The organism is Mycobacterium sp. IDUB_28, assembly GCF_055419285.1.
Genome location: NZ_JBVAXK010000004.1, coordinates 1 through 113,353 on the forward strand (window position 1 = coordinate 1; position 113,353 = coordinate 113,353).

Here is a 113,353-nt window from a genome sequence, read left to right on the forward strand (position 1 = left end):
AACTCCCCGATGGCCATCAACTGTGCCGCGGCGGCCTGGCTTTCCATCCGCTGACCGGCCCGGATCGCCTCGATCCAACCCCGAGATTGCTCGGTCGGCGTTTTCAGGACGTGGTGCCACACCTTGGTCATGTCATCAATCCAGGCCCAATACAGCGACGGGTCATCCCGCGGCGGCGGCGCCTCATCGCACAACTGCTCGAACATACGTTCGATTATAGCAGCCTCTACCGGCTCGAACTTGCCGGCAAAGCTGCACGTTTCTGCCGAGATAAACGCCTATAACACGGGCGCGCGTCAGAGACGTTCCTTGGCGGCCGCCGACAACCGGGACCCGTCGGCCTTACCCTCGGCGATTCCGGTGGCCACCTTCATGACCAGCCCCATCTGCTTCATGGTCGGTCGCTGACCGAGGGTCTCGGCCACTTGGGCGATCGCAGTGTCCACGACGTCGGCCACCTCGGCATCCGTCAGCGGGGTGGGCAGGTACTCGTCGATGATCCGAGCCTCGGCGTGCTCGTTGGCCGCAAGCTCTCCGCGTCCGTTCTGGGTGTAGATCTCGGCCGCCTCCCCGCGTTTACGCGACTCTCTGGCCAGGACTTTGAGCACCTCGTCGTCGGAAAGTTCTCTGGCCTCCTTGCCCGCTACCTCCTCGGTTTGGATAGCGGCGAGCACCATTCGCAGGGTCGCCGTTCGCAGCTTTTCCTGCGCCTTCATCGCGTCGGTCAGGTCCGCCCGAAGCCGGGACTTCAATTCCGCCATCTCAGAGACGCTACGCGCGCGAGAGAGCGGTCACGGCCCTACGTTGAGAAATGCCGCGACCGCCGACAGGATGGACCCCATGACGCACGTCGACAGCCGCCGCCGCCGGTGAGCACGCTGCCGCCTGACCCTTCCAACGGTCCTCAGAGTATGGAGAGCGGATCCGCCGTGGCTGATGGTGCGGCACCGATCGACGCCGCCTACGCTCCGCCGCCCGCTTATGGACCGCCGCCCGCATACGCCTCCCCGCCCCCGCCGCCGGGCTACGGGCCGCCTCCCGGCTACCCGCCCCCGGGCTACGGTCCGCCCCCGGGCTACGGGCCCCCGCCCCCGGGCTACGGGCCCCCGCCCCCGGGCTACGGTCCGCCCCCGGGCTACGGCCCCCCGCCTCAGGCCTACGGCACCCAGTTCGGCCCCGCACTCATGCCGGGTGCCGCGAAACCCGGCATCATCCCGCTGCGACCCCTGACCCTCAGCGATATGTTCAACGGCGCCGTCGGCTACATCCGCGCCAACCCCAAGCCGACCCTGGGGTTGACCGCCCTGGTCGTGGTCGTCATGCAGGTCATTTCGTTGCTCACCATGATCGGCCCGTTGACCGCGCTCAACTCGTTGGACTCCGACCGATCCGCTGCACGGGCCGGGGCAGCGGGCGCCTACCTGGCTTCGGTAGGTGGCAGCGCCCTGGTCACCTGGTTGGGCGGCATGCTGCTGAGCGGAATGCTGACCGTGGTGGTCGGGCGCGCGGTATTCGGCTCGCCGATCACCATGGGCGAAGCCTGGGCCAAGGTGCGCGGCCGCATTCTCGCCCTGCTGGGACTGGCGGTGCTGGAAGGCGTCGGGACGGCGGTGATCATCGGCTTGGTCGTGGTGATCCTGGTCGGAGTCGGGTACGTGGCCAATTCCGGCGTAGCGGTGCTGCTCGGCTTTCCGCTGCTGTTCGTGGTCGTCCTGCTGTTGGCCTACGCCTACACCGTGCTGGTCTTCGCCCCGGTGTTGATCGTGCTGGAAAGGCTGCCGGTATTCGACGCGATCGCCCGGTCGTTCGCGTTGGTGCGCAACGGTTTTTGGCGGGTCCTGGGCATCCAGCTGCTGGCTGCCCTGGTCGTTGGAATCGTCGGCGGCGCAATCTCGATGCCGTTCACCATTGTCGCCGAGATCATGTTGATCGGCGCCTCGGGCACCACCGGCGTGCTGGTGGGGTCCACCTTGTCAGCTATCGGGGGCGCCATCAGCCAGATCGTGACCGCGCCCTTCACCGCCGGCGTGGTGGTGCTGCTGTACACCGACCGCCGCATGCGTGCCGAAGCGTTCGACCTGGTACTGCAGTCTGGCGCCCTCAATGGTCCCGCCGCGGTGGAATCCACCGACAATCTGTGGCTGACGCGCCCCATCTGACGGAGAACAACTGGTGCCAGCCATTGACATCGACCGCGATGCCGCCCACGACGCAGCGCAGCGCGAACTCAACAAGCCGATCTATCCCAAACACTCACTGACCGACGACATCGCCGACAAGATCACCGCGTTCCTGCTCCGGTTGCTACAGAAGACCTCGTCACTGCCGGGCGGCTGGTTCACTGTCAGCGTGTTGCTCATCCTGGTGGCGATCGCCGTCGCGGTTGCCATACACATCGCGCGACGCACCCTTCGCACCAACCGCGGCGGCGACTACGAGCTGTTCGACGCCGGTCAACTGACCGCGGCCCAGCATCGCGCTACCGCGGAAGGCTTTGCGGCAGAAGGTAACTGGTCCGCTGCGATCCGCCACAGGTTGCGCGCGGTAGCGCGTGAACTGGAGGAGACGGGCGTGCTCAGCCAGGTGCCCGGCCGGACCGCCAACGAACTGTCCACCGACGCCGGGGTGGTACTTCCGCATCTGGTGGGTGAACTGTCGCAGGCGGCAACGGCTTTCAACGATGTGACCTACGGTGAGCGACCGGGCACCCAGGCCACCTACCAGTTGATCGCCGACCTCGACGATCATATTTGTTCGCGCTCAATGACTTCGACGGTGCCGGCCCGGTTGCCGGCGTCGGATTGGGCTCAGATCCGGTGATCGCCACCCGCCCGCCGCCCGGCTCCGTCCGGCAACGACGTCCGTGGCGCGCGGTCCTGCTTGCGCTGGCCGCGGTGACGGTGGTGGCCTTCATCACCACATATCTGACGGCGCCGCGCCCCGGCGGGACGCTGGACCCGGAGGCCACCAGTCCGGCGGGTGCGCATGCACTGGTGACGTTGCTGCGGGACGGTGGCGTCGAGGTCGTCGTGGCCGATACGGTCGCCGAAGTCGAGCGCGCGGCCCGACCCGACACGCTGCTGGTGGTCGCACGGACGCAGTACCTGAGCGACAACTCGCTGCTGGAGCGGGTGGGCAGGGTTCCCGGCGACCTGTTGTTGGTGGACCCCACCTCCCGGGCACGCACCGCGCTGACGCCCCGGTTGCGAGTGGGTGCTGCCAGCAAGCTTGCTATTGAGCCCAATTGTCCGCTGCCACAGGCGAACCGGGCCGGGTCGGTGAATCTGGGGCCGAGTGATTCCTACCGGGCCAGGGGTGACCTGGATTTGGTCAGTTGTTACGGCGGCGCATTGGTCAGCTACCACGACGACGGCCGAACCATCACCGTGGTCGGCAGCAGCCGTTTCATGACGAACGACGGGTTACTCGAGGCGGGCAACGCCGCGCTGGCGATGAACCTCGCCGGCATGCGCCCCCGGGTCGTCTGGTTCGCGCCCCGACGAGCCGAGGGACACAATTCGGCACCGGAGTCGATCACGGACCTGTTCCCGGACAACGTGACATGGATCGTCTGGCAACTATGCCTGGTCGTCGCGCTGCTGGCGTTGTGGCGTGGCCGTCGGGTCGGTCCGTTGGTGGCCGAGGAACTCCCGGTCGTCGTGCGCGCCTCGGAGACGGTCGAGGGTCGGGGCCGGTTGTACCGATCCCGTCGCGCCCGTGACCGCGCTGCTGAGGCGTTGCGCACCGCGACGCTGCAGCGGCTGGTGCCGCGACTGGGCCTGGGTCCCAACCCCGTACCGCCGGCCGTGGTGACAACCGTCAGCCGGCGCAGCGGGGTCGACCCGGACTTTGTGCAGTACCACTTGTATGGTCCCGCCCCGAACAACGACACCGACCTACGAAACCTCGCCCTTGCGCTCGACGACATCGAAAGGCAGGTCACCCACTCGTGACACAGTCCCCGCCCGCGCAGTCCTCTGTCGCAGATCCGGCTCGAGACGCACTACTGGGGTTGCGCAACGAGATCGCCAAAGCCGTTGTCGGACAAGAGGGGGTGATCAGCGGTCTGGTGATCGCGCTGTTGTGTCAGGGTCACGTGTTGCTGGAAGGCGTTCCGGGAGTGGCGAAGACGTTGATGGTGCGCGCCCTGGCCGCCGCACTGCAGCTGGATTTCAAGCGGGTGCAGTTCACCCCGGACCTGATGCCGGGTGATATCACCGGCTCGCTCATCTACGACACCCACACCGCGGAATTCGCGTTTCGGGCCGGCCCGGTGTTCACCAACCTGCTACTCGCCGACGAAATCAACCGCACTCCGCCGAAGACCCAGGCTGCCCTGCTCGAGGCGATGGAGGAGCGCCAGGTCAGCATCGACGGTGAAGCCAAGCCGTTGCCGGATCCGTTCATCGTCGCCGCTACGCAGAACCCGATCGAATACGAAGGCACCTACCAGTTGCCCGAAGCTCAGCTAGACCGATTCCTGTTGAAATTGAACGTGACCCTGCCGCCGCGCGACGCCGAGATCGCGATCCTCGGCCGGCACGCGCATGGTTTCGACCCGCGTGATCTGTCCGCCGTCAAACCCGTCGCCGGTCCCGCCGAGCTGGCGGCCGGTCGGGAGGCGGTACGTCAGGTGTTGATCGCCGATGAGGTGCTGGGTTACATCGTCGACATCGTCGGGGCCACCCGGTCTTCCCCCGCCCTGCAACTCGGGGTGTCCCCGCGCGGGGCGACCGCACTGCTGGGCACCGCGCGGTCGTGGGCGTGGTTGTCCGGTCGCAACTACGTCACTCCCGACGACGTGAAGGCGATGGCCCGGCCGACGCTGCGGCACCGGGTCATGCTGCGCCCGGAGGCGGAGTTGGAAGGCGCCACGCCTGACGGTGTGCTGGACGGCATCCTGGCCTCGGTACCGGTGCCACGCTAGTGATCCTGACCGGACGCACCGGGCTGCTGGCGCTGATCTGCGTCTTTCCGATCGCGGTAGCTCCTTGGCCGGCAAGGGCTTTCGTGATCCTGTTGCTGGTGCTCGTCAGCTTGGTGACGATCGACGTGCTGTTGGCGGCGAGTCCGCGGCGACTGCGTTACAGCCGTTCGCCGGACTCGTCGGTGCGATTGGGGCAACCGGTGGACGCGGGTCTGTTGATTCACAACGACAGTCGCCGACGATTTCGCGGCCAGGTGCGCGATGCATGGCCGCCCAGTGCACGCGGCGAGCCGCGTGCCCATCGACTGGTGATCGCCGGCGGGCAACGTCAGCAGGTGGCCACCCACCTGCGCCCGGTTCGCCGTGGCGATCAGCGTGCGGCGGTGGTCACCGCCCGTTCGATTGGTCCACTGGGGTTCGCGGGCCGACAGGGTTCACAGACGGTGCCCGGTCACGTGCGGGTGCTGCCGCCGTTCCTGTCCCGCAAGCATTTACCGTCGCGGCTGGCCAAACTGCGGGAGATCGACGGGCTGCTGCCTACCCTGATCCGCGGGCAGGGCACCGAATTCGACTCGCTGCGTGAGTATGTCGTAGGTGACGACGTCCGCTCGATCGACTGGCGGGCCAGCGCCCGGCGCACCGACGTGATGGTCCGTACCTGGCGGCCCGAGCGGGACCGGCGGGTGGTGATCGTGCTCGACACCGGACGCATGGCCGCCGGGCGGGTGGGTGTCGATCCGACGGCCGGCGACCCGGCGGGCTGGCCCCGGCTGGACTGGGCGATGGATGCTGCTCTGCTGCTGGCGGCGTTGGCATCTCGCGCTGGTGATCATGTCGACTTCCTGGCCCATGACCGGGTGAGCCGGGCCGCGGTGTTCGGCGCCTCGCGCACCGAGTTGCTGGCTCAATTGGTCGACGCGATGGCGCCGCTGCAACCCGCGCTCATCGAATCCGATTGGCGGACAATGGTTGCCACTATCTTGAGGCGTACGCGCCGACGGTCGCTGGTGGTGCTGCTGACCGATCTGAATGCCACCGCTCTGGATGAGGGCCTGCTGCCGGTGCTTCCTCAGCTGTCCGCCAAGCACCACGTGTTGGTGGCCGCGGTCGCCGACCCGCGCGTCGACCAGCTGGCCGCCGGACGTTCCGACGCGGCCGCCGTCTACGACGCCGCGGCAGCCGAACGCTCCCGCAACGAGCGGCGGGCGATCGCGTCGCGACTACGCCGCAACGGGGTCGAGGTCGTCGACGCGCCGCCGAGCGAGATCGCGCCCGGGCTCGCCGACCGTTACCTGGCCATGAAAGCCACCGGCCAGCTGTAGGACGTGCCGACGCTACCCGGTCGGCACGAAGTCGGGCGCGTCCTCGATGTCGCCGGTTTCGCCGGCGGCCACCCCGCGCCGGCCGAAGTAGACGATGTAGGACAGGAACGCCACCTCGGCCAGCACGCCGATACCGATGCGGGCGAACGTCGGCAGCGGCGACGGCGTCACCATTGCTTCGATCAACCCCGAGACCAGCAAGACCGCCACCAGCCCTACCGCCACCGACACCACGCCACGGCCCTCTTCGGCCAGCACCTGCCCGCGCGGCCGATCGCCCGGCGAAATCACCGACCAGCCCAACCGCATCCCGACCGCGGCGGCCAGGAAAACCGCGGTCAACTCCAGCAACCCGTGGGGCAGCAACAGTCCGAGCAGCAAACCCCCTTTGCCGGCCGGGAACATCAGACCCGCGATCACCGCCACGTTGGCGGCGTTGTCGAAGAGCACAAACGGTATCGGCAGTCCCAGCACGACCGACATCGCGATGCATTTGGCCGCCACCCAGGAGTTGTTCAGCCACACCTGCAGGGCGAACGCCGCAGCCGGGTGCTCGCTGTAATAGGACTCGACGTCGTGATTGATCAGTTCGTCGATCTCGGCCGGCGTCCCCAGCATGGACTGCACCTCGGGGTTCCCGGCGACCCACAACGCCATGACGACAACGACGGCGAAGAAGGCCACCGCCGTCGCCAACCACCAGCGCCACGCGCGATAGGCGACGACGGGGAACGACACCGTCCAGAAACGCACAATGGTGCTGCTCATCGGGGCGTAGGCACCGGTGACCGCGGACCGGGCGCGGGCGACGAGACTCGAGAGCCGGCCCGTCACCAGCGAGTCCGACGACACCGACCGCAGGATCGACAGGTGGGTGGACACCCGCTGGTACAGCTCCACGAGTTCGTCGACCTCGGCGCCGGTCAGCGAACGACGCTTCTTGATCAGCTGTTCCAGCCGGTCCCAGGTGCCCCGGTGGGTGAGCAAGAACGCGTCGACGTCCACGCTGCGCAGCCTACCGGCGGGCCACCGCCCCTGTAGCGTTCCCAGGTATGTCGGAGGTGGTGACCGGGGACGCCGTGGTGCTCGACGTCCAGATCGCGCAGCTACCGGTGCGCGCGCTCAGCGCGATCATCGACATCACTGTGATCGCCTTCGCCTACTTCGTGGGTCTGGTGTTGTGGGCGGCCACCCTGTCGCAGTTCGACCAGGCGTTGACGATCGCGTTCCTGATCATCTTCACGGTGTTGGCCATGGTCGGCTATCCGGTGGGCATCGAGGTGGCGACGCGCGGACGTTCACTGGGCAAGATGGCGTTGGGTCTGCGTGTAGTCTCCGACGACGGCGGTCCGGAACGCTTCCGGCAGGCGCTGTTTCGCGCATTGGCGGCGGTGATCGAGATCTGGATGCTATTCGGCAGCCCCGCAGTGATCTGTAGCTTGTTCTCGCCTAAAGGCAAGCGGGTCGGTGACTTATTCGCGGGCACCGTCGTGGTGAGCGAACGGGGTCCGCGGCTGGCGCCTCCGCCCATGATGCCGCCCCAGCTGGCGGGGTGGGCCGCGTCCCTGCAACTGTCCGGGTTGACCGCTGGCCAGGCCGAGGTTGCCCGCCAATTCCTCTCCCGGGCAATGCAACTCGATCCCCCGCTGGGTGAGCAGATGGCTTACCGGATAGCCGGCGATGTGGTAGCACACATAGCGCCGCCGCCACCGCCGGGGGTTCCACCCCAACTGCTGCTGGCCGCGGTATTGGCCGAACGGCACCGGCGGGAACTCGCGCGATTGCGGCCGAGCGTCGGACCGCCGATGCCACCGCCGAATTGGTCACCCCCACAACCGGCGGCCTGGCAACCGCCGCCACCGGTGGCCTGGCAACCGCCGCCCACGACGACACCGTCGACGAGTGCCGATCCCGGCGGATTCTCGCCGCCGAGCTGATACCGCACGCCACCCCGGCCCACCGGTCCCACCGGTCCCACCGGCAGAGTGTTGCACTACGCTCTTGTCCGATATATCGTGATATTAACCAACACATCGAAATATTCGAAGGACATACCATTGAACACCCCATTCACACCCCCTACCGGCCCATTCGGCCCCGGTCCGTTGGGCGCCCGCCCCGGATTCGGCTTCGGTCCGGGCCCCGCCCAGCGACGGGCGTTCCACGGCACCAAGCGACACGCCCGACGCGAATTCATCGAGAACCTGCGTGAAAACGCCGGTGACCAGGACGGACCGTTCGGTTTCGGCCCCGGCTTCGGACCCGGCCCCGGCTTCGGACCTGGTTTCGGTTTCGGCCGACCGGGATTCGGCGGACCCCGCGGCGGCGGACGGCGAGGCGGCCGCGGTCGTCGCGGCGACGTGCGCGCCGCGATCCTGGTGCTGCTCGGCGAGCGGCCCATGCACGGCTACGAGATGATCCAGCAGATCGCCGAACGCAGCAACGGTTTCTGGAAGCCGAGCCCCGGTTCGGTCTACCCGACCTTGCAACTCCTGGATGACGAAGGCCTGATCACCGCCAACGAAACCGATGGCAGCAAAAAGCTTTTCGAGCTGACCGATGAGGGTCGCGCTGCCGCACAACAGGTTGCCACCCCGCCTTGGGAGGAGATCGCCGACGGCGTGGACCCCGCCCATCTGAAGTTGCGGACCGCAGCGCGCCAGCTGTTCGGCGCGGTGGGCCAGTCGGCCCAGGCGGCCAACTCCGAGCAGCAGCAACGCATTGTCGACGTGCTCAACAACGCGCGTCGGGAGATCTACGGCATTCTCGGCGAGGACTGAAGCTGCCGTCGTGGCAGTGGACCCTGGACCTCAGGACACATCAACCCAGTCCAGGGTCCGCTGCACCGCCTTTCGCCAACCCTCGTACCCGGCGGCACGCTGGTCGTCGTCCCAATTCGGCGTCCAGCGCCGGTCTTCCTGCCAGTTGGCGCGCAGATCAGACGCGTCGTTCCAGACTCCGACCGCCAGACCCGCCGCGTAGGCCGCACCCAGTGCAGTGGTCTCGGCGACCACCGGTCGTACCACGTCCACACCCAACACGTCGGCCTGGATCTGCATACACAGATCGTTGGCGGTGATACCACCGTCGACCTTCAATATCTCAAGTCGCACACCGGAATCGGCAGCCATCGCATCCACCACGTCGCGGCTTTGATAACAGATCGCCTCCAGCGTCGCACGGGCCACGTGCGCGTTGGTGTTGTACCGCGACAGACCGACGATTGCGCCGCGGGCGTCGGATCGCCAATAGGGGGCGAACAATCCGGAGAATGCCGGCACGAAGTAGACCCCGCCGTTGTCGTCGACCTGACGGGCCAGTGACTCGCTTTGTGCGGCGCCGCTGATGATGCCGAGCTGATCCCGCAGCCACTGCACCGCCGATCCGGTTACTGCGATCGAACCCTCAAGTGCATAAACAGGTTTGGCGTCACCGAATTGGTAGCAGACGGTGGTCAGCAGACCGTTCTCGGACCGCACAATCGTCTCACCAGTGTTCAGCAACAGGAAATTGCCGGTGCCGTAGGTGTTCTTCGCCTCGCCGGAGTTCAGGCAGACCTGGCCGACCATCGCGGCGTGCTGGTCGCCGAGCACACCGGTGATCGGAACCTCACCGCCGACCGGCCCGTCTTCGGTCGTGACGCCGTAGGGTTGCAGCGCCGACGACGGCTCGATTTTGGGCAGCATCTCCCGCGGGATGTCGAAAAACGACAGCAGCTCGTCGTCCCAGTCCAGTGTCTCCAAGTTCATCAGCATGGTCCGGCTGGCGTTGGTGACGTCGGTGACGTGCACCCCGCCGGTCAGGTTCCACAGCACCCAACTGTCGGCGGTGCCGAACAGCGCGTCGCCGCGACGGCCCGCGTCGCGCACCTCGTCGACATTCTCCAAGATCCACTGCAACTTCCCGCCGGAGAAGTATGTCGCCGGCGGCAGTCCGGCTTTACGGCGGATTACGTCGCCGCGACCGTCGCGGTCCAACGCGGTGGCAATGCGGTCGGTGCGGGTGTCTTGCCAGACAATCGCGTTGTAATACGGCCGCCCGGTCTTGCGATCCCACACCAGAGTCGTCTCGCGCTGGTTGGTAATGCCCAGTGCCGCAATGTCTTTCGAGGTGAACTTGGACGAGTTCAACACAGTCCGCAGCACCGAGACGGTACGCTCCCAGATCTCCACCGGGTTGTGCTCGACCCAACCGGCCTTGGGCAGGATCTGGTCGTGCTCGAGTTGATGGCGACCCACTTCGGTGCCGTCCTGATCGAAGATCATGCAGCGGGTGCTGGTGGTGCCCTGATCGATGGCAGCTATCAAGTCAGGAGATTCGGCCAAGATGCACTCCTAAAGTGGCGGGATTGCTTCATCGTTCATGATTGCTTATGTGGCTGTTGACATCGAGGGGATGCCACGCGGCGGTCCCGACGCGTCGTGGCTCGACCGGCGGCTGGAAACCCAACGGCTGGAGTACATCGACCGCGACGACGCAGCGAGGAAGAAGCGGGCGGCGATCCGTTCCCTGGATCGCATGGGACGGCTGTTCGGGCTGCACAAGACCATCGCCGGCATCGTGCTCGAGGAAGTCCGCGACGTGGTCGAACCCAGGATCCTCGAACTCGGGTCCGGCCACGGCGGGCTCTCCCGCACCCTGCTGAGCATGCACCCCGGCGTGCGGCTCACCGTCACCGACGTGGATCCGGCACTGGTGGCCGTCGTTTCACCATCTGCCGCCGCTGCCGGCGGCCCGGGTGTTCGCCGAAGGCACGCGCGTCGCGGCGACTTGGTGATCATCGATCTGCCCCGGCCGCGGCCGGCGCTGCACATCCTGCGACTGGCGCACATGCTGCCGCTGGCGATGTTCGCGATGCCGCATGACGGCGTGATCAGCTCGCTGCGAGCGTACAGCCGCTCCGCGCTCCTCGCGCTGGCCCGGCACGCCGACCCTGCGATCGAAGTCACGTTGCGGGGCGGCACCGTGTTCAACAGGTCCTTACGGCCCCTGCCGCTGGTCGCGGTGGCAAGCCGGTTGCGCAGCGCCCGCTGAACCTGTTGCATCGTTGTTGTGGGCGAAGAAGTCAAGCGCACCACGTATGACCGTGCACATCGGCGGGAATACCGGCGCAAGGTGCAGCTGTGTCTCGATGTCCTCGAGACGATGCTCACCCGCAGCAGCTTCGACGTCGAGCAGCCGCTGACCGGCATGGAGATCGAATGCAATCTTGTCGATGCCGACTATCAACCAGCCATGTCCAACCGATTCGTGCTGGAGGCGATCGCCGACCCGGCCTACCAAACCGAATTGGGGGCCTACAACATCGAATTCAACGTGCCACCCCGTCCGCTGCGCGGTCGCACCGGTCTGGACCTCGAACAAGAGGTCCGCACCAGCCTCAATGACGCGGAGCTGAAAGCGAATTCAAGCGGATCGCACATCGTCATGATCGGCATCCTGCCCACCCTGATGCCCCAACATCTCTCGGACAGCGGATGGATGAGCGAATCGCTGCGTTACACCGCTCTCAACGAGTCCATCTTCCGCGCCCGCGGTGAGGACATCCCCATCAACATTGCCGGTCCGGAGCCGCTGCACTGGCAGGCCGGCTCGATAGCACCCGAATCCGCCTGCACCAGCATGCAATTGCACCTGCAGGTGGCACCGGAGGATTTCGCCGCCAACTGGAATGCGGCGCAGGTCCTGGCGGGACCGCAATTGGCATTGGCCGCGAATTCGCCGTTCTTCTTCGGCCACCGACTCTGGTCGGAAACCCGTATCGAACTGTTCGCACAGTCCACCGACACCCGATCGGAGGAATTGAAAGTTCAGGGCGTACGGCCCCGGGTGTGGTTCGGTGAGCGCTGGATCGGCTCTGTTGCCGACCTGTTCAAGGAGAACGTCCGCTATTTTCCGTCTCTCCTGCCCGAGGTGTCCGACGAAGACCCCGTCGCCGAACTGACCGCGGGACGCGCCCCGGCGCTGTCGGAACTTCGTCTGCACAACGGCACGGTCTACCGGTGGAATCGCCCGGTGTACGACGTGGTGGACGGCCGCCCGCATCTACGGCTGGAGAACCGCGTATTACCGGCCGGACCCAGTGTTGTTGACATGCTTGCAAATTCGGCTTTCTATTACGGCATGCTGCGCAGCTTGTCGGAGGCCGAGCGGCCGGTGTGGACGGAGATGGGTTTTCCGGTGGCACAACGTAATTTCTTGCAGGCGGCGCAGCAGGGTATCGAGGCACAGTTGCACTGGCCCGGCGTCGGGGTGATCGGTACTCAACGATTGGTGTTGGACACGTTGCTTCCGATGGCGGATGCCGGCCTGCAGCGCTGGGGTGTCGAGGTGGCAGTGCGGGACCGGTTTCTCGGCGTGATCGAGGCCCGCGCGAAGGCCCGGCGTAACGGTGCGAGTTGGCAGGTGGCCACCGTCGCAGCATTGGAGGAAGCGGGAATGACCCGGCCACAGGCCCTGGCCGAGATGTTGCGCCGATACTGTGCGCACATGCACGCCAACGAACCGGTGCACACCTGGGATATCTAGCGGCGCGTACGTTGGGGTCATGACGACACCGGAGCCGATGGACTGGGACGCGGCGTACAAAGAGGAAGTCTTCCAGGCGCCGCCACCGTGGAATATCGGCGAACCGCAACCAGAGCTTGCCGCACTGATCTCTGCGGGAAAGGTGCACGGCGTGGTCCTGGACGCCGGATGCGGGGTCGCCGAATTGTCGTTGACACTGGCAGCTGCTGGATACACCGTTGTCGGCGTCGATAATTCGCCGACCGCCATTGCTGCGGCCATCAAGGCGGCGGAAGAGCGCGGACTGGGTAATGTCACGTTCGCCGTCGACGACATCACCAAGTTCTCCGGATACGACGAACGGTTCGGCACGGTGATCGACAGCACGCTGTTCCATTCGTTGCCGGTCGAGGATCGCGACGCGTATCTGCAAGCGGTACATCGCGCGGCGGCTCCCGGCGCGAACTATTACGTGCTGGTGTTCGCCAAAGGCGCGTTCCCCGAGGATCTTCCGGTCAAGCCGAACGAAGTGGACGAGGACGAGTTGCGCGCCGCCGTCGGCAAGTACTTCGAAATCGACGAGGTGCGCCCGGCCGCTGTGCACGCCCGGATGCCCGACCTCCCGGACGCGCCACCGTGGCCGCATCCGCGCGACGACAAGGGCCGCGTGATGATGCCGGCGTTCTTACTTTCCGCGCGTAAGGCTTAGGTGGTGCCTTGCAGGAAGATACCGGCCAGGTGATGCCCGATGTTCTCGATGCCGGAAAGCACGTTGTTGGCGGCCACCCCAAGCGTGCCGATATTGCCGAATCCGGAGATCGCGCTGCCCCAGTTCGAAATCCCTGACGACCCTTCGCCGAAGACATTCCAGCCCGAGGTCGACAGAATTCCCAGCGGGTTCTGGTTGACGAAGCCCGACAACCCGGTTCCCCGGTTGTAGAAGCCCGAACTGCCACCGACGCCGCTGTTGAAGAATCCCGACGACGGGTAGTCGACGGCGTTGAAGAAGCCGGGGGCCGGGGGCACCTGTATTTCGGCCAGCACGGTTGAATCCAGAGTGATGCTAGGTATGTCGATCGCCGGCAGGCTGAATGCGCCCAATCCGATCGGCGGAATCGTCAATCCCGGAGTGTAGAAATCCGGGATCGTAATTGGCGGAATGGTGAACTCACCGAGGCCGATCGGCGGGATAACGAACTCCGGGAATGTCAGATCGGGCCAGCTGATCTGCGGCAGATTGAACGGACCGATCGGGAAGGACGGGATGGTAAAGGGGTCGATCTGGAGATTCAGAAGTTGTATGGAGTCGATACTCCAAGAGCCTCCGGAGGGCGAACTGATTTTGATAGTCGGAAGGTTGAAGCTGCTGAAATCAACGGTCGGCAGATCGAACTGACCGATAATACCTCCTGCGTTAAAGATTTGTATTGGTAGGTTTATATTGTTCAGATTGATACCGACATTTCCGATGATTGGCACATCGAGGCTGACAATTTGGTTACCGCCACCCGCTATATTGAGCACGAAGCCCGGAATCGATACATTGGGCAGATTGAATTGGCCTATACTTATGACGGGCAAGCCCCAGTCGCCGATCGTGACCAAAGGCGTCTCGATCGCCGGGAATACGATCTCGGGAAGCGCGATTCTCGGTATCGCAATAGTGGGAGTGGTGATCTCCGGCGTGTTGAATCCGCCCACTCCAAGCGTAGGTGTGTGACCGGCCGGAATTGTGAGCTCGGGGATTGTGATCTCCGGCAGACTGAACGGGGCCACGGTCAGCGGCGGAGTAACAAACCCCGGAAAATAGATCGACGGGATCTCAATCTGAGGAAGATTGAAATCGGCTACTGATATTGGCGGTACATGTATCGGTGGCAGGGTGATGTCGGGAGTGGCGAACCTGACGTAGGCCCCGCCCTGGTGGTCACCGGTGAAGAAGAAACCGTTGTTCTGGTTACCGAAGTTGAAGGCACCGGTGTTGAGGTTGCCCGAATTGAAGAATCCGGTGTTGGTGTTGCCGATGTTGAAGCTTCCGGTGTTCGTCGAGCCCGGGTTGACGTCACCGGTGTTGAAGCTACCGACGTTGTAGCTCCCGGAGTTGGTTGAACCCGCGTTGAAGTTACCGGTATTGAAGGAGCCGGGGTTGAAGAATCCAGTGTTGGCAATACCCGAGTTGCCAAAGCCCGTGTTGTAGCTACCGGAGTTGAAAAGCCCGAAGTTGCCGGTTCCCGAGTTGAAGAAACCGATGTTCCCGCTGCCGGAGTTGAACAGACCGATGTTGTTGGTACCCGAATTCAGCTGGATGCCGACTTGGTTGTCCCCGGTGAGCCCGATGCCGAAGTTGTTGTTACCAGTGTTTCCGAACCCGACGTTGAAGTTACCGGAATTAGCGAAACCCTGATTGCCGCCACCGAAATTACCGAATCCGAGGTTCGAGATACCCAGGTTGCCCCAGCCGATGTTGGAATTACCCAAGTTGGCTGAGCCGATGTTGCCGTTGCCGGAGTTGCCATTGCCGAAGTTGCCGATACCAACGTTGCCCAGACCGATATTCGAGGCACCGACGTTAGCCAGGCCGATGGTGATGTCGATCGTCCGAGTGGCCGCTGCGGCCAACGGCGTGCTCCCGGCCATACCGGCCAGCGCTTGCAGTGGCTGCGCGAACGGTACGAGCGCGGAGACCGCGGCCGACGCGCCGCTGTAATAGCCAACCATCGCGGCGACATCGGCGGCCCACATCTCCTCGTAGACCGCTTCGGCGGCCGCGATCGCCGGCGCGTTGAACCCGAAGATGTTCGACACCACCAGGCGCACGAAGTCGGTTCGATTGGCGGCCACGGCAAGGGGATGCACGGCAGCCGCCACCGCCGATTCGAAAGCACTCACCGCCGCTTGGGCCTGCGCCGCGGCGACGGAAGCATGCGTGGCCGCCGAACTCAGCCACCCCGCGTACGGCAGTGCCGCTGACGCCATCGCTGCCGCCGCCGGCCCCTGCCACGCCTGGCCGGCCAGACCCGAGGTCACTGACGCGAAAGTCTCAGCGGCTGAACTCAATTCCGCGGACAGACCGTCCCAGGCCGCAGCGGCCTCCAGCAGCGGGCCTGGTCCGGCGCCGGTGAAGAGCCGCAACGAGTTGAGTTCGGGTGGCAGCACAAAGAAACTCATCAGGGACGTTTCACCGGAGTCGTCAGCGACCTGCAGCGAAAGGGCATAGGTGCCCACCCTGCACCCAAACGCGTACCGAGCGTCAAGTTACTCCACACGCGTGCAACGTGACTAGTACCTCGACGGCATTTCCCGGGACCTTTTGGATGGATCAAATGCTCCGGCCAAACTTCGCGGTATGTCTAGTCGGCGGTGGTCGCCGCAGTCGCCTCGATCAGCGATTCGGCGAACATCTCCAGATCTTCGGCCGTGGTGTCCAGGTGCGGCGAAATGCGCAGTACGGGCGCGGTCAACTCCAATGGGGCACGCGGCAGCCCAGCATAGGTGGTCAGGATGCCTCGCTCGGCCAGCAACCAGGCCCGCACCGCTTCGACGTCAGCGCCGTCGACCGGCAGCAGCGTGGTGATCGCGCTGGCTTCGTTCACCTCCTCGATCACCAGCCAACCGTCGACATCGGCCAACAGCGACCGCGCCGCCGCGCCGAGGTCCGCCAACCCGGCACGCACCGACTCCGGCCCACAGGCCAGGTACTCCCCTACCGCCACCGAGAAACCCACGTGCGCCGCGACATTCGCCTCACCAAAGCCGAGCTCCGCGCCCGGCACCCGCGGCGTCAACCGCTGCATCAGATCGGGTCGCACCGCAAGCACGCCAACGCCCCGCGGCCCGGCGAGCCATTTGCGCGACGACGCATAGGTGACGTCGGCACCCACCGCGCAGTCGATCTGACCCAGTGCCTGAGCGGCATCCACCACCAGCGGCAAACTCAGCTCCCGGCACAACTCGGCCACCATCGCCAGCGGTTGCACCGTGCCGCGGTGGCTGGCCACCGGGGTGAGATGCACCAGGTCCGGGGGGTTCTCCTCGAGGTCGAAAGCCGCGTCGTCGATCGCCAGCCGGCCGTCGTCCAGCGTCGGCAGCTGACGCACCTCGAACCCGTGCGCAGCCATCACGGTCAGGTTCGGACCGTACTCACCGGGCAGGCAGGCCAGCACCCTGCGGTCGGCCGGCCAACTGCTCAGCAGCAGATCCAGCGCGTGCAACGACCCGGTGGTGAACACCACCTCCGCATCGAGCGCCCCGCACAGGGTTGCGACGCCGACACGCCCGGCGTCCAGGACCGACGTCGCGGCCTCAGCAGCGACGTATCCGCCGACCTCCGCCTCGTGCACGGCGTGCCGCGCCGCAGCGTCCAGCGCGGCGAAACTCTGCCGCGAACAGGCAGCACTGTCCAGGTGCAACCCGGCCGCCGACGGCCGGGAATCTCGCCAAAGCTGCTGCAACGACGTCATTTAACGGCCAGCGACAAACCGAAGTCACCCGCGTCGTCGGTCCACCACCGCAGGCGGCGCAGGCCGGCGGCGGCCAATTCGGCTTCGACCGCATCCGGGCGGAACTTGCACGACACCTCCGTCAGCATCTCTTCGCCCGCGTCGAAGTCGACGGTCAGGTCGAGCGCACCAACGCGGACCCGCTGGGGTCGGGTCGAGCGCAGCCACATCTCGATGCGTTCCTCCTCGGCGTTCCACCGCGCGACGTGCTCAAAGGCGTCGACGTCGAAATCCCCGGCGAGCTGGCGGTTGATCACCGCCAGCACGTTGCGGTTGAACTGAGCGGTGACACCCGCGGCGTCGTCGTAGGCTCTGATCAACCGGGCGGTGTCCTTCACCAGATCGGTACCCAACAGCAGGCTGTCACCGGGACGCATCACCCCGGAAAGCGCCGTCAGGAAGTCCGAGCGCGGGCCCGGCGTCAAATTGCCGATCGTGGAGCCCAAGAACACGAACAACCGCCGGCCACCGGAGGGGATCTCGGTCAGGTGCTCTTCGAAATCCCCGCACACGGCGTTGATCTCGATGCCCGCGTATTCACGCTGAATGGCGGCGGCAGCCCCGGACAGCACGCTGGCATCGACGTCGAACGGTACGAAGCTGCGCAGCGCCCCACCTGCGCGCAACGCGTCGAGCAGGAGCCGGGTCTTCTCCGAGGTTCCGCTGCCCAGTTCGACCAATGTGTCGGCCTGGCTGGCCGCGGCGATTTCGGCAGCGCGGGCGCGCAGGATCGCGGCCTCGGCCCGGGTCGGGTAGTACTCCGGCAACCGGGTGATCTGGTCGAACAACTCGCTGCCGACCGCATCGTAGAACCACTTGGGCGGCAACGATTTCGGTGTCTGCTGCAGACCGGCGAATACGTCACGGCGCAACGCGCGCAGGGCCGCGTCGGCTGCGAGATGGTTCGATAGCGTGAGCGTCATCAGATTCCTTTCGGGCGGTTGAGCGCTACGACGGTCACACCGCCGTGGTCGACCTCCACCAGATGGCGGTCGGGCACGTCTTCCCAATCCGGGTCGTCATCGTAGGGTTCGCTGGCCAGCACGACGCCGTCGCCGCGACGCAGGATGGACAGCGTGTCACCCCACGCAGTGGCGATGAGACGCGAACCGTTGGCGGCCAGGATGTTCAGTCTGGCCAGCGGATCGGCGGTACCGATCTCGACGATGGTCTGAGCCAGAGTGTCTACCCCCTGGGCGAACACATATGCGGCGAGAACCGCACTGTCGCACACGGATTCGGCCGCACCAGTCGCAGGCAGCACCGTCCGGTCGACCACGCCGTTATGCGAGAGCAACCACTGGCCGTCGGTGAACGGCGCTGTCGCACTCGGCTCGATGGGCATACCGATGGTCGCCGAACGCACCGCCGCCACCACGCAATGGCTGTGCAACGCCGGCGCCACCGACGCGAACGATGGGTCTGCCCACAACGGGGCCGCGCTGCGCCAGCGTCGCGGCGTGTCACCGTCGAAAAAGCCCACGCCCCAGCCGTCCGCGTTCATCAACCCGTGCTGCTGGCGGCGCGGCGCATAGGACTGCACCCGCAGAGCCTGCGGCGGATCGAGCACCAGCGAAGCGACGCTGACGGACGTTCCGAACCACCCCAGATGACGGCACATCAGACCGACCACGCAAGGCGCACACCGGAGAAGATCTGCCGACGGTAGGGGTGATCCCAGTTGCGAAAGCTCGGCCGCAGGATGGACGGCGCCACCGCCCAGGACCCGCCGCGCAGCACCCGGTAGTCCCCGTCGAAGAACGGTTGGGAGTAACGCTCATAAATCATCGGCACGAAACCGGGCCACGGGCGCAGCGGCGAACTAGTCCACTCCCAGACATCCCCGAGCATCTGCTCGACGCCGTATGCCGACGCGCCGGACGGGTAGGCGCCGACGGGTGCCGGACGCAGGGACTCCCCGCCGAGGTTGGCGCGTCGGGCGCAGGGCTCGTCATCTCCCCAGGGGTAGCGGCGGCGCGAGCCGGTCGCGGGATCCCAGGCGCAGGCCTTCTCCCATTCGATTTCGGTGGGCAGCCGGGCACCGGCCCACGCCGCGTAGGCCTGGGCCTCGAAGTAGCTGACGTGCTGGACCGGTTCGTCCGCGGGAATGTGCTCGACATAGCCGAACCTGGTTCGCGTCCGGCCGTCCGGACTCCAGAACTGCGGCGCCTGCAGACCCGCCTGCTGCCGGTGTTGCCAACCGCGGCGCGACCACCAGCGCGGATCCGCGTACCCGCCGTCGTCGACGAAGTGCCGCCATTCGCCGTTGGTGACCGGCACCCGGCCGATCCGGAAGGCCGGCACCTCCACGACGTGCGCGGGACGTTCGTTGTCCAGCGAGTGCGGCTCCGTCGCGGCGTCCACACCCAGCACGAACGGCCCGGCAGGCACCAGCACCGACGTTCCCGGCAAGCCGGCCCGGCCCGTCGGCAGCACGGTGGCGTTGGCCAGCAGCGGCGCACCGGTGCGCAGGTTGAGGGCCTGCAGCATGGTTTCGCCGTGCTGGTTCTCATGGCTGATGACCAGGCCGAACTGGAAGTCGCCGGCGTCCTCGGGGAGCGCATCCAGCGCGTCCAACGCGGCCGCCCGCACGGTGCGGCAGTAGGACCGGGCCTCGGCCGGGGACAGCAACGGCAGATCGACCCGGCTGGCGCGGGAGTGCACGAAAGCGTCGTACAGCCCCTCGATCTCCGGGGGCAGGGTGCCTGGACACCGCACGTCGCCGCCGCGCAAGAGCCATAGTTCTTCCTGCTGCCCGATGTGGGCCAGGTCCCACACCAGCGGACTCATCAGCGGGTCGTACTGGCGCAGCAGTTCGTCGTCATCGAAGTCCACCAGCCGCAGGGTGCGTGTCCGTGCCCGCTCCAGATCCTCGGCGAGCCGGTCGCGTGCGATCACGAGTCACCCTGCGCCAACCGGGTGACCGTGGCGGCGATGCCGTGTTCGATCACCCGGTCGGCGAAGTCGTCGGCGGGACATCGCCCGAGTTCGACGTCGAGTAGCAGCCGCTGCACCGCCGGAGCGAGCGCGGCGGGCGCGCGCTCGGCGGCGATCGCGACACAGCGGTTGGCCGCGGTGTACAGGCGCCGGTCAAGCAGCCCGACCCGGGCCGCGGTGTCCCACGCGGTGGCCACCGGCTCGACAGCCTCAGCTGCGAGCTGTGCCGCCACAGGATCATCGAGGAGAGTGACCAGGGTGAACACCAGCGCCGGCCAGATGTTCGCGGGGAGGCTGTCGAGGTAACGGATCTCCAGCCATCGCCGCGGCCGCACCGGCGGAAACAGCGTGGTCAGGTGATACTGCAGGTCGGCGAGGTTGGGGCGGCGCGCGTCGAGCAGAACCCGCCCGTCCACCCAGTCGGTGAACGGCACATAGTGCGTAACCGGGGATGCCTGCTGGGATCCCGGACTTCGGACCAGCATCACCGGCGCCTTCAGCGCGTACCGTGCCCAGTCGGTGCCGGGATCGTCGCCGCTGACCCCGAGCACCGGCCCGCACCGCGCGGAGTCCATCTGGCCCCAGACCCGCTGCCGGGTGGACTGCCAGCCCGAGAACTCGCCATTGAGCATCGGGGAGTTGGCGGCGATCGCGATCATGGTCGGCCCCAGGGCATGGGCCAGCCGCACCCGACCCGCCCAGCCTGACTCCGGGCCGGCGTCCAGATTGACCTGGATCGACGCCGTCGAGGTCATCATGGCCGCGCCGGCCGCCCCACTGTCACTGGCTGCGAAAAACTGCTCCATGGCCCGGTACCGTGCGCCGGGATTGATCCTGGCCGGTGACCGCAACGGGTCGGTGCCCAGAAACACCAATCCCAGCCCCGCCTCAGCGACAGCTGCCCGCAATACCGCCTGATCGCGGCGCATCGCGTCGATCGCGTTCAGCACGCCGTCGGCCGGCGGACCGGAAAGTTCCACCGCACCACCGGGTTCCACGGTGACCGCACTGCCGCCCGGGAGCGGACCCAGCCAATCGAGCACGCCGGAGATCTCCCCCCAGCTCGGACGACGGGCCGGATCGGCGGGGTCGAAGCAGTGTGCCTCGACCTCCAGACCGACCCGCCCGAGCGGACCGTCCACCAGGCATTCATCGGCGATGAGCTGCGCAACCGCGGCCGAGCTGTCCAGCTCGGCATCGAGCGACAGCGCGGCGGCGGTGCCGGCGGTCCGGGTCATAGCACCATCCCTCCGGAACCCAGCTGATTCGCAACGGTGATTACGACAACCACCATCACTTCATCTTCCAGACGGCGCCGACATATTCCCGCACGGTTGGAGTGCACGGGTTAAACATGTACCCAATTTCCGTCCGGCCGCTCGGCCTGGCGGCCCCTCGAGCTGGCCCCGGAATACCGGCGTCAACCCAGATTCGCCCGCACGCCCTCCTCCACCTTCTTGCCCAAGTCGGGGTCGACGTTTCGCCAGTACTCGAACACCCGCGACAGGACCGGCTCCTTCACACCATCAGAGACATGCCCGATGATGTTATGCGCCAACCGATCCCGCTGGGCGTCGTCGAGAACGTCGCGGACCAGGGTGCCGGCCTGGCCCCAGTCGTCGTCCTCCGGCCGCAGCGTGTACGCCGAGCGGACCATCTCGCCGTCGGCGAACCAGCGCACCTCGGCAGCGCGACGCGGATCTGCGTGCGGCCCACCGAACGAATTGGGCGCATACACCGGGTCGGACGCATTCTTGATCCGCATCGCCCCATCCTTGGAATAGCTGTTGACTTCAACGTGAGGCGAATTCACCGGAATCTGCTTGTAGTTGACGCCCAACCGGGCCCGGTGCGCGTCGGCGTAGGAGAAACCCCGGCCCAGCAACATCTTGTCCGGGCTCAACCCGGTGCCCGGCACGATGTTGTTGGGCTCGAACGCCGCCTGCTCCATTTCGGCGTGATAGTCGGTGACGTTGCGGTTCAGCGTCATCTTGCCGACGTCGATCAGCGGGTAGTCGCCGTGCGGCCACACCTTGGTGAGGTCGAAGGGATTGAACCGGTAGGTCTTGGCCTCCTCGAACGGCATGATCTGCATCTTGAGCGTCCAGCTGGGGAAGTTTCCGGCCTCGATGCTGTCGTACAGATCGCGCTGGTGATAGTCGCCGTCCTCACCGGCCAGCCGGTCGGCGTCCTCCTGCGTGAGGAAGTCGATGCCCTGGTCGGTGATGAAGTGATACTTCACCCAGAAGATCTCGTCGTTGGCGTTGATCCAGCTGTAGGTGTGGCTGCTGTATCCGTTCATGTGCCGCCAGTTCTTCGGGATACCGCGATCCCCCATCAACCACGTCACCTGATGCGCCGACTCCGGCGTGAGAGTCCAGAAGTCCCACTGCATGTTGTGGTCGCGCACATTGCTTGCCTGGAGCCGCTTCTGGGACCGGATGAAGTGCTGGAACTTCAATGGGTCGCGAATGAAGAAAACCGGGGTGTTGTTGCCGACCATGTCGAAGTTGCCTTCGCTGGTGTAGAACTTCAGCGCGAAGCCACGGGGGTCGCGCCAGGTGTCTGGGCTGCCGCGCTCGCCGGCCACCGTCGAGAACCTGGCCACCATCTCGGTCTTGGCACCCGGCTGGAATACCGCGGCCCGGGTGTACTGGCTCACGTCGTTGGTCACCTCGAACTGGCCGAACGCGCCGCCGCCTTTGGCGTGGGGCTGACGCTCCGGGATGCGCTCCCGGTTGAATTGCGCCATCTGCTCGATCAGGTAGTGGTCCTGCAGCAGCAGTGGGCCGTCCGGACCGATGGACAATGACTCCTTGTCGCTGGGTGCCGGGCTGCCACCGTCGGTGGTGGTGTAACGCTCCGTCATTACGTTATCTCCTGTAACTGGGCTGTTAACGGAAAACTCAAGGGCTGCAAAGTTATTCGAGAAAGACGGCTAGCGCCCGGGCGCACTGGTGGACGGCGCGCCGGGTCCGGAGGTATTCGGGGACTGACCCGGACCTGGCGGACCACTGGGACCCCCGGGCGGGAAGCCGGGCCCCATCCCAGGCGGCGGAGGTCCGGGTTGCCAACCCGAACCACCGGGCTGGAACATGCCGTGGTGATGGCGGTGATGGTGGTGGCACTTGCCGGCACCGACCACCATTGCCCCGGCGAAGAACAGGGTCGAGGCGATGAACGTGATGCCGGCGACGATCACCACCCACGCGGCAACCCGGAAGAGGGGCGGCGGTTTTTCGTAGTGGCGCGGCGGCGGGGGTGGCGGGGCGGTGTCGGTCGAGGCGGTGGAAGTCGGCGGCAGGGCGGTATCACTCACATCTTCGAATATTGCCTAGGTCCGCGGCACCGTAAAGGGATGCGGCAACAAAGTTGCCGTGAATTGATGAAGCCCGGCGCTCTGACGAGCGCCGGGTGTCGATTATGCCGAGAGTCAGCGACCGGGAGTCGGGGCGACCGTGGTGGACGGCGAGACCGAGGGAGGTACCTGGCCGGGACCGCCGGGCCCGTTGCCGGGGGCAACTGACGGGGCCCCGCCCCCGGGGTAACCCGAGCGATGGAACATCGCCGGGTGGTGCTTGTGGTGGCGGTGATGGCCGCCGCCGTGCCCGGCGGCCAGGCCCAGCCGGAATCCGGTGAAGAAGATGACCGAGACGATGAACACGATGCCGGCGACGATGGCGACCCAAGCCGCGGCCTTGAAGACCTTCGGCGTGCGGTGTTCGACGCGTTCTGCAGGGGCGACCGCGGTGGTGGTCGTAGTGGGCGGGGTGTCAGAAATTTGGCTCATGAAATGGATGATGCCGGGCCAACCAGTAGTGACCGCTATGGGCAAGCTATGTAGCAGCTATGACTGCGCAGCCAGCAGCTCCGCGATCTGAATGGTGTTCAGCGCGGCGCCCTTGCGCAGATTGTCCCCGGAGATGAACAGCGCCAGTCCGCGCCCGTCCGGGACGCCGGGGTCGTGGCGGATCCGGCCGACCAGGGACTCGTCGACACCGGCGGCGGCCAGCGGGGTGGGCACGTCGACCAGTTTGACCCCCGCCGCGCCGTCCAACAGTTCGCGCGCCCGCTCGGGGGAGAGTGGTCGGGCGAACTCGGCGTTGATGGACAGCGAGTGCCCGGTGAACACCGGGACCCGTACACAGGTGCCGCTGACCAGCAGGTCCGGAATGCCCAGAATCTTGCGGCTCTCCGAACGCAGCTTCTGGTCCTCGTCGGTCTCCCCGGAGCCGTCGTCGACCAGGGACCCCGCCAGTGGCACCACGTTGAACGCGATCGGGGCGACGTACTTGCTCGGCGGGGGAAAATCGACCGCACGTCCGTCGTGCACCAACTGCTCGGCGCCGTCGATCACCGCACGCGCCTGGGTGGCAAGTTCCTCGACCCCGGCCAGGCCACTGCCCGAAACCGCCTGGTAGGACGACGCGACGAAACGGGTCAGCTGCGCCTCGTCATGCAGCACTTTGAGGACCGGCATCGCGGCCATCGTGGTGCAGTTCGGGTTGGCGATGATGCCTCTCGGGCGATTACCGGCATCCCGTTCGAAATTCACTTCGGAGACCACCAGCGGCACATCGGGGTCCTTGCGCCAGGCCGAGGAGTTGTCGATCACCGTCACTCCGGCCGCGGCGAACCGCGGCGCCTGCACCTTCGACATGGCTCCCCCGGCGGAGAACAGCGCGATGTCCAGGCCGGTCGGGTCTGCGGTTTCGGCGTCCTCGACCTCGATCTCCTGGCCCCGGAACGGTAGCTTGCGGCCCTGGGAGCGGGCCGAGGCGAAGAACCGCACGGATTCGGCCGGGAAATCCCGTTCCTCGAGCAGGGTGCGCATCACCTGGCCTACCTGGCCGGTGGCGCCGACTACACCAATCGACAGGCCCATCTACCGGCCCGTCCCCGCGTACACCGTCGCCTCCTCCTCGCCGCCCAGGCCGAAGGCTTCGTGCAACGCCACGACGGCCTTGTCCAGTTCGGTGTCGCGGCACAGTACTGAGATCCTGATCTCAGAGGTGGAGATCAGCTCGATGTTGACGCCGACCGCGGCCAGCGCCTCACAGAACGTCGCGGTGACGCCGGGGTGGCTGCGCATACCGGCTCCGATCAGCGACACTTTGCCGATGTGGTCGTCGTAGAGCAGTTGCAGGAAGCCGATCTCGTCTTTGAGCGAGTCCAGCTTGGCCACCGCGGTCGGCCCGCTGTCGCGAGCGCAGGTGAAGGTGATGTCGGTCTTGCCGTCCTCCACCTTGGACACGTTCTGCAACACCATGTCGATGTTCACGTCGGCGTCGGCGACGGCTCGGAACACTTTGGCCGCATAGCCGGGGATGTCGGGGATCCCGACGATGGTTACCTTGGCCTCGCTGCGGTCGTGCGCGACTCCGGTCAGGATGGGGTCTTCCATGGCGATGTCCTTGATCGATCCGACGACGACGGTGCCTGGCCGGTCCGAGTAGGACGACCGAACATGCACCGGCAGGTTGTAACGGCGGGCATATTCGACGCACCGCAGCATCAGCACCTTGGCCCCGCAGGCCGCCATCTCGAGCATCTCCTCGAAGGTGACGGTGTCGAGCTTGCGGGCATTGGGGACGATCCGCGGGTCGGCGCTGAAAATGCCGTCTACATCGGTGTAGATCTCGCAGACGTCGGCGCCGAGCGCCGAAGCCAGCGCGACCGCCGTGGTGTCCGACCCGCCGCGACCCAGCGTGGTGACGTCGCGGGTGTCCTGGCTGACACCCTGGAAGCCGGCCACCAGGACGATCCGGCCCTCGTCCAGCGCGGCCTGCAACCGGCCGGGCGTGACGTTGATGATTTTGGCGTTGCCGTGCGTGCCGGTGGTGATGACACCGGCCTGCGAACCGGTGAATGAGCGGGCGTGGGCGCCCAACGACTCGATCGCCATGGCTACCAGCGCATTGGAGATGCGCTCACCCGCGGTCAGCAGCATGTCGAGTTCGCGCGGCGGGGGCACCGGGCAGACCTGTTGGGCCAGGTCGAGCAGGTCATCGGTGGTATCGCCCATCGCGGACACCACTACGACGACGTCATTGCCCTGCTTCTTGGTCTCCACGATCCGCTCGGCAACGCGACGAATCCGGTCGGCGTCAGCCACCGAGGATCCGCCGTACTTCTGCACGACGAGCGCCACTGAATTGTCCTGTCTGGGATTACTTAACCGGCTCTAAGTCCACAACAGGATACGCGGCGACGCATCTCGATTTACATCGACGCGTAGTCGATACGGTGCAGGGGTGAGCAAGGAGCACAAGCCGGTCAGGCGCCGATTGGGCCGGGCACGGGATCGGCTGCGGGAGTGGCCCACGGTGGATTTCGGCTACCGCATCCTGGTGGGCGTCGTAGGCGTGGCGCTACTGACAGTGGGGATCATCGCCATCCCCTATCCGGGACCGGGCTGGGCGATCGTGTTCCTGGGGCTGGCCGTGCTGGCCACCGAGTTCGACGTTTTCCGGCGGCTGCTGAAGTACGTCCGTGGTCGCTACGACGCTGTCATGCAGTGGCTTGGCCGACAGCATCCGGCGGTACGGGCCGCCGCGACATTGCTCACCGCCGCCGTGACGGTTGCGACATTGTGGCTGCTGGGCAGTTTCGGCTGGGTGGCCGGACTGGTGGGGTTGGACTGGGATTGGCTGAAGAGCCCGCTACAAAGGTGAATCCATGCGGTTTTGGTGATCGGGCCGACCGCGGTAGAGTTCAGCACGTGCAGCGGGTGCTCCTTCTCGGACGCCGCGACGGGGTCTGATCCAGACCGGCTTCCCGTCGCGGGTGTTTCGCGATGCGCCGGTCTGAGGTTCCTCATTCACACCCCCTGGAGCACCCACCGTGACTAATCCCAATTCATCCGATGCCTACGTATCGGCCCGCACCGTCATCAAACCCGCCGGCCCGCCGCGGTCCGGTCAGCCCGCCTGGAACCCGCAACGCGGCACATCGATGCCGGTCAACCGCTACCGCCCGTTCGCCGACGAGGTCGAGCCGATCCGGCTGACCGACCGCACCTGGCCCGACCGCGTCATCGAGCACGCACCGCTGTGGTGTGCCGTCGACCTGCGCGACGGAAATCAGGCGTTGATCGACCCGATGAGTCCGGCCCGCAAACGGCGCATGTTCGATCTGCTGGTCCGGATGGGCTATAAGGAGATTGAGGTCGGTTTCCCCTCAGCCAGCCAGACCGACTTCGACTTCGTCCGCGAGATCATCAACGACGGCGCCATCCCGGACGACGTCACCATTCAGGTGCTGACCCAGTGTCGTCCCGAATTGATCGAACGCACCTTCCTCGCGTGCGACGGCGCGCCGCAGGCGATCGTGCACTTCTACAACTCGACGTCGATCCTGCAGCGCCGGGTGGTGTTCCGCGCCGACCGGGACACGGTGCAGGCCATCGCGACCGACGGCGCGCGCAAGTGCGTCGAGGAAGCGGCCAAGTACCCGGGAACCCGGTGGCGCTTCGAATATTCGCCGGAGTCCTACACCGGAACCGAGCTGGAGTACGCCCGCGACGTGTGCGACGCCGTGGGAGCTGTCATCCAGCCGACGCCGGACAACCCGATCATCTTCAACCTGCCAGCCACCGTGGAGATGGCCACACCCAACGTCTACGCCGACTCGATCGAGTGGATGAGCCGTAACTTGGCGCGTCGCGACTCCGTCATCCTGAGCCTGCACCCGCACAATGACCGCGGAACCGCCGTCGCCGCAGCCGAACTCGGCTACCAGGCCGGTGCCGACCGGATCGAGGGATGCCTGTTCGGCAACGGCGAACGCACCGGGAACGTGTGCCTGGTCACGCTGGGCCTGAATCTGTTCTCCCGCGGCGTGGACCCCCAGATCGACTTCTCCAACATCGACGAGATCCGCCGCACGGTGGAGTACTGCAATCAGCTGCCGGTCCACGAACGCCATCCCTATGGTGGCGACCTGGTCTATACCGCGTTCTCGGGTAGCCATCAGGACGCCATCAACAAGGGGCTGGACCAGATGAAGGTCGATGCCGATGCCGCGAACTCGGACGTCGAGGACATGTTGTGGCAGGTGCCGTATCTGCCGATCGACCCCAAGGACGTGGGTCGCACCTACGAGGCGGTGATCCGGGTCAACTCGCAGTCCGGCAAGGGCGGCGTGGCCTACATCATGAAGGCCGACCACGGCCTGGCCCTGCCACGCCGGCTGCAGATCGAGTTTTCCCAAGTCATTCAGAAAATGGCGGACGGGGACGGCGGTGAAGTATCGCCCAAGGAGATGTGGGAAGCGTTCTCCGAGGAGTACCTCGCCCCGGTCCTGCCGCTGGAACGGGTCAAGCAGCGGGTGGACGCGTCCGAAGAAGACACCGGCACCACCACCATTGCGGCCACGGTCAAGATCGACGGGGTGGAGACCGAGATCAGCGGCGCCGGAAACGGCCCACTTGCCGCGTTCATCGACGCGCTGGGGACCGTCGGATTCGACGTGGCGGTGCTGGACTATTCCGAGCACGCGATGAGCGCCGGTGACGACGCGCAGGCCGCGGCGTATGTCGAGGCTTCGGTCGCCGGAAAGACGGTGTGGGGTGTCGGGATCGCCCCGTCAATCACCACGGCATCGCTACGGGCGGTGGTGTCAGCGGTGAACCGGGCCTCCCGCTGAGAATTGCGTTCCACAGGGCAAACCCGGCCCTGGGGGGTCGGGGGTCGGGCCGGGTTTGCGGTTTGTTAGCTGAAGAGTGAGTCCCCGGTCGAAATCGCTTACCGGATAAGCGTTTCGAGTCTCTCTCTTACATGTGTTGAATAGCCCGGAGGCTGCGGTACGAAACGTCGAACCGCGATTTGCGGCACATTCGGCACGACGTCAGAACAGAACGAACTGCTCGTCGTCCGCGGTGGCGTCGACGAAGTGCTCCATGCTCCGGCCACCGACGACGGACTCGACGCTGTCCATGAACAGCGCGTCGGGCACCACCGGGACCCCCAACTGCCTGGCGTGATAGCCCTTGCCGTGCTCCGGTGCGGCGTCGTTACACACCACCAGCGAAGTCTCGCGGTCGACGTCATCGCTGTAGGCCAACCCGGCGTGCAGGATCCGCTCGACCAGTTCCTCGTGGGTGCGGCCGACCTCGGCCGCCAGCGCCACCCGCATGCCCTGTACCAGTGGCCGGCCCGAGATGTAGCGACCCGGGTTCAGATAAGGACAGGGCATCCGGGCAGCCAGCGCTTTGAGCGGTCGCAGCTCCTCATGGGTGATCCGCCCGTTCGGCCAGCAGCGCCGGGTCACCGGGCGCACGGGGAGCCAGATGTCGCGGGCCCGCGCCCGCTGCAGGGCAGCGGCGAGCACTTCGGTCAACACCATCGCATCGTCGAACGCGTCATGCGGGCGTTCCTGAGTCACACCCCAGTGCGCGGCCAACGTCTGCAGCCGCAGATTCTGCACGCCGAGTTCCAGGCGTCGGGCCAACTCGACCGTGCACATGACTGAGTCGATCGGCAGTTCGGCCCCGGCCATCTCGGCCTCCGCCGCCAGGAACGAATAGTCGAACGCGACGTTGTGGGCCACCAGGGTGCGGCCGCGCAACACCTCGATCACGTCGTCGACGATGTCGGCGAATTGCGGCTGGTCCTCGAGCATCGCGGGGGTCAGTCCGTGCACATGCGTAGGACCCGGGTCCACGCCCGGGTTGAGCAGGCTGACCACTGACTGCTCGACCTGCCCGAACTGATCGAGACCCAGTGCGGCGATACTGATGACCCGGGCCTGACCTGGGCGAAAGCCCGAAGTCTCGACGTCGATGACGGCCCATCCCCCGTCCTGCTCTCGGGCGGGCCGGCCCCAGGACATCCGGTTCATGGGTCGAGGATGGCACGCCCGGCCGACATCGCCGACAAAGCAGCGCGCCGTGTCGGCGCTGAACATGATTGACGGGCGACCCGCTTCGCCCGGAAAAGCGCCGCGCTCGCGATCGGCTCGGTTTCTGACGGCGACCCGCTTCGCCCGGAAAAGCGCCGCCCTTGCGATCGGCTCGGTTTCTGACGGCGACCCGCTTCGCCCGGAAAAGCGCCGCGCTCGCGATCGCCTTAAACTTCCCCGGGTGATCACCGCTCGCGCACGACTGGCCCTTGCCGCCGGAGCAAGTGCGCGGTGGGCGTCGCGCGTCACCGGTCGCGGGGCCGGCGCGATGATCGGTGGCCTGGTCGCGATGACGCTGGACCGCTCGGTGCTGCGGCAACTCGGAGTGGGTCGGCGCACCGTCATCGTGACCGGCACCAACGGCAAGTCCACGACCACCCGGATGACCGCTGCCGCGCTGAGCACGCTCGGGGCGGTGGCCACCAACGCCGAAGGCGCCAACATGGACGCCGGCCTGGTGGCGGCGCTGGCCGCCGACCGTCGGGCCGGGTTGGCCGCCCTGGAAGTCGACGAGATGCATGTGCCGCACGTGTCGGACGCGGTCGAACCGGCCGCCATCGTGCTGCTCAACCTGTCCCGCGACCAGCTGGACCGGGTCGGCGAGATCAACGTCATCGAACGCACCCTGCGCGCCGGGCTGGCCCGCCATCCCACGGCGGTCGTCGTGGCCAACTGCGACGACGTGCTGATGACGTCGGCCGCGTACGACAGCCCGGACGTGGTCTGGGTGGCTGCGGGCGGATCGTGGGCCAACGACTCGGTGAGTTGCCCGCGCAGCGGTGAGGTCATCGTCCGGGACCGGGGTCACTGGTATTCCACCGGTGCCGACTTCAAACGGCCCAGCCCGCAGTGGTGGTTCGACGAGGAGACGCTATACGGGCCCGACGGGCTGGCGTTGCCGATGCAGTTGGGCCTGCCCGGCGCGGTGAACAGGGGCAACGCGGCGCAGGCGGTGGCGGCCGCCGTCGCGCTGGGCGCTGACCCCGCCGACGCGGTCGCGGCGGTGGCCGGGGTCGACGAGGTCGCCGGGCGGTACCGGACGGTGCGGGTGGGCGCGCACGAGGCGCGGATCCTGCTGGCCAAGAACCCGGCCGGCTGGCAGGAAGCGTTGTCGATGGTCGACAAGCACGCCGACGGTGTGGTGATCGCGGTCAACGGACAGGTGCCGGACGGGGAGGATCTGTCCTGGCTGTGGGACGTCCGGTTCGAGCACTTCGAGAACACCGCCGTTGTCGCGGCAGGCGAGCGGGGCACCGACCTCGCGGTGCGGCTGGGGTACGCGGGCGTCAAGCACACCCTGGTGCACGACACGGTGGCAGCCATCGCGTCGTGTCCACCCGGCCGGGTGGAGGTAGTCGCCAACTACACCGCCTTCCTGCAGCTCAACCGGAGGCTGGCCCGCAATGGCTGAATCCCGCGTGCGGATCGGGCTGGTGTTGCCCGACGTGATGGGCACCTACGGCGACGGCGGCAACGCCGTGGTGTTGCGGCAACGGCTACTGCTGCGCGATATCCCGGCCGAGATTGTCGAGATCACCCTGGCCGACCCGGTCCCGGATTCATTGGACCTCTACACCCTCGGCGGCGCGGAAGACTATGCGCAACGCCTGGCCACCCGCCACCTGATCCGCCACCCCGGCCTGCAGCGGGCGGCCGACCGCGGCGCCCCTGTGCTGGCGATCTGCGCGGCCGTGCAGGTGCTGGGGCACTGGTATGAGACGTCGTCGGGCGAACGGGTCGACGGTGTCGGAATGCTGGATGCGACGACATCGCCGCAGCAGGTGCGGACCATCGGCGAACTGGTGGCCAAACCTCTGCTGCCCGGTCTGACCGAACGCCTCACCGGCTTTGAGAACCACCGGGGCGGAACAGATCTTGGTTCCCTGGCCAGGCCGTTGAGTGCGGTCGTCAAGGGTGCCGGCAACCGGGCGGGCGACGGATTCGACGGGGTGGTGCAGGGCAACGTCATCGCGACCTACATGCACGGCCCGTGCCTGGCCCGCAATCCCGAACTCGCCGATCAGCTGCTGAGCAAAGTAGTAGGCGAGCTGTCGCCGCTACAGCTTCCGGAGGTGGACCTGCTGCGCCGCGAGCGGCTGTCGGCGCGTTAGACCATCGCGCGGCGGCCGATGAGAGCGCGCCCCAAGGTCAGCTCGTCGGCGAATTCCAGATCGCCGCCCATCGGCAAGCCTGAGGCGATCCGCGTCACTGTGAGGCCGGGGATGTCGCGCAGCATCCGCACCAGATAGGTGGCGGTGGCCTCGCCCTCGGTGTTGGGATCGGTGGCGATGATCACCTCGGCGATGTCGACGCCGTCCACCCGCTCGCCGATCCGGGTCAGCAACTCCCGGATCCGCAGCTGTTCAGGGCCGATGCCGGACAGCGGGTCCAGCGCCCCGCCCAGCACGTGGTAGCGACCGCGGAACTCCCGGGTGCGCTCCACGGCCTGAATGTCCTTGGGCTCCTCCACGACGCACACCAGCGAACCGTCCCGGCGCGGATCGGCACAGATCCGGCACCGTTCGTCGTCGGACACGTTGCCGCATACCGCGCAGAACTGAACTCCGTCCCGAACCTTGCCCAGCACGGCGGTCAACCGATCGATCTCCGGTGGCTCGACCGACAGCAGGTGGAAAGCGATGCGTTGCGCGCTCTTGGGTCCGATGCCCGGCAGCTTGCCGAGTTCGTCGATCAGATCCTGGACGGGCCCTTCGAACATGCGGCCGGTCTACAGGCCCGGCACACCCGGCGCACCGGGCGGCGTACCCGGCGGCGCGGGAGGCGCGGACGGTGCGGGCGGACGCATCCCACCTGCCAGCGCACCGAGCCGCTCCTGAGCCATCCGAGTGACTTGCTTGGATGCGTCACCCATCGCCCCGACGATCAGGTCCTGCAGGGTCTCGATGTCGTTGGGGTCGACGACCTTCGGGTCGATCTTGACGCCGACGACCTCGCCGCTGCCTTTGACGACGACCTCGACCAGCCCGCCACCGGCTTGACCATGCACCTCGGAATTAGCCAGCTGTTGCTGAGCCTCGAGCAGTTTCTGCTGCATCTGCTGCGCCTGAGCCAGCAGCTGCGACATATCGCCTCCGGGTTGCATGACAGTCCCCTCGCATCTTGGTCTCGAGTTGGTTTCGCCTGCGGGTGTCGGGCGATTCGAAAACTTCAGCGTAGTCCGCACCGCGTTACCTTGGCGCAGTGGACGTACGGATGTGCCTTCGTGTCGGGGTGGCCCTGTTGTTGGGGATGCTGGTAGCCGCGGTGGCACCGTTCGCCGAGCCGTTGCTGCCCGCTGCCGGCGCAGCCCCGGGCAGCCTGGCCGGCATGGTCGTGTTCATCGATCCCGGCCACAATGGCGCCAATGACGCGTCGATCAGCCGTCAGGTACCCACCGGTCGCGGCGGCACGAAAGACTGCCAGGCCAGTGGCACGTCGACCAACAGCGGATATGCCGAACACACCTTTACGTGGGACACCGCCCTGCGGTTGCGGGCCGCTCTGAACGCGCTGGGCGTGCGGACCGCCATGTCCCGCGGCAATGACAACGCGTTAGGTCCCTGCGTCGACGAACGCGCCAACATGGCTAACGCACTGCACCCCAACGCCGTCGTCAGCCTGCACGCGGACGGCGGACCGGCCTCCGGGCGCGGATTCCACGTCAACTATTCGTCGCCGCCGCTCAACGCGGCCCAATCCGGACCGTCGGTGCAGTTCGCCCGGGTGATGCGGGACCAACTCCAAGCGTCGGGACTGACGCCCGCCACCTACATCGGCCAAAGTGGCCTGTACGGACGTTCGGACCTGACCGGATTGAACCTGGCGCAGTATCCGTCGATCCTGGTCGAACTGGGAAACATGAAGAACCCGGCGGATTCGGCGTTGATGGAGTCAGCGGAGGGGCGCCAGAAGTACGCCGACGCGCTGGTCCGCGGCGTCGCAGGGTTTCTGGCCACCCAGGGCCAGGCCCGCTAGCCACGCCCTTCTATGGCACCTTTCAGGTTCTGCAGCGTCTCAGCCTGAATCTTCTTCAGCCCCAGCGGCGCGAATGTCTTTTCGAAGAAACCCTTGATCCCGCCGGCGCCGGTCCAGGTGGTCGTGACGGTGACGCTGGCCCCGGGTCCGGCCGGTGCGACCGTCCAGTTGGTGACCATCGATGAGTTGGCGTCTTTCTCGATGACGGTGTGACCGGCGACGTCCACGTCGACCTGGACGTTGCGCACCCGCGACTCGGTTGCCTGCAGCCGCCACTTGGCGACGGTGCCGCGGCCCTGGCCGCCCTGCAGCACCTGGTACTCGCTGTATTGCGAGGGCAGGATCGTGGGGCGGACCTTCTCGTAATCGGCGACCGCACTGAGCACGGCGTCAGGCTCAGCGTTGATCAAGATCGTGCTGGCTGCCCTTACCTGTCCCATCGGGTGCAACTCCTTCGTGTCGATTGTGTAGGACCACGATATAGGTGGCGGTGATCGCTACCCGTCGATGCGGCGGGCACCCAGCTCGTTCTGCAACAGCTCCAGGGCAACCTCTTCGGGGTCGCGCCGTGGTTCTGCGGGGTCAGCGCGGCCGGCTTCGGCGAGCATGCTCTCCTCGTCGTCGCGCGCTGAGGTGTCGGGCGCCGGGTCCGGCTCGGCCACTGTCGGCGCAGCGACGCTGATATCGGCCCCGGCCGGTGGGCCGGCTTCGCAGCGCACCCGCCAGTTGACTCCGAGCGCGTCTTTGAGTGCCTCGACGATCACGTCGGCGTTGCGCTGTTCTGACAGCCGTCTGGCCAGCGGCGCCGCTTCGTGCGTCAGCACCAGCGTGTCGCCCTCCAAGGCAAGGACGGTGGCGCCCGCCAGCATCACCGCGGTGGTGCGACTGCGCTCACGGACTTTGTCGCGCACGGTGGGCCACATGCTGCGGACCGCGGTCGCGTTGAGTTCACCGGGCGCCGCGGCCGGCTCGGGTTTGCGCTCGGGCGCGGGTTTGCGCTCGGGCGCGGGTTCGGGTCGAGCCGCCGGCCGGGGGGCGGGTTCCGGCCGAACCGGGGGGTCAGGTGCTGCGGCCGGGCGCGCGACCTGCGGCGCAGTAGACCGGCGCACCGGCGTCACCGCGGGGCGGGCAACCGCAGGCGGGGTGGACGTAGCTGCCTCCGCTGCCGGTACCGAGATGGCCAGCCGGGTCTCGATGCGTTCGACCCGCTGCAGCAGCGCCGACTCGGCGTCCGAGGCCGACGGCAGCAGCAGCCGCGCGCACACCACCTCCAACAGCAACCGCGGCGCCGTCGCGCCGCGCATCTCCCCCAGCCCGGCCTGCACCACCTCGGCGTAGCGGGTGAGGGTCGCCGGCCCGATGCGTGCGGCCTGTTCGCGCATGCGTTCCAGCACGTCCTCGGGTGCGTCCACCACGCCGCGGGACACAGCGTCCGGCACCGCCTGCAGCAGGATGAGGTCGCGGAACCGCTCCAGCAGATCGGTGGCGAAGCGCCGGGGGTCGTGCCCGGCATCGATCACCGATTCGACCGCACCGAACAGTGCCGCGGCGTCGCCGGCGCCCAGCGCGTCGACGGCGTCATCGATCAGGGCGACGTCGGTGGCCCCCAGCAACCCCAGCGCCCGCTGGTAGGTCACCCGCCCCCCGTCGGAACCGGCTACCAGCTGATCCAGCACCGAAAGGGTGTCCCGTGGCGAACCGCCGCCGGCCCGGATGACCAGCGGATACACCGCGTCGTCGACGACGACACGCTCCTGTTCGCAGATCCGGGCGATAAGGCCGCGCATGGTGCGCGGCGGCAGCAACCGGAACGGATAGTGGTGGGTGCGCGACCGAATCGTCGGAAGCACCTTCTCCGGTTCGGTGGTGGCGAAGATGAAGATGAGGTGCTCGGGTGGTTCTTCGACGATTTTCAGCAGCGCGTTGAAGCCCGCGGTGGTCACCATGTGGGCTTCGTCGACGATGAACACCCGGTAGCGCGACTGAGCAGGCGCGTAGAAGGCGCGGTCGCGCAGCTCGCGGGTGTCGTCGACGCCGCCGTGGCTGGCCGCGTCCAGCTCGACCACGTCGATGCTGCCCGGGGCGTTGGGTGCCAGCGCCTGGCAGGAATCGCAGACACCGCAGGGCGTGGCGGTGGGACCCTGCGCACAGTTCAGCGAGCGGGCCAGGATCCGCGCCGACGACGTCTTCCCGCAACCGCGCGGCCCGGAAAACAGGTACGCGTGGTTGATCCGGCCCGCTTCCAGGGCCACCGACAGCGGTTCAGTGACGTGTTCCTGCCCCACCACTTCGGCGAAGGTTGCCGGTCGATACTTGCGGTAGAGGGCCACGGTGAGCAGGCTACTTTGGCCCGGTGACGATGCGCGCCGCGGAGTCGCGCGTGATCGCGCGGCGGAGTGGCGCGAGGAGGAGGCGGGCAATCAACCACGCCCGGTGACGATGCGCGCCGCGGAGTCGCGCGTGATCGCGCGGCGGAGTGGCGCGAGGAGGAGGCGGGCAATCCGCCACGCCCGGTGACGATGCGCGCCGCGGAGTCGCGCGTGATCGCGCGGCGGAGTGGCGCGAGGAGGAGGCGGGCAATCAACCACGCCCGGTGACGATGCGCGCCGCGGAGTGGCGCGGACCACTCGTGGCCTGAGCGGGGTTGAAAATAGGTCGCCCCGTCAATCCCTGTAGTAATTGATTCGGGCAATCATGATTCGACGAAAGCCGGTGGCACTCACCAGTCACTGCTGCACCTCACAGGAGCGTTGCGCAGCGAGGAGTCTATTGATGACATGTGGGACGTGCACGTCACGCACACAACGGGGTTGATCGTGTGATCAACAACGATCTGGTGCCGGTCGGCACCCCCATCGACCTGGAGAACTGCGCCCGGGAGCCGATCCACATTCCCGGCAGCATCCAGCCGCGCGGGGTGCTGGCGGTGGTGCATGAACCCGACTTCGTGGTGCGCCAGGTCAGCGCCAACGTCGCGGATTTGCTCGGCCGCCCTACCGAGGCCGTGCTGAACCGGCCGCTGTCGAATCTGATCGGCACCGCGCAAGCCGCCCGGGTCGAGCAGACGGCGTCGACTTTCGGCGATCTCCGGCAACGCAACCCGCTCGAGTGCGATATCGATGTCGGCGGCGAAACGCGGGCGTTCGACGTCATCCTGCGCCGCGAGCCGGGCGGGATCCTGCTGGTTGAACTCGAGATCGCGTACGGCGAACGCCCGTTTTCGTTTCCGAACACGTACCAGGCGGTGCGCAACTCCGTCGAGGAGCTGAACCGGGCCACCACGCTCACCGAACTGTATGACACCACCGCGGAATCGGTCCGCGCGCTCACTGGCTTCGACCGCGTGATGGTGTACCGGTACGACGAGGACTACAACGGCGAGGTGGTCGCCGAATCCAGGCGCGACGACCTCAACTCTTTTCTCGGCCTGCACTACCCCTCGACCGATATCCCGGCCCAGGCGCGGGCGTTGTATGAGAAGAACTGGATTCGGCTCATCTCCGACGTCAACTACACGCCGGCTCCCCTGGTCCCCGCGATCGACCCCGCCGGCGGCCAACCGTTGGACCTCACCTATGCCACGTTGCGCAGCGTCTCCCCTATCCACATCGAGTACCTCCAGAACATGGGTGTGCACGCGTCCATGTCGATCTCGCTGCTACGACACGGCCGGTTGTGGGGCCTGATCGCCTGCCACCACTACGCCGGGCCACACCTGCCGCCGTACGGCACCCGGGTGGCGGCGGAGTTCCTCGGTTCGACCCTGTCGCTGCGACTGGTCGACCGGTTCGAAGACGACCAGTTGCACCAGCGGTTAGCTGCTAATGCGGTGCTGACGAAATTGATTGCGGCCACGCTGGACGACAGCGAGTCCCTGGCGGCGGCGCTGCTCGGCGCGCCGAACTTGCTCGACCTGGTGCCAGCTGACGGAGTCGTCGTCAACATCCAGGGTGAATACCGGGTCATCGGGGCGGTGCCGCCGCCCGAGGTCGCATCCATGGTCGCGGCGTGGGCCCGCGGCGCGGGCGAGGAGGTCGCCAGTACCGAGTGCCTGACCCAGGAGTTGTCGGCGCTGGATCTCGATCCGAAGCTCGTCGCCGGGGCGCTCGCTCTCAACCTGCCCGACGGGCAGTACGCGATCTGGTTTCGCCGCGAGGTCCAGCGGTCAGTCGACTGGGGCGGCGACCCGCACAACAAGGCCATCGCGATCCGCGAGGGCAGCGACGGCATCCGGCTCAGCCCGCGAAAGTCTTTCGAGCGGTGGCGCGAGATCGTGCGGGAACGCAGCGAGGCGTGGACGCCCAGCGAAGCGGATTCTGCCGAATCGCTGCGCCGCCACCTGGTCGAATCGCTGTACCGCCGCACGCGCGGCGCGTTGCGCATGGCCGAGACCCTGCAGCGCAGTCTGCTGCCGGAATCGATCCCGAAGCTGGACAGCTGGCAGCTGTCGGCGCACTACGAGCCGGCGGCGGGCGACAACGTCGGCGGCGACTGGTACGACGCTTTCGAACTGCGCGACGGCCGGCTGATCCTGCTGCTCGGCGACGTCGCGGGTCACGGTGTCGCGGCGGCCGGCACCATGGCGCAACTGCGCAACGCGCTGCGCGCGCAGCTGTTCGGCGGCGCCACGCCGGCCGAAGCCCTGAATCAACTGAACGACTTCTCGGTGCACATGTTGCCCGGCGCGTTCGCGACCGTCATCGTGGCGCGGATTGACCTCGATTCGGGGCTCGTTGAGGCGGCGTGCGCCGGCCACCTGATGCCGTACCTGACGAATCCGGGGGTGCTGGCGGCCTCGGTCCAGCTTTCGCCGCCGATCGGCATCCGCGGGGTGACCTACGCCCCGAGCACGTTCACCATCGGGCCCGGCCAGGGGCTCGTGATGTACTCCGACGGCTTGGTGGAACGCCGGGGCGAACCGATCGATGCCGGTCTGGACCGCCTGGCCGAAACTCTCGCCCGGGTCGGCAACGCCTCCGCGTCGCGGATCTGGTCGGCGATGGCATCAGTGATGGGTGCCACTGACGACGACGTCGCCGTCGTCAGCCTGCGGCGGCCCTGACCGCCAGCAGCGATTCGGTGGCGGCCAGCAGCGCGCAGGTAGCGAGCCCGTCCACCGCGTTGCGTAAATCTGTCAGTGACGGGAACGACGGCGCGATCCGGATGTTGGTGTCGTCGGGATCCTTGCGGTACGGGAAGGATGCGCCGGCCTCGGTCACGGCGATGCCGGCGTCCTTGGCCAGGGCGACGGTGCGGCGCGCGGTGCCGGGCAGGACGTCGAGGCTGATGAAGTAGCCGCCCTTGGGGTCGGTCCAGGAGGCGATCTTCGACCCGCCGAGCCGCTGCTCCAGGATCTCGGCCGCCAGCGCGAACTTCGGCGCCAGAATCTGCTGGTGGCGCAGCATGTGCAGGCGCACCCCGTCCGCATCCCCGAAGAAGCGCAGGTGCCGGAGCTGATTCACCTTGTCCGGGCCGATCGATTTCTTGGCGGCGTACTGCAGATACCACGCGATGTTGCCCAGCGACCCGCCGAAGAAGCTCACCCCGGCGCCGGCGAAGGTGATCTTGGACGTGGAGGCGAAGATGTAGGGCCGGTTGGGGTTGCCGGCCTTGGTGGCCAGGCCGAGGACATCGACCTGACGGGTGAAGTCGTGGGTCAGCGTGTGCACTGCGTAGGCGTTGTCCCAGAACAGGCGGAAGTCGGGGGCCGCGGTCTGCATCTGCACCAGCCGGCGCACGGTTTCCCACGAGTAGGTGATCCCGGTGGGGTTTCCGAAGACCGGCACCGTCCACATGCCTTTGATGGCCGGGTCGACCGCCACCAGCTCCTCGATCAGGTCGACATCCGGACCGTCTTCGAGCATCGGAACCGGGATCATCTCGATGCCCAGGGTCTCGGTGATGGCGAAGTGACGGTCGTATCCGGGCACCGGGCACAGGAATTTGACGCCGCCCGGCTCTTGTATCCAGGGCCGCGGCGAATCCACGCCACCGTGCAGCATGGAGTAGACGACGACATCGTGCATGAATTCCAGGCTGGCGTTGTTGCCGGCGATCAGGTTCTGCACCGGAAGGCCCAACAACTCGGCGAAGATTCCGCGCAGACCCGGCAGTCCGTGCAAACCGCCGTAGTTGCGGGTGTCGGTGCCTTCCGGGTCTTTGAATTCGTCTCCGGGCAGGCTCAGCAGCCGGTTGGACAGGTCGAGCTGCTCGGGTGACGGTTTCCCTCGGGTCAGGTCGAGCGACAGCTTCTTGGCCTGTAGCCCCGCGTACTCCTGCTGGTGGCGCGCGTGCACCGCCGACAGATCTTCAGGGCTGAGGGAATCGAGCGAAGCCATGCGGCCCTTTCACCGTCGTGACATGAAGGGGACCCCGCGCACCCGACAGAGCCCATTGACCCTTGCTGCCTTCCGGCCCTGGGGGAGTTCACAGGATAGACGCCGCGCGGGGTCCATCGGCGAGTGTAGTACCTGGCCGCCGACCCGTTCTTGGCGACTCGTCAGCGGCGGAGGCAGGTGCCGGAGGCACTCTGCGCGGTCCAACGGCTACCATGACCACGGAGGATTCGCCTAGTGGCCTATGGCGCTCGCCTGGAACGCGGGTTGGGTTAACAGCCCTCGCGGGTTCAAATCCCGCATCCTCCGCTGTATGGTCTGCCGGGTGACCAGGGCGGATGTCTATCCTGGTCGCCTGTCGGCAGCAGAGTGATCTGCCTGAGGAGGGGTATGGGGCGCAAAGTCGCCGTGCTTTGGCACGCGTCGTTTTCGATCGGCGCCGGCGTCCTCTTCTTCTATTTCGTATTGCCCCGGTGGCCCGAACTGGTGGGTGACACCTCGCACGGCCTGGGCAACGCCCTTCGCATCCTGACCGGCGTGCTGATCGGTCTGGCCGCGTTGCCGGTGGTGTTCGACCTGTCGCGGACCCGCAAGCCCGAACTCGGCGTGCCGCAGCTGGCGCTATCGATCCGGACGTGGGCAATCGTGGCCCACGTGCTGGCGGGGGTGCTGATCATCGGTACCGCGATCAGCGAGTACTGGCTCAGCCTGGACAAGGCCGGTCAGTGGTTGTTTGCGATCTACGGTGCCGCCGCCGCCATCGCGGTGCTCGGGATTTTCATGTTCTACCTGTCGTTCGCTGCCGAACTCCCGCCGCCGCCGCCGAAACCGATCAAGCCGAAGAAGGACAAGAAACGCCGCGTCCGGGGCAAGCAGCGGGGCAAGGTCGCCGCCGCCGACGTCGAAGACGCTGAGGAAGATGAGCTCGACGACGAGGCTGACGGAACTGAGGACGCCGCCGAGGGCGCCGATTCCGACATCGCGGACGCAGAAGAGGTCGAGGCGGCAGAAGAGGTCGAGGCCGACACTGTCGTAGCGCCGAGCGCCGAGGCCGAACCTGTCGAAGCGGAGACCGTCGAGGCACCCGCGGGTGTCAGCCTGGACAAAGACTCCGACGATGAGCCGGCACCGGCGGCCAAGGCTGACGGGGAAGACGCACCGGCGGAAGAAACCGTCGAAGCCGCCGTGCAGCCGCGGTTGCGCAACCGCCGTCCGACCGGCAAGACCTCGCATCGTCGGCGACGCACCCGGGGTGGGGTCACGGTCGAGGAATAGGCCTCAGCGGTTCTTCAACCGTTCGACGTAGGCGGCCACGCCCTGCTGAGTCTGGTCCGATGCCCACACCCGGCGAACCTCGATGTCGATGTTGGTGCCGGCGTCGATGCGCGCCAGCGTGGGCGCCCGCAACTGTGCTTTGGTGTGGCTGTACGCCGCCGCCGGGATCTCACCCAGGTCGGACGCCTCGGCAACAGCCGCGTCCAGCAGATTGTCGGCGACGATGCGATGGGCCAGCCCGCGGGCCACGGCCTCGTCGCCGCGGTAACTCCGCCCACTCAGCAGGACCTCTTCGGCGCGGTCACCACACGCGTAGCGCATCACTTCGAGCGCGGCGACCGGGAACGGCACCCCCACCCGGACCTCGGCGGCGCCGATCTGGGCGCCCGGAGCAGCCAGCCGCCAATCACAGGCGCAGGCCAGCACGCATCCGCCGGCTATCGCGGCGCCGTTGATCGCGGCCACCGTCGGTCCCGGATACCGGAACACCGCGTCGAACGCACTCGACAACGCCGGAACCAATTGGTCGGTGTATGCGGCCCCGCCCGCCACGAGGCGGTTGAGGTCTACCCCGGCAGAAAACACCCGACCGGCGCCGGAGAGGACCAACGGTGGCCCGCCCGATCGTTCCTGTTCCCGCACAGCCTCCGTCAGCTCACCGAGGAACTCGACGTCGAGGGTGTTCACCCGTCCCGCCGACAACGTCAGTACCCGCACCCCACCCACAGCTTCGATTTCGATCACGCTCACTACTACACCAGAACTACTGCGACTGCGGTGATTCCCCAGGGCGGTAGCTGCGTTGCCGTCGGTCTCATTTGTTGGGATCGGTAGCGATCGCTGCGGGCTGTACTTCAGCAATGACGACGCCATCGGGGCGGCGCATGACGGAAGGAAGTCCGATGAAACGTGTTATCGCTGCTGCGATTGGCGCCCTTGGCTGCGCTTCGGTGTTGGTGGGCTGCTCCAGCGGCGGCCAGACGGCCACCCCGGCGCCGAACGCGCCGGCGAGTGTGTCCACCGGCGGCGGAAAGACCGAGGTCAAGGTGGCCGGCGCCGACCTTGCCGGCCTGGACCCCGCCTCGGTGACCTGTGTGAAGCAGGCCGGGAAGATCAACATCGGCAGTGGATCCACCGGTGGCCCCCAGCAGGCGCTGGCCGTGGTGATGACCGACGCGAACCCGCCGACCGTGGACTCGTTGGCGCTGGTGGTCGAAGGCAACGCACTGTCGGTGGCCGACAGCATGGGCTCCAAGGTCGGTTCGGCCAAGGTTTCGGTGGACGGCAAGACCTACACCATCACCGGACAGGCGCAGGGTGCCGACCTGAAGAACCCGATGGCCGGCATGGTCACCAAGGACTTCAGCATCAAGGTGACCTGCGGCTGATGCGCCGCGGTTCGGCCCGGCGGACGTGCGACGCACGTCCGCCGTTCCGGGTGGTCAGACGGACTTATGATGCAGCCGTGTCGATCGGTGACGACCTGCAGCGCGCTCGTCATCTGGGGTGCGCTGCCGAGGACGAGGCGGCCCGCGATCTGTTGCTGTCGCTGATGCCGCGGACCGAGCAGGAAGATCGAGACGACCTGCTACTGGAGGTGTTCGCTCAGCTGGGCGAGATCTACCTGGTCCGCGGCGCGAATGACGGAGTGCGGGAATGTATTCGACGGATTCTGGACCCGTTGGCAATCTACCGTGCAATCCTGGCCGGGACCATGCCGGAGGCCGCGGCGCAGGTGCACATCTCGCACACCGCGATCGCACACATGGTGTGCCGTTACACCCGGCGGGCCCAGTTCCTGCAGACGGGATTGGCTGCGGCACAAGGTGATCACGAGGGGGTCGAAGCAGCGCTGGCTGCCCTGGCCGATTCCGACGACGCCTTTCCCGATCTCGTCGCCGAGCACCGGCAGTTACTCTGCTACGCCCAGCTGCTGTCCGCGACGGCTCTGTGCGACGACGATCTGCACGTCCGGTCGGTACCGCTATGGGAACGGGTGCTCACCTGGCTGGATGGTGCGACGGACGGCGGTGCATACGCCGATCACCTCTGGGTACTGGCAGCCACCGGGTACGGCAGGTTCTGCGTCGAGACCGGACGCCTTGTCGAGGCCGAGCCCTGGTTGCGCCGCGCAGACGCCCGGGCACGGGCACGCGGCTGGGAGCTCGACTGCGCCAGAGCACAATTGGAGCGGGCAGCGGCCAGCTGGTCGGTCGGTGACCATCACACGACCGAGCAATTGGTCTCGGCGGCCTATCCGGTGATCGCCCGCTACGCGCGGGCCCATGAGGTGTCGCGCTGCTGGCTGTACCTGGGCCTGACCCGGCTGTCCGGCGGTGCACTGGAGGCTGCCGACGAATGTTGGGAGCATGCCGAACGGCACTGGCGCGAATTGGGCAAGCCGCTGCATTTACACCGTATTCTGCTGCAGCGCAGCTGGATTGCGATATTCTGGGGACGGTTCGCCCAGGCAGTGGAGCTGATAGCCCAAGCCCGGGAGCTGCTCGACTCCTCGCCACGCAGCAGCTGGCTGCAGTACGCATTGCTCGACAATCAGTTGGGCACCGTGTGGCGTGCAGATGCATTGGCGGATATGGGTTTTGATGCCTATGGAGATCCCGACGAGCCGTTGCGGCACGTCGAGTACCGCCACCTCACCTCACTCGGCGTCCTGCACGGCGAGGGCGGCACCCGGCAGCATCGACGAGCGATGACCAAGCTCGAACAGGCGGCCGACCTCAAAGTGCCCGCGGCACTGGCCGTCGACTCGGTGCGTTATTCGATCGTCGATGCCGATGCGAGATCCCGCTGGGCGAACCATGTCGCGGCACCCGTGCTGGCCGGTGCCTTCGCGGTCGCCTGGGAGTCGGAGAACACCGCGTTGCTCAGCGATCTCGTCGAATATCACAGTGCGCGTGGTACTTTCCACAGCGACCTGCCAACCCGGCAACCCGGCGAGTGGGAGTCGACGGCCGTGCCACCGGCGGTCACCGGGAGAGCGGACGAGATGGCGACGGCAGCCGCGGGGCCGGTCAGGTCGGGCGGCAGGTCCCTGATCCGGATCGGGCCGTTGCCTCCGTTGCAGATGCAGCCGGACTCGGCGCCGATCCTGGATCGGTATCGCGCGCTGGCGCTGCAGCGGTACGGCCGGCAGGTCACCGCCGCCGAGCCACCGTGGTCGACCTGGCATGACTGACTCGGTGACGCTCATCCTGCGCTACGCCGATCTGGGCGTCGCCACCTATGCGAGCCTGCGGGTGGTCGGCGATCCGTCCAGCACCGTCACCTGGGTGATCGAGGAGCCAATCCTGTTGGCCACCTTACAGGAACTGGCCGACGCATTACCCGAACCGGTCGGTGCCGAGAACCGGCATGACGCGATCGAACGGGCCCTGACCCGAGGTCCGTTCGCGTCGCCTGCGGCCGAACTGACCACCTCTTACATCCTCGGTGCGCTGTTGATCGGAACGGCCGGGTGGCAACTGCTGACGCAGTGCGTGGCCTCGCCGCGGCCCAGGTTGTTCGTCTCACCCAGCGCCCGGCTGGCGCGGGTGCCCTGGGGTCAGCTCGCGCTGCCCAAGTCGGGGCCCAGCACCGCAGATCTGGTTCAGGCCCGCCACGGCGCATTCACCGCCAGCGGTCCGACGGCCGCCCACATAGCTTGGCAGCTGGCCGATATCGAGCAGCACACCGATGGCTATCGGCTGATGGAGTTGGTCGACATCCTGTTGGCGGTGCCGCAGCACATTACGCACGCACCTCGCGTCCCCGCGCAATGGCGCACCCGGCGCGACGGGCCGGCGGTACTGATCCTGGATCCCCGGGTTCCGGGCCAGCGACCCGACTCGGCCCTCGGATCGGTGCTCGGCAGACCGTCCGAAAAGACTGCGCTGGCCAGGCATTTCGCTGCCCTCAAGCAACACCGCGCGGTGTTGCCCCGCGTCGACACGGCTGTCGAATTGTTCCGCCGTCCAGACGCCGACCGCGACTGGTTGGCGGGACTGCTTGCGCAACAACCAAGCCGGCTCCTCTACGTCGGTCACGCGAGCTCGGCCGACGGCGCAGCTGGGCACGCAGACCGAGCTTCGCTGCACCTGGCATGTACCGCCGCGACCCCCGGAGACGCCGCGGCGATCGGCGACCATCGGCCGTTGACCGCCTCGGATCTGATGGCCCTGCGATTGCCGGTACCACCGCGGGTGGCGCTGCTGGCCTGCGCATCCGGCGGTGACTATCAGTTCGACGAAGCGACCGGTCTGGTGGCGGCGATGATCCTGTGCGGGGCACAGTTGGTGACTGCCACGCTCTGGTCGCTGCCCACCACCGCGGCATACCGACAATTCGGCACGGTCGCCGCCGACCCGACCGGTCAGTTCCCGGACCCGATGTCCGACCTGGTCGCTGCCGTCGACGACGCACACGAGGAGGACGCCGCGGGCTGCGCCGTGAACCGCTGGCAGCGCGCCCAGCTGCGGCGCTGGCGAGACGGCGATGTCACCGCCAGTCCGCTGTACTGGGGCGCGCTGGTCACTTTCGCTGTCGACCGGGCGCGGTGACCTCAGGTGGGGGCCAATTGCGCTGTCCGCCCTGCGGATACGACCAGCGCCGCGGACCCGACCGGCTACCGAACCCAACTTCGCAGATACCGATATCGTGCCCGGTGCCCCTATTCTGTCGTCATGAGCGCCGATCCGCAGGAGGTAGCGGCTGCCTTCTACAGCGGAAACGATCCCGGCTATCCCCGCCGTGCGGTCATCGATCGGGGCTGGCGCGCAATCGGTTCCGGTGTCGAGGTGCTCAGCAGCGATGATGGCGGGCCGTTGAGCAGGACCGTGAAACGCATCATCGATCCACTAGTGCTTCGGCTGCGGTCCAATCCGCAGTATTCGGCGCCGGTGGTCGCAGCCGGCACCGCGGCGGCCATGCATGACCTGATCGTCGGGAATTCCGTCCAGTTACGCTGCGCCGCAGCCTGGTTCGAGGTGCTCAAGATCGAGCGGCGTCGATTGCGGATCCGCAGCGGCAACGCCCAGGAGCTGTATTTCCCGGTGTGCTTCGAGCTCGCGGTGACCAGAGGCGCACCCGCGCCGCAAGACCGCGAGACCGCTGGTGCGGTGCTGCAGGAGATCCACCGCGGCCGGGACCGCACTGCGGTCGAGGTGCTCAACGATTACATCGCCGATCCGCAGGTCGTCGCTACCTTGGCAGCCCAGCTCCAACGGAGCTGGTGTGATGTGCGGGCGCAGGACGCGGTGCTCGAACCGTTTCTGGCCGAGTTGGCCACCGTGCTCGGGCCGGCCGACAGTCACAACGCGACCACTGCGCGCCAGCGGGTGTGGTCGGCGGTAATAGCCGACACCACGCCATACAACCTGGGTGCCCTGGCCCGCGTCCACGAGGCCGAGCTGCCGTGGTCCATCGTCGAGCTGGGCTTGAGTTCTGTTGCGCCACAACGCCCGCCGGAAATTGCCGGTGGCGCCGACAGCGACCGCCCGCTGGATCGCACGGTGGTGGATCGGGTGCGGTCGACACTGCGGCGCACCCTGGACCGGGACGCCTTGCCCGACATCCCGCTGCTGTGCGCCGAGGAGGTGGACCGGGCGAGCGCGCCCTGGGGTCTGCTGGCTGAGGACAAGCAGGCCACCATGGTGGCCGGCATCGAGGTAGCGGTCGGACTGGCGCCACTGGACCGCACGGTCACCGCCCGCTACGCGCTGGCCGCGCAGATCCAGTCCCGGTTGCGCAAGGAGGCCTACGTCCTGCACGCCCGACGGTATGTGGCCGGGAACGGCCCGATCCACCCGCGCCAGCAACAGATCATCGACGATCTCGCCGCGTTCGCGCAGCCGTATCTGAGCCGTTTGTGGGCACGCCTGCATGGACGCGACGTGTGGCAGGAACCGTGTGCAGACGTCGAGGACGTCCGCGCGTTGCTGGACGGCGTCGCCAGGTCGGTGAGCCTGGATCACCGGCAGCGGATCAAGTCGATGCTGGAATTGCAGGTGGCGGGGTGAGGGTTGTCGACGATCCGCTCGGGCAGCCGGCTCCGCTGGTCGCGGTGCTGGAGGTCAGCGGTGCCGTGTTGTCCTGGCTGGTGGACGAGCCGGCCGCGGACTCGCCCACCGTGACCTTCACCGACGTGGCCCGCGCCGACTGGTTGTGGCGCGTCGTCGGGTCAGCTGGTCACCTCGGGCTGATCGCCGGCACCGGGCCGGTCGAACTCGACGTGGCAGCCGATTCGATGGAACCACTGCGCCGGCTGGCGATCGGTCATTGGCTGCGGCGCTGGTGGCCGGCCAGTCGGCGTGACGGCATTCCCGGTCTTGATCAGCCCCTGCTCGACGCCGAGGTGGCGCTGCTGACGGTCGGCTTGCAGGACTTTTTCATCGACGACACCCTGGATTCGGACGTCGCCGCCTTGCTGAGTCCGCACGGCGCGGCGCTGACCGCCCACCTGGGCACCGGCGATCCGCGGGTTCGCGAGTTGGTGCGGGCGGGGTCCGAGCTTGCCGACGAGGTCGGCGTCGACGGTGACGGATGGCCGGAACTGGCTGTCGCACTGCAGGATTCGAAGATCACCGAGACTGTTCCGGCCGGACGACGCGACGACTACGCGCTGGCTGCCGGCGCTGACGCGGGTCCGCGGTCCGCCGCCGCGATCGGCCGCGGAGTCGCGTCGATCAACTGGGCCGCGGTGCCGCCGGGCGTGTTCGACGCGGCTGAGGACACCGTCGAGTGGAGTGTGCAGGCAGCGGGTCCGGCGGTTGTCGCCGTCGTCCGGACGGCCGTCCTGGGCCCCGGCCCGGCCACCGACATCGCCGTGCGGGTGAGGTCGGGGAAGGTCAGCGGCGCCGGCGCCCTGGATCCCGGTGGCCGGGCCACTGTTCCCCTGTTCGATGCGCAACAACAGGCGCTGACAGAGTCGGCCGCCTGGAACCAGGACTGGCCCGCGACGTCCGTGGTCGTCGGCGTGCCGGTCAGCGAACCCCGCGACGTACGCGACCGGATCCGCCGCTGGGTGCGGCTGCGACTGAACCAACCACCGCCGGACGCGTTCCTCGCCGAGATCCTGGCGGCTGAAGCCTCTTACTGAGCGCGTCTAACCTGCCTATGCTGAGCGAGTGCCCAACAAATATCGCGTCGTGCAGTGGACCACCGGAAACGTCGGTACCAGCTCGCTACAGTCGATCGCCACCAACCCCCAGTTCGAACTCGTCGGTTGCTATGCCTGGTCGGCGGAGAAGGTCGGCCGTGATGCCGGTGAGTTGGTCGGCATCGACCCGCTCGGCGTGCCGGCCACCAACGACGTCGACGAGCTGCTCGCCCTCAAACCGGACTGCGTGGTCTACAACCCGATGTGGATCGACGTCGACGAGTTGGTTCGCATCTTGTCGGCGGGGGTCAACGTGGTGACGACGGCGTCGTTCATCACTGGACACAACCTGGGCGCCGGGCGGGACCGGATCCTGGAGGCGTGCGAGAAAGGTGGCGCGACGATGTTCGGGTCCGGGGTGAGCCCCGGCTTCGCCGAGCTGTTGGCCATCGTGTCGGCGATGGTGTGCAATCGCGTCGACAAGGTCACCGTCAACGAGGCGGCGGACACCACGTTCTACGACTCCCCGGACACCGAGAAGCCGGTCGGGTTCGGTCAGCCGATCGACAACCCGGAACTGCCGCAAATGGCGGAGAAGGGGACGGCGATCTTCGGCGAGGCGGTCCGGTTGGTCGCCGATGCGCTGGGCGTCGAGCTGGACGAGGTGCGGTGCGTGGCCGAATTCGCCCAGACCACCGAAGATCTCGTGATGGAATCCTGGACCATCCCCGCGGGATGCGTCGCGGGGACTTACATCAGCTGGCAGGGCATCGTCGGCGGCAACACCGTCGTCGACCTCAACGTGCGGTGGCGCAAAGGCCAGACCCTGGAACCGGACTGGCAGATCGACCAGGACGGCTGGGTCATCCAGGTCGACGGCCAGCCGACGGTGACCACCCGAGTCGGCTTCCTGCCGCCGCCGTACTTCCAGGCCACCACGCTGGCCGAGTTCATGGCGATCGGACACATCATGACCGCCATGCCCGCAATCAACGCGATACCAGCGGTGGTGGCCGCCGCGCCCGGCATTGCCACCTACGCCGATCTGCCGTTGACCCTGCCGCGCGGAACGGTGCCGCGCGGCGCCTGAATAATGGCATCGGCCAGCGGGTATGCCTCCCCGCATGGCGAACAACAGATTGAGCAACGCTGCCCAGTACTGGGGCGGCAGGGCTAAAGAAGCCGTCGGCAGGCTCACCGGCAACCGGCGCACCGAGTTCGAGGGCATCTTCGACCAGACCAGGGCAAACGTCAAAGACACCGGGTTGCGCGCGCGGGACGCGTTCCGGCGCCAGCGGCGGGGGCTTGGTCGCGGGTTTCGAGGTGGGTTTCGGGGCCACCCGCAATCGGGTACCCGCTGACGGTCAACGAAATAACCGACAGGAGCGCTGACGCAGATGAGCACCGAAGACAAAGCAAAGAACAAGATCGAAGACCTGGGCGGCAAGGCCAAGGAAGCTGTCGGTCGTGTCTCGGGCGACCGGGATACCGAAAACGAGGGCCGCGTGGACCAGGCGAAGTCGAGCCTGAAGGACGCCGGCGAGAAGATCAAGGACGCCTTCAAGAAATAAGTCCTCTCCCAAGCTGTCCCGCGCGAAAAATCCGCGCGGGACAGCTTGTTTTCTGGCCTGGTTGAGGTGCCGGATTCTGGCTATCCCTGGCTGATCGTCATGGAAAGGTTTTCGCATATGTTCGGCACCACTGTGCTACGCCGGGTCGCGGTCGCGATCGGAATCACCGCGCTGGTCGGCGCGTTTGCCCTGCTGTCCGAGCCGGCGCCGGCCGCTTCCGCCGCGCCGTGCCCGGACGTCGAGGTGGTATTCGCCCGCGGCAGTGGTGAGCCCCCTGGCCTCGGCGGAGTGGGCCAATCCTTCGCCGATGCGCTGCAGACCGCGATCGGTGCCAGGTCGCTCGGCATCTACGCGGTCAATTACGCCGCCAGCACCGACTTCAGCAGCAGCGACTTCGCCACGACCGTCATCGACGGTATCCGCGACGCGGGCGGGCACATCCAGTCGATGGCGTCCAGTTGCCCCAACACCAGGGAGGTGCTCGGCGGTTACTCCCAGGGTGCGGCACTGGCCGGCTACGTGACTTCACCGGCCGTCCCGGCCGGCGTACCAGCCTCGGCGGTACCGCAACCGCTGTCGCCGCAGGTCGCGAGTCACGTTGCGGCGGTCGCCCTGTTCGGCACGCCGTCACCGCAGTTCCTGAGCCAGTACGGGGCACCCCAGATCACCATCGGGCCGCTGTATCAGGCCAAGACCATCCAGCTCTGCGCTGACGGGGACAACATCTGTTCGGGCGCTCCCGGCCCGCCGGGATTCGAGCACATTTCCTATTCCGTCAACGGCATGACCAATCAGGCAGCCGAGTTCGCCGCCAGTCACCTGTAACGGCACAATCGCAACATGCGTGTGCTGGTTACTGGCGGGACGGGATTTGTGGGCGGCTGGACCGCCAAGGCCATCGCCGACGCGGGCCACCAGGTCCGGTTTTTCGTCCGTACCCCGGGCAAGCTGGAGACTTCCGTCGGCAAACTGGGCGTCGACGTGTCCGACTACGTCCAGGGCGACATCAAGGACCGCGACTCGGTTCGGGCGGCGCTGACCGGGTGCGACGCCGTCGTGCACAGCGCCGCCCTGGTCGCCACCGACCCGCGCCAGACTCCGCAGATGCTGAGCACGAATATGGACGGCGCCCGCAACGTGCTCGGCCAGGCCGTCCAGCTGGGCCTGGACCCGGTGATCCACGTGTCGAGCTTCACCGCGCTGTTCCACCCCGGGTTGGAGACACTGCGCGCGGACCTGCCGGTGGTAGGCGGCACCGACGGCTACGGAACGTCCAAAGCGCAGGTGGAGATCTATGCGCGCGGCCTGCAGGACGCCGGCGCGCCGGTGAACATCACCTATCCCGGGATGGTGCTGGGCCCACCCGTCGGCGACCAATACGGCGAGGCCGGCGAGGGCGTGCGGGCGGCACTGCAGATGCACGCGATCCCGGGTCGCAGCGCGGCCTGGCTGGTGATCGACGCTCGCGACGTCGCTGCGGTGCATGCCGCGCTGTTGGAACCGGGTCGCGGACCGCGCCGGTACATGGTGGGCGGGCATCGGGTGCCGGTCGGCGACCTGGCGGACATGCTGGGCCAGGCCGCCGATACCACGATGCTCACTGTCCCGGTGCCCGACACCGTGCTGCGGGTCGCCGGCAGGGTGCTCGATCTGGCGGGCCCATACCTGCCGTTCGAGAATCCGGTCACAGCCGCGGGCATGCAGTACTACACGCAGATGCCGCAGTCCGACGACTCGCCCAGCGAAGAGGAACTGGGAGTTTCGTACCGGGATCCGCGTACCACGATCGCCGACACGGTGGCCGCCCTGCGCGGCTAGCTCAGTCGTCCTCGTCGTCCGGGTCGAGCAGCGGCGGCAACGGCGGTGAATTCTTCAACCAGTCTTTGAGCCTCAGTAATCCGTTGATCAGAATCCCGAGGCCCAGCAGCACGGCCGTCACCACGATGATTGCGGTGGTCACGCTCTCTATCGTGCCAGGAATTGCGCGTTACGCGGCGGGCTCGACCTCGAGTCCGACGTGCACCTTGTCGATACCGCCGCGCACCAGCGAGTGCACGTAGAACCACGGGGCGTGATACCAGTACCGCTTGAGCACGGCGTTGTAGACCCGGCGGGTTTCCGATTTCGGCAGCACCCGCGCGACACCTTCGACGGCTTCGCTCTTCGGCTTGCCGAGCGCGCCGCTGCGGGCGATGGTCACCCGGGGGGTGTTGCGAATCCGCTTGACCTTCCACGAGTTGTCATCGGTGATGATCAACAGCTTATCGCCGTCGGGGACGCCCCATATTGCCGTGGGCTTGGCGCGGCCGTCTTTGGTGAAGGTGGTCAACAGCAAGTACTTGGACTGGATCACGTCCTTGAATCCCAGAGACATGCCGAGACAATTCCCGCTGATCGAGCTGTCTAACCGTGCTGTCGGCCACATGGCCTCACTGAATCGGTTCGTCACCCAGGACGGTGGTACGCAACATCTCGCGGGGCGAATCCGGGTCGTACGGCGCGGCCCGATGCAAGACGCCGCGGTTGTCCCAGATCACGGTGTCCCCGACCGACCAGTTGTGGCTGTACACCCGCTCGGGCACCGTGGCCCGTTCCAGCAGCTCCGCCAACAGATTTCGGCCCTCATCAACATCCATACCGACCACATAGTCAGCAGAAGCGCCGAGCACCAACGACTTTCGGCCACTGCGATGCGTCCACACCAACGGGTGTTCGTGGGTGCGCCGGGACCGCCAGCGCGCCAGCTGCTCCGGGGTGGGGTCGGGTGTCACCCGCCGTTGCGAGGCCTCCAGCGAGTGGACCACCCGCAACGCGCCGTAGCGCTGTTTCTCTTCTTCGGTCAAGGCATCATATGCCGCATAGGAATTGGCGAATTCGGTCTCACCGCCCCACTCGGCAACCTGGACGGCCGACAACACGGTGGCCTTCTGTGGGCACTCGTCCCCGGTGGGGGTGCACCCGTCGATGTGCCAGTCGAAGGTCGCCTTCAGGTAGGCGGCTGACGCGTTCTTGGCCGGGTCCAGTGTGATCGGATAGATGCCGGCGACGGGGTGGTGGCCGTCGGAAGAGTGGTCGACCTCGCCGAGACGACGGCAGAAGGCCACCTGCGCCTCCGGGTCCAGTCGCAGATCCCGGAAAACCAGAACTCCGTTGTCCTCCAACGCATCCAGGATCGCCTCGGCGCTGGTGTCGTCGGAGGCCAACCGACCCGGGTCCAGGCCGGTGACTTCGGCGCCGACCGATTGGTTGAGCTTGGTGATGGTGAGCAGACTCATGTCGGTGTTCCCCTCGGATTACGTGATCAGGGCGTTGGTTCGCCGGTGCGGACCATCACCGCGTCCGCGGCGTCGGTCGGGGCAGGTTGATGCATGATCTCCACGGCCATGGCGACCATGATCAGCGAATAGATCAGGTGGAGCAGATTCAGCACGTCCTCGGGCAGGTCGTCGAGGGCGAACTTGTCGCAATACTCGATCGCCTCTTCCAGGCGCGGGAAGAACGCGTCGTAGAACTGACGCATCTCGGGCATGGTGCTGGCCAGTCGCTGGTTCCACCGTTCGGTTTCGGTGGCCAGACACCAAATCTTGGCGTAGTCCTCCAGCTCGGCAAATGCACTGGGCAGCAATGGTTCCGGCACGATCACACCCCTGCCGGCGCCGGTGCGATTTCGCGCTGGTACGACTCCACCCAGTCCACCACGACCTTGTGCAGATGGCGTACCAGGATCTCCTGGTCGTTGAGCGGGAAGTCGTCGACGATCCCGTATTCGAGCGCGGCCTGGGTGCCGCCGAGCATGCCCGCGTCCTGCAACGCAAATTCCTTGAGCACCACCGAGGCGACTTCGTGCTCGATGCGTTCCCGCACCGTGCTCGCCGGAGAGAAGTAGGTGTAGGCCTCGAATCGATGGGTGTTGTAGGAGGTCGGCCAGTACCGGTAGAGCAGATACCAGCCGCCGTAGATCAGGATCTCGGTGTTGGGGAAGATCTGGAAGTTGCTGATCCCCCACGGGTCGATGCCACCCGGGTTCAGACCGGCGGGTAGTTCGCCGATGTCCGGGGTGCGCCAGGGACCGACCAGCCCGCTGCGGGTGGCGCGCTCGATCGGGTACATGTACTCGGGCGGCAGCAGCCAGCGACGCCGCCCCGCCGTCGACACCAGCCGGTGCGGTCCGTCGAGTTGGAAATGGCCGCAGGTGAATCCGGCGTTCGGGTCGCGAACCTCCGGGGGCACCTGCTGGGTATGCAGCGAGGGCACGTGGTAGTACTCCTGGAAGGCGTCGGCGAAAATCTTCCAGTTGCTGTTGTTGTGCGCGACCCACTCGTAGCGTTCGGTCAGCTTGCCGAAGGGGTAGTCGTCGAGGCCGGTGATCATTGGGCCCAGGAATTCGCGCAGGGTCTGTCGCGGTTCGGGGTCGAAGTTGATGAAGACGAACCCGTTCCACACCTCGCAGTGCACCGGGGCCAGACCGTGCTCGGCGGGATCGAGGTCGAAGAACTCCGAGGACTGCTGCACGTATTTCAGCGCACCGTCCAGGCCGTAGCGCCAGCCGTGATACTTGCAGGTGAACTGGCGGCAGGTGCCGCGGGTCGGTTCGTGGGGAAAGTCGTTCCACACCAGCTTGTTTCCGCGGTGCCGACACACGTTGTAGAAAGCTCGGATGACCTCGTCACGACCCTTGACCAGGATGATCGAGACGCGCGCGACCTCGATCTCCTTGGTCAGGTAGCTGCCGATCCGGGGCAGTTCCTCGACGCGGGCCACGTTGAGCCAGGCCCGTTTGAACACGGCTTCGCGTTCCAGCTCGTAGAACTCCGGCGACGTAGAGTCAGCGAAAGAGACTGGGCCGGTGCCCAATTCGGGATAGTGCTCGGTCCAGGAGCCCTCAGCCGGTCTGCCTTCTCGCGTCATCGGTCCACCTCTCTCACATCACCGCTCCGCCATTGACTCCCAACACCTGCCCGGTGATGAACCCGGCTTGTTCTGAACACAGGAATCCGACGGCCGCGGCGATGTCGGCGCCGGCGCCCAGCCGGCCCATCGGGATATTTGCGGCGATCTCCTCGTTGGATTTGAGGTATCCGGCCGCCTGCGCGCGATGCTGCATCGGCGTCTCGATGCCCGACGGCGGAATATTGTTGACGGTGATTCCCTGCGCTGCGTATTCGCGCGCCAACGCTTTGGTGAGCGTGATGACCGCACCCTTGGACGACGCGTAATGCGCGGCGAAGGGAGTGCCCCGCTGGGCGCTGGACGACGAGATCATCACGATGCGGCCCCAGTTGGCGGCCAGCATGTCCGGCAGGGCCACCTGGCAACAGTGGAAGGTGCCGTTGAGGTTGACGTCGACGATCTGGTTCCAGGATTCGGGGGTGATTTCGAGGAACGGTGCCAACCCGAACAGGCCGGCGCTGGTCACCAGGACCGAGACCGGTCCGAGTTCGCTGCGTACCTGGGCGAAGGCCCGCTCGACGGCGGGTCGGTCGGTGACGTCGGCCTGCACCCCGAGGGCGGTGCAGCCTTGTGCCCGTAGGTCTTCGGCGACGCGGTGCGCCGCCTGCTCGTCGATGTCGAGAACGGCGACCCGGTGCCCCAGCCGACCCAGTTCGTGGCAGGTCGCTTCGCCCATGCCCGAGGCTCCGCCGGTCACCACCGCCACCCGGCTCACTCGTACACCACCCGCACGGTGGGAGTGGTGGGCAAGGCCTGGCAGGTCAGCACCCAACCTTCGGCCACCTCGTCGTCCTCGAGCGCGTCGTTGTTGATCATCCGGGCGCACCCTTCGGTCAGTTGGGCCATACACGTTCCGCAGGAACCGATTTCGCAGGACGACGGCGGTTGCAACCCGGCCATGCGGGCGGTCTGCAACAAGGTGTCCCCGGCACTGTAGGAGACGGTGGTGGAGCGTCGGTTCAGCTCGATGGTCACCTCTTCGGTGACTGTGCTGTCGGCTACAGCCGGCGTGGGATCAGGCATGATGCTCCCACAATATCAAGTACTTGCGATAGGTATCAAGTACTGAAGACACTGACGGCCGATCAGACGTGGTCTTTGACGAGTTCGTGGCCGGTGCCCTTCTCGACGACGCGGCTCAGCAGGTCACGCAGGGTTTCCTGCTCGTCGCCGGTAAGCACGCCGAACACCTCCTCGTGCGCGGCCACCGCGTCGCTGACCACCGTGGTCACCACGTTTTTCCCCTGGTCGGTGAGGTGGGCCCGCAGGATGCGCTTGTGTTGCGGATCTTGGCGGCGCTCCACCAGTCCGCGGCGTTCCAGCGCGGTCAGCGCGAGCTGCACTCCCTGCGGCGTGATCAACAACCGTCGGGCCAATTCGGCGCCGGACAACCCCGGTTCGTTGAGAAGCTGACGCAGCACACCGATCTGGGCGGTGCTGACGCCGTGCGAACTCACCGCGTCGTTGACGGTGGTGAGCGAGAAGTAGAACGCCTGTTTGAGCAACCACAGCAGGTTCTCGGTGAGCTCCATCGCCGGATCCTGGTCCTGGCCGATCATGTCGGCACCTTGACCAGCTGGCCGTCTTTCATCACGAATGACACCTCCAGGGTGGTAGCGATGTCGCGGGACGGGTCGCCGGGCACCGCGATGATGTCGGCGAGGTAGCCCGGCGCGAGGCGGCCGAGTTCGTGGTCGGCCTCGACGAGTTCGGCGGCCACCACCGTGGCCGACCGGATGGCCTGCATGGGCGTCATGCCGCGCGAGACCAGCGCCCCGAGTTCCTTGGCATTCTGGCCGTGCGGGATGGCTGGTGCGTCAGTGCCGCAGGCGATCCGGACCCCGGCGGCAATCGCCCTGGGCAACATGGCCTTTGCGCGGGGAAAGACTTCTTCGGCCTTCTTGCGCAACTCGGGTGCGATCCGGTCGATCGCCATCGCCTCGGTGAGGTAGGTGGTGGAGACCAGAAAGGTGCCGTGGTCGACCATCATCTGGATCGTGTCGTCGGAGGCCAGGAAGCCGTGCTCGATGCAGTCGATACCGGCTCGGATGCACGCCCGGATCGCACTGTCCCCGACCGCATGCGCGGCCACCCGCACCCCGGCGCGGTGCGCCTCGTCGGCGATCGCGGCGAATTCGGCATCGGAGTACTGCTGGGCACCCGGAGCGGTGCTGTGCGACATCACTCCACCGGAGGCCGAGACCTTGATCAATTTGGCGCCGTGCCGGACTTGGTAACGCACACAAGCGATCACGTCGGGCACGCCGTTGGCGATGCCCTCGGCGATCGAGAGCGGCATGATCCCGGGCGCCAGGCGCTGAAAGACGGTCGGGTCGAGGTGCCCGCCGTAGGGCGTGACGGCGTGGCCGGCCGGATAGATCCGCGGGCCGGCGTGCCACCCCTGCTCGACGGCGCGCTGCAGAGCGACGTCGAGCAGGTAACCGCCTGTCTTGACCATGAGCCCCAGGTTGCGCACCGTGGTGAAGCCGGCTTCCAGCGTGGTGCGCGCGTTGACCGCGGCGCGCAGCGTGCGATAGGCAGGGTCATCCTGGACGCCGTGCATGGGGGCCGGCAAACCCTCCGGGCCGCCGGGACCGCCGATGAACAAGTTCAGTTCCATGTCCATCAGCCCGGGCAACAGCGTCACGTCCCCGAGGTCAATGACCTCAGCCGAATCCGGCAGTGCGCCTTCGGGATTGACGGCCAGGATGCGATTCCCGTCGACCACCACCACTGCGGGTGAGCGGACCTGCCCGGCATCGACGTCGGCCCAGCGCTCGGCCCGCAGGACGGTGATCACGGGTAGGGCTCGGACACGCAGTCCAGGGTGGAGGCACCCGAGTCGGGCACGCGTGGCTGCTTCCAGCACTCCACCGGGAACGACACCATGATCATCGAGTACAGCAGGTGCATCAAATTCAGGACGTCCTCGGGCAGGTCGTCGAGCGGGAACTTGTCGCAGTAGCTCAACGCCTCTTCGGCGCGCGGGGTGATCGCGTCGTAGAACGCCTTCATCTCGGTCATCGAACTGGCGAGCCGTTTGGCGTAGCGCTGCGGTTCGGTGGGCAGACACCAGTCGACGAAGGGTTCCAGATCGGCGAATTCGACTGGCAGAACCGGGGACTCGTTCATCAGACGCGCACCCCGGCACGCTGTTGGTAGTCCTGGATCCAGGCCGCGGTCTCGGCATGCAGATGCCGGATCAGGATCTCCTGATCACAGAGCAGGAAGTCGTTGATGACGTTGGACTCGATCATCGACTGAGTCGCTTCGAGCGTGTTGGCGTCCTGCAGCCCGTACTCCTTGAACGACACCGCGGCCAGCTCTTGCGCGACCCGCTCGCGCGGGGTGCGCGGCTGCGGAAAATACAGTGTGCCTTCGAAGATGTGGCTGTTGTACGACGTCGGCCAATAGTGGTAGGTCAGATACCACCCCTGCCCCCAGAACAGGATGACGAAATTGGGAAACAGCTGGAACGAGTCCAGACCCCACGGTTCACATTTCGCGGGATTCAGACCGGCCGGCATCTCACCCAGATCCTGCTTGTCCCACGGCCCGAACAGCCCACTCTGGCAGATGTCCTCGATCGGCTTGCGCATTTCTTCGGCCATCTCCCAGGCCCGCACCCCCGAGGTGCTGACCAACCGGTGCGGACCCTCCAGCCGATAATGCGGGGCCTCGAATCCGGCTTCGGCCGCGGCTTTCGAGTACGCGGTGGGCGACTGGTTCGCATGCAATACCGGTGCGTGGTAGAACTCCTGGAACGCATCCATGTAGAGCTTCCAGTTCGCCTTCACCTCTGAGCGGTAGTACCAGCGCGACGTCATCAAATCGAATGGATAACCTTCCAGCGCCGTCACCATCGGACCCAGGAACTCGCGCAACGACTGTTCGGGCTGCTTGGCGAAGTTGACGAAGATGAAGCCTTCCCAGACCTCGCAGTGCACCGGCACCAGGCCGTACCGACTCTTGTCGAGGTCGAAGAACTCCTCCTCCTGCTGGACGAAAGTCAGGTTCCCGTCCAGGTCGTACCGCCACGCGTGGTACTTACAGGTGAATTGGCGACACACCCCGCGGGTCTCCTCCAGCGGCATGTCATTCCACACCAGCTTGTTACCGCGGTGCCGGCAGACATTATGGAAAGCGTTGATCTCACCGGACGTGTTGCGCACCAGGATGATCGAGGTGTTGGCTACCTTCAGTTCTTTGGTGAAGTAACTGCCCTTACGTGGAAGTTGTTCTACCCGACCGACATTGAGCCAGGCGCGTTTGAAGATTGCGGCGCGCTCCAGGTCGTAGATCTCGGGGCTGATCGAGTCCTCGTAGGACACCGGACCGGTGCCCAGGTCGGGGTAGTGCTGGGTCCAGCTGCCCTCCGGGGGCTTGGGGAATCGGGGCATAACGGCTCCTGTCCATACTCCGTCGGGCCGACGGTATATGCTCGTCCCGGTAATCGCAAGTAGTTGATACTGGAGGGTCTGGATGGGATCGCAGGTTTTCGAGGTCATCTCCCCGCACACCGAGAAGCCGATCGCCGAGCTGACTGCCGCCGGGGCCGCCGACGTCGACGCCGCCGTGCAGGCAGCGCGGGAGGCCGCCGACGCATGGGGACGCACCGAGCCGTCTCAGCGCATCGCCGCCGTCCGCCGGCTCGCCGAGATCTACCAGGAACGGCGCAAGGAGATGGCCCAAACCATCAGCTCCGAAATCGGCGCTCCCATCACCTTCGCCAAGCGTGCGCAGGTAGGCCTGCCCGCGATGATGATGGGTGCGTTCTGCGACCTGGCCGAGCGTCACCCGTGGGAAGAGGCCCGGGCCGGCTACTTCGGGGCCGACGTACGCGTCCGCAAGGAACCGGTGGGTGTGGTCGCCGCCATCGTGCCGTGGAACATGCCGCAGTTCCTGATCGTCACCAAACTGGTGCCCGCACTGCTGGCCGGTTGTGCGGTGGTACTCAAGCCGGCACTCGAATCACCCTTGGACGCACTACTTTTGACTGAAATGCTGGGTTCGGTCGACCTACCGCCGGGTGTGGTCAGCGTCGTCCCCGGCGACCGCGAAGTCGGCGAGCTGCTGGTCTCGCACCCCGGTGTGGACAAGGTGTCGTTCACCGGATCCACCGCGGCCGGGCGCGCTGTCGCGGCCGCGTGCGGTGCCAACCTCACCAAGGTCAGCCTCGAACTCGGCGGCAAATCCGCAGCGGTGGTCCTCGACGATGCGGCACCCGACAAGGTCGCCGCCGGAGTGCGATCGGCCAGCCTGGCCAACAGCGGCCAGATCTGCAACGCGTTGACCCGGGTGCTGGTCCCCGAGCACCGCCAGGACGAGTACGTCGACGCGCTCGCGGCCGAGATGAGCGGGCTGCGGGTGGGCGACCCCGACGACCCCGAAACCCAGCTCGGCCCGCTGGTCTCGCAGCGCCAGCAGAGCCGCGTGCGCGATTACATCGAGCTTGGCCAACAGGAGGGCGCGCGACTGGTCATCGGCGGTATCGAGATGCCCGACGGCCTCGACACCGGCTGGTACGTCAAACCCACCCTGTTCGCCAATGCCGACAACAGCATGCGCATCGCGCGCGAGGAGATCTTCGGTCCGGTCATCACCGTCATCGGATACCGGGACGAAGACGATGCGGTGGCCATCGCCAACGACTCCGACTACGGCCTGGCCGGCTCGGTCTTCACCGGCGACACCGACCGGGCGCTGGCGATCGCGCGCCGCATCCGCACCGGAACCCTTGGCATCAATCAGGGCTACACCATGGATCCGTTCGCGCCGTTCGGCGGCGTGAAGGGCAGTGGCTACGGGCGGGAGCTGGGCCCGGAGGGCCTGGACGCCTACCTGGAGACCAAGTCCATCGCCATCTGAGCACTCAGGGGTGGCGGGCGGCTTCTTGCACCAGTTGCACCCGGGAGCTCAGGCTCAGCTTCTGGTAGACGTGCGTCAGGTGGGACTGGACCGTGCGGGGTGAGACGAAAAGCCTTGCGGCGATGTCGTTGTTGCCCAGTCCCTCGGTGACCAGTCGCACCACGTCGCGCTCGGTAGAGGTCAGCTATTCCCGCCCGCTGGCCGATTGGAATACCGCGCGTAAAACATCGGCGCAAACGCGGAGATTGCAGACTCAGGGACGCGGAGGTTCGGGCTCTAGGCCTTCTTCCGGTCGGTATCCCGACTGGGCTGGACGCGTTTGGGTTCGCCCGGCATCTTCGGATAGTTGGGCGGATACGGCATATCCCCCAGGCCGCGCTCTTCGTCGGTCTCGACAAGCTCGAGCAACGGCGTCAGCGACTGCGCGTGATCGTCCATGCCGGCCCACGGATCGTCCCGGGCGGCGACGAAATCCGGCACCGTGGCCATGGTGTAATTATCCGGGTCCGCCTCGGCCAGTTCGTCCCAGCTCAGCGGCATCGACACGGTCGCGATCGGGGTGCGCCGCACCGAGTACGGCGACGCCATGGTGCGGTCGCGGGCGTTCTGGTTGAAGTCGATGAAGATCCGCTCCCCCCGTTCTTCCTTCCACCAGGACGTGGTGACCGCGTCCGGCGCACGCCGTTCCACCTCGCGGGCCAGTGCGATGCCGGCGCGGCGCACCTGAATGAAATCCCAGTCGGTGGCGATGCGCAGATATACATGCACGCCGCGGCCTCCGGAGGTCTTCGGATAACCCACCAGCCCGAGTTCGTCCAGCAGCGGCCGCAGCACGTCCACCGCCACCGTGCGCGCCTCGACGAAACCGGTGCCGGGCTGCGGATCCAGGTCGATGCGCAACTCGTCGGGGTGCTCGGTATCGGGGCAGCGCACCTGCCATGGATGCAGCGTGACGGTACCCATCTGCGCCGCCCACACGATCGCCGCCGGATGGGTCACCTGCAACGCATCGGCCGTGCGTCCGGACGGGAAGGTGATCCGGCAGGTTTCCAGGTAATCGGGATGGTGTTGCGGCACCCGTTTCTGGTAGATCTCTTCGCCGTCGATGCCGTCGGGAAAACGTTGCAGGTGCGTGGGGCGGTCACGAAGCGCCGCCAGCATCGGCCCCCGGGCCACCGCCAGGTAGTACTCGACGAGTCGGCCCTTGGTGCCTTCCGTCCCGAGTTCGGGGAAGTACATCTTGTCCCGGTTGGTCAACCGCACGGCGATGCCGTCGACATCGAGCTCTTCTGCCTTGGCCGCCATGAGTCGATTCCAGCACGCCGAGTTAGCAGCAGACCATCCCGCGGGGGTCGAAGCAGCTTTACGCCCCCGGTTCGCCTAGCCGAGGCCCGGCACAATGTCCCCCAGGCTGAAGGTCAGTGGCTGCTCCAGCTGTTCGTAGGTGCAGGACCGTGGGTCACGATCGGGGCGCCAACGGTTGAACTGCGCGGTGTGGCGGAACCGTCGGCCTTCCATGTGGTCGTAGCGAACCTCGACGACTCGCTCCGGGCGCAGCGGCACAAAGGACAGGTCCTTGCCCGCGTTCCAGCGGGAGAACTCGTTCTTGCGGGGAGTGCGTTCACCCGCCTCATGTGCCGCCCAATTCCAGGGATGGCCATCGAAAGTGGTGACCAGCGGCTGCAATTCGGTGAACAACCGTCGACGCTCGGCCATCGGGAACGCACCGATCACGCCGACCGAGGCCAGCTGTCCTGAGGGGCCACCATCCTCGTAGAGTCCGAGGAGCAGCGAACCGATAGCGTCACCGCCGGACTTGTGCACCCGGTAGCCGGCGACGACGCAGTCGGCGGTGCGTTCGTGCTTGATCTTGAACATGACTCGCTTGTCCGGCAGGTAGGTGCCGGCGATCGGCTTAGCGATGACGCCGTCGAGGCCGGCTCCCTCGAATTCTTCGAACCACCGCTGAGCGGTGGCCGGATCCGTGGTGGCCGGCGTGACGTGGATCGACGGACCCGACCCGGCCAGCGCCTCGACCAGGGCGGCACGCCGCTCGCTGAACGGCCGCTTCGTGTAGTCCTCATCGTCAAGGGCCAGTAGGTCGAACGCGATGAAAGACGCCGGAGTGCGCTCGGCCAGCATCCGCACCCGCGACTCGGCCGGATGGATGCGTTGTTGCAATGCTTCGAAATCCAGGCCCTGAGCACCGGCAATGACTATCTCGCCGTCGATGACGCAGCGTCGCGGCAACTCGGCTTTGACTGCCGCGACCAACTCCGGGAAGTAGCGGGTCAACGGCCGTTCGTTGCGGCTGCCCAGCTCGACCTCGTCGACATCGCGGAAACAGATTGAGCGGAAACCGTCCCATTTGGGCTCATACGAGGCCCCGGGCGGAATCGACTTCACCGACTTGGCCAGCATCGGCGAGACCGGCGGCATCACGGGTAGCTCCATCAGTTCATTGTGTTCACGCCGGCCAGCGCAGGACGCGCCGGGTCTTGTCGGATGAACGACCTGGCGCCGCTGAATGTTCGCGCGCGGTACGCCGGTCGGCGACGGGTACTGCATCGCGATCGCGGACCTGGCCTGGCCCGCACTTAGGATGTCGTGATGCTGCACGTGTGTGCGTTGTTCGTTGCACGTACCGCCGCGTTCGACGAACACGGCGCGATCAATGCCACGTCCATTCCGATGGCGTGGTTTCAGGTTGACCAAATGCCCTTGTGGGCAACAGTTCCCGTGGTCTTGGTGGTGCACGCACCTGCAGGTGGCGACTACGACCCTGACCTGCACGTCGTGTGCAAGGATCCATCCGGGCAACCGCTGGGATCCCTGCGGGCGACGTGGCACTGGCCCGATGACGCAAAGCTCGCGTCGAAGTACCGATGTTTCACCCAGGAACTCTCGTTCCAGGTGGCGTCCGAAGGCGAGTACACGGTCGGGGCGTACTACGACGCCGACGGGAAATTCGAGTTGTCCACGCCGGTACCGATTTCTATCGTTTTGCCCGATGCCACCCCAGACGCCGACAGTCCCGAATAGGCTGGCGCGATGCACGTTGCCGCATTGCTCGTGGCGGGCTCCGCCAACATCGACGACTCCGCTATCGACGCCACCCGTTTGCCGATCACCAGCTACGACGTCAACCAGGTTCCGATTTGGCTGACGGTCCCGCTGGTGCTGGTGGTCCATGCACCGGCAGGTGGGGATTTCGACCCGCAGTTGTTCATCGTCTGCAAAGATCCGGGCGGGACGATCCGCGGCACCGTCCGCTCGGCCTGGCAGTGGCCGGACGAAGAGGGCAAGCCGTCGAAGTACCGGTGCTTCACCCCGCAACTGTCGTTCGCCATCGAGACCACCGGTGAATACACCATCGGCGTCTACCGCGACGCGGAAGCCCTCGATCCGGTAGGCACTCCGATACCGCTGTTGATCAGCCTGGCCGGGCGCCGTTAAACCTCGACCCGCAGTGTCGACAGACCCCGCAAGTTGATGTTGGGTTTGTAGAGCGGTTCGCCGGCGAGCCGGGCGTTCGGGAAGCGGGCCGTCACCGCTGAGAGCGCCACCGTCGCTTCCAACCGAGCCAGCGGGGCCCCTAGGCAGTAGTGGACACCGCGACCAAATCCCAAGTGCCGCAACGAGGTTCGGTCCGGATCAAAGCTGTCCGGTCGATCGAACTCGGCGGGATCGCGATGCGCGGCGGCCAGCAGCAACAGCATCACGTCACCCCTGGCGACTTCGGTATCGCCAATCCTGATGTCGTCCAGGGCAATTCGACTCAACTGCTGCACCGGCGGGTCGTAACGCAGGGTTTCCTCGACGATCGCCGCGGCCCGACCGGGATCAGCGCCGAGCGCACCCCACTGGCGGCCGTCGCGCAACATCGCCAGGATCGCATTCCCGATCAGGTTCACCGTGGTCTCGTGTCCGGCCACCAGCAGCAGCAGGCAGGTCGAGACGATCTCCTCCTCGGTCAGTTGATCGCCCGATTCGTTGACGGCCACCAGCGCAGACAACAGGTCGTCACCGGGTTGGGCACGGCGACGGTCGATCTGGCCGTGTAAGTACTCGCGCAAACTCGCCCCGGCATCCAGCGATTCTTCGACACCGTCGTCTTGATCGTTGACCAGGAACGGGTCCAACGCCCTGGCCACCACCGCGGAGGCGCGGCTGAATTGCGGCTCATCCGCCAAGGGCACCCCGAGCAACCGGCAGATGACTGCCACCGGCAATGGGTAGGCGAAGTCTGCGACCACGTCGAAACTCCCCCGCTCGGCGATCCGGTCCAGCATGCCATCCACCAACGCGCTGATCTCGGGTTGCAGCGCACTCACCACCCGGGGCGCGAACGCTTTGCTGACCAATTTGCGCAGCCGGGTGTGATCGGGTGGGTCCAGGAACAGGAAGCCCGGCGGCACTTCCCGGCGCATCGCCTGGTCCGCCTCGATCATCTGCTGCGCCGCGGTCGACTTGAACTGGTCGCTGCTCGAGGCCGGATGCCGCAGCACCTCGTCGCAGTCGCGGTAGGTGGAGAACAGGACGAAGTTGCCGCCCGGCAGCTCGATGGGTCCGAGCTCGCGCAGCTCCGCGCACACCGGATACGGATTGGCGCGGTTTGCCTGGTCCAGCAGCCGTAGCAGCAGCGTCTGCGAGTCGGCCTGGGTTGGCGTCGATGGCATGCTGCCCATTGTGCACGGGGCGGCCGCGCCGCCCGGCGCACGTTGCATCAACGGGCTGTCGCGCGCCGCTGGCTGACCCGCGAAAGTGGTTGTCCGACACAGTCGCTCACGGAGCATCCTGACCCGACCCGGGCAGGCCGGGTTGGGCCAGCAGGCGATCGAGGAAGACCCGCTGCCCCTTGAGTAGCTTGCTTCGGGCCTGGGCCACCGGAAACCAGCCGACGCGATCGACCTCGGGGAACTCGCGAATCTTCCCCGACCCGCGCGGCCACTCCATTTCGAAGGTGTTACTACTCGCATCGGTGATGTCGAGGTCCCCGCGGACGGCGAAGGCGGTGACCACTTTGCCACTGGGTTGTCGCACCGCACCGAGGTCGGTCCGCGGTCCGTCGGGCACCGGCAGCCCGATCTCTTCGGTGAACTCGCGCTGCGCCGTGGCCCACGGATCGTCGGAGTCTGCGTACTCGCCTTTCGGGATCGACCACGCGCCGTCGTCCTTGCGCGCCCAGAACGGGCCGCCCGGGTGCGCTATCAAGACGTCGACGACCCCGGCTCGTGTCCGGTACAACAGCAGACCGGCGCTCAGCTTCGCCACCCGCTCGATGTTAGGTGTACCTAACGTTCGGCTACCCTCGAACCGTGTCTCACCAATCCGAGCCCGTGACCATCGAAGCCCCCAACGCGGGGTTCGATGCACCGAAGAGCTTGCGCGAGTACGCCATGACCACCGTCGTCAACATGGTCCCGCCGGTGTTGGCTTACTACGGCCTGCGCCTCTTCGGCGTCACGCCCTACCTGGCCCTGGTGGGTGCGATCGTCGTCGCGACCCTGCAGGGTCTGTACTCGGTGGTCCGCAAGCGCAAGGTGGAGTTTCTCAACGTGGCTGTGCTGGTGTGCGCCGCCGTCTCCCTCGCGGTCGCGTTCACCACTAAAAATCCGCGCATCGTCCAGGTCACCGAGCTCATTCCGGCCACGTTCCTGGTGTGGTCGGTGGTCGTCAGCGGTGTGCTGCGCAAACCAAGTTCCAAGGTGATCACCGGTGCGATCGTGCCCAGCCTCGCGGAAGCGGCGCTACCGCAGCGCGGCTGGTCGGAGCGGGAGATCCGCGACTGGCACAGCCTGCACACCCGCCTGTGCGTGCAGCTCGGACTGGTCTGCGGGATGTTCCCGATCGCCGCGGTCGCGTGCATCTTCGCTCTGCCGGTGGACATCTCGCAGATCCTGATCGTCACCACCGGCCCGATCCTGCTGGTCGCCTGCATCGGGACCGCCACCACCCTGCTGCGCCGATTCGTCCGCCGCACCGATCAGGCGGCTGCCGAGCGCGCCGCCGTCACCCCACAGGCGTAACACCGCGGTCGGGTTCGGACCGTCCAGTAGCGGCTGGTTTGTGCCGACGATATTGACAGTCACTGCCATATCGTCATACATTGCCACCACTGCCCTCAGTTCCGTCGGAAAGGTGTCCCATGATCGCTGCGCCCACACTTCGCGTCATCCAGTGGGCGACCGGGGGCGTCGGGAAAGCCGCCGTCCAATGCGTGCTGAACCATCCGCAACTCGATTTGGTGGGTTGCTGGGTCCACTCCGCGGACAAGAACGGCCGAGATGTCGGCGAGATCGTGGGAGTCGACCCCATAGGTGTCACCGCCACCACCAACGTCGACGAGATCCTGGCTCTGGACGCCGACTGCGTCGTTTACAGCCCGCTGATCCCTAACGACGACGAAGTGCTGGCGATCCTGCGGTCAGGTAAGAACATCGTCACCCCAGTCGGCTGGGTCTACCCGGACCTGACCCATCCCCGACACCGGGCCGTCGCCGACGCCGCACTCGAGGCCGGGGTCACGTTGCACGGGTCGGGGATTCACCCCGGCGGGATCACCGAGCGCTTCCCGCTCATGCTGTCCGGGCTGTCCTCGGCGGTCACCCACATGCGCGCCGAGGAATTCTCGGACATCCGCACCTACAACGCCCCGGACGTGGTGCGACACATCATGGGATTCGGCGGCACCCCCGAGGAGGCTGTGCAGGGACCGATGGCCGCGCTGCTGGAGCAAGGCTTCAAGATGTCGGTCCGGATGATCGCCGACCACATGGGTTTCCGCATCGATTCCGGCATCCAGACGCTTCAGGAGATCGCGGTAGCCACCGCCGAGATCGACTACGAGCCATTCGCCATCACTGCGGGAACCGTTGCCGCACGGCGGTTTCGGTGGCAAGCGACCGTCGACGGCGAACCGGTCATCACCGCCGCGGTCAACTGGCTGATGGGCGAGGAGAACCTGGAACCCGCCTGGAACTTCGGCGGCGAAGGCGAGCGGTTCGAGGTCGAGATCACCGGTGACCCCACCGTGAACCTCACCTTCAAGGGGCTGCAACCGCCCAGCGTCGCCGAGGGTCTGATCCGCAATCCCGGCGTGGTCGCCACCGCCAACCACTGCGTCAACGCCATCCCCGACGTGTGCGCGGCCGAGCCCGGTATCAAGACCTACCTGGACCTGCCGTTGTTTGCCGGACGTCCGGCGCCGCACCTCGCGGGCGGCAACCGATGATCCTGGACTCCTTTCGCCTGACCGACCGCGTCGCCATCGTGACCGGCGCCGGCGCCGGGATCGGTCGCGACATCGCGGTCGCGTTCGCTGAGGCGGGTGCGGACGTCGTCGTGGCCGCGCGCACCAGGTCCGATCTGGACGAAACCGTGCGGCTGATCGAAAAGACCGGTCGCCGTGGCCTTTCCGTCGTCACCGACGTGCTGGTCGAGGACGACCTGGAGCGGCTGGTCGCAGTGACCGTCGAGCAGTTCGGCCGACTGTCCATCCTGGTCAACAACGCCGGCGGAACCCAGCCGCGCCCGGCCATGCAGACCTCCTCGCGGTACCTGAGCACCGCGCTGCAGTTCAATGCCGTCGCACCGTTCGTGTTGAGTCGCCTAGCCGCGCAGGCCATGGTGGACACCGACGGATCCGGATCGATCGTGAACATCTCATCCCGGTCCGGTGACATGGCGATGCGCTGCATGACGGCCTACGGCGCGGGCAAGGCGGCGCTGAACATGATGACTCAGGACATGGCGGCCGACCTCGCGCCCCTGGTGCGGGTCAACGCGATCGGTGTCGGTGGGGTGGCGACACAGTCGATGGATTTCGTGACGACCAACGACGCGCTGCGCACCGAGTTCGTGGCGAACACCCCGATGGGCCGTATCGGGACCCCACGCGACATCGCCGCCGCGGCGCTCTATCTCGCCTCGCCCGCCTCGTCCTGGGTGACCGGGGTGATCCTGCGGGTCGACGGCGGCACCACCAAGCCCTCGTTCGATCTGCCTGCGCCACCGCTGGTTTCGGCTCGCGCGCGGGAGAAGCCATGAGCGTGCTCGAGGATGTTTCGTTCTGTCACCTGGTCGTCGGGGTGACCGACATGGACCGCGCGCTGGGGTTCTATCGCGACCTGCTCGGCCTCGACGTGGTGTTCGACCAGACCATCTCCGGCGAGCCGTTCGACGCCGTCCTGCATTCCACCCACAAGCAGCAGGGCCGGGTGGTCGGTGGGCTGCTGGGCCGGCTGATGATCGAACTGCTCTCGCTGGGGCCGGCCGCGCCGCACCACCAGCCGGCCCGTCCCGGCATCGCCGGCATTCACAACCTGTCCCTGTCGGTCACCGATTTGGACGACACCCACCGCCGGGTTCGGGACGCCGGCTATGCCCCGGAGCAGGAGCCTTTCGAAATCAGCGGTGTGCGAATGTTTTTCGTCAAGGACCCGGACGGTACCGCGGTCGAGTTCATCGAACTGCCGGGCGCGGTACGCAGCACCTACGAGTTGCATCGTGGGGTGCCCCTGCGATTGGGCCCAGCCGGATGAGTTACTCGCACCCGGACTCGCTGCTCGGGCAGGTCGTCGTCGTCACCGGCGCCGCGCAGGGCATCGGCAAAGGGGTGAGCGCCGCACTGCTGGAACGGGGTGCCTCGGTGTTGCTGGTGGACATCCAAGACGACAAGCTCTCCGCGACCGCGGCTGAACTGCGAGCGGAATTCGATGCCGGAGAACGGGTTTCGACGCTATCGGCCAACCTGCGGGACGTGGACAGTGTGCCGCAGATCGTGGCCGCCGCCGTCGGCACATTCGGCACCGTGCACGGCCTGGTGAACAATGCGATCGCCAGCAACGAGCCCAAGCCGTTCGTCGACATCACCCCCACCGACCTGGCACTCGGCTACGACGTCGGTCCGCGCGCCACGTTTCTGCTGATGCAGGCGGTATACCCGGTGATGGTCGCTGCCGGTGGCGGCTCGATCGTCAACCTCGGCTCGGGTTCGGGCACCGGCGGCGAACCCAAGTTCGGTGGATACGCCGCCGCCAAGGAAGCGATCCGCGGCCTGTCGAAGGTCGCGGCGCTGGAGTGGGGCCGCGACAACATCCGGGTGAACGTCATCTGCCCGTTCGCCGAATCCGACGGCGTCAAGCTGTGGAAGCAGCTCGCTCCCGACGACTACGCCAAGGCAGTCGGACGGGTCCCGATGAAGCGGATCGGGGACGTGCGTACTGATGTGGGTGCACTGGTTGCGTTCCTGCTGGGCGCCGATTCGACGTTCCTCACCGGGCAGACCATCCATGTCGACGGTGGGATCGGCAGCTTCCGGTGAGTGTCTCGGGGGAGTCGCTGCGGGACCGCCAGCGTGCCCAGATCCGCGCCGACATCCGTCGCGCTGCGTTCAAATTGTTCGCTGAGCGCGGCTACGACGGCGTGACGACGGATCAGATCGCCACCGCCGCAGGCGTTTCCACGCGCACCTTGTTCCGGCACGTGACAACCAAGGAGGACCTGCTGCTGGCGCCGGCACGGCATGGCGGAGCCGAAGTGGTAAGCCTGCTCGAACAGCAGCCGGCCACCGAATCACCGGATGTCGCACTGGCCAATGCCATCGTCGGTCGCACCCGATCCTTCGGTGCGGCCGATATCGAAGAGTGGCGGTCGGCGCTGCTGGTGGCACCCGAAGTCCTGGAGCGGCTGCAGTTTCACACCGCTGATGACCGGCAGCGAGCCACCGGAATCACCGCGCACCGGATGGGTGTGGATCCTGACACCGACATCCGGCCAGGTCTGTTGGTGCATTTGAGTTTTGCCGCCGCCGATTTCGGGTTCCAGCGCTGGGTGCGGCAAGACCCGGCTCGGCAGCCGCTGGATCGCTGCGTAGCTGAGGCCCTGGAGGCGGTGCGAAGCCCCCGCTGGATTGCTGGTCGGGGCTGACGGCGTGGCCGCACCGTCTAGCGCAGCGCTTCGGGATTCGCGATCCGCGACGGAGTACCGTCCAGCCAGGCGGCCACGGCTTCGATGGCGTCGGAATAGAACGCGCTCAGCATTTCTCGCGTGACGTAGCCGAGATGGGGCGAGAGTGTCACGTTCGGCAGCGTCCGCAGCGGATGGTCGACGGGCAGCGGTTCGGTGTCGTAGACGTCCAGGCCCGCTCCGGAGAGTCGGCCCCGGCGCAGGGCTTCGACGAGCGCTGTGTCGTCGACGATCGGTCCGCGAGACGTGTTGACCAGGAACGCCGTCGGCTTCATCAGGGCAAGCTCGGGCGCACCGATCAGCCCGCGGGTGCGCTCGGATAGTACGAGGTGGATGGACACCACGTCGGACTGTTCGAACAACGCCGCCTTCTCGACCCACCGTGCGCCCGCTTGCGCGGCGGCATCCGGGGTCAGGTTCTGACTCCAGGCCACCACGTCCATACCGAATACGGTTGCATATTCGGCCATACGTTTACCGACTCGGCCGAGTCCGAGCAATCCCAAAGTCTTGCCGGACAATGTCATACCGGTGGTGCTCTGCCATCCACCACCGCGCATGCGCCGGTGCTCTTCGGCCAGATTCCGCACGGTCGCGATCATCAGTCCCCAGGCCAGTTCGGGGGTGGCGTCGCGCACCGCGCGGAATCGCGGATGCGCGAAGTCGGAATGGGCGACCAGTATCCCGTGCTCGGTAGCGGCGGCCAGGTCGAGGTTGGGCAGGCTGCGACCGACGATGGTGATGAGCTTCAGATTCGGCAACCGTGCAATGAGGCCGCGCGGGAACGCCATTCGCTCGCGCATCGTGCACAGCACGTCGAACGGCAGCAGCTCCTCGGCTGCCTCGTCTTCGGTCAGGTGCCGATCGAAAACCGTTATCTCAGAGTGTTTCTGAATCTCCGACCAGTCAGCCAGCTGCAGAGCAAGACCCGCGTAATCATCCAGTATCGCTACCCGGCGCATCGGTGCCTGCTAATGCGCCGCAGTAGGTTTCGCGTCCCGCTGCGGTCCACGGTAATGACACCATGCGTCGCGGGTCGCGCTGTAGAGTCCGTCGACCATACGCGGTTCCGGGCGATCAATCACCATGGCGGCCTCCCCGTCGGCGTAGGCGGGCCAAGCGGCGCTGCCGGTCCGCGCGAACTCGACCCAGTGCTGTTGTACCCAGTCGCCGATGGCGCGGTGTTCGCGGCGTCCTCCGACCGCCAGCGCCGCAGCACCCGCGCTGCCGAACAACAGCGGTACATCGGTGGCGTGGATGGCGCCCATCCCGATCCGGCGCAGCACCGGCGGGGCGTAATCGATCCGATAGAGGTAGGTCGGCGCGTGTCGGGCGTGGCCCTCGGCCGCGGCGATCATCGGCCGGACGAAGAAGCAATCCGTGGCGAGCCGGGTCAGCGCCGCCGCGCTGGGGTAATCCGGATAGTGCGCCAACACGTTTTTCCGGGCGGCGGGATCGGTTGCCGCGAACATGCGGTCCACCCGCGCCGGGGTGGTCGGGAACAGATCGACGAACGGCCGCACCGGCACCCAGCCGGCGTGCCCCATCTCGTCGCGCATCGACCCCATGATGAGCGGGACGCGGTGGGCGCGGCCGGCGCCGATCGCCGCCGTCGGATCTTCGGGCAGGAAGTCCCCGTCGATCACCGGTGCCAGCGCCATCTGACACGGGACGGTGCGCGCGGTCCGCAACATCACCCGGATCGCGGCCCGGGTGATCGCGGCGGGAGGCGCCGTGCGCAGCAGGGTGTGATCACCGCCGAGCACATCGACGACCTGACGCGCGGTGTCTGCGGCCTGCTCCGGCGTGCGCACCGCGTCGGGTATCGGACTCTGCGCGATCGCCCGCTGGAACAGACCCTGCGCAGCGGGCACGGCGAGGTGGGTCAGGACGGCGCTCGCACCGGCGGACTGGCCGCAGGCGGTGACGCAGTCGGGATCACCGCCGAAAGCTGCGATGTTGCGCCGCACCCAACTCAACGCGGCCACTTGATCGCGTAGCCCCAGGTTGGACTCGAATTCCGTTGCGTAGCCGGAGAAATCGACGAAGCCCAAACCACCGAGCCGGTAGTTGATGGTGACGAGCACAATCCCGAAGCGCCGCACCAGCGGCGTCGGATCGTGCACCGGCAGCGCGGATGTGCCCTCGAAGTAACCGCCGCCGTGAATGAAGACCAGGACCGGAAGCGGACCGTCGGTGCGTTTGGCGGGTGCGCACACGTTCAGCGTCAGGCAGTCCTCGTGCTGAATCTGCCGCTTGACGACGCCGAGTGGCGAGCTGAACCGGTGCGAGTGCGCGGCATAGGCGAACTGGGTCGCATCGCGCACGCCGGACCAGGGCGTGACGGGCTGCGGCGCCCGGAAGCGTAGCGGGCCGACCGGCGGTGCCGCATAGGGAATCGCCCGCCACATCTCCACGTCGCGGTGCCGTCGTCCGCGAACTACGCCTGACTCGACGGCTACCTCGACCACCGACCCAGTGTGCCGCATTGTCACCTGGTGTCGAGGATCTCCCCGGCTGCGCGGCGACCCGACGTGATGGCGCCGTCCATGTAACCGCACCACTGCTGGGCAGTCTCGGCGCCGGCCCAGTGGATCCGGCCGACCGGAGCGGCCAGCGCCTTGCCGAACTGGGTCAGCGCGCCGGCGGTGAGGCGTCCGCCGTAGCAACCACGGGTGAATTCTTCTGCCGCCCAATCAAGTTCGATGATGTCGAACGGCTCGGCGGCCTGTGGCCCGAAATATTTCACCAGCGCATCGATGATCAGCTTGCGGCGCTGCTCAGCCCGCAACCCGGCCGCATCCCGGGCATGGGCGCCGTCCATGAACCCGACCAAGACCCCGCAGGATGCGTCGGGCGGTGAGTTGTCCATGACAACACTCAACGCATCGTCGAGGCTGGTCACGAAGCCGCTCAGCCCGGCATCGCGCCAGAACGGTGTCGAGTAGCCGACCTGGACCTTGATCACCGACCCGGCCGGGAACTGCTGGGTCAACGCGTCGCGAGCGGAAGGCAGCGGCGGCACATACCGAATCCGGCCGGCCAGGGTCGGCGGAATCGCGACGACCACGTGGCTGGCCGTCACCGTGCCCGAGCTCGCCGCGTCGGCGTCCTCGTAAGTGACCGTGACCCCATCCGGATCCTGCACGATGGTCCGGACCACCGCTCCCAACTGGACTCGGTCACCGAGTTCCGCGGCCAATCGCTCGGAGATCTGGTGCGTCCCACCCAGTACTCGCAGCTCCTGCGCACCGCCGGTCACCGCGAGCATTCCGGCCAAGCCGCTACCCGACCGCAGGTAGAACAACAGATGCAGCAACGAGAGTTCCGGCGTCTCCGCACAAAACAAGGTGGGCACCACGAGCCGGAAGAATCGGAGCGCGATCCGGTCGGAGGTTTGGGCCGTCAACCAGCCGTCGAAGGTCTGCCGATCCAGATCGGCAGCGTCCGCCGCCTGCCAGGGCGAGGCCGTCGGCACCGTGGCCGCCAGCGTCTCGAGCTCGCCCCAGACCCGGCCGATCTCGGCAAGGTTGTCGGCCGGAAGTCCGAACGATGCGTCGTTATAGCGCAACGTCTCACCATCGATGGCAGTGATCGCCTCACCGGTGTCATAGGTGGGGAACGTCTCGAGCCCGAGCTCGTCGATCAGCGCCAGCACCGTGTCCTGGCCTGGCCCGACCCACTGACCGCCCAATTCGACGGGAACCCCGTTGCTGAGAAACCCGCCGCGGTTGCGGCCTGCGACGCGATCCCTGGCTTCCAGGACGCACACGGACTTCCGGGCGGCGACCAGCTCGCGGGCCGCCGACAGCCCCGCGAGTCCAGCGCCGACGATCACCACATCGACATCCACCATTGCCTTCACCTTCCCAACTCATACAGTCGTATGACTTAGTTGGGCTTAAAACTAGGGCACTGCAGAGCCGTGGGCAAGAGTCAGTTGGAGGGGGACCGGACCACCGCGAGAGACACGACCGTCTCGACCAGCGCGTCGAGATCGGCCCTTGACCGGTCCGCGTCCGCGCTGATCACGTGCTGCAGGATCAGGCCGTCGATACCGGCGACCAGTAGCCGGGCCAGCCGATCAAAGGGAATCGTCGTGGTCTCCCCCGCCCGCGTCGCGGCCGACTCACACCACTGCGCAACGATTTCGATGTACCGCTCGTACTGCCAGCGCGGCAGTTCCTCCAGACCGGCCGTCCGCAACGCATGGGTGACGAGTTCGAGCTGTACCAACTGCAATTCGCGATGGTTGACCACCAACTCCGTCCAGAAGTTGCGCAACCCCACCCGAATCGCATGCTCCAGACCGGCTTCGAGTTCCGCCGAAATCCGCAGCAGTTCGGCGATCTCTTCCACGATGTCTTCGAACACCGCCCGCAGCAGGCCCTGCTTGGACGGGAACACGTACTGCAGGGTGCCCAGCGGGACGCCGGCTTCAGTCGCGACTGCGCGCATGGTGGTGCCGCCCACCCCGTCGCGCATCAGCACTGCGCGCGCAGCGGCCACTGCCTGCTTGGTGCGTACCGCGGATTCGACGTACGGCACCGTATCTCCCATCCAGAACGACTGCGAGACATCCGCAGCGGTAAGTGGCCACTTCACCACATGCGTAGCAGATCGCTGCCATCGTGGTATGTCAACCATCCCCGCAAGGGATCTTCGCAATAGTCATCGCAATCTAGGACCCGTTGATCAGTGTGGCGCGCGCCAGCGTCTGCTCGGCCATCTTCACGTGGGCAGCGTCGACGAGCACCCCGTTCACCCCGACCGCGCCGCGACCGTTGGCTTCTGCTTCCCGGTAGGCCGCGACATTACGCTTGGCTACAGCGATTTCGTCGGCGGTCGGCGCGTAGACACCGTTTGCGACCGGCACCTGGCTGGGGTGGATCGCCCACTTGCCGGTATACCCCATCAGCGAGGCCCGGCGCGCGTCCCGCTCATAGCCGGCGAGATCCTGATAGTCCGGGTACGGCGCGTCGATGGCATCGATGCCCGCGATGCGCGCCGCCACGATCACCTTGTTGCGCGCGTAAGACCAAAAGTCGCCGGGGTATTCGCCGAGCGGGACGAAGTTGGTGTCCACCCGCGCGCCCTGGGACAGCGAGAAGTCACCCACCCCGAAAATCAACGCATCCAACCGCGGGCTGGCTACCGCGATGGCCTCGGCATTGGCCAGGCCTTCCACTTCCTCGATCAGCACTTCGAGGCGAATTCGCTTGTTGAGTAGCAACTTTGATTCGAGCTGTGTGAGCAACACGTCGACCCACCACACGTCGCGGGCGGTGCGCGGCTTCGGGACGATGATGGTGTCGAGATTCCGTCCGGCCTTGGTCACCACCTCGATCAGATCGTCATGGCACCACGGTGTGTCCAGGCCGTTGATCCGGATGGCACGGGCGGTGCTGCCCCAGTCGATGTCGTTGAGTGCCGCAATTGCTTTGGCCCGCGATTGTTCCTTGAACGCCGCGGGTACGGCGTCTTCGAGGTCGAGGAACACTAGGTCCGCGCCGCATCCCGCGGCCTTCTCGAACATGTTGTCGTTGCTGGCGGGCACGGCGAGTTCCGAGCGACGAAGCAGTCCAGTCATCAATGTCCTTCTCTCACAACACGCCACGGGCGTGCAGGTCCTCAATGTCGTTGGCACTCAGATTGAGTAATTCGCCGTAGACCTCGGCGTTGTGCTGGCCCAGGCGTGGACCCAGCTGTCCGACGGTGCCGGTGGCCGCCGAGAACCGCGGCACCGGAGCCTGCACCGTCATCGCGCCTAGTTCGTCGTCGTCGACCGAGATGAACACGCCGCGATGGGTGAGTTGCTCGTCGTCGACCAGATCGGTGATGTCATACACCGGTGCCGCCGCCACCTCATGGGCCTGGAAAACCTCCATCGCTTCTGAAAGTGTCTTGCCGGCAACCCAATCCGCCACCACGGTATCGACCTCACGGGCCCGGGCCAGCCGGCGCTGCGGGTCGGAGAAATCCGTATCCTGCACCAGATCGTCTCTGCCAATGGCCCGGAACACCCGCAGCGCCAGCGCCGGGGAGCTGCCCGACATCGCCAGCCACCGGCCGTCGGCGGTGCGATAGGTGTTACGCGGGGCCGAGATGTCCCAACGGTTGCCCGACCGTTCCGGCACCAGGCCCAGCTGGTCATATCCCAGCAACGTCTGTTCCAGTAAACGGGCCAGGGGGTCAATGAGATTGACGTCGATGAGCTGTCCGGGACCACCGTGCACGTCGCGGTGGTAGAGCGCCATCAGCACCGCATACGCCGCGTTCAGCGACGCGACACCGTCAGCCAGCATGAATGGCGGCAGGGTCGGCGGCCCGCCGGCCTGTCCGGTGATATGGGCGAAACCGCTCATCGCCTCGCCGAGGGTGCCGAACCCGGGCCGTTCGCTCTTGGGTCCGCTCAGTCCGTATCCGGTGATGTGCAGCATCACAATTCGCTCGTTGACCGCCCGTAGGCTCTCGTAGTCCAGCCCCCACTTGCGCAACGTTTGCGGCCGGGTGTTGACGATCACCACGTCGGAGTGCGCCACCAACCTGCGGGTCAGTTCCTGGCCTTCGGTGCACCGCAGATCCAGCGTGACGGACCGTTTGTTGCGCGACAACGACTTCCACATCAGTCCGACGCCGTCGCGCTGGTTGCCCCACGTCCGGATGGGATCACCGCACCCTGGTTGCTCGACTTTGATCACGTCGGCACCGAACTCGCCGAGATAGGTGGCCACCAGTGGCGCGGCCGCCAGGGTCGCAAGGTCCAGCACCCGTAGACCGTCAAGCATGGGCGCCCACCGGTCGTTGCAGGCCCAGGTGTCCCCGCAAGGTCGACGACTCGTAGGCGGTGCGAAACAGCCGACGTCGCTGCAGTTCCGGCACCACCATGCGCACCACGTCTTCGAAGGCGCCCGGCAGATGCGTTGCCGCCAAAACGAATCCGTCGCAGGCGCCGCTTTCGAACCAGTCCGCCATCTGATCGGCAACCTGCTCGCCGGTGCCGACGAATCGCGGCCCCTGCAACAGCGTGGCGCGGTGGCCGGCCAGATCGCGTACCGTCACGGTGTCGCCCCCGATATGGGTGCGCAGGTTCTGCACCAGGCCGCGGATTCCGGACGCCGATGCGATGAGTTCGTCGGTGACCGGGTCGTCGAGGTCGTGCCGGGCGAAGTCGTAGTTCATCAACTCGGACAACAGGGTCAGCGACGCCATGGGGTGCACCAGGTCGTTCAGGAACATCGCCTCGCGGTCCTTGGCGTGCGACTCCGACTCCCCCACCACGGCGTAGGCCATCGGGCAGATGCGCACTGAGGCGGGGTCGCGCCCGGCGTCTTCGATGCGTTGTTTCTGATCGGCGTAGTGGGTACGGGCCACGTCGATGCCCGGGTCGCCGGTGAAGATCAATTCGGCCCAGCGCGAGGCGAATTCGCGGCCGCGACCCGAGGACCCCGCCTGGATGATGACCGGCCGGCCCTGCGGCGTGCGGGGCACCGTCAATGGCCCGCGGGCGGCGAAGTACTGCCCGACATGGCCGAGTTCGTGCACCTTGGCCGGGTCGGCGTACCGACCGGAGCCGCGGTCGTGCAGGATCGCGTCGTCCTCCCAGGTGTCCCACAGGCCGGTGACCACGTCCATGAACTCGTCGGCACGGTCATACCGTTCGTCGTGACCCAGATGCGCATCGACACCGAAGTTTTGCGCCTCGCTGTCGTTGACCGAGGTGACGACGTTCCAGGCGGCCCGCCCGGCAGAGAGGTGGTCCAGCGACGCGAAGGTGCGGGCGACGTGGAACGGCGCGTAGTAGGTGGTCGAGTAGGTGGCACCGAGCCCGATGTGGGAGGTCGCCTGCGCCAGTACGCCCAGCACGACGCCCAGGTCGAGCTTGACCGGCCGCGCGCCGTACTTCACCGCCTCGTCCACCGACCCGCCGTACACCCCGGGCATGGCCAACCGGTCGTCGAAGAACATCAGGTCGAAGCAGCCCTCTTCGAGCTGGCGGCCGATCTTGGCGTAGTAGGACGCTTCGAGATAGCGGTGCTCGGTCGCGGGGTGCCGCCACGATCCGGCATACACCGAGGTGCTGCCCGCTTGCATGAAGGCGACGAGGGACATCTGGTCGGTTCGCATAAATCGGAATGTAACATCTGATATATCAGATTTCAAATGTCACGTTTGGTATGCTCGCTAGGTGGTAGGGATCGACATCTCCGGCACCGTGCGGGAGCGGGCGGCCCGCGAACTGCGCGACCGCATCATCACCGGCGCGCTACCCGCCGGAGCTCGTATCGACCTCGACGCCATCACCGAGGAGTTCGCCACCAGTCGGACCCCGGTCCGCGAGGCCCTGCTGGAACTGTCCTTCGAGGGCCTGGTCCGGGTCGCCCCGCGCAGCGGCGTCACGGTGATCGGCATCAGCCCCGACGACGTGCTGGACAGCTTCACCATCCTGGGCGTGCTGACCGGGCAGGCAGCAGCCTGGGCCGCGCAGCGCATCGAACCGGACGAACTGGCCATGCTGCGCGAACTCGCCGCCGACGTGGCCGCCCGGTCCGGCGACGACAGCATCGGCGAGGCCAACTGGCATTTCCACCAGAAGATTCACCGCGCCGCACACTCACCGCGCCTGATGGCCCAGATCAAGCAGGCCGCGCGGGTGGTGCCCACCAACTTCCTCACCCTATTTCCCGACCATGAGAAACACTCGCTCGACGACCATCAGGCATTGCTCGACGCGTTCGGCGACAAGGACTCCGAGCGGGCCCGCGCCATCGCCGAACGACACGTGCTGGACGCCGGACGCTCGCTGGTCGAGTGGTTGGAGCGGCGCGGCTAGGGTTCCTAGCGTGCCCGAGATTCCCGCGCAGTATCTGCTGTCGGCTGACGCGCCGAACCCGCGCACCCTGATCGACATCGTCGAAGAGACCGCCGCGCGCTACCCGGACGCAGTGGCCATCGACGACGGCGAGGTGCAACTTACCTACAGCGAGTTGCTCGAGGACATGAAGGCCAGCGTCACCTGGCTGGCCGGCCGCGGTGTTGGCCGCGGTGACCGGATCGGCATCCGGATGCCCTCGGGCAGTTATTCGCTGTACGTCGCGATCCTGTCGGTGCTGGCCGCGGGGGCCGCCTACGTGCCCGTCGACGCCGACGATCCCGACGAACGCGCCGAGTTGGTATTCGGTGAAGCTGACGTGGTCGCGGTGATCACCGACAAAGGCATCCACCGCACCCAGGGCGCCTCGCGTGGCTGGCGGGCCGCGGCCCCGCTGGCCCGCGACGACGCCTGGATCATCTTCACCTCCGGGTCCACCGGCACTCCCAAAGGCGTCGCGGTCACCCATCGCAGCGCCGCGGCATTCGTCGATGCCGAGGCACGAATGTTTCTGCAAGACAACCCTATTGGACCCGGTGACCGGGTGCTGGCCGGGCTGTCGGTCGCGTTCGACGCGTCGTGCGAGGAGATGTGGCTGGCCTGGCGGCACGGCGCCTGCCTGGTCCCGGCGCCGCGGTCGCTGGTACGCAGCGGGATCGACCTGGGACCCTGGCTGGTGACCCGCGACGTGACCGTGGTGTCGACGGTGCCCTCGCTGGCCGCGTTGTGGCCGGCCGAAGCGCTGGAAGCGGTGCGCCTGTTGATCTTCGGAGGGGAGGCCTGTCCCGCCGAGCTTGCCGAACGCCTCGCCGTCGAGGGCCGCGAGGTGTGGAACACCTACGGGCCCACCGAGGCCACGGTGGTGGCCTGCGCTGCCCGCCTGGACGCGACGGGACCGGTCAGCATCGGGCTGCCGCTGGCCGGTTGGGATCTGGCGGTGGTCGACGCCGACGGCGAACCGGTCGGCTACGGCGAGACCGGCGAATTGGTGATTGGCGGGGTGGGTCTGGCTCGCTACCTCGACGAGGACAAGGACGCCGAAAAGTACGCGCCAATCCCGACTTTGGACTGGCCGCGGGCCTACCGCAGCGGCGATCTGGTCCGCCTCGAGCGCGACGGGCTGTACTTCTGTGGACGCAGCGACGACCAGGTCAAGGTCGGTGGCCGGCGCATCGAGCTGGGCGAGGTGGACGCGGCGCTGATCAGCCTGCCCGGGGTCAGCGGCGGGGCGACAGCGGTCCGGCGCACCGCCGGCGGCGCCGCGGTACTGGTCGGATACGTCGTCAGCGCCGACCCGGACTTCGACATCGCCGAGGCGCGCAACCGACTTGCCCAGCACCTGCCGGCCGGGCTGGTGCCGCGGCTGGTACGGATCGAGGAGTTGCCCACCCGGACCTCCGGCAAAGTCGACCGCGACGCGTTGCCGTGGCCCGCGCCGGGTAGCGCCGAGGACGTCCCGGAACTGGCCGGCACCGCGGGGCGGCTGGCCGAACTGTGGCGAGACCTGCTGGGCGCCACCGTGACCGGCGCGCAGGCCGACTTCTTCGAGCTCGGCGGCGGCTCGCTGGCCGCCGCTCAGCTGATCGTCAGCCTGCGACAGCAGTACCCGCAGCTCACCGTCGCTGATCTCTACGATCATCCGCGGCTGGGCTCGCTCGCCGGTTTCCTCGACGAGCTCGACGCGCCGCCGCAGGTCACCGAACGGGTGGTGCGACCGACCCCGCTGCGCGCTCAGATGATTCAGCTCTGTGCAGCGCTCCCGCTGGCGACGCTGGCCGCCCTGCAGTGGGTTACCTGGCTGGCGTTGGGGAACAACATCGCCCGTGCTCTTCATCTGGTGCCGTGGACGGCCACGGTGAGCTGGTGGCTGGTCGGCATCGCGTTCATCCTGTTCGTCACCCCGCCGGGACGGATGGGGATCGCGGTGCTGTTCGCTCGTCTGCTGCTGGGCAATGTCGAACCGGGTACCTATCCGCGCGGTGGCTCGGTGCATCTGCGGGTGTGGTTCGTCGAGCGGCTGGCCGCGGCCAGCGGTGCCGAAAACCTGGCCGGCGCACCGTGGCTCGTGTACTACGCACGCGCGCTGGGCGCCGAGATCGGCAAGGGGGTCGACCTGCATTCGATGCCGCCGGTGACGGGTCTGCTGACTGTCGGTGAACGCAGCGCGATCGAACCCGAAGTGGATCTGTGCGGGCATTGGATCGACGGGGACGCCTTTCACCTCGGCGCCATCACGATCGGCAACGACGCGACCATCGGTGCCCGGACCACGCTGCTGCCCGGCGCGGTCGTCGGCAAGAACGCCGACGTGGCACCCGGCTCCGGCGTGATCGACAAGATCAAGAACGGCCAGTACTGGAAGGGGTCCCCGGCGACCAAATCCGGCCGGGTCAAGCACCCGTGGCCCGATGAGCGGCCCGCCCGTCGCTCACACTGGGTAGCGGTATACGGGGTGACGTCACTGCTGCTGGCCGGCCTGCCGCTGCTCGCAGTAGCGAGCGGGCTGGCGGTCATCGCGTGGGCCGTCCACGGCACCCGCAGCCTGGCGCAGGCGGCGGTGCCCGCGCTGCTGTGGACGCCGGCGGCCACGCTGGTTGCGGTCATCGTCTATGCGGTGGTGACGGTGGCGGCAGTGCGGGCGCTATCGCTCGGATTGCGGGCCGGATACCACCCGGTGCGCAGCCGGTCGGGGTGGCAACTGTGGACCACCGAGCGGCTGATGGACGCCGCCCGCACCTACCTGTTCCCGGTGTACGCGAGTCTGCTGACGCCGGCCTGGTTGCGGCTGCTGGGCACGCAGGTCGGCCGCGGCACCGAGATCTCCACCGTGCTGCTGACGCCCACGTTCGCCGTCATCGAAGATGGGGCGTTTCTGGCCGACGACACCATGGTTGCTTCGTATGAGCTTGGCGGCGGCTGGATTTACGCCGCCGAGACGACCGTCGGGAGACGCGCGTTCCTCGGCAATTCGGGCATCACCCAGCCGGGCCGACGGGTGCCCGACGAGGGTCTGGTTGCGGTGCTGTCGGCCACGCCGCCCAAGGCCAAACGCGGCTCGTCCTGGCTGGGCAGTCCGCCGATGCGGTTGCGTCGACGCCCCGCCGAGGCCGATGACGAGACCACCTACTACCCGCCGACACGGTTGAAGCTGAAGCGCGCGGCCGTGGAGGGTTGCCGGCTGCTGCCGATGGTGGTGACCGCCGCCATCGGGCTCGCCGTGCTGGGCGTACTGCAGGCTCTGGCAACGGAATGGGGGATCTGGTGGACCGCCCTTTTCGCCGGACTGGTGCTGCTGGCGGCAGGTGCGGTCGCCGGCGTGGTGAGCGTGGTGGCCAAGTGGTTGCTGGTGGGCCGGATCAAGGCCAGTGAGTACCCGCTGTGGTCGTCGTTCGTGTGGCGCAACGAGCTGGCCGACACCTTCGTGGAAACCGTTGCGGCGCCGTGGTTTGCGCGGGCTGCGGCCGGCACGCCGGTGCTGAACGTGTGGCTGCGGGGGCTGGGGGCGACGGTAGGGCGGGGCACCTGGTGTGAAACCTACTGGCTGCCCGAGGCGGACCTGGTCTCGCTCGGCGCGGGCAGCACCGTCAACCGCGGCTGCGTGGTGCAGACTCACCTGTTCCACGACCGGATCATGCGGATGGACACCGTGGTGCTGGAGTCGGGTGCCACGCTGGGCCCGCACTGCGTCGCACTGCCGGCAGCGCGGTTGGGGGCCGGGGCGTCCGTCGGCCCGGCGTCGCTGGTGGTCCGTGGTGACGAGGTGCCCGGATCGACTCGCTGGCAGGGCAATCCGGTCCGGCCCTGGCAGGCGGACGGGAAGGCGGCCCGCAAAGCCGGCCGCAAGAAGTCGGCCCGCAAGAACGCGTCCCGCGTCGAGGACACCGCGGCGTGAAGTCCCCGGCGAAGAAGGCTGCCCTGGATCCGTACCTGCCGCGCAACGGCAACGTCGGTTATTCGGTGTCGCGGTACGAGTTGGACCTGGAATACAAAGTCGGCGTCAACCGCTTGACGGGGACAGCGACCATCACCGCGGTGACCCTCACCGAACTGCAGGCATTCGCCCTCGATCTGTCCAGCACCCTCTCGGTGTCGAAGGTGACGGTGAACGGCAAGCGCGCGCAGCGTTTCAGCTGCCGCGGCGGCAAACTGCGCATCACGCTGGCCGAGAAGTTGGCGTCCGGTGCCGGGTTGACCGTCGTCGTGCGTTACAGCGGCAACCCCAAGCCGTTCCGAACACTGTGGGGCGACGTCGGTTTCGAAGAGTTGACTGAGGGCGCGCTGGTCGCCGGACAGCCCAACGGCGCCGCATCCTGGTTCCCCTGCAACGACCATCCCAGCGCCAAGGCCGCCTTCCGCATTCAGGTCAGCACCGAAAGTGCTTACCGCGCAGTGGCCAACGGCAAGTTGATAGCGCACCGCACCCGGTCCTCGCAGACGGTGTGGACCTACGAACAGTCCGAACCGACGTCGACGTATCTGATCACCCTGCAGATCGGCGTCTACGAGATGGCCCGGCTGACAAGGACACCGGTGCCGATCCGCGCCGCGCTCCCCCGGCGGCTGCGCAGGGACTTCGACCACACCTTCGGCCGTCAACCCGAGATGATGAAGGTGTTCATCGACCTGTTCGGACCCTACCCGTTGGCCGACGGGTACACGGTGGTGGTCACTGACGACTCACTGGAAATTCCGCTCGAAGCACAAGGGATTTCGATCTTCGGAGCCAACCACTGCGATGGCAGCCCAGACAGCGAGCGGTTGATCGCCCATGAACTGGCCCACCAGTGGTTCGGTAACTCCGTGACCGCACGCCGATGGCGGGACATCTGGCTGCACGAGGGATTCGCCTGCTACGCGGAGTGGTTGTGGTCCGAGCACAGCGGCGGTCCCAGCGCCGACGAACTCGCCCACCAGTATCACGCCGAGTTACGCCACCAGGCACAGGACCTGCTGTTGAGCGATCCCGAACCGCGGCGGATGTTCGACGATCGGGTGTACAAGCGCGGCGCGCTCACGCTGCACGCCCTGCGCGGTCGGCTCGGTGACACGAATTTCTTTGCGCTGCTGAAGGATTGGACGAATCGCTATCGGCACGCAACGGCCGACACGGACGACTTCACCGGCTTGGCGGCGGGCTACACCGACGAGTCGCTGCGGCCATTGTGGGAGGCCTGGCTGTATTCGACCGAGGTGCCGTGATCACAGGCTGGCCAGGTCGTCGGGCACGTCCACAGCATGCTCCTCGAGGACTTCGAGCGGCACCACGTCCAGCGTGCGCTGATGGGTGGACGCCAGCACCACTGGCGCTGCGCACCCGTCCTGGTGAGCCCGCAGCCAATTTCGGGCGGTGACGCACCACCGGTCGCCGGGCAGCAGCCCGGGAAACCGGTACTCGGGCACGGGGGTGGACAGGTCGTTGCCGATGGAGCGCTGATGCTCGAGGAACTCGGCGGTCACGACCGCACAAATGGTGTGCAAGCCGCGGTCCTCGTCGCCGGTGGAACAGCAGCCGTCCCGGTAGAAGCCGGTGACCGGCTCGTTGCCGCACGGTTCCAACGGGCCACCCAGCACGTTGCGATCAGGCAGGCGATCAGACATGTGCCCAGTATTGTCCCTCGGCGCCGGGTTGGGCGGAGCTTTCGCATCTGCCGCTTCGAGGGGCATCTGCAGTCCGCCGCGCCTATGGGCTAGGTTCAGCGGCGTGATACTTACGGGCGCATTCCTGGCCGACGCGGCCGCCGTCGTCGACAACAAACTCAACGTATCGGGCGGGGTGTTGTCCCGCTTCGGGCTCGGACCGGATCGGTCGGCCCGGTTCGTCTTGGTGGTGCTCACCCAGGCGGAGCCCGGTAACACCGACCGACAGGTCAAGATCGAGATGCGTCCGCCCAACGACGACGATCCGATCCGGTTGGAATTCGAGGTACCCGAAGCCTCCGTCGCAGAGTTTCCCGGGTTCGCCTTCTTCGAGCTGCAGTTGACCCTGCCTGCGGACGGGCGCTGGGTGATGGTGGTCACCGGTGGCACCGGAGCGATCTCGCTGCCGGTGCTGGTGACCGAAATGCCGCCGCCGCCGTCGTTCGGTCTCTAAGCGCGGTCAGCGGCCAGCACAGGGGCGCCGGCCGTCACCTTGAGCGGATGATCGATATGGGCGACGGTCAGCTCGTCACGGCTACTGGGCCTGGGACCGCACGAACGCGGGAAAGTCGGGGAACAGGGCCCGGTCGACGACCTCGATGCGGGTGCCATCCGGGTCCACGTAGTAGGCGAACATCGCCAATTCCGAACCGGGCACATCAGCGGTCATTTCGAAGGTGAGGCCGTTGTCCTGCAGCAGCCGGGCGGTGTCGGCGAGGTTGTCGGTGAAGTAGCCGAGGTGATGGACGGCGTTGCCGGGCGCGGCCACCCATGGCGTGCCCGGAACCTCTTGAATGAGTTCGAGATACGGCGCCTGCACCGAGTATGTGATGGTCGAGGTCAGGTCCCGGGTTGCGTCGGCGGTGCGGAACGGCAGGGTGTAGCTCATCGGACTGATCCACCGGTAGCCCGCCAGCGCGGTGAATCTGATCATCGCCGCCTCGAGGTCGGGAACCACGATGCCGGTGTGGTAGAGGTCTTCAGCTTTCAATGCCCGCGTGGTCATGAGTTGCTCGCTATCTGTCGGGTGAGCCAGGCGGTTTCCCAGAAATTCGTGCTGTCGGCGAGCAGATTTTCGTGGGCCGCCCTGAGCACCGCGCGCGCCTCCGGATGTTGTTCGGCCACCAGCTCGGCCAAGTGGATGGCGTGCACCGGGCGTCCGGCGTCCAGATGCATCCGGGCCCGCGCGACCAGGGCATCGGCGCCGGCGAGTTCGACCACGTCGGCGGCGACGGCATCGAACCGCACCGGATAAAGCTCGGTGGTCGAGCGCTGATGGAACCAGCCGGAGTAGTTCTCCCAGATGGCCCGGACGTCCCAGGCGACCTTCCCGTAGCCTTGGCCCACTTCGCATTCCGCGGGCAGCCTGATCTCTTGCATCAGCGTCTGCACATCCTTGCCGGCGTTCATCCCGGCCACGGTCTGGTCGTGAATGTGGGCGATCGCATCGCGCAGCCGCGTCAATTCGGCGTGGATGCGTTCTGCTTCGGCGATCGGTTCGAAGTGGCCGGTAACCAACAGCTCGGGCCGCAGGTCACGCACCCGGTCGACGGAGGCGATCGCCGACAAGGCGTCGCGGTACCGGTCGCCACGCATGGTGACGAGATTGGGAATGTGGCCGAAAATCGGGCCGAAGGTGTTGCCGCACAAGCATATCTGCTCGTCGGGTAGCCACACCACCAGTGAGTCGGTGGTCTCGCCGCCGGGCACCGAGATCAGCTCCAGCCGTCGCTCGCCGATCTGTAGCGTGAGGGTCTCGTCGAAGTCGAGGTCGACCACCGGCACACTCTGCCCGGGCAGTCGTTTGGTGCCGAGGCGGTGTTGGATGGCCTGAATACCGTCGGCCAGGGTGTCTTTGAAGGCGAACGCGCTGCGGCTGGCCCGGTACGGGATCAGGCGTTCGTTGTCGTCCCGCCACAATTTCCAATTCGCTTGCGCGACAACGGTGGTTTCGGGGTCACGGACGCTGTCCAGTCCCCCGACATGGTCGACGTGCCCCTGGGTGAAGATGATGTAACGCACCGGGCCGGAGTCGACCGCATCGAAGTTGGCGCGGTGCACCGGGCCTTCGAATCCCATGCCGGTGTTGACGATCACCCGTCCCTCGTCGGTGGTCAGCAGGTAGGTATTCGACAGTCCGGGCGAGCACCAGAGTCCGGGGGCGATCGGCTCGGCGTGTTCGGCGCAGGCGGGGCGCATCGCGTCAGCGCCGGGCCGGTTGCGGTACACCGGTTCAAAACTCACTGACCCTCCTTCATTCGGCGCGGACGTCGAATCTGTCGAAATAGAAGGCGAATCGGGCACGCAGTTCGTCGGCCGAGACTCCGAAATGCCGGCGTAGGTCATAGCGGATGCGGCCGTGCTTACCGCGGGGGTTGCCCTCGAGGTACTTCTGGAAACGGTCACGGACCTTGGCGGTCAGTTCGACGCCGCCGCAGCGGTAAAGCTCTTCCAACAGCGGCATTTCGTTGCCGTTGAGGTGGTGGAAGCTGATGTCGATGCTGCGTTCGGCCGGGACGAGACCGCGGTCGCGTACGCAGGTGCTGAGCAGCCGGTGCACCCGGTCACTCCAATACTCCAGTAGCCAGTCCGGGTCGATGCTGTTGCGGCGCAACCGATCCGAATACGCCATCATGGTGATCGCGGATTGGATCACCGCGGCGGGATCGCGGTGGGTGAACGCCACCGTCGCATCGGGGAAGGTGGCCACCAGCGGTCCGAGTTGCTCACAGTGCTGCGGGCTCTTCAATATCCAGGTTCGCGGTCCGCGCAGGAAGGTCAATGCCTGCAACACCTTCTTCAAATACGCATAGTGGTGGTGCTGATTCAGCGACAGGTAATAGTCGCGCCAATCCGGAACGCGGGCATGCCATTCCAGTACGTAGGAGGCCAGGTCGAGGTCGAGCAATTCGACCTCTTCCTCGATGGCTTCGGGATAGCGGTCGTGCATGGCGGCCACCAACGGCGCGCTGGCCATCAATGCATCGTGTTCGGCCTTGGTGCGCGTGTAGCGCGGGTCGACGCCGTACGCGTCGGGACCTTGGCCCGGCAGCGGCATCGGATCCTGGCTCTCCCAATACGGCAGAGCACGCCGACGCGGGTCGGCCGCAATCAGGTTGACCAGATGCGTGGTGCCCGATCGCGGCATGCCGACCACGATGAAGGGCTTCTCAATAGGAATCGATTCGATCTCCGGATATCGCTTGAGCAGTTCGGTCAGCGACATCCGGTTACGCAGCAGCCGCACGACCCGCTGCCGCAGACTCGACCGGGTGAGCTGGCGCAGTCCGTCGTCCGCCTCGATCGCGGCCACGTGCGCGGTGAGGCGATCGGTGAAGCCGTCGGTGTCGTCGAGATCGGTCACGCCGGCTTGTTCGCCGGCCTCAGCGCGCATCTTCCCGATGTCGAATGCGACCGGCTTGGCCTCGGTGAACTCCAGGATCTGGCGTTGCACATCGGTGAGCTGCGGCGACGTCAGATCGTCAAAGTCGACGGCCGGGCCCGCATCATCCACGCTCACCCTCCTCGGCCGGTGGTCAGTCGAATATATCGAGGTATGGGCTTACCGCAGGTCGCGGCGTAGGTTCAGCCAGGTGATAGTGGGGGCGTTCCTGGCCGAAGCAGCTTCGGCGGTGGACAACAAGCTGAGCGTCTCGGGCGGGGTGTTGCTACGGTTCGCGGTGGAACGAGATCGGCTGGCCCAGTTCCTGCTGGTGGTGCTCACGCAGTCGGAGACCGGCAGTCCGGATCGGCGGATCGAGGTCGAGATCAGGCCACCTGCCGAGGACGTTCCGTTGAACATCGAATTCGCATTGCCCGAGGCCGCCACCGCTGCCGAGCTCGGTTTCGCCATCTTCCCCGTCGAGGTGACCCTGCCGGTGAACGGTCGCTGGGTGCTGATGGTTACCGGGGGCGCCGGGATGATCTCGCTTCCGCTGATCGTGAGCGGGGAGCTTTCGCCGGCGTAGGGCCTGGTGGACCGACCACCACCATTGCCCGACTTTCCCACCTACCCGCGATATTGCGCCAGCAGGTCCGGCCACGGCTCCATATTCCGCAACATCACGTGCGACGCCGGATTGTCGCGCTCTGGTGGAAATATCGCTGGGAGTTGGGCGGCCCCGGCAGGCCCGCCCGAGCGGTGACCGGTGGGGCTCGTGTGGCCCGGGCCCCGCCACGGTATCCGCGCTCAAGATGACAGCGCGATAACAATTTCCAACCGCAAAGTGTCGCACCCCGGTGGGCCGCACCCGACACACCGTCGCGAAAAACTACCGTCGCGTCGTGGACCGTCGAACCGCCCTCAAGCTGCCGCTTGCGCTGGCCGTGGGCACGGCTCTGGCTCGGGTACCGCGTGCCTCCGCCGAGGCTGGCCGCTGGCCGGCCGACCGTGCCCACAACTGGTATCAGGCACAGGGCTGGCTCGTCGGCGTCAACTACACCACCTCCACCGCCATCAACCAGCTGGAGATGTTCCAGGCGCAGACCTTCGACGCACGGCGCATCGACAACGAGCTGGCTGCGGCTCGTTTCTATGGGATCAACTCGGTGCGGGTTTTCCTGCACGACCAGCTGTGGGCGCAGGATCGACAGGGCTTCCAGACCCGGTTGGCACAGTTCGTCGGCATCGCGGCGCGCCGCGGCATCAAGCCACTCTTCGTGTTGTTCGACTCCTGCTGGGACCCGTTCCCCCGAGTCGGTCGCCAGCGGGCGCCCACCCCTGGCGTGCACAATTCCGGCTGGGTGCAGAGCCCGGGCGCCGAACGCCTCGACGACCCCCGCTACTTCCCCGTGCTGCAGGACTACGTCACCGGGGTGTTGAGCCAGTTCCGCAACGACGACCGCATCCTGGGCTGGGACCTGTGGAACGAACCGGACAATCCCGCCCGCGAATACCGCAAAGTGGAACGCAAGGACAAACTGGACAAGGTTGCCGCGCTGCTGCCACAGGTATTCCGCTGGGCACGTGCCGTCGACCCGGCTCAACCGCTGACAAGTGGGGTGTGGCAGGGCAATTGGGGAGACCCCGGCAGCCGCAGCGCGATCGCCGGCATCCAGCTGGACAATGCCGACGTGATCACCTTCCACAACTACGGGTCGCCGTCCCAGTTCGAAGGCCGCATCACCGAACTCGCTCCCCTGGGGCGCCCGATCCTCTGCACCGAATATCTGGCGCGATCGCTGGGCAGCACCGTGGAAGGTGTGCTGCCAATTGCCAAGCGGCACAATGTGGGTGCGCTCAACTGGGGTCTGGTGGCCGGCAAGACGCAGACGTATCTGCCGTGGAGTTCCTGGGATCGACCGGTCACCACACCGCCGAAGCAATGGTTCGCCGACCTACTGCAGCCCAACGGCCGGCCGTTTGCCGATGGCGAGATGCAGCTGATCAAGAAGCTGGCCAGTGGGCAGAATCAAGAATGACCTTCTGGCCGATCATGGGTTTGACCGGCGCCGCGCGCGTGAACACCCCCTGATGCGTGGCCGCTGATAGGTTGCGACCGGCGCAAGCTAGCAACAGTCCGGCATTCCGGAATCAAGAAGAAGGGATCATCATGGCACTCGACGATGACGACATCACGACATCAGGCGGCGGTGGCGAAGGTACGGCCGACGGCGGCTCCAACCCCGAAGGTCACGACGGCGGCGCCGACGGGACTGCCGACGACTCCAAGGGCGAATCCGCGGGCGAAGGCCCAGCCGACGGCGGCTCCAACCCCGAAGGCCACGATGGCGGAGCCGACGGAACCGCCTAACCGTTAGTCGATGCTCAGTCGCTGCATAGCCACCGATGCTGGGTTGTTCGCAACCCAGTATTGGGGGCGCAGACCGTTGCTCAGCCGAGCTGATGCGTTGCCGCGTGACTTCAACGATTTGCTGTCGCCGTCGGCAGTCGACGAGCTGATCAGCGAGCGCGGAGTGCGGACGCCGTTCATTCGCATGGCCAGGGCTGGGGACCTGCTCGCCCGTGGCTGTTACACCGGACCGGCCGGTTTCGGCGCCGAGATGCCGGACCAGGTGGATTCGGCAAAGGTGCTGGCGGAGTTCTCATCTGGTGCAACCATCGTGCTACAAGGGTTGCACCGGCTGTGGCCGCCGCTGATCGACTTCGTGCGGTCCATGGTCGACGATCTGGGTCACCCCGTGCAAGCCAACGCCTACGTGACCCCGCCGGGCAACCGCGGATTCGATCCGCACTACGACGTCCACGACGTGTTTGTCCTGCAGACGTCGGGCCGAAAGCACTGGACGGTGCACGAGCCCGTTCACCTGCACCCGCTGCCCTCCCAACCGTGGACCGATTACCGCGACGAGATCACCGCACGGGTGGACGACGACCCGGTCATCGACACCGTCCTGGAAGCCGGCGATGCGCTTTACCTACCTCGAGGTTGGGTGCACTCCGCACAATCCGAGGACGCCACATCGATTCACATGACCATCGGGGTGTCCGCGCTGACACATCTCGACGTAGTCCGCGCGGTCGTCGACACCCTGGCCGGGGACAGCGAATTTCGAAGGTCGCTGCCGCTGGGTATCGACGCCACCAACCGCGATGAAATGGCGGCGACGACAAGCAAAGTCATGGCTGACTTGATCGACGTCGTGCGGGATCGAGCTGGCGATCTGAGCGACGGTGCAGCTGTCCGACTGTCCGACCGGCATGCCGAACGGACCCGGCCTGCCGCGGTCCGGGTGCTTGCCAACATGGAGGCCGCGGAATCGGCCGGCGCGGTACCGGTTCGCTGGCGCCACGGACTCGTCGGCACGCCGCGACTATCCGACGGCCGTGTGGTGTTGCGGTTGCCGGATCGGACCATGACCTTTCCCGAGTCGTGCGCCCCGGCAATCGAAGCGCTCCATCGTGGGCTGGTCGCCACCGATTCGCTACCCGGCCTCGACCGTGCGGACTCGATCGTATTGATCCGCCGTCTGCTGCGCGAGGCGGTATTGGTCCCAGTCGGAGGCAGTTCGACAGCGCCACAACAGATTTGATGAGCAGGCCGAAGCGGACACCGTGCAGCGACCAGTCGCTGCTACGCAACGACCCCATCTACGGCACCGCGGGCGCGGGACATTCGTGGGCGATGCTCGAATTGTGCGGCGGCTGGGGCAAATCCGCGTTCCTCGACTCGCCGGCAATCATCGATCGTGGACTCGGCCGCCAGGTCTGCCGCCGCTTCGAGACAGCAGGCATGCGGGTCACCGCGATTCGTCGGCCGGGACGCCGTCCCGAGAAGCCGCGCTGGCGTTGGTTCATTGCACAGTGTGACGAAGGCAGCGAGGCCCTGTACCACGGGGAGGTGAACGAACCCGCCGAATACCTCGACATCGCGCTGGATGGTTCCGACGGCTCGTTGACCACCGGACCGCTCGTCGCGGTGTGTGCACATGGCAAGCACGATCAGTGCTGCGCCGTCCGAGGCCGCGCCGCGGCGGCTACCATTGCGTCACAGTATCCCGAATTCACCTGGGAATGCTCGCATTTGGGTGGCGACCGGTTTGCGGCAACGATGCTGGTGCTGCCTGAGGGGCTCTGTTACGGACGGGTGGATTCGACCGACTCCGCCGGGTTGGTGGCGTTGTATCTCGACGGCCGGTTGGACCACAGGTACCTGCGCGGCCGCACCTGTCTGCCGCATGCGGTACAGGCAGCGCAGTATTTCGCCCGCGAAGCGATCGGCGAGGACCGGATCAAGGCGTTGTCGCCACTGGGGATCGAACACAAAGAGGACGGAATCCATGTCGAGCTCGCAGGTGCGTCCGGGCCCGTGGAAGTTGTTCTCGCAGAACAGATGTCCGAGCCGCTGCTGTCGATGTGCAGCGCCTCGGTTCCCGGCGCGGTGCGCACATTCGTAGTGGTGTCGGTGCAGGCGGATTAGGCTGGCGCCATGGCGGACATCATCGACCTCGTTTACGCCGACCACGACTGGTTTCGTCGGCAGTTCTTCCGGCTCGACGACGCGAAGTCCCACGAGGATCTCGCCGCGATCTGGAATATTCTCAGCGCCCGCCTCGACGTTCATGCCGAAGCCGAGGAGGTGGTGTTCTATCCGGCGCTGCTCAAGCACGGCGGGCACGACCATCCCAGCAATCCGTCCGGGGACCCCGAGGACGAGACCGAAGACGCCATCACCGACCACAATGCGATCCGCGATGCGATCCGGCAGTCGCGCCAGCACGAGCCGGGCAGTGACGAATGGTTCGCCGCCGTCCACGAAGCCCGCGAACAGAACGGCAAACACCTCGAAGAAGAAGAGCGCGAGGCGATGCCGGACTTCATCAAGAGCGCTTCGCTCGAGTTGCGGCACGAGCTGGCCATGAAGTGGGCGCAGTTCATCGACGAGCACGTGGGGACCTCGGGCGTCGGCAACCGGGAGAAAGACGCGGACGAGTACATCGAGAAGCATTCGTGAGGATCGAGGCAGCGATCTTGGGGCCGCATTCCGCTGCTGTCATCAGCGCGTTCTCGGCGTTCTTGTTGAGGTGCTGGATTGGGGACGTCGCAATCCTGTTGAAACACGTGAGCTGGCGCATTCACATGGATCGCAACCCTTGTCAATAGTCGTTAGCTTTCGCGGGAAAGTTCGAATACCTCAGCCTTGATTGCCCAACGGTCATCGACCGGTTCAGCGGCCAGTAAGTCCCCGGCCACGCAGAGATGATCGCAGGGGTCCCATTTGAGGCCTGCCCGATACGGAGAGACGAGCCTGTGTACTGCGCCCAATACCGCTCGACGTTGATCGAGGAGACGGTACTCAATCTCAGCGGGATCTGCCGGAAGTTGCGTCGCGAGCCGCGCCGTGACATCGGGCAGGACTGCGGTATCGATGTGAGCCTGTAAGGCGCAAATCACCCCATCGAAGACTCCCTTCACCAGCCCACCCCAAACCGGCTGGCGATTGACCGGCGGCCGAAGCTTTACTCTGACAGCGAAGGGCGTCTCCGGCGCAGTTGGCGCAAACACTCTGACCTCGCCGCGGGCCAGCGCCAGCCATACTTGAGCCAGCTGCTTCTCGCCAGCGAACGCGCCTAGGTCAGTCCAGTCGAACGAGGCCACCGTTCGACCCTGCTGCCAGGTGTCGAAGGCGCCCGACCGAGGCGCGAGCGCATAGCGGTAACAAAACCGGTAAGGGGCACTATTCGGCGCCGCCGGCACCCCGGCGCCGTGCTCGAAGCGAATCCCATTTCTACCAGCGACTTTGAACGAATCAATGTAGTAGAGCAACACGTTCTCGATGTCGGCGTTGGGGAGCTTGGGACCGAAGAACGTGGCGTGCAGCAACTGTTCGGTCGACGGCTCGAGTTGTCGGCAGCGACTTCGAATCTCATCCCGCAGATCCTTTTGCCAGATTGGCAGGTGTTCGAAACGGATGTAGTCATCGGCCCAAGCTTGGACGACGGCCCCGTCGGTCGTAGGTCCAACAACCTCGCAGCGACCGTCGGGCACCGCGGCGCCTAGCATTTGCTCAGACGGCTTGATCGGACTAGGTGAGAGAGGCTGGCCCGCAGGAAGGCAGGTACCGCACCGCCCAATCGGTTGCCCCACCTGGCTGATCGCCCACCGGTCCAGCTCGGCCAGACGCTCCGCGCAAACCTTGACAAATGCCCCGGTCCACGCGCCACCATGTGGGTTCTCATCGCTAATGGTCCGGCAAACGGCCTTGTGCAACCTCGCTTGGGTCGCGCTGTGGCTGCGCGCGATGTTGATCACGTAGCCATTGGGGTTGGCGGCGAGCCAGCCCAAATAGCCGGAGTCGTCGTCCCGAAACTCACACACGTAGGCCTCAGCGCTGGCTTCGCACGCCAGTTCCGTCGACTCCGTGGCGTCAGCGTGCGAGCTCAACATGGTTGATGGCAATCCCTCGACGACGAATCGCGCACCGACTGAGGCCGCGACCTCGATGTCTTGTGGCACCAGTTCGAATCCGGGTTCCTGAACGGCCTGTCCCCGTCCGGCCCTCGCCACGGTGTAGAGCTGCCCATTGCTTGAGTCCGGATACAGGTTCGCACCCAACATTCCGGCGTCAGCGATCGCAACGGGGGCGATCGTGCCGAGTCCGAGAACATCCGCATATAACTGGGCGCGCGCAACGGCGTCATGGACGGCCTGCTCGCGGACCTGACGGGTCAGCTCATCGCGTCGTTTCGCCGTCAAAGCCCACTCGATGTGAGTGACACAAAATCCTTCGGTGTTAGTGGCGTGCTCACCGACCCAACTCGACAGCGCGGCGAAGTCGCAGAACTTGACCTCGATGGCGACACTGGCGTGATGCACGAGCGGCAACTGTTCACCGTCCTGATTCCACGGCTGGGTAGACCAGGTGCGCAAACGCTCGGCGGACCACCAGGTGACCGTAGGGCTATCGCCGTCCTTAAGAGATGCCACTGACTTCTGCACGACGTCCAGGTCACGTACCACCCGCCTGTACACCGGTTCCATCGACGGACCCTCGTAGCTGATCGAGGCGTGAACAGTGCCTCGCTCCGGTGGCCGGGACGCCGCGAAGTACCCGCGAACCATAATTTCGGTAGCCATGGCGGTCAGCGTAGCGTCGACCACTGACACGGTCAGGCAAATCTGCGACAGCGGCTGTTGAGCTTGTTGGCGAAAAGCGTTGGCGTACAACAGAAATGTATCCGCGCCGCAATGTCGGCCGACGTGACGTCCTGGCCCTGCGATGGATGTTCGGGCACAGTCCACAAAGGTCACGTTGTGTCGGCGGCAACTGAATACTGACCACTGCGCGGCAAGTGTGAGGCTAGCAGGATCGCGAATAGATCGGCGGGACAACGGTCTTACAGGACCATGCGGGACGGTTACTGAGTTCCTACTCGACTTCCATCAGGTGCCTCAGCGAATATCTGATGGGGGTAGCGCTCTGCACTATCGAGCCTTCTGGCGCAGCCGGCTCTGACCACAACTCTTCGCGCGTCGCATCTCGTTGAAGGCAAGATCAATGTCGTGTGGCATGCATCCACAGCGCGACATCGATTCGGCGGAGAAGGCTCACTTCGTCAGGCCTCGACGCGGGTGGCACAAGTTAGATCGTCTCTATTCACGCCAAAGTGTGGCCACACCAGCGTCGCGTGGACCATCAGCAAACCCAACAAAATCTAGCTGGACATACAGCGCACAGCTGTTGGCGGTGGCGGAGGGATTTGAACCCTATGTGGCGGGCCGGTCAGGGAGGCAAATTGGGCTGTAGCTGCGAAAATGCGCCGCAGCAGTTCAGTTGAGTTAACTGTAATTACAAACAGATTGCGGCCAAACGGTGGCCAAAGGCGGGGAGGCGAGTACAGCGATGACTGGGGTCATGCGGCGGCTTCTCCATCGAGTCGCCTAACCTCTCCTCAGCAAAGTGTCAAGTCCCCGCTCGCAGCGCCACCAGCTTGTGCAGGGGATGGGAATTGGCCGTTCGCGTCGTTACGGAGCGTCCACTTCTTCGCTTTCCGCCGCCATTGCTTGACATCGATTCGGCGGTACATCACTCGCCTACCCGGATTGAACGACGGGTTGGTCCCACTCCATAGGCGGCCAGCATCGAAGCATGGCCAGGTTCGTCCGAGTAATCTCGGCCTCTCGGCCTCTCGGCCTCTCGGCCAGCGTCAGCATGTCGTGGTCACCTCTGGTGATCGGTGTCGCGGGACCTCGATACATAGCACATTGCTCGCAACCGAGTCACCGTACATCCACCTGCCGGGGCGAACGTCGATCAAGAGTCGTACAGGTCCACTATGCAACGTCTTCGACTTTCCCCCACGTCTATGGCACTCCGCCGGTGTCCGGCCGCTAGGCTTAGATGAACTATGGGCTGGACGTCATCGGTCTGGCCACGTTGCCGCCAGGGGTGCGATGGAGAATCGGCTCATCTCTCGCCTCGCGAGGGGGCTGTCTAAGCGACAGTGGATCGCCCTAACCACTGTCGCCAACCTATCGTCGAGTGTCGGCATCGCAGCACTGCTGCATGGGCTGTGGGATACCGGCAGTACGGCAACACGGCTGCTTTACCTCGGATGTATGGGTGTGTTGCTTGGGCTTGTAGCGATAATCATCGGCAGCCTGAGCTCGATTCGAGAGGCGCAGTTTCCGGTCCACCCCGATGTCGTACTCGCAATGATCAGGGCGGTTGACGCCGCGCTGGTTGAAGAAAATTCTCTATTCGCCAGGTTACCTGTGGGCGCAGATAAGGCCGTGCATCAGAGCATGTCCCTGCAGGCCACGAAACTATACCTTCAACGCTTCCAATTGATGCTGTCCGATCAATGGTCCACCCTTAGGTTTGGCGAGACGTCCAATGTCGAAGTCGTTTTGATGAAAAGAGCTGCCGATGGCGAGGTGACAGTCGCATGCTGGGCCAATCGGAAGCCAATGAGTATTCAGCGGCGTATAGAAAATCCCAAGTTCTATGAGAATACAGAGGCTGCAAAGTTATACCGAGAATACATCGATCGTAGACTACGTGCTCCAATTCTTCTAATTTCCGACATATCGAAGTATCCAAATTATGATCATCTTGGCCGCGATGACTCTCTACGTACAAATTCGACGGCGCTCTTCCCCGTTTACGATAATAATGCAGAATTCTATGGTTTTATCGCAGTAACAGCCCGAAATCGTGTTACTATGTTCAAGAAATCCGACGAAGAATTTTGGACAGCGACTTGGAAGATGTGGGAACCGCACCTAGTTCGTCACATATCTGCATACGAAAAATACGGCGAAGTCATTGAAGAGGCGCGATGAAAGCCGGTGCTGAAAGTAATTCTTTCGCGAATCAGATGTTGCCGCTGTCCTGGCCGAGTCCGAGAACAGCGAATATGCCGGCGGGCACTCAGAGGCGTGTAGCGGCAAATCATGCTTCTAGCGAAAAAGGGATCTCCGCGCGACTCATTGCTGAGCTCCAAAAGGAAGTAACAGAAATCGAGGCCGAACGCGGCACAGATAACGAGTCCATCGGCCAGAAAAGCCTCATTCTTACTGAGGAGATCTTCGAGGTAATGAAGGTACTCCGAGTCGAGGCTGGCATTGCGACTTGCGATCGGCCTACTATATCGCTTGGTGACGAACTCGCGGATGTTCTTTTTGTATGCGCCGCCATTGCCAACCGGATACCGTCCGACCTCAGTGTGAACTGGGTTGAAATGCGCTCTGACATGTTCCCCGCCGAGGTGGGACGAATATCAAGCAACACCTCCGCGCTGGCAGCGGCATTGAGGCTAGCAGGACAGGTGCTTGAAATAGTCACAACCGTACTACCCAACGATGATTTGTATCCGCGATCAGACCAATCGGAAAGAATCGCCGCGAGTCTGCTGAATATTCTTGTCGCAGTCGACGCGATCGCCGCCAGCAAGAAAGTGAACTTAGCGTCGGCGTTGGATGGAAAAATCCAGAAAGATCAACTACGGCTATGGCAATAATGCGGCGAAAGGCGAAAGATGAAATACTAAAATTTGGCTAACCCGTCAAATGCGGGCTTATAATCCGGTCCGAGGAGGTCCTCCCGCGTTCGACGTGCATCAACGATCAAGTTACCTTCACAATCGAGATTTCGCATTGCTAGAGCGAGCAACTCATTAGCCACCGACGTGTGTTCCAACGGCCGCACCAGCTCATACTGGGCAAGTTCTCGTGGAGTTTGCGTGGTGGCGCTTGCAGAGTGCCCGCAGCCCGAGGGCTCGGCGGAGAGTTCGGCGGTGGTTACGAATTCTTCGATCTCTGATTCCCATATATTCAGTAGTGGTCGGACGATTTGCTGCGTAGACCCCGGGCGCAGGAGCTGGCGGGGTGGTTCATCAGTCGTAGCCAGACCATTGCTAGCGAGTTCTTCAAGTCGAACCCGGACATCGCCATCGCCATTCTCCAGTTGAGCCCGGATATTCTGACACAAGCTCCGGAAGCGACTACGCTCATATTCGACATTACCATCATCCCACCGATCAATATACATAAGCGCAGATTTTAAGAATGACGCAACTGCATCGGTGGCATGGTGCGCAAAAACAATTTGGTCGAATCCTGTGCCTTCAAAATATTCTTCAAGAGAGAGGACTTTGGAGTTATAGCAACTAGTGCAAGGTGTCGCGTCTCGATCCGCCTCACCCGCAGAAATCGAATCAAGCGCCAGAAGATTGGTGCGAAGCAGCCCACCTCGGTTGGGTCCTGTTTTGGGCCCATCAGCGAGGCGACGGGCTTTGATCACAGTAGCAGAGTCAAATCCGAGCGACCGCAATCTTCCAAGAACTCTGTTGCCCCATCCCGGGCTGAATCCCATGTCCACGACGGCCGGCACGACGGAGAATCCCAACTCACGCAGAGATAAACATGCGAATGTTGAGTCCTTCCCGCCCGAGGTTGCGACTACCAGTTCGCCCTTGCCGGCCAGATTGAAGTCGTCGAAGGAGCGCTGAATTCGTCGCAGCAGGTAATCCGGAACTTCCGCAGTCACACAATGCATCTTAGTGGTGAAGCTGGAATACCCGTACTTACAAGTTTCCTTTGGGAGCGGTGCTGTACGGCCTTGCCCGCTCGGGCCGGGACGCCGTCGAGTTATCCGTAAGGCATCCGCTACGCGACCTATTTGGTCAACCGTCCCGGTGGTTATCCCCAGGTGTCCACAAGCCAAGTCCTTAGTAAACAAGAATTCCTCTCCGGTACTCACGCGGGAACGTCAACACTCGACGGCTAATGGAGTACCTCCAGAGAAGCTGGTCTACGCTGCTGTGCGGTCGATCCCAGGCATGGTCGTGCAGGAATTCTGCAACCTGCCGGGGCCAGGGCGAGGTCGCTCATAGGTTCTACGAGCTGGACCCTGGCCCGGGCAAGAGCTGGATGTTAAGGCTTGGTCCAGGGTGCGTCATCCAGAGCCGAGAGTTGAGCACTTGGGACCAACAATCTTCCTAACAGCGACGGTGTCGGCCCGATAGCCCGCGACCTAGGCTTCGGCTGGTGACGCCCCACCGTGAGCACCCGACGTTGACCTTCGGTGAATATGCAGAGACGTGGCTGCCAGGGCGTCCGATCTCCGGGCGGACCCGTTATCAGTACCGCAGACTGCTGGACACTTATATCTTGCCAACCTTCGGCGCCACCGATCTCCGGGACATCAGCCCCGTCTCGGTCAGGAGTTGGTTCATGACCGCGGCGACCGGCACCCGGACGGTAGGCGCGCACGCCTACTCGCTGCTGAAAACGACGATGGAATCGGCACTGGCCGACGGTCTGATCGATTCCAACCCGTGCCAGATCACCCGTGTCTCCACCTCGCACCAGGCCGAACCGGCCCGCCCGGTGACCGCCCGGGAGGTCGAGGCCATCGCCGCCGCGATGCCCGACGCCTACCAGACGCTGGTCCTGATGGCCGCCTGGCTCGGTATGCCCTTCAGCGAGCTGGGCGAGCTTCGGCGCAGGGACGTCGAGCTGGACGCGAAGACTGTCCGGGTGCGCAGGGCAGTCCAACTCGTTGACGGCACCCTCGAAGTCACCACCCCCACAGCCAGCGGGGGCATTCGGGATATTGCGATCCCGGAACAGCTGGTGCCGGAGGTACGAGCCCACCTTCGGGAGCATGTTCAACCCGGCCGCGAGTCGCTGCTGTTTCCCTCGGTGCGTGATCGCCACCGCCACCTGAGCCCGGCGCTGCTCAATCGCATGTACTACCAGGCCCGTCGCGCCGCTGGCCGTCCAGATCTTCGGGTCCTTGATCTAAGGCGGTTCGGGGCCGGTGCCGAGGTGATTGATGAGATGACCGCCGGTCTGGATGAGGAGCTGCCTCCGGCTCGTTGACACTGACATGACCAACGCCGGGGACGCAGCCCCTCCGCCCAAGCACCTGTGGCCAGCCTGGTGGGACGGGATCGACCACCCCGACGTGCCCTTCCCGAAGGTCAAGGCGGTACTCGGTGAGGATCCGGGGCCAGCGGAGATCCTGCACCGGGCCCAGGCCTATTCGATGGAGGCCGACAGACCGACGATTGGCGGCGAACCAGAACTACTTGAGGGCCCCGACGAGGACCACATCACCCGTCCGATCGAGTGATGGCTGCTGGGCGCAGGAGTTCGCGCACATCGCCCCCAGAAGGCCATTACGGCCACCTAGAATTCGCCTGTGGACCCGGTAATCTACGCCGCCGATATCGGGTCGGTCCGCTCCGGCAATTTCGGTTGGGTGACCCGGCACGCCCCCGAAGTAGTCGAAGGCCAGCACGTGACCCTCCAGGAAAGCTTCCTGGGCCTGAGTGGCGAACGCGACGTGAAATGCTTTGCCCGAGTGCGACAGTCGCATCACGAACATCCAGCACTTCACCACCACCCCGGCGATCGTGGCATAAAACTCACCAAAGTCGACCTCAGCTTCAGCACCGGCCGCATGGCTCTGCGAGATCGACACATCCCCGGTCTGCAGCCCGAGCTCGACCCGGCGACGAGCGACATGACGCGACACCGTCACCTCCGAACAGGTGGCCTGATGCTCGGCGACAAGCCGCTGCCAGATCCGCCGCGCGGTGTGCCGCTGCTTGCGCGGAGCATCCTCCTCGGCGAGCAGCCACGCATCGATCACCGTCACCCACGCCTCGATCGCCGGCCGAGGGCGAACGGGATAGACCTTGCGCGGCGGCGGGACAGCATCAGCAAGTGCCTGGCGCACCGTACGACGATGTGTGCCATGACGATCCGCCAACTCGCGGATCGACAAGTCCTCGCGCCGTCGGTCCCTTCTGATCTGCTCGAACAGTTCCACGCGTGACCGCATCCTGACCGACCTCCCTGACGACCGTCAGAGACGACGGACGACAGGAACGATCCGAACGGGGGTGGGGCCAACATTGGTGACGACACACCGCAACCCACCCGGCCGGAATGATCACCACCCCGGGGCCAAAATTCGTGAAGAACGACAGCCAAAGTGGGGCCAAGTCAGGTGACCACACTCAGTTGGGCCCGTATTGATCCGGACCTGGGTGACATCCAAGTGGAGCGAGACGACCTCACCGAGATCGCCGCGCTTGTCGAGGCGGTCGCATGCGACCTCGACATCAACGAGCGCGGTGTCGCCCTAGGTTTTGAGTCTCCGCTCTTCGTGCCGGTCCCGGAGGACCCCTTGCTGTTGGGCAAGGGTCGGCACGGGGAGGGCAACCGCCCCTTCTCTGGCGGGCCAGGGACTGCGGCGCTGGTTACCGGACTGGTTCAGACGGCCTGGGTCTTGAGTGAATTACGGCAACGGTGTCCGAGGGCTGATGCCTACCTGGACTGGGACACATTACCGGCGCTGGGCGGGGTCTGTTCCTGTGGGAGGCATTCGTCACCGGCGACGCAAAGGCCGCCAGCCATGTCGACGACGCCCTGGTCGCGGCGACCACATTCAGAGATGCCCTGCCAGATGTTCTGGCGGCCAACGCCGTCGAAGCGGACAGGCCTTTGTCGTTGATTGGGGCCGCGTTGCTGTGGAGTGGTTGGTCCTCCGGGGGAGGATGTGCTCCACAAGCAGTGTCTCGTAATCAAATCCGAAGCTCCGGTAGTTACCGGTAAACCAATCATCCGGGCGACCCGCAAGACGGTGTCGACGACCCCGGGCCGGAATGAGCCGCTTCACGTCCGAGTCAGTCGAATAGCCGAGCAAATACCCGCTGGGGTTTGGACGTCCTACGGCGATGTCGCGAAGATGATCGGATCGCATGCGCCTCCGGTCGGCCAGGCACTTGCCGCCCACCACATCCCCAACGCACACCGGATCCTCAACGCCCTGGGGCAGATGGCAGCGAACTTCGCTTTCCCCGACGGCCGCACCGACGACCCCGTCGAAATGCTGAAATGGGAGGGCACCCGATTTCTCAATGGGCGGGCTGATCCCCGTCAGCGATGGCGTCCCGCCTGACGGATGGGCTCCGAGTTCAGGATTTGCGGGCCCCCCGGCCCGCCAGCGAGTCCAGCGCTGCCTCAGGCGGGTGTTCGGCGCGCAGGCGGTAAGTCCGCTCGCCCACCGTCTTGTTGACGATGATAGTCCGATCGAAGTGGCCCCTATTGAGCTTCTCCACGGTTTTTGTCTACTCCCGGATCAGTGAATGCACCAGCGTCCGCCGGGGTGCGGACAGGGAGCTCTCCGACGGTTGGTTTGCGGATTCGGTTTTAAGGCCGCGCGCATAGTACGACCGTAGACCGACACAGCCCTTCGTCGCGAGGTCGTGCGCCGACGCTACGATCCCGGCATGGACAGGGCCGATAAGGGATCGGTGATTCGAGCGATTCAGCAGCTCGCTGCGGAGAACGGCGGCGTGCCCGTTGGTCGCGACCGGTTCATCGCGGAAACCGGGCTACCCGAGTATCTGTTCCAAGGCCGTCTGTGGCTCAACTGGAGTGAGGCCGTTCGCGAAGCGGGTTTCGAACCGAACCCGTTCGGTGTGGCCCGCCTGGACGACGACCAACTGCTCCGACAGCTTGCCGAGCTGACCTTGAAGCTGGGCCACTTTCCCACCAGGGCGCACATTCGGATGGAGGGCCGCGCCTCTGCGACGCTATCCAGCACGACGACCTTCGCAAAACGCCTCGGCACCCGGACACGACAGATCGACCGGCTCCGCGACTTCATTGAACGCACACCCGAGTTTGCCGAGGTCGCTGCCCTGCTACCCGCTATTACTGATGAGCCAGATGTGTCCGGCGAGGCGGACAATTCCGTTGCAACGCAACCAGTTCCGGGGTTTGTTTACCTGGTCCGGTCGGGGAAGTTTCACAAGATCGGGCGATCGAACGATCACGGGCGACGTAGTTACGAGATCGGGCTCCAGCTCCCCGAGAAGCTCGAAGTGGTGCACACCATCGAGACTGACGACGCTGTCGGAATCGAACGCTACTGGCATGAGCGGTTCAGAGATCGCCGCCGCAACGGTGAATGGTTCCTACTGGTCAAGGCCGACATCGCCGCCTTCAAGCGCCGCCGCTTGTTCATGTGACGGCGGGCCGACCGACCTATGCCTGCGCCGCTGAGCGCCTTCGGACGAGCGCGGCGAGGATGTCGGGAGCGGCCTCTTCATAGTTGCGTCCCGACTTGATTGAGTTGCACGCCAGGCAGGCGGTCGTCAAGTTATCGGGTGCGCTGATGCCGCCGCGCGACTGGGGGATGATGTGATCGAGCGTCGCCGTGGTTTCAGTGACAGTCTCCCCGCAGTAGCGGCAGCTCCACTTGTCGCGCTCCAACAGCTCGGCTCGGAGCACCGGGTCTGTGAAATAGTCCAATTCCTTCGCCGGAGCTGCCTGGGCTGCCAGCAGTTCCTGGACGGCGGGTACCGATTCGGGCGGCAGCACCAGGTATCGGGTGCCTTCTCGGGTGGAGTCGCCGACGGCGATGAAGCCCGCTTGAGCCAGCTCGTTGATCTTCGCGGTGATGTGATTGTAGTTACCTCCGCCGGATCGGGTTCCCTTGCCGAGCCTGGCGCTGATGGTCCGTTTGCCGATCCGAACGTCACCGCCGAGGAAATCGGTGTGGCGAAGCAATAGCATGTACAGGCTGAATTCGTAGGGCTTGAGCAGGGGTAATACGGCATCGACCAACGTGGTCAGGAGGTCGGGTGCGTCGTCGGCCACGTCCATTCACCAGACGTTAGCTCCGGCCCACCTCCGTGCGCCGGTTATCTCAAATCCCGACCGCTAGCATTGCCAGCGCCGGGGTCGCGGCTAACCTGTGGCGGCGAGGGGGTGGATGTGGTCCAGTTCGACTCCCTTGTCGGCCCGGACCACATCTGCGTCGTAGCGTGCCTGCAAGTTGATCCAGAACATGTCGGAAAGGCCGAGCGCGCGAGACAGCCGCAGTCCGGTGTCGGCAGTGATGCCCCGCCGACCACGAATAATCTCGCTGAGCCGGGTCTGCGGCACCCCGATCTCCTGGGCGAGCCGGTAAGGGGTGATACCCATGGGTGCGAGGAACTCCTCGGCGAGGATCTCGCCAGGGTGAGTGGGTGTGAAATCAGCCATGATGCCTCCTTAGTGGTAGTCGGTCAGTTCGACGCCATCAGCGCCGTCGTTGTTCCAGGTGAAGCAAAGTCGGTACTGGTCGTTGACGCGGATGCTGTGTTGCCCCTCGCGCGGCGGTTGCAATTTCTCCAGGCGGTTGCCCGGTGGTACACGCAAGTCGTTGATGTTCTCCGCAGCATCGAGGATCTGCATCTTGCGGCGCGCCGCCTTGGCGAGGTCGGTGCTGATCCCTTTCGGGCAACGCAGCTCCCAGATCTTCTGGGTGTTGCTATCCCTGAACGAGCGGATCACAGCACAAATGCTAACGCGATACGTTGCTAACGTCAATCGTTAGTATTTTCACCCAGCCCCCGATCCGGCGGATCATTCACTCCGGTGGTGGTGGCATTGGGCCCTCCCGGGCGCGCCGCATGGCGTCGATTGGGGTCACGAAACCCCACTACTGGCCGATGCTGTGCGCCGGTACGTCGTAGGTCACCACCGCTGCCGCCACCCCCTCGGGCTGGTGCTGGCCAGCTTCCCAGGTGACCGCCTGTACCTGGAAGTCCGGCAAGTAGCCGGGCGGCCCGGCACCGGCCCGTTTGCGGTGTGGCCACCAGGCCCGGCTTGAGCGCCGCAACTCAACCAGTTTGGCTCCCCGGACAGGCCGCGAGCGCGGTCAGTCAACGCTAGAAGCCCAGAAAGCCCGCGCGGCTTTCAGCCGGTGGACACGTCGATGCGGTGCGAACTTCCTACTCGACCAGGCGGGTGACTACGGTAAATAGCACGCCAGTGTTGCTCGCAAAGCTGTGGGCTCCAGGGGGGACTAATATGCTCTAGGGGGCCAGATGGAGCTGTTCACCAGCTTGGGAGCACCCGGGCGTTCGTAGAGCACGATTGCTCCAGCGTGCCAGTGATTGAATATGATTTGATCTAGGTGCTCGGGTTCTAGCACTAAACCGGATTGCGCTATTTGTTCCACGAATTTCCCCACGAACATGTCGCCAACGCTAATATAGCCTAAATCATCAGGCAACTGCGTGGTAATGAGCAATATATCATTCTCAGGACGATCTTTTTATTGAACGGCTCTGTTCAAACGAGCTCTTAAATCATTTAAACTTATATTGATCTGGCAAAAAGCGCGGACTACCGGCGCTGCGTTGGAATCATCCGCCGATTTTACTTCTATGTGGTAATCTTCAAAAGATCTGCGGCCCCTCGTGGTGATCTCGAGTGGGATCGTTCCGTCGGGCCGCATGTGGTTCGCCATTGGCGTGGTGTCGACAACGCCAAAGTCTTCTCGCAATAGCATTCCGAGCTGTTCAATGAACTGCTTGAAAGCAAGGCCCGTGCGCTTTCTAGGGCGGCTTTCATCCCGCGCCGTCTCGTAGATAGTTGCGTAGCGACCTTGAAGATGGGTGAACTTCCCTGGCTCATCAGAAAGTTTCTGGTTTAACGCTCGTTCTATGGATCGGACGGCCCCGAGTCTTTGCCTAGATATGTCGCTTGAAGACAACGACGTTAGTTCGACACCGAGAACTGGTAAACCTGACAGCTTGATCTTAAGGTCGGGCGGATCGGCAGCGACTCGCTCGCAGCTTTCCAACGCCCCAGTCGCACCTGATAGTTGCGCACGACCGAGGAAATCGAAGAACTGAAGGTCCTCAATCATGTTTTGGGTGAGCGAAGCCTTCGTGATCCGGGTCTCTACCCCTAGCCAGGCGACCGACTGAACCTCTTCGCCGCTTGCGAATGTGGAATGGATTCCGAATGCCACACGGCCACAGTTCCATGTCGTCGGGTGCTATGCAACACAACTACGGGGGATTCACCTTTGGTGAACTCACGACTATTGGCCGTAGGTAGTCTGACCGTAAAGGCGTGTAGACCAGCTTCATCCATTATCGACCGGGACCTGAATGAGCAGGATGTCTACGACCGTCAAATTGCCTTAAAGAAAGCGAGCGTCTCGCGTCGAATGGCTCTTGGCTTCCACCTCCCACACCTACTGCAAATACCGGTAGAGCGTCGCCCGGCTGACCCCGAGATACTTCGCGATGTCTTTAGCTGTATGCCCATCAGTCTTCATACGCTTGGCGGTGGCGAGGTGGTCGATATCCCCGACCTTCCGAGGCCGGCCAAACCTGATGCCGTTGGCCCGGGACGCGGCCCGCTTCAATGCGGTCCTTTCCCGGATCAGTTCACGCTCGTATTCAGCAAGAGATCCCAGAACGCCGATCATCATGCGTCCAGCCGGGGTCGAGGAGTCAATGCCGTCGGTGACCGAGACGAGGGTGACACCCCGGTCGGTCAGTTCTCGGACGGTCTGAAGAATGTGAAGCATGTTGCGCCCCAGTCGATCCAGCTTCCACACCACAACGGTGTCACCGTCGCGGACGTAATTAAGTAGAGCGGCAAGGCCGGGACGATCGTCTCGGGCACCAGACATCACATCCGAGAACACCTTGCTGACACCGGTGGTGGTCAGTGCCTCGTTCTGCTGATCCAGGGTCTGGTTGACGGTGCTGACCCGGGTGTAGCCGATGCAGGTGCCGGTGGGCGGTGATGTCGAATTCCGTTGACTCATTACTGTTTCAACGCGGATATCGCGACGTCCATTTCCGAGACAAACTATTGAGACAGTGCGACCTGGGCGGGAACTGGGCCGGTTGTGTTATTCGGTAGTGTCTCGAATGTGGTCTTTATTGAGACGCCGCCAGTCGCTGTGGTTGTTTGATCCCGATTAACAATCCGTCGATTATGGCCTGGGTCGAAGGGCGCAGCAGGCACTTGGGATTTGTTGTTCCCTCGCCCGCGTACGCGATCATGGCCGGGCTAACCGCGCCCTTGACGCACGTCAAGTCTGCTGTCTTCTGTGTTGCTCTACTCTCTGAGACCCCCGCCGCTGAACTCGCCCGGAAACCCCCTCATTCGCTCCAGCTTGCGCATTTCTAACTTCGGTTTTTCCTCTTCCACCTTCACGCGACGCAGATAGTCGATAACAGTCGCCGCAGCAGACACATAATCGCGTGCGGCATCCTGCGTCACAGTCGCGTCGGATTCGTGGGCGATCTTGTTACGCAGTTGAGCGAGCTCGGTCATCACGCCTGCCATGTCGCCCGCAATGATCTCCCACTCAGCCAGCGTGTTCACCATCTGGTTGAAACTACTTCTGGGGCTGGGCTGCCAGGGCTTCGCGAACAGTTGTTGATACACATGGGCGAGAGCAGACTCGACTTCGATGAACTCGAGTAGCACGACCGCTCGAGGATCCTGCTCCAGCAGTCGCTCGACCTTATCCTTACGATCATCGACCGTTCCATCAGGGAGCTGCCGTACCACGTTCGTCTCACCAATAGTGAGCTCCATGCCGTCGGCGCTGACCATCGCGTCCATCCTCTGGGCGACTTCAGATGCGCCTTTTTCAAACTCCGCCGACACATTTCCAGCCTGGACCTTCGTCATGTCCTTTATCCGACGAGAAAACCCCTGGGCGACTGACTTCACCTCTGAACGAAGGTAGATGACTACGACGACTATGACGATTGGCCAAGCAAGCGAAGATACGAGACTGGACACAAACTCAAGCCAGGTCATTTGCCCATGGTTTCAGAGTCACACCACAGCAGGGAAGCCTACTTGTGAAATCAGGTTCGCCCACAAAGCAACGTTAAGGAGTGCCCACAAGCGTTGTTGTTGTGCCTTCCCTCAGACGGTCAAGTCCAGGGACGTGGTGTACGACGTCGTCGTGTGATTCTTCGACCTGATGGTTCGGGCGGTCAGTGCCGCGCGGGTGGCTGACCCGTCAGTAACAGATCAAGTTGCCGAGGAAACCTTGGCCGGTTTCTTCGGGTGACGTCGTGAAGCGGATAGCCGGTCGTCCGAGATATGTCGTATTGGCGGACATTTCAATGGTATTCGGTGAGCTGGCCGGGAACGAGATGATCATTTCGCCGTAGAAAGAGACATCAGTTGGGCAGCCAGAGTTGTAGCCAGCCGGTCGTGGATTGAAAGCCGATACGTTTGCTGCATATTGGGCCCGGTGCCCTTCAGCGCAACTGGGTTCGCAGACTTTGTAACTTAGAATGCCGGTTCCTTGTGCGCCAGCGGAACCCCAGGAGCTCCACGACATCGCTTCAAGCCGATAAGAGCCATCGGCGCAGGTTTGGAATGTGAGCGTCGTGGGCCGTTCTGTTGGCTGGTCGTCCTTGAAGTAGCACCCTGGTAATGCGTAGCGATACCCGCCAGTGGCTGTGCTCGTCGTCGGCACTGCACTGGCGGAAGTCGACGGCGAAACGGCTGGCGGCAATGGCGCGGTAGCTATCGCACTCGAACCCGTCCATGTTTCAGTGCTGGTAGCGGATCTTGTCGACCGCTCTTCAGATCGCCAGGGCTGCCCTATCAACAAACTCACGACACCAACCAGAGCCGTCGCAGCCAATCCGCCCTTGAGAAGCAACAATCGTCGGTCCTGGCGCGGCTTCGAACTGTCGGCAGCGGGTGCTGGTCTGCTCTTCTTTATTTCGGTGCCCGTGGCAGTCCTCTTGGAAAGGCTTGCCTTCGGGCTCGCCTTCACGGGTGAAACGGAGGGGCTGGGCTTCGTCGCGGCCGCCTTCGCGCGGCTCTTGGAAGGGCTGGCCTTAGAAGGCGTCGCCTTGGTGGGACTCGACTTCGTAGTCCCGCTAGACGAAGGGTTGCGGGGGGCCGGTGCCGTCATTGTCGATGAGATGGAGGCGGTGATGACATCGCGGGCCGCGGTAGCCAACTTCGTGGTGGTCGCATACCTCTGGTCGGGGTCTATCGCCATACCACGAGCAATGACCTTGTCGAATCCTGTTGGTACACCGGGCCGTTGCTGACTGGGCCGGGGTCGATCGAGGTAGATGTGCGCATGCATCTGCTCCGGGAGGCTTGCGCCCGGGAACGCTGAATTGCCAGTCAGACACTGATATAGGACACACGCCAGGGCGTAGACATCCACCTTGGCGTCAGCGGCTCCTGTCTGGAACCGTTCGGGCGCCATGTAGGCCCAAGTGCCGATGGTTGCGCCGGTACCAGTCAGGTCAGTGACATCTGCAGCGCGTGCGATCCCGAAGTCGATTAGATACGCGAAGTCGTCCTCGTCGACCAAGATGTTGGAGGGCTTGACGTCGCGGTGGACCACACCAGATTTGTGAGCGCTATTTAAGGTTTTGGCGACCTGTTCGACGATCCCCACCGACCGCGCGGGCTCGAGCGGTCCTTTGCTCAGCAGTTCCTGTAGATCGCGGCCCTCCACCAGGCGCATGTCGACGTACAGTCGGCCGTCGATCTCGCCGTAGTGATGAATCGGGATGATATGGGGATTGTTCAGCTTCGCCGCGGCATACGCCTCGCGCCGAAACCGCTGCACGAAGGTGGAATCCGCTGCCAGCGCAGCGGGCAACAGCTTGATAGCCACGACCCGGTCCGTGTCCGTGTCCAGGGCACGCCACACTTCGCCCATCCCGCCGCGGCCGAGCAGTTCAATCAATACGTAGCGGCCGAACGGCGTCCCCTCCATCGGCCAAAGATAATCCGATCGCGCTGGCGGGTTCGGGCGAATTAAATTTTGGCCACGCCCCAGCGGTGGACCGTGTGGGCCGGAAGCGATCGAGCACCGAGGAAGTACCCGCAAGACGGATACTGTGATAAAGACGGACATCCGTCGGCAGTCGAGACTCCGAAGTTTTTCTACGACCAGATCGCGAAGGGGGGACAACGGTGGCTAACGTGACCCGCGACGAACTGGCCGGTATGGATGACGATCAGGTCCTCGAATACGAGCGCGAGAAGCATGGCAATCCCTATATGACGATCGCCACCGCTAGGTCGCTGAGAAAGACTGCATTGCAATTCTGGCACCTAAGCAACAAATAACCATGGCTAAACTGACCCTGAGTATTTACGATTCGAATAATATTCGACTACCTGCTCAGCCTGCTTTGAGGCGATATTCTGTTTCTGGGCCGAAAGATCCGCTCCTGGGGCTCCGCACGCGAGCGGAACGGCAAGCGCCATTTCGAGCGCCGATCGACGCTGCACTGGCTTCCTAAATCGAACTGTCGAGATGACCATGGGCCTCTACGGCGAACGACAGCGGGCTCGGCGCAGGTGGATCGCGACTGGCCCTCGTCGGGGCTGCGAAGACACCTACCCGACAGCGCTCGTCATCTAGCAGACGCCGGTGCGTTAACAGCGAAGGCTTGCCCGGGTTCTCTGTGGGTGTCCAAGAATCTTGACGAGCAACACTCACAAGCCGGAAGCGATGAAGCGGTGGGGCCGCGGCGGCGTCGCCATCTTCAATGTCGGAGCTGCCCGGCGCAAGGCCGTTTGCGTCGACACCTAGAGCTGAAGCCATCCCGAGCCGCGTGGTGACAGCACGAAAGCGCGGCCTTGCGAATCTTTGCAGGCGGTGGTTTGGGTGTCGTCCACGCCGCAGCTCACGGCATGGACGGTCGAGGCATGGCGGGAACGTCTTGTATGCGGATGTCAGTTGTCGCTAGTGAGCGCACTGCGTGTTTGAGGGCCGTTAGACGAGACCCGTCCGACAAGCACTGTTGCTGGGGCGAGGCTGGCTTCGTGGTCGAAGTAGGCGGCGATTTGGATGTGCCCGGCGATGCCGATGACGTTTCCGTACAGCGCGGCCGGCTTGCTTTCGCTGGGTTTCTCGTTGAGGCGGTAGGTGTAGTAGATGAGGCCGGCGTTGGTCCACTCCTTCTCGTTGAAGCGGTGTGGTGAGCTCATCTGCTTGATCTTGCCGAGACGGATTGTCGGGGAATCGAGCTTGGGGTTGCCCCAGACGGTGATCCAAGCGGTCAGGCCGGGCCGCCATAGCACCAGGGCGTCGTCTTCGAACCGCCGGTTCATGGGCTGGGCCAGGTTGATGGACCAGTCGCTGGTCATCTTGAAATTGCCCGCGGCGACTGGAAATTCGGGTTGGAGGCCGCCGTTAGCCGGCTCGGGCGGTTGGGTTGGCGCACCTAGGGAGTCTTTGACGAATTGGTTGCCTTCGCGGACCCAGGCGCTGCCGGGTGGTGCGTGTAGGTAGGGGCGGATCGTGTGGTCGTAGTTGGCGATGTCGTTGAGGGTGAACAGGCCGATATTGTTGGGGTTGTCCACGTAGGCCTGGTCTTCGTCGCCGGCGAAGAAGTTCCAGCCGGAGTCGTCGCGATACATGAATCCGACCGGTCGGCCGTCGACGGTGATCCGGTCTGTGGCAAAGCATTCCGAGTCGTCAGCCAGGCCTGCGACGATGTCTTGCGGGTCGATTCGGTACTTGCCCACTAGGACGACTCCACTGAATGAAGGCCACTGTTCAACGAATTTCCCCTCTGCGAGTCGACGACCGGGGCCGGGAGGACAGCTCCCCTACCTGGCGTACCGGAGCCCACCCTAATAGGACCGCCCAGATGGTGTCGCTGCGGTTGAGGTGTCGCGGTGTTGCACGTCATCGGCATTTTCTGTGAGGATCGCGTGATGGGTGTGGGAACTCAGGGGGGTCGGCCGCTGCGTGTGGTCCCCGAGACACTTGCGCAGGTCGCCCGTTCGCTCGAGCAGACGGCGGCTGGGTTTCACGATGAGATCGTGCGGTTGTCGGGCCGCGGGGACGCACTGCTGGGGACCTGGAAGGGGCGTGCCGGTCCGACGTTCGTCGAGCCCTTTGATGACTGGAAGGCGTCGGCTAATGACGTCGTGGAGCGACTGAAAGCCGCCGCAGTGCTTATCGCCGACGCCAACACCTCAT

General features: G+C 65.5%; 112 protein-coding genes, 1 tRNA gene, 1 other RNA gene and 3 pseudogenes (1 of these 117 cut by a window edge). 55 read left to right on the top strand and 62 right to left on the bottom strand.

Annotation, left to right across the window (positions count from 1 at the left end; all coding sequences use genetic code 11):
* Together ACZYZ9_RS09385 and ACZYZ9_RS09390 are read right to left on the bottom strand one after the other, a co-directional pair.
* On the bottom strand, positions 1–206 hold a 206-nt coding region (locus ACZYZ9_RS09385; RefSeq protein WP_463826000.1), incomplete at its 3' end, for a hypothetical protein.
* Positions 207–296: 90 nt separating this feature from the next.
* Complete coding sequence (locus ACZYZ9_RS09390) at positions 297–761, bottom strand: GatB/YqeY domain-containing protein (protein WP_463826001.1); 465 nt, start codon at positions 759–761, stop codon at positions 297–299.
* A gap of 150 nt (positions 762–911) precedes the next feature.
* Here ACZYZ9_RS09390 and ACZYZ9_RS09395 point away from each other — a divergent pair, with 150 nt between their 5' ends.
* The 5 genes from ACZYZ9_RS09395 to ACZYZ9_RS09415 are packed head-to-tail and all read left to right on the top strand — an operon-like array spanning position 912 to position 6,249.
* Positions 912–2,159: a DUF7847 domain-containing protein gene (locus tag ACZYZ9_RS09395; RefSeq protein ID WP_463826002.1), complete on the top strand. Its 1,248-nt coding sequence runs from the start codon at positions 912–914 to the stop codon at positions 2,157–2,159.
* Positions 2,160–2,172: 13 nt separating this feature from the next.
* On the top strand, positions 2,173–2,820 hold the full coding sequence (locus ACZYZ9_RS09400) for a DUF4129 domain-containing protein (RefSeq protein ID WP_463826003.1): 648 nt from the start codon (positions 2,173–2,175) through the stop codon (positions 2,818–2,820).
* Complete coding sequence (locus tag ACZYZ9_RS09405; RefSeq protein WP_463826412.1) at positions 2,802–3,953, top strand: DUF4350 domain-containing protein; 1,152 nt, start codon at positions 2,802–2,804, stop codon at positions 3,951–3,953. The genes ACZYZ9_RS09400 and ACZYZ9_RS09405 overlap by 19 nt, the downstream gene beginning before the upstream one ends.
* Positions 3,950–4,927, top strand: a complete 978-nt coding sequence (locus ACZYZ9_RS09410; protein WP_463826004.1) for an AAA family ATPase — start codon at positions 3,950–3,952, stop codon at positions 4,925–4,927. Before ACZYZ9_RS09405 ends, ACZYZ9_RS09410 begins: the two co-directional genes overlap by 4 nt.
* Entirely contained in the window at positions 4,927–6,249 is a 1,323-nt protein-coding gene (locus ACZYZ9_RS09415; RefSeq protein WP_463826005.1) for a DUF58 domain-containing protein, read from the top strand. The genes ACZYZ9_RS09410 and ACZYZ9_RS09415 overlap by 1 nt, the downstream gene beginning before the upstream one ends.
* A gap of 12 nt (positions 6,250–6,261) precedes the next feature.
* Here the strand turns inward: ACZYZ9_RS09415 and ACZYZ9_RS09420 are convergent, their stop codons facing one another.
* Positions 6,262–7,254: a stage II sporulation protein M gene (locus ACZYZ9_RS09420; RefSeq protein WP_463826006.1), complete on the bottom strand. Its 993-nt coding sequence runs from the start codon at positions 7,252–7,254 to the stop codon at positions 6,262–6,264.
* 47 nt (positions 7,255–7,301) lie between these two features.
* Here ACZYZ9_RS09420 and ACZYZ9_RS09425 point away from each other — a divergent pair, with 47 nt between their 5' ends.
* Positions 7,302–8,186, top strand: a complete 885-nt coding sequence (locus tag ACZYZ9_RS09425) for an RDD family protein (RefSeq protein ID WP_463826007.1) — start codon at positions 7,302–7,304, stop codon at positions 8,184–8,186.
* Positions 8,187–8,306: 120 nt separating this feature from the next.
* Complete coding sequence (locus ACZYZ9_RS09430; protein WP_463826008.1) at positions 8,307–9,029, top strand: PadR family transcriptional regulator; 723 nt, start codon at positions 8,307–8,309, stop codon at positions 9,027–9,029.
* Between the two features lie 30 nt (positions 9,030–9,059).
* Here the strand turns inward: ACZYZ9_RS09430 and glpK are convergent, their stop codons facing one another.
* Positions 9,060–10,574, bottom strand: a complete 1,515-nt coding sequence (gene glpK / locus ACZYZ9_RS09435) for a glycerol kinase GlpK (RefSeq protein WP_463826009.1) — start codon at positions 10,572–10,574, stop codon at positions 9,060–9,062.
* A 70-nt stretch (positions 10,575–10,644) separates the two neighbouring features.
* Between glpK and ACZYZ9_RS09440 the strand changes: the two are divergent.
* From ACZYZ9_RS09440 to ACZYZ9_RS09450, 3 genes and pseudogenes are all read left to right on the top strand, one after another.
* A pseudogene (locus ACZYZ9_RS09440) lies at positions 10,645–11,283 on the top strand (methyltransferase type 11).
* 18 nt (positions 11,284–11,301) lie between these two features.
* Positions 11,302–12,777: a glutamate-cysteine ligase family protein gene (locus ACZYZ9_RS09445; protein ID WP_463826010.1), complete on the top strand. Its 1,476-nt coding sequence runs from the start codon at positions 11,302–11,304 to the stop codon at positions 12,775–12,777.
* Positions 12,778–12,796: 19 nt separating this feature from the next.
* Entirely contained in the window at positions 12,797–13,465 is a 669-nt protein-coding gene (locus ACZYZ9_RS09450) for a class I SAM-dependent methyltransferase (protein ID WP_463826011.1), read from the top strand.
* Here the strand turns inward: ACZYZ9_RS09450 and ACZYZ9_RS09455 are convergent.
* The 11 genes from ACZYZ9_RS09455 to ACZYZ9_RS09505 form a co-directional block, all read right to left on the bottom strand.
* Entirely contained in the window at positions 13,462–15,924 is a 2,463-nt protein-coding gene (locus ACZYZ9_RS09455; RefSeq protein WP_463826413.1) for a PPE domain-containing protein, read from the bottom strand. The two genes, ACZYZ9_RS09450 and ACZYZ9_RS09455, sit on opposite strands and share 4 nt — an antisense overlap.
* A gap of 182 nt (positions 15,925–16,106) precedes the next feature.
* Positions 16,107–17,216 carry an ergothioneine biosynthesis PLP-dependent enzyme EgtE gene (gene egtE / locus ACZYZ9_RS09460; RefSeq protein WP_463826012.1) on the bottom strand — a complete coding sequence of 370 codons (1,110 nt, stop codon included), beginning with the start codon at positions 17,214–17,216 and terminating at the stop codon, positions 16,107–16,109.
* Positions 17,213–18,178 carry an L-histidine N(alpha)-methyltransferase gene (gene egtD, locus ACZYZ9_RS09465; protein ID WP_463826013.1) on the bottom strand — a complete coding sequence of 322 codons (966 nt, stop codon included), beginning with the start codon at positions 18,176–18,178 and terminating at the stop codon, positions 17,213–17,215. The genes egtE and egtD overlap by 4 nt, the downstream gene beginning before the upstream one ends.
* The gene (gene egtC / locus ACZYZ9_RS09470; protein WP_463826014.1) at positions 18,178–18,876 is read right to left on the bottom strand and encodes an ergothioneine biosynthesis protein EgtC; all 699 of its coding nucleotides are present in this window, start codon (positions 18,874–18,876) and stop codon (positions 18,178–18,180) included. Before egtC ends, egtD begins: the two co-directional genes overlap by 1 nt.
* A complete protein-coding gene (egtB, locus tag ACZYZ9_RS09475) occupies positions 18,876–20,153 on the bottom strand; it encodes an ergothioneine biosynthesis protein EgtB (RefSeq protein WP_463826015.1) in 1,278 nt (425 codons plus the stop codon). Before egtB ends, egtC begins: the two co-directional genes overlap by 1 nt.
* Positions 20,150–21,430 (bottom strand): ergothioneine biosynthesis glutamate--cysteine ligase EgtA, encoded by a 1,281-nt coding sequence (gene egtA, locus ACZYZ9_RS09480; RefSeq protein ID WP_463826016.1) that lies wholly within the window; start codon positions 21,428–21,430, stop codon positions 20,150–20,152. The genes egtB and egtA overlap by 4 nt, the downstream gene beginning before the upstream one ends.
* A gap of 182 nt (positions 21,431–21,612) precedes the next feature.
* The gene (locus ACZYZ9_RS09485; protein WP_463826017.1) at positions 21,613–23,061 is read right to left on the bottom strand and encodes a catalase; all 1,449 of its coding nucleotides are present in this window, start codon (positions 23,059–23,061) and stop codon (positions 21,613–21,615) included.
* Positions 23,062–23,130: 69 nt separating this feature from the next.
* Positions 23,131–23,511, bottom strand: a complete 381-nt coding sequence (locus ACZYZ9_RS09490) for a hypothetical protein (protein ID WP_463826018.1) — start codon at positions 23,509–23,511, stop codon at positions 23,131–23,133.
* Positions 23,512–23,625: 114 nt separating this feature from the next.
* Complete coding sequence (locus ACZYZ9_RS09495) at positions 23,626–23,982, bottom strand: hypothetical protein (RefSeq protein ID WP_463826019.1); 357 nt, start codon at positions 23,980–23,982, stop codon at positions 23,626–23,628.
* A gap of 57 nt (positions 23,983–24,039) precedes the next feature.
* The gene (locus ACZYZ9_RS09500; protein ID WP_463826020.1) at positions 24,040–25,077 is read right to left on the bottom strand and encodes an aspartate-semialdehyde dehydrogenase; all 1,038 of its coding nucleotides are present in this window, start codon (positions 25,075–25,077) and stop codon (positions 24,040–24,042) included.
* Positions 25,078–26,343 (bottom strand): aspartate kinase, encoded by a 1,266-nt coding sequence (locus ACZYZ9_RS09505; protein WP_463826021.1) that lies wholly within the window; start codon positions 26,341–26,343, stop codon positions 25,078–25,080.
* Between the two features lie 103 nt (positions 26,344–26,446).
* Between ACZYZ9_RS09505 and ACZYZ9_RS09510 the strand changes: the two genes are divergently transcribed.
* Both ACZYZ9_RS09510 and leuA read left to right on the top strand, forming a co-directional pair.
* On the top strand, positions 26,447–26,866 hold the full coding sequence (locus ACZYZ9_RS09510) for a TIGR02611 family protein (protein WP_463826022.1): 420 nt from the start codon (positions 26,447–26,449) through the stop codon (positions 26,864–26,866).
* A gap of 169 nt (positions 26,867–27,035) precedes the next feature.
* Positions 27,036–28,838 (top strand): 2-isopropylmalate synthase, encoded by a 1,803-nt coding sequence (gene leuA, locus ACZYZ9_RS09515; protein WP_463826023.1) that lies wholly within the window; start codon positions 27,036–27,038, stop codon positions 28,836–28,838.
* Between the two features lie 201 nt (positions 28,839–29,039).
* Here the strand turns inward: leuA and ACZYZ9_RS09520 are convergent, their stop codons facing one another.
* Complete coding sequence (locus tag ACZYZ9_RS09520; protein ID WP_463826024.1) at positions 29,040–30,032, bottom strand: DEDDh family exonuclease; 993 nt, start codon at positions 30,030–30,032, stop codon at positions 29,040–29,042.
* 241 nt (positions 30,033–30,273) lie between these two features.
* Between ACZYZ9_RS09520 and ACZYZ9_RS09525 the strand changes: the two genes are divergently transcribed.
* Positions 30,274–31,503 (top strand): MurT ligase domain-containing protein, encoded by a 1,230-nt coding sequence (locus ACZYZ9_RS09525; protein WP_463826025.1) that lies wholly within the window; start codon positions 30,274–30,276, stop codon positions 31,501–31,503.
* On the top strand, positions 31,496–32,203 hold the full coding sequence (locus ACZYZ9_RS09530; RefSeq protein WP_463826026.1) for a type 1 glutamine amidotransferase: 708 nt from the start codon (positions 31,496–31,498) through the stop codon (positions 32,201–32,203). Before ACZYZ9_RS09525 ends, ACZYZ9_RS09530 begins: the two co-directional genes overlap by 8 nt.
* Here the strand turns inward: ACZYZ9_RS09530 and recR are convergent.
* Both recR and ACZYZ9_RS09540 read right to left on the bottom strand, forming a co-directional pair.
* A complete protein-coding gene (recR, locus tag ACZYZ9_RS09535; RefSeq protein ID WP_463826027.1) occupies positions 32,200–32,811 on the bottom strand; it encodes a recombination mediator RecR in 612 nt (203 codons plus the stop codon). The genes ACZYZ9_RS09530 and recR overlap by 4 nt on opposite strands.
* Positions 32,812–32,820: 9 nt before the next feature.
* Entirely contained in the window at positions 32,821–33,195 is a 375-nt protein-coding gene (locus tag ACZYZ9_RS09540) for a YbaB/EbfC family nucleoid-associated protein (protein WP_463826028.1), read from the bottom strand.
* A gap of 110 nt (positions 33,196–33,305) precedes the next feature.
* Here ACZYZ9_RS09540 and ACZYZ9_RS09545 point away from each other — a divergent pair, with 110 nt between their 5' ends.
* Positions 33,306–34,067, top strand: coding sequence for an Rv3717 family N-acetylmuramoyl-L-alanine amidase (locus ACZYZ9_RS09545; RefSeq protein ID WP_463826414.1), 762 nt, complete (start codon positions 33,306–33,308; stop codon positions 34,065–34,067).
* Here the strand turns inward: ACZYZ9_RS09545 and ACZYZ9_RS09550 are convergent.
* The gene (locus ACZYZ9_RS09550) at positions 34,064–34,507 is read right to left on the bottom strand and encodes an SRPBCC family protein (protein WP_463826029.1); all 444 of its coding nucleotides are present in this window, start codon (positions 34,505–34,507) and stop codon (positions 34,064–34,066) included. The two genes, ACZYZ9_RS09545 and ACZYZ9_RS09550, sit on opposite strands and share 4 nt — an antisense overlap.
* 57 nt (positions 34,508–34,564) lie before the next feature.
* The gene (locus ACZYZ9_RS09555) at positions 34,565–36,397 is read right to left on the bottom strand and encodes a DNA polymerase III subunits gamma/tau (protein WP_463826030.1); all 1,833 of its coding nucleotides are present in this window, start codon (positions 36,395–36,397) and stop codon (positions 34,565–34,567) included.
* A 488-nt stretch (positions 36,398–36,885) separates the two neighbouring features.
* Between ACZYZ9_RS09555 and ACZYZ9_RS09560 the strand changes: the two genes are divergently transcribed.
* Positions 36,886–39,129: a SpoIIE family protein phosphatase gene (locus tag ACZYZ9_RS09560; RefSeq protein ID WP_463826031.1), complete on the top strand. Its 2,244-nt coding sequence runs from the start codon at positions 36,886–36,888 to the stop codon at positions 39,127–39,129.
* Here the strand turns inward: ACZYZ9_RS09560 and ACZYZ9_RS09565 are convergent.
* Entirely contained in the window at positions 39,110–40,405 is a 1,296-nt protein-coding gene (locus ACZYZ9_RS09565) for an aspartate aminotransferase type Ic (RefSeq protein WP_463826032.1), read from the bottom strand. The two genes, ACZYZ9_RS09560 and ACZYZ9_RS09565, sit on opposite strands and share 20 nt — an antisense overlap.
* A 23-nt stretch (positions 40,406–40,428) precedes the next feature.
* Positions 40,429–40,523: signal recognition particle sRNA small type (ffs, locus tag ACZYZ9_RS09570), an RNA gene on the bottom strand.
* Between the two features lie 102 nt (positions 40,524–40,625).
* On the opposite strand from ffs, the gene ACZYZ9_RS09575 reads away from it, so the two are divergent.
* Both ACZYZ9_RS09575 and ACZYZ9_RS09580 read left to right on the top strand, forming a co-directional pair.
* Positions 40,626–40,711 (top strand) — tRNA-Ser (locus tag ACZYZ9_RS09575).
* An 81-nt stretch (positions 40,712–40,792) separates the two neighbouring features.
* Entirely contained in the window at positions 40,793–41,677 is an 885-nt protein-coding gene (locus ACZYZ9_RS09580; protein ID WP_463826033.1) for a hypothetical protein, read from the top strand.
* Positions 41,678–41,680: 3 nt separating this feature from the next.
* Here ACZYZ9_RS09580 and ACZYZ9_RS09585 read toward each other — a convergent pair whose 3' ends face one another.
* Positions 41,681–42,427, bottom strand: coding sequence for an enoyl-CoA hydratase/isomerase family protein (locus tag ACZYZ9_RS09585; protein ID WP_463826034.1), 747 nt, complete (start codon positions 42,425–42,427; stop codon positions 41,681–41,683).
* 152 nt (positions 42,428–42,579) lie between these two features.
* Here ACZYZ9_RS09585 and ACZYZ9_RS09590 point away from each other — a divergent pair, with 152 nt between their 5' ends.
* The 10 genes from ACZYZ9_RS09590 (at position 42,580) to ACZYZ9_RS09635 (ending at position 52,159) form a co-directional block, all read left to right on the top strand.
* Complete coding sequence (locus tag ACZYZ9_RS09590) at positions 42,580–43,065, top strand: lipoprotein LpqH (protein ID WP_463826035.1); 486 nt, start codon at positions 42,580–42,582, stop codon at positions 43,063–43,065.
* A gap of 77 nt (positions 43,066–43,142) precedes the next feature.
* Positions 43,143–44,873, top strand: a complete 1,731-nt coding sequence (locus tag ACZYZ9_RS09595; protein WP_463826036.1) for a hypothetical protein — start codon at positions 43,143–43,145, stop codon at positions 44,871–44,873.
* Positions 44,866–46,233, top strand: a complete 1,368-nt coding sequence (locus tag ACZYZ9_RS09600; protein ID WP_463826037.1) for a CHAT domain-containing protein — start codon at positions 44,866–44,868, stop codon at positions 46,231–46,233. The genes ACZYZ9_RS09595 and ACZYZ9_RS09600 overlap by 8 nt, the downstream gene beginning before the upstream one ends.
* A 123-nt stretch (positions 46,234–46,356) precedes the next feature.
* Entirely contained in the window at positions 46,357–47,691 is a 1,335-nt protein-coding gene (locus ACZYZ9_RS09605) for a hypothetical protein (protein ID WP_463826038.1), read from the top strand.
* Positions 47,688–48,770 (top strand): hypothetical protein, encoded by a 1,083-nt coding sequence (locus ACZYZ9_RS09610; RefSeq protein WP_463826039.1) that lies wholly within the window; start codon positions 47,688–47,690, stop codon positions 48,768–48,770. Before ACZYZ9_RS09605 ends, ACZYZ9_RS09610 begins: the two co-directional genes overlap by 4 nt.
* A 28-nt stretch (positions 48,771–48,798) precedes the next feature.
* On the top strand, positions 48,799–49,860 hold the full coding sequence (locus tag ACZYZ9_RS09615; RefSeq protein ID WP_463826040.1) for an NAD(P)H-dependent amine dehydrogenase family protein: 1,062 nt from the start codon (positions 48,799–48,801) through the stop codon (positions 49,858–49,860).
* A 34-nt stretch (positions 49,861–49,894) separates the two neighbouring features.
* The gene (locus ACZYZ9_RS09620; protein ID WP_463826041.1) at positions 49,895–50,131 is read left to right on the top strand and encodes a CsbD family protein; all 237 of its coding nucleotides are present in this window, start codon (positions 49,895–49,897) and stop codon (positions 50,129–50,131) included.
* Between the two features lie 36 nt (positions 50,132–50,167).
* Positions 50,168–50,341 (top strand): CsbD family protein, encoded by a 174-nt coding sequence (locus ACZYZ9_RS09625; protein ID WP_463826042.1) that lies wholly within the window; start codon positions 50,168–50,170, stop codon positions 50,339–50,341.
* Positions 50,342–50,458: 117 nt separating this feature from the next.
* Complete coding sequence (locus tag ACZYZ9_RS09630) at positions 50,459–51,166, top strand: cutinase family protein (protein ID WP_463826043.1); 708 nt, start codon at positions 50,459–50,461, stop codon at positions 51,164–51,166.
* A gap of 15 nt (positions 51,167–51,181) precedes the next feature.
* Complete coding sequence (locus ACZYZ9_RS09635; protein ID WP_463826044.1) at positions 51,182–52,159, top strand: NAD-dependent epimerase/dehydratase family protein; 978 nt, start codon at positions 51,182–51,184, stop codon at positions 52,157–52,159.
* Between the two features lies 1 nt (position 52,160).
* On the opposite strand, the gene ACZYZ9_RS09640 is transcribed toward ACZYZ9_RS09635, so the two are convergent.
* The 11 genes and pseudogenes from ACZYZ9_RS09640 to ACZYZ9_RS09690 all read right to left on the bottom strand — a co-directional run bounded on the left by ACZYZ9_RS09640 (position 52,161) and on the right by ACZYZ9_RS09690 (position 59,691).
* Complete coding sequence (locus ACZYZ9_RS09640) at positions 52,161–52,301, bottom strand: hypothetical protein (protein WP_463826045.1); 141 nt, start codon at positions 52,299–52,301, stop codon at positions 52,161–52,163.
* Between the two features lie 27 nt (positions 52,302–52,328).
* The gene (locus ACZYZ9_RS09645; protein ID WP_463826046.1) at positions 52,329–52,715 is read right to left on the bottom strand and encodes a PPOX class F420-dependent oxidoreductase; all 387 of its coding nucleotides are present in this window, start codon (positions 52,713–52,715) and stop codon (positions 52,329–52,331) included.
* 55 nt (positions 52,716–52,770) lie between these two features.
* Positions 52,771–53,616, bottom strand: a complete 846-nt coding sequence (locus tag ACZYZ9_RS09650) for a TauD/TfdA dioxygenase family protein (RefSeq protein WP_463826047.1) — start codon at positions 53,614–53,616, stop codon at positions 52,771–52,773.
* 26 nt (positions 53,617–53,642) lie between these two features.
* Positions 53,643–53,978, bottom strand: coding sequence for a hypothetical protein (locus ACZYZ9_RS09655; RefSeq protein WP_463826048.1), 336 nt, complete (start codon positions 53,976–53,978; stop codon positions 53,643–53,645).
* A 2-nt stretch (positions 53,979–53,980) separates the two neighbouring features.
* Entirely contained in the window at positions 53,981–55,249 is a 1,269-nt protein-coding gene (locus ACZYZ9_RS09660; RefSeq protein WP_463826049.1) for an aromatic ring-hydroxylating oxygenase subunit alpha, read from the bottom strand.
* Between the two features lie 13 nt (positions 55,250–55,262).
* Positions 55,263–56,006, bottom strand: coding sequence for an SDR family NAD(P)-dependent oxidoreductase (locus ACZYZ9_RS09665; RefSeq protein WP_463826050.1), 744 nt, complete (start codon positions 56,004–56,006; stop codon positions 55,263–55,265).
* A pseudogene (locus tag ACZYZ9_RS09670) lies at positions 56,003–56,278 on the bottom strand (2Fe-2S iron-sulfur cluster-binding protein); the annotation flags it as partial. The gene ACZYZ9_RS09665 and the pseudogene ACZYZ9_RS09670, both read right to left, overlap by 4 nt.
* Positions 56,279–56,376: 98 nt before the next feature.
* The gene (locus ACZYZ9_RS09675) at positions 56,377–56,823 is read right to left on the bottom strand and encodes a MarR family winged helix-turn-helix transcriptional regulator (RefSeq protein ID WP_463826415.1); all 447 of its coding nucleotides are present in this window, start codon (positions 56,821–56,823) and stop codon (positions 56,377–56,379) included.
* 23 nt (positions 56,824–56,846) lie between these two features.
* Positions 56,847–58,091, bottom strand: a complete 1,245-nt coding sequence (locus ACZYZ9_RS09680) for a metal-dependent hydrolase family protein (protein WP_463826051.1) — start codon at positions 58,089–58,091, stop codon at positions 56,847–56,849.
* Positions 58,088–58,423: a hypothetical protein gene (locus ACZYZ9_RS09685; protein WP_463826052.1), complete on the bottom strand. Its 336-nt coding sequence runs from the start codon at positions 58,421–58,423 to the stop codon at positions 58,088–58,090. Before ACZYZ9_RS09685 ends, ACZYZ9_RS09680 begins: the two co-directional genes overlap by 4 nt.
* Positions 58,423–59,691, bottom strand: coding sequence for an aromatic ring-hydroxylating oxygenase subunit alpha (locus ACZYZ9_RS09690; RefSeq protein ID WP_463826053.1), 1,269 nt, complete (start codon positions 59,689–59,691; stop codon positions 58,423–58,425). Before ACZYZ9_RS09690 ends, ACZYZ9_RS09685 begins: the two co-directional genes overlap by 1 nt.
* 82 nt (positions 59,692–59,773) lie before the next feature.
* On the opposite strand from ACZYZ9_RS09690, the gene ACZYZ9_RS09695 reads away from it, so the two are divergent.
* Positions 59,774–61,159, top strand: coding sequence for an aldehyde dehydrogenase (locus ACZYZ9_RS09695; RefSeq protein WP_463826054.1), 1,386 nt, complete (start codon positions 59,774–59,776; stop codon positions 61,157–61,159).
* A gap of 4 nt (positions 61,160–61,163) precedes the next feature.
* Here ACZYZ9_RS09695 and ACZYZ9_RS09700 read toward each other — a convergent pair.
* From ACZYZ9_RS09700 to ACZYZ9_RS09710, 3 genes and pseudogenes are all read right to left on the bottom strand, one after another.
* A pseudogene (locus ACZYZ9_RS09700) lies at positions 61,164–61,343 on the bottom strand (response regulator transcription factor); the annotation flags it as partial.
* Between the two features lie 92 nt (positions 61,344–61,435).
* The gene (ligD, locus tag ACZYZ9_RS09705) at positions 61,436–62,464 is read right to left on the bottom strand and encodes a non-homologous end-joining DNA ligase (protein ID WP_463826055.1); all 1,029 of its coding nucleotides are present in this window, start codon (positions 62,462–62,464) and stop codon (positions 61,436–61,438) included.
* A gap of 75 nt (positions 62,465–62,539) precedes the next feature.
* On the bottom strand, positions 62,540–63,613 hold the full coding sequence (locus ACZYZ9_RS09710; RefSeq protein WP_463826056.1) for an ATP-dependent DNA ligase: 1,074 nt from the start codon (positions 63,611–63,613) through the stop codon (positions 62,540–62,542).
* A gap of 156 nt (positions 63,614–63,769) precedes the next feature.
* Here ACZYZ9_RS09710 and ACZYZ9_RS09715 point away from each other — a divergent pair, with 156 nt between their 5' ends.
* Both ACZYZ9_RS09715 and ACZYZ9_RS09720 read left to right on the top strand, forming a co-directional pair.
* Complete coding sequence (locus ACZYZ9_RS09715; protein WP_463826057.1) at positions 63,770–64,201, top strand: hypothetical protein; 432 nt, start codon at positions 63,770–63,772, stop codon at positions 64,199–64,201.
* Between the two features lie 9 nt (positions 64,202–64,210).
* A complete protein-coding gene (locus ACZYZ9_RS09720) occupies positions 64,211–64,615 on the top strand; it encodes a hypothetical protein (protein WP_463826058.1) in 405 nt (134 codons plus the stop codon).
* Here ACZYZ9_RS09720 and ACZYZ9_RS09725 read toward each other — a convergent pair.
* Both ACZYZ9_RS09725 and ACZYZ9_RS09730 read right to left on the bottom strand, forming a co-directional pair.
* On the bottom strand, positions 64,612–65,838 hold the full coding sequence (locus ACZYZ9_RS09725; RefSeq protein WP_463826059.1) for a cytochrome P450: 1,227 nt from the start codon (positions 65,836–65,838) through the stop codon (positions 64,612–64,614). The two genes, ACZYZ9_RS09720 and ACZYZ9_RS09725, sit on opposite strands and share 4 nt — an antisense overlap.
* A 106-nt stretch (positions 65,839–65,944) precedes the next feature.
* Entirely contained in the window at positions 65,945–66,433 is a 489-nt protein-coding gene (locus ACZYZ9_RS09730) for an NUDIX hydrolase (protein WP_463826060.1), read from the bottom strand.
* Between the two features lie 125 nt (positions 66,434–66,558).
* Between ACZYZ9_RS09730 and ACZYZ9_RS09735 the strand changes: the two genes are divergently transcribed.
* From ACZYZ9_RS09735 to ACZYZ9_RS09760, 6 genes are all read left to right on the top strand, one after another.
* The gene (locus tag ACZYZ9_RS09735; protein ID WP_463826416.1) at positions 66,559–67,188 is read left to right on the top strand and encodes a VC0807 family protein; all 630 of its coding nucleotides are present in this window, start codon (positions 66,559–66,561) and stop codon (positions 67,186–67,188) included.
* A gap of 119 nt (positions 67,189–67,307) precedes the next feature.
* Complete coding sequence (locus tag ACZYZ9_RS09740) at positions 67,308–68,393, top strand: NAD(P)H-dependent amine dehydrogenase family protein (protein ID WP_463826061.1); 1,086 nt, start codon at positions 67,308–67,310, stop codon at positions 68,391–68,393.
* The gene (locus tag ACZYZ9_RS09745) at positions 68,390–69,208 is read left to right on the top strand and encodes a glucose 1-dehydrogenase (protein WP_463826062.1); all 819 of its coding nucleotides are present in this window, start codon (positions 68,390–68,392) and stop codon (positions 69,206–69,208) included. Before ACZYZ9_RS09740 ends, ACZYZ9_RS09745 begins: the two co-directional genes overlap by 4 nt.
* Positions 69,205–69,702, top strand: a complete 498-nt coding sequence (locus ACZYZ9_RS09750; RefSeq protein ID WP_463826063.1) for a VOC family protein — start codon at positions 69,205–69,207, stop codon at positions 69,700–69,702. Before ACZYZ9_RS09745 ends, ACZYZ9_RS09750 begins: the two co-directional genes overlap by 4 nt.
* Entirely contained in the window at positions 69,699–70,484 is a 786-nt protein-coding gene (locus ACZYZ9_RS09755; RefSeq protein ID WP_463826064.1) for an SDR family NAD(P)-dependent oxidoreductase, read from the top strand. Before ACZYZ9_RS09750 ends, ACZYZ9_RS09755 begins: the two co-directional genes overlap by 4 nt.
* Positions 70,481–71,089, top strand: a complete 609-nt coding sequence (locus tag ACZYZ9_RS09760; RefSeq protein ID WP_463826065.1) for a TetR/AcrR family transcriptional regulator — start codon at positions 70,481–70,483, stop codon at positions 71,087–71,089. Before ACZYZ9_RS09755 ends, ACZYZ9_RS09760 begins: the two co-directional genes overlap by 4 nt.
* Before the next feature lie 17 nt (positions 71,090–71,106).
* Here the strand turns inward: ACZYZ9_RS09760 and ACZYZ9_RS09765 are convergent, their stop codons facing one another.
* The 7 genes from ACZYZ9_RS09765 to ACZYZ9_RS09795 all read right to left on the bottom strand — a co-directional run bounded on the left by ACZYZ9_RS09765 (position 71,107) and on the right by ACZYZ9_RS09795 (position 79,255).
* Positions 71,107–72,090: a D-2-hydroxyacid dehydrogenase family protein gene (locus tag ACZYZ9_RS09765; RefSeq protein WP_463826066.1), complete on the bottom strand. Its 984-nt coding sequence runs from the start codon at positions 72,088–72,090 to the stop codon at positions 71,107–71,109.
* A 9-nt stretch (positions 72,091–72,099) separates the two neighbouring features.
* Positions 72,100–73,599, bottom strand: coding sequence for a carboxylesterase/lipase family protein (locus ACZYZ9_RS09770; protein WP_463826067.1), 1,500 nt, complete (start codon positions 73,597–73,599; stop codon positions 72,100–72,102).
* Between the two features lie 20 nt (positions 73,600–73,619).
* Complete coding sequence (locus tag ACZYZ9_RS09775; protein ID WP_463826068.1) at positions 73,620–74,984, bottom strand: flavin monoamine oxidase family protein; 1,365 nt, start codon at positions 74,982–74,984, stop codon at positions 73,620–73,622.
* Positions 74,985–75,064: 80 nt separating this feature from the next.
* Positions 75,065–75,676 (bottom strand): TetR/AcrR family transcriptional regulator, encoded by a 612-nt coding sequence (locus ACZYZ9_RS09780; protein WP_463826069.1) that lies wholly within the window; start codon positions 75,674–75,676, stop codon positions 75,065–75,067.
* 133 nt (positions 75,677–75,809) lie between these two features.
* Positions 75,810–76,718: an HpcH/HpaI aldolase/citrate lyase family protein gene (locus ACZYZ9_RS09785; protein ID WP_463826070.1), complete on the bottom strand. Its 909-nt coding sequence runs from the start codon at positions 76,716–76,718 to the stop codon at positions 75,810–75,812.
* Positions 76,719–76,731: 13 nt separating this feature from the next.
* The gene (locus ACZYZ9_RS09790; RefSeq protein WP_463826071.1) at positions 76,732–77,916 is read right to left on the bottom strand and encodes a CaiB/BaiF CoA transferase family protein; all 1,185 of its coding nucleotides are present in this window, start codon (positions 77,914–77,916) and stop codon (positions 76,732–76,734) included.
* Positions 77,909–79,255 (bottom strand): LLM class flavin-dependent oxidoreductase, encoded by a 1,347-nt coding sequence (locus tag ACZYZ9_RS09795; protein WP_463826072.1) that lies wholly within the window; start codon positions 79,253–79,255, stop codon positions 77,909–77,911. Before ACZYZ9_RS09795 ends, ACZYZ9_RS09790 begins: the two co-directional genes overlap by 8 nt.
* A gap of 61 nt (positions 79,256–79,316) precedes the next feature.
* On the opposite strand from ACZYZ9_RS09795, the gene ACZYZ9_RS09800 reads away from it, so the two are divergent.
* The 3 genes from ACZYZ9_RS09800 to ACZYZ9_RS09810 are packed head-to-tail and all read left to right on the top strand — an operon-like array spanning position 79,317 to position 85,199.
* Positions 79,317–79,961 carry a GntR family transcriptional regulator gene (locus ACZYZ9_RS09800; protein WP_463826073.1) on the top strand — a complete coding sequence of 215 codons (645 nt, stop codon included), beginning with the start codon at positions 79,317–79,319 and terminating at the stop codon, positions 79,959–79,961.
* 10 nt (positions 79,962–79,971) lie between these two features.
* A complete protein-coding gene (locus ACZYZ9_RS09805; RefSeq protein ID WP_463826074.1) occupies positions 79,972–83,892 on the top strand; it encodes a Pls/PosA family non-ribosomal peptide synthetase in 3,921 nt (1,306 codons plus the stop codon).
* Positions 83,889–85,199, top strand: a complete 1,311-nt coding sequence (locus ACZYZ9_RS09810; protein WP_463826075.1) for a M1 family metallopeptidase — start codon at positions 83,889–83,891, stop codon at positions 85,197–85,199. The genes ACZYZ9_RS09805 and ACZYZ9_RS09810 overlap by 4 nt, the downstream gene beginning before the upstream one ends.
* Here ACZYZ9_RS09810 and ACZYZ9_RS09815 read toward each other — a convergent pair whose 3' ends face one another.
* Positions 85,200–85,586 carry a DUF2237 family protein gene (locus tag ACZYZ9_RS09815; protein WP_463826417.1) on the bottom strand — a complete coding sequence of 129 codons (387 nt, stop codon included), beginning with the start codon at positions 85,584–85,586 and terminating at the stop codon, positions 85,200–85,202. It lies immediately after the preceding gene.
* A 115-nt stretch (positions 85,587–85,701) separates the two neighbouring features.
* Between ACZYZ9_RS09815 and ACZYZ9_RS09820 the strand changes: the two genes are divergently transcribed.
* A complete protein-coding gene (locus tag ACZYZ9_RS09820; RefSeq protein ID WP_463826076.1) occupies positions 85,702–86,091 on the top strand; it encodes a hypothetical protein in 390 nt (129 codons plus the stop codon).
* 81 nt (positions 86,092–86,172) lie between these two features.
* Here the strand turns inward: ACZYZ9_RS09820 and ACZYZ9_RS09825 are convergent, their stop codons facing one another.
* The 3 genes from ACZYZ9_RS09825 to ACZYZ9_RS09835 are packed head-to-tail and all read right to left on the bottom strand — an operon-like array spanning position 86,173 to position 89,151.
* Positions 86,173–86,643, bottom strand: coding sequence for a VOC family protein (locus tag ACZYZ9_RS09825; protein ID WP_463826077.1), 471 nt, complete (start codon positions 86,641–86,643; stop codon positions 86,173–86,175).
* A complete protein-coding gene (locus tag ACZYZ9_RS09830; RefSeq protein WP_463826418.1) occupies positions 86,640–87,836 on the bottom strand; it encodes an MBL fold metallo-hydrolase in 1,197 nt (398 codons plus the stop codon). Before ACZYZ9_RS09830 ends, ACZYZ9_RS09825 begins: the two co-directional genes overlap by 4 nt.
* A gap of 55 nt (positions 87,837–87,891) precedes the next feature.
* A complete protein-coding gene (locus tag ACZYZ9_RS09835; protein WP_463826078.1) occupies positions 87,892–89,151 on the bottom strand; it encodes a sulfotransferase family protein in 1,260 nt (419 codons plus the stop codon).
* Between the two features lie 79 nt (positions 89,152–89,230).
* On the opposite strand from ACZYZ9_RS09835, the gene ACZYZ9_RS09840 reads away from it, so the two are divergent.
* The 6 genes from ACZYZ9_RS09840 (at position 89,231) to ACZYZ9_RS09865 (ending at position 94,051) form a co-directional block, all read left to right on the top strand.
* Positions 89,231–89,605 (top strand): hypothetical protein, encoded by a 375-nt coding sequence (locus ACZYZ9_RS09840; protein WP_463826079.1) that lies wholly within the window; start codon positions 89,231–89,233, stop codon positions 89,603–89,605.
* Between the two features lie 316 nt (positions 89,606–89,921).
* Positions 89,922–91,058, top strand: coding sequence for a glycoside hydrolase 5 family protein (locus tag ACZYZ9_RS09845; RefSeq protein ID WP_463826080.1), 1,137 nt, complete (start codon positions 89,922–89,924; stop codon positions 91,056–91,058).
* A 131-nt stretch (positions 91,059–91,189) separates the two neighbouring features.
* Positions 91,190–91,390, top strand: a complete 201-nt coding sequence (locus ACZYZ9_RS09850; RefSeq protein WP_463826081.1) for a hypothetical protein — start codon at positions 91,190–91,192, stop codon at positions 91,388–91,390.
* Between the two features lie 10 nt (positions 91,391–91,400).
* Positions 91,401–92,630, top strand: a complete 1,230-nt coding sequence (locus tag ACZYZ9_RS09855; RefSeq protein WP_463826082.1) for a cupin domain-containing protein — start codon at positions 91,401–91,403, stop codon at positions 92,628–92,630.
* Positions 92,630–93,517, top strand: coding sequence for a sucrase ferredoxin (locus ACZYZ9_RS09860; protein WP_463826083.1), 888 nt, complete (start codon positions 92,630–92,632; stop codon positions 93,515–93,517). Before ACZYZ9_RS09855 ends, ACZYZ9_RS09860 begins: the two co-directional genes overlap by 1 nt.
* Before the next feature lie 9 nt (positions 93,518–93,526).
* Positions 93,527–94,051: a hemerythrin domain-containing protein gene (locus ACZYZ9_RS09865; protein WP_463826084.1), complete on the top strand. Its 525-nt coding sequence runs from the start codon at positions 93,527–93,529 to the stop codon at positions 94,049–94,051.
* Positions 94,052–94,203: 152 nt separating this feature from the next.
* On the opposite strand, the gene ACZYZ9_RS09870 is transcribed toward ACZYZ9_RS09865, so the two are convergent.
* Positions 94,204–96,174 carry an SIMPL domain-containing protein gene (locus ACZYZ9_RS09870; protein ID WP_463826085.1) on the bottom strand — a complete coding sequence of 657 codons (1,971 nt, stop codon included), beginning with the start codon at positions 96,172–96,174 and terminating at the stop codon, positions 94,204–94,206.
* A gap of 1,482 nt (positions 96,175–97,656) precedes the next feature.
* On the opposite strand from ACZYZ9_RS09870, the gene ACZYZ9_RS09875 reads away from it, so the two are divergent.
* Complete coding sequence (locus ACZYZ9_RS09875) at positions 97,657–98,382, top strand: hypothetical protein (RefSeq protein ID WP_463826086.1); 726 nt, start codon at positions 97,657–97,659, stop codon at positions 98,380–98,382.
* The gene (locus ACZYZ9_RS09880) at positions 98,379–99,059 is read left to right on the top strand and encodes a hypothetical protein (RefSeq protein WP_463826087.1); all 681 of its coding nucleotides are present in this window, start codon (positions 98,379–98,381) and stop codon (positions 99,057–99,059) included. The genes ACZYZ9_RS09875 and ACZYZ9_RS09880 overlap by 4 nt, the downstream gene beginning before the upstream one ends.
* Before the next feature lie 26 nt (positions 99,060–99,085).
* Here ACZYZ9_RS09880 and ACZYZ9_RS09885 read toward each other — a convergent pair whose 3' ends face one another.
* Entirely contained in the window at positions 99,086–100,087 is a 1,002-nt protein-coding gene (locus ACZYZ9_RS09885; RefSeq protein WP_463826088.1) for a tRNA lysidine(34) synthetase, read from the bottom strand.
* Between the two features lie 500 nt (positions 100,088–100,587).
* On the opposite strand from ACZYZ9_RS09885, the gene ACZYZ9_RS09890 reads away from it, so the two are divergent.
* Positions 100,588–101,424 (top strand): site-specific integrase, encoded by an 837-nt coding sequence (locus ACZYZ9_RS09890; RefSeq protein ID WP_463826089.1) that lies wholly within the window; start codon positions 100,588–100,590, stop codon positions 101,422–101,424.
* Between the two features lie 7 nt (positions 101,425–101,431).
* The gene (locus ACZYZ9_RS09895; RefSeq protein ID WP_463826090.1) at positions 101,432–101,677 is read left to right on the top strand and encodes a hypothetical protein; all 246 of its coding nucleotides are present in this window, start codon (positions 101,432–101,434) and stop codon (positions 101,675–101,677) included.
* On the opposite strand, the gene ACZYZ9_RS09900 is transcribed toward ACZYZ9_RS09895, so the two are convergent.
* Positions 101,630–102,379 (bottom strand): transposase, encoded by a 750-nt coding sequence (locus ACZYZ9_RS09900; protein ID WP_463826091.1) that lies wholly within the window; start codon positions 102,377–102,379, stop codon positions 101,630–101,632. The genes ACZYZ9_RS09895 and ACZYZ9_RS09900 overlap by 48 nt on opposite strands.
* An 816-nt stretch (positions 102,380–103,195) precedes the next feature.
* Between ACZYZ9_RS09900 and ACZYZ9_RS09905 the strand changes: the two genes are divergently transcribed.
* Both ACZYZ9_RS09905 and ACZYZ9_RS09910 read left to right on the top strand, forming a co-directional pair.
* Positions 103,196–103,513, top strand: a complete 318-nt coding sequence (locus ACZYZ9_RS09905; RefSeq protein ID WP_463826092.1) for an MGMT family protein — start codon at positions 103,196–103,198, stop codon at positions 103,511–103,513.
* 331 nt (positions 103,514–103,844) lie between these two features.
* Complete coding sequence (locus tag ACZYZ9_RS09910; RefSeq protein ID WP_463826093.1) at positions 103,845–104,588, top strand: GIY-YIG nuclease family protein; 744 nt, start codon at positions 103,845–103,847, stop codon at positions 104,586–104,588.
* Between the two features lie 16 nt (positions 104,589–104,604).
* Here the strand turns inward: ACZYZ9_RS09910 and ACZYZ9_RS09915 are convergent, their stop codons facing one another.
* The 8 genes from ACZYZ9_RS09915 to ACZYZ9_RS09950 form a co-directional block, all read right to left on the bottom strand.
* A complete protein-coding gene (locus ACZYZ9_RS09915) occupies positions 104,605–105,225 on the bottom strand; it encodes an HNH endonuclease (RefSeq protein WP_463826094.1) in 621 nt (206 codons plus the stop codon).
* An 84-nt stretch (positions 105,226–105,309) separates the two neighbouring features.
* Entirely contained in the window at positions 105,310–105,606 is a 297-nt protein-coding gene (locus ACZYZ9_RS09920; protein WP_463826095.1) for a HigA family addiction module antitoxin, read from the bottom strand.
* Positions 105,607–105,615: 9 nt separating this feature from the next.
* Entirely contained in the window at positions 105,616–105,897 is a 282-nt protein-coding gene (locus tag ACZYZ9_RS09925; RefSeq protein ID WP_463826096.1) for a type II toxin-antitoxin system RelE/ParE family toxin, read from the bottom strand.
* A 148-nt stretch (positions 105,898–106,045) separates the two neighbouring features.
* Positions 106,046–106,225, bottom strand: a complete 180-nt coding sequence (locus ACZYZ9_RS09930) for a hypothetical protein (protein ID WP_463826097.1) — start codon at positions 106,223–106,225, stop codon at positions 106,046–106,048.
* A 438-nt stretch (positions 106,226–106,663) separates the two neighbouring features.
* A complete protein-coding gene (locus ACZYZ9_RS09935) occupies positions 106,664–107,365 on the bottom strand; it encodes a hypothetical protein (protein ID WP_463826098.1) in 702 nt (233 codons plus the stop codon).
* Positions 107,366–107,593: 228 nt separating this feature from the next.
* Positions 107,594–108,175, bottom strand: a complete 582-nt coding sequence (locus ACZYZ9_RS09940) for a recombinase family protein (protein WP_463826099.1) — start codon at positions 108,173–108,175, stop codon at positions 107,594–107,596.
* Positions 108,176–108,471: 296 nt separating this feature from the next.
* The gene (locus ACZYZ9_RS09945) at positions 108,472–109,185 is read right to left on the bottom strand and encodes a hypothetical protein (RefSeq protein ID WP_463826100.1); all 714 of its coding nucleotides are present in this window, start codon (positions 109,183–109,185) and stop codon (positions 108,472–108,474) included.
* A gap of 208 nt (positions 109,186–109,393) precedes the next feature.
* Positions 109,394–111,130, bottom strand: a complete 1,737-nt coding sequence (locus tag ACZYZ9_RS09950; protein WP_463826101.1) for a serine/threonine-protein kinase — start codon at positions 111,128–111,130, stop codon at positions 109,394–109,396.
* A 209-nt stretch (positions 111,131–111,339) separates the two neighbouring features.
* Here ACZYZ9_RS09950 and ACZYZ9_RS09955 point away from each other — a divergent pair, with 209 nt between their 5' ends.
* A complete protein-coding gene (locus tag ACZYZ9_RS09955) occupies positions 111,340–111,486 on the top strand; it encodes a hypothetical protein (RefSeq protein WP_463826102.1) in 147 nt (48 codons plus the stop codon).
* 612 nt (positions 111,487–112,098) lie between these two features.
* On the opposite strand, the gene ACZYZ9_RS09960 is transcribed toward ACZYZ9_RS09955, so the two are convergent.
* Positions 112,099–112,893 carry a DUF2185 domain-containing protein gene (locus tag ACZYZ9_RS09960; protein WP_463826103.1) on the bottom strand — a complete coding sequence of 265 codons (795 nt, stop codon included), beginning with the start codon at positions 112,891–112,893 and terminating at the stop codon, positions 112,099–112,101.
* A gap of 192 nt (positions 112,894–113,085) precedes the next feature.
* Between ACZYZ9_RS09960 and ACZYZ9_RS09965 the strand changes: the two genes are divergently transcribed.
* On the top strand, positions 113,086–113,353 hold the 5' portion of the coding sequence (locus ACZYZ9_RS09965; RefSeq protein ID WP_463826104.1) for a WXG100 family type VII secretion target. It continues 23 nt past the right edge of the window; 268 of the gene's 291 nt are visible here — the first part of the coding sequence; its start codon is at positions 113,086–113,088; the stop codon falls past the right edge of the window.

Excerpts from the sequence above, each read along its gene's own strand:
- ACZYZ9_RS09390 (WP_463826001.1), bottom strand. The coding sequence starts at position 761 with ATGGCGGAATTGAAGTCCCGGCTTCGGGCGGACCTGACCGACGCGATG.
- ACZYZ9_RS09395 (WP_463826002.1), top strand. The coding sequence starts at position 912 with ATGGAGAGCGGATCCGCCGTGGCTGATGGTGCGGCACCGATCGACGCC.
- ACZYZ9_RS09425 (WP_463826007.1), top strand. The coding sequence starts at position 7,302 with ATGTCGGAGGTGGTGACCGGGGACGCCGTGGTGCTCGACGTCCAGATC.
- ACZYZ9_RS09450 (WP_463826011.1), top strand. The coding sequence starts at position 12,797 with ATGACGACACCGGAGCCGATGGACTGGGACGCGGCGTACAAAGAGGAA.
- ACZYZ9_RS09455 (WP_463826413.1), bottom strand. The coding sequence starts at position 15,924 with ATGAGTTTCTTTGTGCTGCCACCCGAACTCAACTCGTTGCGGCTCTTC.
- egtE (WP_463826012.1), bottom strand. The coding sequence starts at position 17,216 with ATGACGTCGTTGCAGCAGCTTTGGCGAGATTCCCGGCCGTCGGCGGCC.
- egtD (WP_463826013.1), bottom strand. The coding sequence starts at position 18,178 with ATGACGCTCACGCTATCGAACCATCTCGCAGCCGACGCGGCCCTGCGC.
- egtC (WP_463826014.1), bottom strand. The coding sequence starts at position 18,876 with ATGTGCCGTCATCTGGGGTGGTTCGGAACGTCCGTCAGCGTCGCTTCG.
- egtA (WP_463826016.1), bottom strand. The coding sequence starts at position 21,430 with ATGACCCGGACCGCCGGCACCGCCGCCGCGCTGTCGCTCGATGCCGAG.
- ACZYZ9_RS09485 (WP_463826017.1), bottom strand. The coding sequence starts at position 23,061 with ATGACGGAGCGTTACACCACCACCGACGGTGGCAGCCCGGCACCCAGC.
- ACZYZ9_RS09495 (WP_463826019.1), bottom strand. The coding sequence starts at position 23,982 with ATGAGCCAAATTTCTGACACCCCGCCCACTACGACCACCACCGCGGTC.
- ACZYZ9_RS09500 (WP_463826020.1), bottom strand. The coding sequence starts at position 25,077 with ATGGGCCTGTCGATTGGTGTAGTCGGCGCCACCGGCCAGGTAGGCCAG.
- ACZYZ9_RS09520 (WP_463826024.1), bottom strand. The coding sequence starts at position 30,032 with ATGAACCGGATGTCCTGGGGCCGGCCCGCCCGAGAGCAGGACGGGGGA.
- ACZYZ9_RS09530 (WP_463826026.1), top strand. The coding sequence starts at position 31,496 with ATGGCTGAATCCCGCGTGCGGATCGGGCTGGTGTTGCCCGACGTGATG.
- recR (WP_463826027.1), bottom strand. The coding sequence starts at position 32,811 with ATGTTCGAAGGGCCCGTCCAGGATCTGATCGACGAACTCGGCAAGCTG.
- ACZYZ9_RS09540 (WP_463826028.1), bottom strand. The coding sequence starts at position 33,195 with ATGCAACCCGGAGGCGATATGTCGCAGCTGCTGGCTCAGGCGCAGCAG.
- ACZYZ9_RS09545 (WP_463826414.1), top strand. The coding sequence starts at position 33,306 with ATGTGCCTTCGTGTCGGGGTGGCCCTGTTGTTGGGGATGCTGGTAGCC.
- ACZYZ9_RS09550 (WP_463826029.1), bottom strand. The coding sequence starts at position 34,507 with ATGGGACAGGTAAGGGCAGCCAGCACGATCTTGATCAACGCTGAGCCT.
- ACZYZ9_RS09565 (WP_463826032.1), bottom strand. The coding sequence starts at position 40,405 with ATGGCTTCGCTCGATTCCCTCAGCCCTGAAGATCTGTCGGCGGTGCAC.
- ACZYZ9_RS09580 (WP_463826033.1), top strand. The coding sequence starts at position 40,793 with ATGGGGCGCAAAGTCGCCGTGCTTTGGCACGCGTCGTTTTCGATCGGC.
- ACZYZ9_RS09590 (WP_463826035.1), top strand. The coding sequence starts at position 42,580 with ATGAAACGTGTTATCGCTGCTGCGATTGGCGCCCTTGGCTGCGCTTCG.
- ACZYZ9_RS09600 (WP_463826037.1), top strand. The coding sequence starts at position 44,866 with ATGACTGACTCGGTGACGCTCATCCTGCGCTACGCCGATCTGGGCGTC.
- ACZYZ9_RS09605 (WP_463826038.1), top strand. The coding sequence starts at position 46,357 with ATGAGCGCCGATCCGCAGGAGGTAGCGGCTGCCTTCTACAGCGGAAAC.
- ACZYZ9_RS09620 (WP_463826041.1), top strand. The coding sequence starts at position 49,895 with ATGGCGAACAACAGATTGAGCAACGCTGCCCAGTACTGGGGCGGCAGG.
- ACZYZ9_RS09625 (WP_463826042.1), top strand. The coding sequence starts at position 50,168 with ATGAGCACCGAAGACAAAGCAAAGAACAAGATCGAAGACCTGGGCGGC.
- ACZYZ9_RS09630 (WP_463826043.1), top strand. The coding sequence starts at position 50,459 with ATGTTCGGCACCACTGTGCTACGCCGGGTCGCGGTCGCGATCGGAATC.
- ACZYZ9_RS09635 (WP_463826044.1), top strand. The coding sequence starts at position 51,182 with ATGCGTGTGCTGGTTACTGGCGGGACGGGATTTGTGGGCGGCTGGACC.
- ACZYZ9_RS09645 (WP_463826046.1), bottom strand. The coding sequence starts at position 52,715 with ATGTCTCTGGGATTCAAGGACGTGATCCAGTCCAAGTACTTGCTGTTG.
- ACZYZ9_RS09650 (WP_463826047.1), bottom strand. The coding sequence starts at position 53,616 with ATGAGTCTGCTCACCATCACCAAGCTCAACCAATCGGTCGGCGCCGAA.
- ACZYZ9_RS09660 (WP_463826049.1), bottom strand. The coding sequence starts at position 55,249 with ATGACGCGAGAAGGCAGACCGGCTGAGGGCTCCTGGACCGAGCACTAT.
- ACZYZ9_RS09675 (WP_463826415.1), bottom strand. The coding sequence starts at position 56,823 with ATGGAGCTCACCGAGAACCTGCTGTGGTTGCTCAAACAGGCGTTCTAC.
- ACZYZ9_RS09685 (WP_463826052.1), bottom strand. The coding sequence starts at position 58,423 with ATGAACGAGTCCCCGGTTCTGCCAGTCGAATTCGCCGATCTGGAACCC.
- ACZYZ9_RS09690 (WP_463826053.1), bottom strand. The coding sequence starts at position 59,691 with ATGCCCCGATTCCCCAAGCCCCCGGAGGGCAGCTGGACCCAGCACTAC.
- ACZYZ9_RS09695 (WP_463826054.1), top strand. The coding sequence starts at position 59,774 with ATGGGATCGCAGGTTTTCGAGGTCATCTCCCCGCACACCGAGAAGCCG.
- ligD (WP_463826055.1), bottom strand. The coding sequence starts at position 62,464 with ATGGCGGCCAAGGCAGAAGAGCTCGATGTCGACGGCATCGCCGTGCGG.
- ACZYZ9_RS09710 (WP_463826056.1), bottom strand. The coding sequence starts at position 63,613 with ATGGAGCTACCCGTGATGCCGCCGGTCTCGCCGATGCTGGCCAAGTCG.
- ACZYZ9_RS09715 (WP_463826057.1), top strand. The coding sequence starts at position 63,770 with ATGCTGCACGTGTGTGCGTTGTTCGTTGCACGTACCGCCGCGTTCGAC.
- ACZYZ9_RS09720 (WP_463826058.1), top strand. The coding sequence starts at position 64,211 with ATGCACGTTGCCGCATTGCTCGTGGCGGGCTCCGCCAACATCGACGAC.
- ACZYZ9_RS09725 (WP_463826059.1), bottom strand. The coding sequence starts at position 65,838 with ATGCCATCGACGCCAACCCAGGCCGACTCGCAGACGCTGCTGCTACGG.
- ACZYZ9_RS09735 (WP_463826416.1), top strand. The coding sequence starts at position 66,559 with ATGACCACCGTCGTCAACATGGTCCCGCCGGTGTTGGCTTACTACGGC.
- ACZYZ9_RS09740 (WP_463826061.1), top strand. The coding sequence starts at position 67,308 with ATGATCGCTGCGCCCACACTTCGCGTCATCCAGTGGGCGACCGGGGGC.
- ACZYZ9_RS09745 (WP_463826062.1), top strand. The coding sequence starts at position 68,390 with ATGATCCTGGACTCCTTTCGCCTGACCGACCGCGTCGCCATCGTGACC.
- ACZYZ9_RS09750 (WP_463826063.1), top strand. The coding sequence starts at position 69,205 with ATGAGCGTGCTCGAGGATGTTTCGTTCTGTCACCTGGTCGTCGGGGTG.
- ACZYZ9_RS09755 (WP_463826064.1), top strand. The coding sequence starts at position 69,699 with ATGAGTTACTCGCACCCGGACTCGCTGCTCGGGCAGGTCGTCGTCGTC.
- ACZYZ9_RS09765 (WP_463826066.1), bottom strand. The coding sequence starts at position 72,090 with ATGCGCCGGGTAGCGATACTGGATGATTACGCGGGTCTTGCTCTGCAG.
- ACZYZ9_RS09775 (WP_463826068.1), bottom strand. The coding sequence starts at position 74,984 with ATGGTGGATGTCGATGTGGTGATCGTCGGCGCTGGACTCGCGGGGCTG.
- ACZYZ9_RS09785 (WP_463826070.1), bottom strand. The coding sequence starts at position 76,718 with ATGACTGGACTGCTTCGTCGCTCGGAACTCGCCGTGCCCGCCAGCAAC.
- ACZYZ9_RS09790 (WP_463826071.1), bottom strand. The coding sequence starts at position 77,916 with ATGCTTGACGGTCTACGGGTGCTGGACCTTGCGACCCTGGCGGCCGCG.
- ACZYZ9_RS09795 (WP_463826072.1), bottom strand. The coding sequence starts at position 79,255 with ATGCGAACCGACCAGATGTCCCTCGTCGCCTTCATGCAAGCGGGCAGC.
- ACZYZ9_RS09825 (WP_463826077.1), bottom strand. The coding sequence starts at position 86,643 with ATGACCACGCGGGCATTGAAAGCTGAAGACCTCTACCACACCGGCATC.
- ACZYZ9_RS09830 (WP_463826418.1), bottom strand. The coding sequence starts at position 87,836 with ATGCGCCCCGCCTGCGCCGAACACGCCGAGCCGATCGCCCCCGGACTC.
- ACZYZ9_RS09850 (WP_463826081.1), top strand. The coding sequence starts at position 91,190 with ATGGCACTCGACGATGACGACATCACGACATCAGGCGGCGGTGGCGAA.
- ACZYZ9_RS09855 (WP_463826082.1), top strand. The coding sequence starts at position 91,401 with ATGCTCAGTCGCTGCATAGCCACCGATGCTGGGTTGTTCGCAACCCAG.
- ACZYZ9_RS09860 (WP_463826083.1), top strand. The coding sequence starts at position 92,630 with ATGAGCAGGCCGAAGCGGACACCGTGCAGCGACCAGTCGCTGCTACGC.
- ACZYZ9_RS09865 (WP_463826084.1), top strand. The coding sequence starts at position 93,527 with ATGGCGGACATCATCGACCTCGTTTACGCCGACCACGACTGGTTTCGT.
- ACZYZ9_RS09870 (WP_463826085.1), bottom strand. The coding sequence starts at position 96,174 with ATGGCTACCGAAATTATGGTTCGCGGGTACTTCGCGGCGTCCCGGCCA.
- ACZYZ9_RS09875 (WP_463826086.1), top strand. The coding sequence starts at position 97,657 with ATGGGTGTGTTGCTTGGGCTTGTAGCGATAATCATCGGCAGCCTGAGC.
- ACZYZ9_RS09880 (WP_463826087.1), top strand. The coding sequence starts at position 98,379 with ATGAAAGCCGGTGCTGAAAGTAATTCTTTCGCGAATCAGATGTTGCCG.
- ACZYZ9_RS09895 (WP_463826090.1), top strand. The coding sequence starts at position 101,432 with ATGACCAACGCCGGGGACGCAGCCCCTCCGCCCAAGCACCTGTGGCCA.
- ACZYZ9_RS09910 (WP_463826093.1), top strand. The coding sequence starts at position 103,845 with ATGGACAGGGCCGATAAGGGATCGGTGATTCGAGCGATTCAGCAGCTC.
- ACZYZ9_RS09915 (WP_463826094.1), bottom strand. The coding sequence starts at position 105,225 with ATGGACGTGGCCGACGACGCACCCGACCTCCTGACCACGTTGGTCGAT.
- ACZYZ9_RS09920 (WP_463826095.1), bottom strand. The coding sequence starts at position 105,606 with ATGGCTGATTTCACACCCACTCACCCTGGCGAGATCCTCGCCGAGGAG.
- ACZYZ9_RS09940 (WP_463826099.1), bottom strand. The coding sequence starts at position 108,175 with ATGAGTCAACGGAATTCGACATCACCGCCCACCGGCACCTGCATCGGC.
- ACZYZ9_RS09945 (WP_463826100.1), bottom strand. The coding sequence starts at position 109,185 with ATGACCTGGCTTGAGTTTGTGTCCAGTCTCGTATCTTCGCTTGCTTGG.
- ACZYZ9_RS09950 (WP_463826101.1), bottom strand. The coding sequence starts at position 111,130 with ATGGAGGGGACGCCGTTCGGCCGCTACGTATTGATTGAACTGCTCGGC.